A 91,548-nucleotide genomic window follows, 5' to 3' on the forward strand; every position below is an offset into this window, starting at 1 on the left:
AGTGACATCAAGAAAATGTTTCCAAGAACAATACACGCAGTTACAATTCAAGGTTTTCTAATAAAGCTAACTTTATTTGTATTTGGGCTACAATTAAATAAATCCATTAACTAGCAACTTGAATTAATTAAAACAATACCAACTCCAGACCAAATGGCATAAGCAATTCCTATAGGGATGGTTCTAATTGCAAAACTCAAAAAGTAAAATGCGCCACAATATCCCAAAATTGTTATGATACTTGGAATTGATTTAGTGAATTCTTCCGATTTTTTTAAGGCAGAAGTAGCAATGATTTCGAAGATAATAGCAATGAATAAAAATAAAAAATTTTTCATGGTTTTGTTTTTTGCAAAGTTAGCGAATGTGTCGCAGTGAGTTGCGAAATCTCAAAAGTAAGTTGATAGAGAAAAAAACAAAATAAAAAACAAAACCCGACAGGTTTTTAAACCTGTCGGGTTTGATATAGACAATCGAAGAAAATCTAAAATCAGAAATCTTCAATCTAAAATTTACTAATATCTGTAATATTCCGGTTTAAATGGACCTTGAACTTCAACACCAATATAAGCAGCCTGGTCGTCACGTAAAACTTCCAATTCTACTCCTAATTTAGCTAAGTGTAAAGCAGCCACTTTTTCATCCAAATGTTTTGGTAACATATAAACGTCATTTTTGTAAGCTGCACTATTGTTCCATAATTCGATTTGAGCCAAAGTTTGGTTGGTAAATGAGTTACTCATTACAAAACTTGGGTGACCTGTAGCACAACCAAGGTTTACTAAACGACCTTCAGCCAAAATGATGATGTCATTTCCGTTGATAGTATATTTGTCAACTTGTGGTTTGATTTCGATTTTAGAAGCACCGTGGTTTTTGTTTAACCAGGCCATATCAATTTCGTTGTCGAAATGTCCGATGTTACAAACAACAGTTTTGTCTTTCATTTGCTCGAAGTGCTCTCCAAGAACGATATCTTTGTTTCCGGTAGTTGTAATGATGATATCAGCATTAGCAATTACAGTGTTTAATTTTTTAACTTCATAACCGTCCATTGCAGCTTGTAAAGCACAAATTGGGTCGATTTCAGTAACGGTTACAATAGATCCTGCACCTCTGAAAGAAGCTGCAGTTCCTTTTCCAACATCACCGTATCCACAAACTATTACTCTTTTTCCAGCCAACATTAAGTCAGTTGCACGACGTACAGCATCTACAGCAGATTCTTTACAACCGTATTTGTTATCAAATTTAGATTTAGTAACAGAGTCGTTAATGTTGATTGCAGGCATTGGTAACGTTCCGGCTTTTACTCTTTCGTACAATCTGTGAACACCAGTTGTAGTTTCTTCAGACAATCCTTTGATTCCAGGAACTAATTCCGGGAAACGATCAATAACCATGTTAGTTAAATCTCCACCATCATCCAAAATCATGTTCAATGGTTTTCTGTCTTCACCAAAGAATAAAGTTTGCTCAATACACCAGTCAAATGATTCTTCGTCAAGACCTTTCCATGCATAAACTGAAATTCCGGCAGCAGCAATGGCAGCAGCAGCCTGATCCTGAGTAGAGAAAATGTTACAAGAAGACCAGGTAACTTCAGCACCAAGAGCAATTAAAGTTTCGATTAAAACTGCAGTTTGGATAGTCATGTGCAGACATCCTGCAATACGAGCACCTTTTAATGGTTGTTCGTCTTTATATTCAGCACGAAGTGCCATTAAACCTGGCATTTCAGCCTCAGCCAGTTCAATTTCTTTTCTTCCCCAGGCAGCCAGAGAAATGTCTTTTACTTTGAAAGCCACATAAGGCGTAGTCGTTGTACTCATTTATAGTATATTTGTAATTGTAAAATTTTTGCAAATTTAAGGAATAGCTTTTTATTTTTACTACTTTAAGTAAGATTTGTGAAATCTTTAATTTGTTAATCTTTAGAATGTTAGTTTAAGAATCGTTTTAAACCATATAAGTGATATAAGTTCATTTAAAAAAGATTCTTAAACGATTACCTTTGTTGCGAATTGCTTATATTTACTTAGTACATTTTTTAAGCCATACTAAGTAATGTAAGTTTATTTAAAAGAATCCTTAACTATTATCTTTGCTGCGATTGCTTATATTTACGAATGTATTCTTTTAACCAACAGTTATATTTTCTTAAATGGCTTATATGGTTTAAAATTTACCACCCAATAATTCATAATTTAAAAAAATGCCTTTATTTCAGACCATACAATTCAATGAAACCACTAAAATCTTAATTTGGGAAATAACGGAATCTTTTGACGAACTAAGAAGCAAAGTGGTCTTAAAAGAGAAAACGCAGAAGAGACTTGATGGTATGAAATCCGAAATGCATCAGCGTGCTTTTTTGAGCGTTCGCATGCTGATTCAGGAAATGGGTTTTACAGATAAGGATTTGCATTATGACGAATTTGGGAAACCTTATTTCGATTGCCATAATTATATTTCGATTACGCATTCGTATCATTTTGCGGCAATAATCATAAGTCATGAAACCGTTGGAATTGATATGGAATTGCAACGTCATAAAATTCAGAGGATTGCAGATAAATTTACGGATTATGAATGCAAGTACCTACAGCTTGATTTTTCAGAAGAATATATAAAAAAATTAACAGTAATTTGGGGAGCCAAAGAAGCAATCTTTAAAATCAGAAACGAAAAGGGAATCAGTTTTAAAGATCATATTTTGGTTGAGAATTTTTCCTTAGAAGAATTTCAAACTCAGGCGAGTCTTCATTTTGATAATCTTGTTAAAGATTTTGATATACATTATAAAGAAATACAATCGCAGAATTCTGAAGATAGATTTACTTTGGTTTATGCTTTTGAAAAGTGAAAATTCAATATAAAAATTACAAATTCCAATCTTAGCAGATTTAGGAATAAACACAATTTTGTCATTTCGACGTAAGGAGAAATCACATGCGGGATTCGACAAAGATTGGAGCCATACTTTATGGAGCTTCTAGTGTGATTTCTCCTTACGTCGAAATGACACATTATCTGTTAATTACTTTAAAGCATTAAATCTCACTTCCCTTTTGTCTATGCTGAAACATACTCATATACAAAAAAGTACTCATTTTTCGGGCACGTCTTTTCAGTATATCGGCATTTTCGCCTTCAAAATATTCATCAATGGTCTGAAACCAATAGTTTAACCAGATCCCGAATTCATTTGAGGTAATTTTGCCTCCAAAATGAGTGTCAACTTCATTGTGAACAGCAAGCGGATTCCCGTTATATTTTTTTACGCCAAATAAATTCATCTCCCAAAAATCAGTCAGTTTTTCGAGATGTGCATCCCAGTCTGAAATCATTTCATTAAAATAAAAGCCAATTTCCTCATCGGCTCTTATTTTAGCATAAAAGGAATGAACCAGAACTTCGATATCAGTTCTGTTTACTATTTGTTTTCTCATAGTACAAAACTATTCAAAAAGATAAATAAAATACTTAGAAAAGTACTTGCAAGAATAAAATTAAAAATAACTTTATGTTTCATTTGAGCCAAAATAGAGGTGTTTGCAAAAACACAAGCCAAAACAATAACGGCCAGCTGAATCATTTGTAGGATTGAGGTTCCGTTTGCAAGTACATACATTGCTGCAGCACCGCCCAAACAGCTTTGTGCAATTACTGCCATTGCAGCTGAACCCATATAATTTTTATTGAAAATGTTGAATGTTGTTTGATATAGTGTCATGATTTTGAGTTTTTTATATCAACAAAGTTACATGCACAACACTACTGTATTTTATGATTTAAATCATAAAACCAGAACTTTTTTATCGGTATACTTTTCGGTTTATAATCTTCAATTCGCCTTTTTTTTCCAGCGCTTTTATAGTTCTAATCACGGTTTCGACACGCAAGCCGGTTAAATCTCCAATCTGTTGTCTGGTAAAATTGATTAGATAACCATTTATGTCTTTCTTAAAATTAAAATAAGCGATTCCGTGATCGATTAACTTCAAAACTCTGTGTTCCGGTTCGTGTGTAGAGATTTCGGCAGCCATAACCGATTTATAATACAGACGCTGTGCCAGGTTTTCGATTATTTTAATGCTGATTTTTGAGTTCTCTTCCAGCAGTTTCATAAAATTATTTTTAGAAAGAACAAAAATTTCTGAATCTTCAACCGCTATTGCGTTGGCTGGATAGTTTTTGTTTAAGAATAAAGGCGGTTCTCCAAAAGATTGATTTTTATAAAATATTCCCTGAATAAATTCTCTTCCATCATCATTATAGTTGCTCATTTTTACTTCACCGGAAAGAATTTGAAAGTAGTTTGAAGGAAAAATCCCTTCCTCAAAAATAATTTCATTTTTGGAGAAAGACTTCTTAACAGCATCATATTTTTCTAATAATTCAGGAGCAATCATAGGCTTGTTTCTTTGGTTGTTAAAAGCAGTTAGACAAATATAATTCATTCAAAATAGTTCTTCTGCTTTAAAAAAACTTTTACTTTTACGTCCGTTATGGAGCAGAAAGTACTTAATATACACCAGCAGATTTTAGAAGCAAAAAAAGAGAACCGAAAGTTATTGGCCATACTTTTAGATCCTGATAAAATCGAATGGGAAAGTTTAGATCATTTATTACTAAAAATAAATAAATCTCCGGCAACACATATTTTTGTGGGAGGAAGCATTGTACAGGCTATAATTTTAGAAGATTTAATTGCACAGCTAAAACAAAAAACAAATTTGCCCGTTGTGATATTTCCGGGAGATCCTTCGCAGATATCACCACAGGCTGATGCTATTTTGTTTTTGTCATTGTTATCAGGACGGAATCCGGATTATTTAATAGAATATCAGGTTCAGGCAGCACCAATTCTTAAAAAAACGAATCTCGAAGTGATTTCGACGGGATATATTTTGATAGAAAGCGGTAATGAAACTGCCGTTGCGCGTGTCAGTAAAACAAAACCGCTTAATCGCGAAAATTTTGATTTGGTTCTGGCTACTGCTCAGGCGGGAGAAATGTTGGGAAATAAATTAATGTATTTAGAGGCAGGAAGCGGAGCCAAAAATGCAGTGCCGTTGAAAATGATTCGGTTAATTGCTCAAAATATTGATATTCCTGTAATTGTTGGAGGAGGAATTACAGATTTACAAGGAATTCAAAACGCTTATAATGCAGGTGCCGATTTAGTGGTAATCGGGACCGCTTTTGAAAACAACAGCCATTTTTTTGAACCAAAATAAACAAACAATAAAATGATAGATTTTTTTCTGAACAGTTATAAAAATACTCCTTTATGGCATATCGCTTTAGAATTTTTGGTTTTTGTTTGCGGGATATTGAGTGTCTGGTTTGCTAAAAAAGAAAATATCTGGGTATATCCAACAGGTTTAATTGCTACAGTAATTTCAGTTTATATTTTGTATATTGCTGGTTATATAGGAGATATGATTATCAATGGGTATTTTTCGGTTATGAGTATTTACGGATGGTATGTTTGGTCGAAAGGGGGAACGGTCGAAGATAATTTGCCCATTACGAGAACAAATTTAAATGAAAAAATAATAGGAATTTTATTGTTTATAATTACTATTTTTGTAGTTTACGGTATTTATAAATATTTCGATTATACAATCAATGCTGACAATTATATTGACATGATTTCATCAGGGATATTTTTTGCCGGAATGTGGTACATGGCGAAGAAAAAAATCGAGAACTGGACACTTTGGATTATAGGTGACATTATTGTTGTGCCGCTATATGCGTATCGTGGCTTAGGAATGTTGGCACTTCAGTATTTAATTTTTACAATATTGGCTATTTCAGCTTATTTAGAATGGAGAAAAATCTTAGACAGCAAAAAACAAGCATTATAAAAATTGCCTTATTTGGTCCTGAAAGTACAGGAAAAACTACATTGGCAAAACAACTGGCAGATTATTATGAAACCGATTGGGTTCCGGAGTTTGCACGTGATTACCTGCAGCGAAAATGGGAACTAAATGAGCAAATTTGCACAGAAGAAGACATGATGCCAATTGCTTATGGCCAAGTAGCATTAGAAAACGAAAAGTTATATGCAGCTCAGCAATACCTGTTTTGCGATACCAATTTAATGGTAACTAAAGTTTTTTCTGAGGTTTATTACGGTTCTTGTAATCCATCTTTAAATGAAGCTGCCTTAGCGCATGAATACGATTTGTTTTTTCTGACAGATATTGATATTCCTTGGGAAAAGGATGATATTCGGGATAATCCTAATAAAAGAGAAACTGTTTTTTCGATTTTTAAACAAACTTTAATCGATAATAAAAAGCCGTTTATTACAATTTCTGGAGATAAGGAAAGCCGTTTAGCAAAAGCTACAGCTATTATTGATAATCTGACTATAGCAAAAAATAAAGGATTTTCATCGGCTGATTTTGTTGAGATTTATAATCACGGAATTCCTTTCGAAAATATATTGAAACAGCTTAAAATCTTTAAAAAAGGAATCTCCAAATGTAACTTAATAAGCCCGGCAACTGTTAATAACGGAATTTTAAGTTTATCAACTGCTGATTTTGAAGAAAAAGCCAATTTTTTTGACATCAATAAAGGTGATTTCAAGATATGTAAATTTATTCCGGCTTCGGGTGCGGCAACCAGAATGTTTAAATTTTTAATTGCTTTTTTGAATTCCTATGATATCGAAAAAGAAACAATTAACTCATATATCAACAGAAAAAAAGACAATGATTTGTCTATTTTTATTGTTGGAATGGATAAGTTTCCTTTTTTTAAAGCGGTATATAAAAAGCTAAAAGAAGTTTATCCTGATTTTGATGCTTTAGACCGTGACCATAAAAATTATTATTTTATAAAAATGTTGCTGTCTCCTGATTTTTTTGATTTTGCAAATAAACCAAAAGCAGTTTTGCCTTTTCATAAATATAAAACTCATATTGCAACCCCAATAGAAGAGCATTTAAATGAATGTGTGCATTATGCCGCTACCAATAAAAGTTCGGATTTGCATTTTACAGTTTCCGAAGTGCATCAGGAATTATTCGAAAAAACAATCGATGAAGTAAAAACAAAAGTCGAGTCTGAGTCGGGAACCCAAATAAATATTAGTTTCTCCTATCAAAATAAACGAACAGATTCGATTGCTGTCGATGTAAAAGATAATGTTTTCAGGAATCAAAAAGGATCCTTTATCTTTAGGCCTGGCGGACACGGAGCTTTGATTGAAAACCTTGATAACATTGATGCTGATATTATTTTTATAAAAAACATAGATAATGTAATTCAAAATAATATTGACAAAACTACTTTGTATAAAAAAGGGTTAGCCGGAATTTTGATAGAAGCGCAGCAAAAGGTTTTTGGTTATTTAAATGCTATAGAAAAGAAACAGGTTAAAGAGGAGGATATTGAAGAAATAGTTAAGTTTTTAATGCAAAAACTTACTATAGAAATGACCGGTGACTTTAATAAATTTACTTTTGAAAATAAAATAAGTAAAATAAAAGAACTTCTGGACAAGCCAATTCGGGTTTGTGGAATGGTTAAAAATGAAGGTGAAGCTGGAGGAGGGCCTTTCTGGACCAGAAATGACAAAGGAGATATTTCACTTCAAATCGTTGAAAGTTCACAGGTTGATTTAACTAATAAAAAGCAAAAGTCTATTCTGGAAAATGCAACCCACTTTAACCCGGTTGATTTGGTTTGCAGTACTAAAAATTATAAAGGAGAAAAATTTGATTTGACAGAGTTTGTAGATCATAACACTGGTTTTATTGTAGAAAAAAGTGCAGAAGGAAAAGTAGTCAAAAACTACGAATTACCGGGATTGTGGAATGGTGGAATGTCAAATTGGCTAACCATTTTCGTTGCGGTTCCTTTAATAACATTTAATCCGGTAAAAACTGTGAATGATTTATTAAAACCGGCGCATCAGCCAAAATAATGGATTCAGAAAAAATCCTGTCAGAATTAAGCTTTAAAGCAGTAAGAAGCAGTGGTGCCGGAGGACAAAACGTAAATAAAGTTTCCTCAAAAGTGGTGCTCACCTTCGATTTAAATACTTCTCAGGCTTTATCTGATGAACAAAAATTATTGTTAGAAACCAATTTGGCATCACGTTTAACTTCTGAAAACATACTGATTTTAAATTGCGATGAAGACAGAAGCCAGCTTAAAAACAAAGAGATTGTCGTAAAACGTTTTTTAGAAATTATCAAAAAAGGATTATTTGTTCCTAAAATTCGTAAAGCAACGAAGATTCCAAAATCGGTGATTAAAAAGCGAATTAAGGATAAGAAGAATATTTCTGAGAGAAAACAATCAAGAAAGAAACCTAATTTGGAGTAGGACTTTTATTTTTAGAGAGTTTGTTTTGTATATTTATTATTTACTACTTGCTTTATCGCACAATAATTAAAGATTTTACCAAATAAATGACCTATATAAAAGTTAGCGAAATTCATGAAATATACTATGAAGTATGTGGAAATCCAGAAGGTGAACCAATATTGTTTGTTCATGGAGGCCCTGGAGCAGGATTTTCTGAAGATGATAAACGTTTTTTTAATTTTGATAAACAAAAAGTAATATTTTTTGACCAAAGAGGTGCGTCAAAAAGTATTCCTTTTGGTTCAGTTATAGAAAATACTACTCAGCATTTAGTAAGTGATATTAATAAACTTCTTGATTATTTAGAAATAGATAAAGTCACTTTGTTTGGGGGGTCTTGGGGTACAACTTTAGGGTTGATATATGCCATTCAAAATCCGGAAAGAATTAATAAATTATTACTTCGAGGAATATTTTTAGGAAATAAAAAATCAATTGAACATTACTTGAATGGAGGAGTAAAAATAGAATTTCCTGAAATATGGAAAAGATTTAGAGATAATGTTCCTAAAGAAAGTAAACAGTCACTCGCCGAATATTACTTAGAAAAAATGATAAATGGTTCCAAAGATGAAAAAGAGTATTTTTCTTACGAGTGGGCTTTTTATGAAATATCTATTTTTAAAAACAACATATCTGAAGAAGAGGTTGAAGAAATTCTAAATCAGATTCCTTATCAGACTCTTTCTGTATTGGAAGCTCATTATCTAAGTAATGACTGCTTTATTGAAGAAAATTATATTATAAAAAATTTAAAAAAAATTGATCACATCCCGATTAAAATAATTCACGGAAAACAAGATGCAATTTGTCCTTTAAAATTTGCAATCGAATTAAATTCTAAACTAACAAATAGTGAACTTTTTATATTAGATGGTGGACATTCGGATTCTGAACCCGAAATTGAAAGAAAAATAATAGAAATGATAAATAAAAAAGATTGGTAATGTATGTTTACAATTCTAGAAGAAAAATAAAAAATGTCAAGCCAAATTGAGAATCTATTTTTTGAAATTGATTTTTGCTATTGACCTTTGATTTTTGCAATTTTAAACACTACTTTTGCACTGTCTCAAAGGGGTGCTCTAAATAACGAGCTGAGATCATACCCAAAGAACCTGAGCGAGTAATGTTGCTAAGGGAAAAAACGACAAACATTTCAGTGTAAACTATATTTTGTCGGGAACACATTTATTAATTTAACCAAAAGAATAATTCCCCCTTTTATTCGTAATTCTTTACGGATGAAAACTTTTTTAAAAAGTACTGAGGTACTAAGTTACAAAGGTTCTAAGTTGAACCAAAAGTCTATTTTCTTTATTCTATTCTCTTTATTCTATTCTCTATTCTCTACTGCACAAGAGCAGGATTCGACCAAAGTTAATCAACTCGATAATGTATTGGTTTCAGCAGTTCGTGTTACTGTAAAAACGCCTGTTAGTTTCAGTAATATGGATAAAAAGGAAATCAAATACAGAAATTTAGGTCAGGATATTCCAATTTTAATGAATTATCTGCCATCAGTCGTAACTACTTCTGATGCCGGAAACGGAATGGGTTACACAGGAATTCGCGTGCGAGGAAGCGATGCTACAAGGGTAAATGTTACCATAAACGGAATTCCGTATAACGATGCAGAAAGTCAGGGGACTTTTTGGGTAAACATGCCTGATTTTGCTTCTTCCGTAGAAAGTCTGCAGTTACAGCGTGGTGTAGGAACATCAACTAACGGTTCTGGTGCTTTTGGAGCCAGTTTAAACATGCTGACAGATAATTACGCCACAAAAGCAAGTGGTGAAATTTCAAGTTCTTACGGAAGTTTTAATTCAAACAAAAATACCGTAAAATTCAGTACAGGTCTGTTAAACGACCATTTCGAACTTGCAGGACGTTTGTCTACAATAAAATCTGATGGTTATGTAGATCGCGGAAGTTCTGATTTAAAATCGTATTTTTTACAAGGAACTTATGTTGGCGGAACGACTTTGATTAAAGCATTAGTTTTTGGCGGAACTCAAAAAACATATCAATCCTGGAATGGAATTGATGCTGAAACTCTTATTTCTGATCGTAGGTATAATTCTTCCGGAAAATATAAAGATGCACAGGGAAATATTCATTTTTATGACAATGAAACCGATAACTACAATCAGGATCATTATCAGTTGCACTGGAGCGAATCGATCTCAGATAAATGGAGTACAAATCTTGCCTTTCATTATACGAAAGGACTTGGTTACTATGAAAATTACAAATACAACGAGCCTGTTGCAGGTTACGAAGGAATTCAGCCTACAAAAATGGTCGAAGATGATAATGGCGATTTAGTTCCCGGTACGGATTTAATTCGCCAAAAATGGCTGGATAATGACTTTTACGGAACTACTTTTTCTGTAAATTATACAACAGAAAAGCTGAATGCTATCCTTGGCGGAGGCTGGAATAAATATGAAGGAGACCATTTCGGAAAAGTAATCTGGGCAAGATATTCTGACCAGACAGAATTAGGTGATCATTATTATGATGATTTTTCAACAAAAACGGACGGTAATATTTTTGTAAAAGCTAATTATCAAATATTTGATAAATTAAGTTTTTACGGAGATTTGCAATACAGAAATGTAAGATATAAAGCCAACAGTTGGGAGACAGGTCTTGTAGATGATACTTTTAATTTCTTTAATCCAAAAGCGGGTTTAAATTTTGAAATCGATCAAAAAAATACGCTGTATTTTTCATACGCCCGTGCGAACCGTGAGCCAAACAGAACCGATTATGAAGGCGGAAACGTAAAGCCTGAAAAATTAAATGATTTTGAATTAGGCTGGAGATTTAATTCAGAGAAATTTCAATTGAATTCCAACTTTTATTATATGGGTTATAAAGATCAGTTGATTTTAACCGGAACATTAGATGATGTCGGAAATCCAATTCGCTCAAATACTGATAAAAGTTATCGTTTAGGTCTTGAAGTTGATGCGACTATAAAACTTTCGGATAAATTCATTATTAGGCCAAACTTTACCTTAAGCAGTAATAAAAATGTCGATTTGGATGTTGAAGGCCAAAACTACGGCACAACTGATATTGCCTATTCTCCGTCTGTTATTGCAGGCAACATAATCGTATTTAGCCCAATTCAGGATTTGCATATTTCGTTATTGCAAAAATATGTTGGAGAACAATACATGAATAATATCGAATTGCCATCTGCAAAGCTGGCAGATTATTTTGTAAACGATTTAAATGTTTCTTTTGAAGTTAAACCAAAATCTGTTTTTAAATCAATTATGATAATAGGCTTGGTAAATAATATTTTAGATAAAAAATATGTTTCAAACGGATACATGTGGGATATTTATCCATATTATTATCCGCAGGCAGGAACCAATTTCTTAGTTGGATTAACTTTGAAATTCTAGATATTCTAATTAAAAAAACAAAAGCCTGAAAGTTTTAGATTTTCAGGCTTTTGTTTTTTAATTGTAAACATTAATCAAATTTCCGTTTGCTTCAACCCTGTACTGTTTCATTGGGTATTCTTCATTTTTATAACCAAGGCCGGTAAATAAACTGTAAGAGCTTTTGTCACAGGAGCACACTGCATTAATTCCGTCAATTTTCATCGCTGTGCAGGAGTTTAATGTCTGATTTGGACAGGCAGCATCAAAAGCGGTATATGTTCCCGGACCTGTCATCATTACGATTACTCCTTTTGCACCATGATCTGCTACAAAAACCGGAGTACTCGGATACATAAGATTATTGTACGCAGGAAGGTTTACGTTTAGCTGCAAACTAATACGGTAATTAGGTATGTAGGGATTGTTATTGCTTCTGTTATTATCGCTACACGAGAAAAGTAAAGGAACAAACAGTATAAAAAGCCAGAGTTTTTTCATTGTTTTAAGCATAATTAGTGAAACAAAAATAATTTATTTGCTTGTGAATTCTATATGATTAACATATAATTATGTACTATTAAAAATAATACTATATTTGTAATAAGAAAAATCCCGTCCCGATGGGATTTTTTGTATTTATATAAACGATGAAGTTATGAGTAAAGTATCTTATTATACAGCAGACGGGTTAAAAAAATTAAAAGAGGAGTTGGAGCACTTAAAAAGTGTAATGCGTCCAAAGGCATCTGCGGATATAGCTGAAGCAAGAGATAAGGGTGATTTATCTGAAAATGCCGAATATGATGCTGCAAAAGAAGCACAGGGTTTATTAGAAATGAGAATTTCTAAATTAGAAGAAGTATATTCTAATGCCAGATTAATTGACGAATCACAATTAGATGTTTCAAAAGCATTGGTATTATCTAACGTTAAAATCAAAAATCAAAGCAACGGAATGGAAATGAAATACACGCTTGTTGCTGAAAGTGAAGCTGATCTTAAAACAGGAAAAATTTCGGTAACTTCTCCTATCGGAAAAGGCTTGCTTGGAAAATCTGTTGGCGAAGTAGCAGAGATTACAGTTCCAAATGGTGTTTTGAAATTCGAAATTTTAGAAATTTCCAGAGACTAATTTTTTTAAAGTTTAACCGTTTAATCGTTCAGTCGGTTAAATGATTTACCAAATAAACGAATAAACAATGTCAATATTCACAAAAATAGTAAACGGAGAAATTCCAGCTTATAAAATTGCCGAAGACGATAATTTTCTGGCTTTTTTAGATGTAAATCCAAATGCTAAAGGACATACACTTTGTATTCCGAAGCAGGAAATCGATAAAATTTTTGATATTGATGATGAGTTGTATTTGGGATTGATGAAATTCTCCAAGAAAATTGCAATTGCTTTAGAGAAAACTGTTTCCTGCAAAAGAGTTGGAATGGCTGTTGTGGGCTTAGAAGTTCCTCACGCACACGTACATCTGATTCCGTTAAATGAAATGGATGAAATGCGTTTTCTTAATAAAGTGTCACTTTCCAAAGAAGAATTTGAAGCTTTGGCGAAAAGTATTGAGGCGAATTTATAATATTCAGAAAGAAATAAATAATGTTGTGAATTGTCAGGTTTAGCGGAGTCGAAATCTTTTTTAATTCAAATCAAAAATAAAAATGTAAAGTGTAGCAAAGAAATTCCTGCTACACTTTTTTATTTAATGAAATCTGAAATGTCGTTCCTTTGCCAATTTCAGAATGTAAAACTTTAATTTTTCCGCTATGATATTCTTCAACGATTCTTTTGGTTAAAGAAAGTCCTAATCCCCAACCACGTTTTTTGGTAGTAAAACCGGGTTCAAAAATAGTTTTGAATTGCTTCTTCAAAATGCCGGTTCCGGAATCTTTGATGTTTATTTTTACATGATGATTGTCCTGCTCAATTTGGAGGTCTAAAGTTCCTTTTCCTTTCATGGCATCAATAGCATTTTTTACCAGATTTTCAATAGTCCAGCTATGAAGTGCCGGATTAATCAGTGCAAAAATAGGTTTGTCCGGAGTTTGATACGAAAAGGCAACCTGTTTTGAGAAACGTAATTGTAAATACTCAAAAGTGCGTAAGGTTTCTGCAACAACATCATGATTTTCCAGAACCGGAACAGAACCTATTTTAGAGAATCGGTCAGTGATTGTCTGCAAACGCTCAACATCTTTTTCAATTTCAGCTGTGATGGTCTGATCAATTTCTTCGGTTTTTAGAATTTCAACCCATCCAATTAAAGAAGAAAGAGGAGTTCCAATCTGATGGGCAGTTTCCTTTGCCATTCCTGCCCAAAGTTTATTTTGGGTCGCTATTTTGGTACTTCTGTAGAAATTGTAAATCAACGCAGCAAACAAAAAAATAATCAGTAACAATGCAATAGGATAATATTTAAGTTTATTCAGTAATGCCGAATTTCCGTAATATAACTGTTGGTGTTTTCCGGGAGCATATTCAAAAATTATAGGCTCATTTTCATTTTTTAATTTATTCAAAAGTTTTTTAAATTTCGCTTTGTCATTAAGGATTTCTTCAGGAACATTTTTAGAATTAATCACTTTATCGTACATCACCAAAATTACCGGAACAGAGGCATTGCTGTTTGTAATCTCCAAAGGCAAATCAAGATCTGTATACTCGTCAGCGTTGATGATTGTTTTTTGAGCATTGGCCAATATATTCATTTTCAAACGTTCTTCGTTTTTGAATATTTGAAAAAAGGTATAGGTATTCCAAAGTATCAGCGAAATGATTGAAAAGGAAATAAAAATAATAATCCAACGGGTTGTATTTCTGCTTTCAGAAAAATGCATAGAATAATTTTTGAGGTATAAATATAACGAAATAAACACATTTAATATTTTGTGAATGTTTAAAGATTTTTGTTTTTAAGCTTAAAAGTATTTCTTTTGGATAAACCATTTCTATACTTTTGTAGTTGCTGAAACAAGTTCGGTTTAAAAGAAAATAAATATGATTAGCATTAATCCAAAAGAGATACCAACGGCAAAATTACAAGGCTATCTGCAAAGTGCCATTGGACCAAGACCAATTGCTTTTGCAAGTACAATCAGCGTAAAAGGAATTCCTAATTTGTCGCCTTTTAGTTTCTTTAATGTGTTTAGTGCCAATCCGCCAATTTTGGTTTTTTCTCCCTCAAGGCGTGTGCGTGATAATACCGTAAAACATACTTTGATTAATGCCGAAGCAACAAAAGAAGTTGTAATTAATGTAGTAAATTACGATCTGGTTCAGCAGACTTCATTGGCAAGTACTGAATATGGAGAAGGTGTAAACGAATTTATTAAAGCAGGTTTAACACAGATTCCTTCAGATTTGGTAAAACCTTATCGCGTAAAAGAATCTCCGGTGCAGTTTGAGTGTAAAGTCACACAGATTATTCCTTTAGGAGAAGAAGGAGGTGCAGGAAATCTGATTCTTTGCGAGGTGGTAAAAATACATATACACGAATCTATTCTGGATGAAAACGGAGCAATCGATCAGCATAAAATTGATTTGGTTTCAAGATTAGGAAGTAACTGGTATTCAAGATCGAATCAGGGACTTTTTGAAGTAGAAAAACCACTGACAACTTTAGGAGTTGGAGTAGATGCAATTCCAAATTTTATCAAAGAAAGCCCTGTTTTTGACGGGAACGATTTGGGGAAACTAGGAAATATAGAAGCCTTGCCTACAACAGAAGAAGTTAGTATATTTGTGAAAGAAAATTTTTCGGTAAAAGGAGTTTTAAGCTCTGACGATCAGCAAAAAATACATTTAGAAGCCAAAAAACACCTTGATGAAGGAGATGTTTTATCAGCCTGGAAAGTGCTTTTGGCAAAGAAATAAGAAAAGAAACAATAATTAATATAGACAGAAGATGGAAGTTACAGGAAAAGTAAAAGTGGTTAATCCGGAACAGCAAGTTAGTGCCTCATTCAAAAAAAGAGAATTAGTTGTTACTACAGATGAGCAGTATCCGCAACATATTTTAATCGAATTTACACAAGATAAATGCGATTTATTAAGTAGCTACAAACAAGGTGAGGCTGTAAAAGTTTCTATCAATTTAAGAGGAAGAGAATGGGTTAATCCACAAGGAGAAACCAGATATTTTAATAGTATTCAGGGATGGAGAATCGAAAGATTAGCTCCTGAAGGTCCTGCACAGACACCACCTATGCCTGCAGCAGAAGCTTTTGCTCCGGCAACTAATTTAAACGAAGACGAACCGGACGATTTGCCTTTCTAAGAGTTTAAATTACAAAATTTAAAAATTCCAAATTCCAAATCATTACTGTGTATTTGGGATTTGGAATTTTATTTTTGAGTTAGTTTTGTTATTTCGACTGAAGTAAGAAATCGCACAAGTAACTCCACAAAGAAAGATTATGGAAGTTTGAAATTGCCATTGTTATTGAAATTGATTTTTTAAATGTATTACGTATCTAAAGATTTATTTTTTCCTCCTGTAACAGAAGCCGATGAAGAAGGTATTCTGGCTGTTGGCGGTGATTTAAGTTCAGGGCGATTGCAATTGGCTTACAAAAGCGGAATTTTTCCCTGGTTCAATGACGGAGAACCCATTTTGTGGTGGTCACCGGATCCAAGGATGGTTTTGTTTTTAGATGAATTGGTTGTTTCAAAAAGTATGCGTACTATTTTGAAGCGAAATCAGTTTAAAGTTACTTTTAATCAGAACTTTAAAGACGTAATTTCAAATTGCCAAAAAATAAAACGTGATGGACAAAATGGAACCTGGATTTCAAACGAAATGATCGATGCCTATTGCAAATTAAACAAAGAAGGATTTGCAAAATCGGTTGAGGTGTGGCAGGATGATATTTTAGTGGGTGGTTTATACGGAATTGATTTGGGACATGTTTTCTGTGGTGAAAGTATGTTTTCTAAAGTTTCAAATGCTTCAAAAGTGGCTTTTATATCTTTGGTAAAACATTTAAAAGAAGAAAATTATAAATTACTTGATTGTCAGGTTTATAATCCGCATTTGGAGAGTTTAGGCTGCCGCGAAATTGATCGCAACGATTTTATGTCTATTTTAAAAAGTGAATAAAATGAGTGCTGTTTACATAGTAGAAGAAATTTATATTTATCCGATAAAGAGCCTTGCCGGAATTAGCAGCCAAAACGCTTTTGCTGAAGAAATGGGCTTTGAAAACGACCGCCGATGGATGTTAATCGATTCAGATAATCAACATATCACACAGCGTGAATATCCAATAATGAGTCAGTTTTATCCTCAAATCTCCGAAGGAAAAATCACGGTTACTTTTCAGGATCAGAAACATGAATTTTCAATCAGTGAACATTTAGATAGTCAGATTTATACTAAAGTTTGGGATGATAAAAGTTTTGTTTTCGAAGTAAATAAAACAACTTCCAAATGGTTTAGCGATCGTTTAGGATTTGAATGTAAATTGGTGAAAATTATTAAAGCTGGTGATCGCAAGCATGAAAGTTCCAGGTCAAAAGAAACGTATAATGTTAGTTTTGCCGATGCCTATCCCTATTTATTAATCGGAACAAAAAGCTTAGATTTTTTGAATGATAAATTAGAAGAAAAAATTACCATAAGAAGATTTCGTCCCAATATTGTTATCAGCAGCAAAAATCCCCATGAAGAAGATGATTTTAAGCATTTTAAAATTGGAGAAGTTCAGTTTAAAAACGTAAAACCCTGCGGAAGATGTATTATGGTTAACAATGATCCGCAGAGTGGAGTTGTAAAAAAAGAACCTCTGAAAACATTAAGTAAATACAGGAATTTCAACAATTCTGTTTTATTCGGAACCAATATTGTGGGTCTGAATCCGGGAATAATTCAGGTTGGTGATGAAGTTGTTTTTTAGAAATTCAATTTTGTAAAGCTATAATTCAAAGTGTTAAAAAGTACCAATTCGTTTTTTAAGGTTGGTAATTCTAAAATCAATTTTAGTGTTTCATGCGCCATCATCGTACCAATAATTCCGGGTAAAGTACCCAGAACTCCATTTATATTACAATTCGGAACATACTTTGGGTCAGGCATTTCAGGAAATAAATCACGAAGATTTTTACTTCCGTTATGATTAAAAACAGCCAGCTGTCCTTCAAATTTTAAAATGCTTCCATAAACTAAAGGTTTGTTTAAAGCAACACAAGTGTCATTTACCAGATACCGGGTTGTAAAATTATCTGAGCCGTCTACAATAACATCATATTGCTGAATTATCTGCGTTGCATTTTCAATCGTTATTTTTTCAGAAATAGCTTCAGCCTGAATTAAGGGATTTAGTTTCGAAACAATATTTTGGGCTACAATTGCTTTCTGCTGACCAATTTGGCTTTCAGTATATAAAATCTGTCTGTGAAGATTGTGGATTTCGATGGTATCAAAATCCATTATTCCAATAAAACCTACGCCAGCGGTAGCAATATATTGTAAAATAGGGCATCCTAAACCTCCGGCTCCAATAACCAGAACTTTTGCCTTTTTGAGTTTTTCCTGGCCTTCGTCGCCAATTTCCGGTAAGATAGTTTGTCTGCTGTAACGTAAAAATTCTTTTATAATGCTCATTAATTGTAAGTCTTAAAGTTTTTAAAGTCGAAAGTTGAAAGTCAAAAGTTGAAAGTCAAAAAACTAATTATCTAAAGTAATAGACTTTATGACTTTCGACTTTCCAACTTTATGACTAAAACTCCTGTCCCAGTCTTTTAAAACGGGTTCGTAGCCTGATTTTTTTATAATTTGTTTAATTTCTTCTGCAGAACGTTCATCGCTGATTTCGAATTGTTCCAGAGATTGCGGATCAACGACATAGCCGCCCGGATTTGTTTTAGAACCTGCACTCATACTTGTAACACCAATCGGAATAATATGATTTCGGAATTTTTCGCTTTCACGGGTCGAAATCGAGATTTCCAGATCTTCATTCCATAGCCGATAAGCGCAAATTAACTGTGTCAGGTCTTTATCATCCATAATAAAATTAGGTTCAATAATACCTTCTGCCGGGCGTAATCTGGGAAAAGAGACTGAATATTTGGTCTGCCAGTATTTCTTTTGAAGATAATCTAAATGTAAGGCATTAAAAAAGCTGTCCGTTCGCCAGTCTTCCAAGCCCAATAAAACGCCCAAACCTATTTTATGAATTCCGGCAGTTCCAATTCGGTCTGGAGTTTCCAGCCTGAAATCAAAATTGGACTTTTTACCCTTGGTATGGTATTTCTTGTACACTTCCTGATGATAGGTTTCCTGATAAACCAAAACAGAATATACGCCGGCTTCGTGCAAACGTTGGTATTCTTCGGTTGAAAGTGGCTGAACTTCAGCAGAAATAATTGAAAATTGTTCTCTAATCAAATCAATTGCATTCAGAAAATAATTAATATTTACGGTGTAATTAGCTTCGCCAGTTACGAGTAAAACATGATCGAAACCGTTTTTTTTCAGTGCTTCAACTTCCAGTTTTATTTCTGAATCCGAAAGTGTTTTTCTTTTGATTTTATTGTCCAGACTAAAACCGCAATAGGTACAGATATTTTGACATTCGTTGCTTAAATACAGCGGTGCATACATTTGAATGGTTTTGCCAAAACGTTTTTTGGTAATTTCATGGCATTCCTGTGCCATCTGCTCTAAATAAGGCTGAGCTGCCGGTGAAATCAAAACCAGAAAGTCATCGAGATTTCTTTTGGTTTTAGCCAAAGAATATTCAACATCTTTTGATGTGGTTTGGTATATTTTTGATTGAATGGAATCCCAATCGTATTGCTGAAAAGTGGATTTGAATGTTTGCATTGTATTGTTTTGTTTCACGCAGATTTTGGCAGATTTAAGCAGATAAAAAATGATTTTCCGTGTTATAATCTACTTAGATTTGTGTTTCATTTTTATATTTATTAGCTATTCTTTTAATATCGTCCAATATGTTTAGAGTATTAAAATTCACTAATAAACCTATCTTTTTATTAGTGAGTTTTAGATATGTCGCAATTTGCTTATAATGAATTGGGGCTAAATCTTCAACAGATTTTAATTCTATTATTATTTTGTCTTCAACCAATAAATCAATTTTAAAAGCAACATCTAATATAAGTTCATCGTAAGGAATTGTAATTGCTATTTGCCTTTCAACTTTTAAATCAAGTTTTGTTAATTCATAATGTAAAGCACTTTCATAAACAGATTCAAATAATCCTGGACCTAGTTTGTTATAAACTTTAAATATAGCCCCTCTTATTTTATATGATATTTCGTTTTCTGTCATCATTCTCTAATTTTTAATTATTTAAAAATAAAGAATTTTCTTTCTTTTATCTTAAGCTGTTTAAGAAAATAAAATCTTTTTTAGATCTGCTTAAATCTGCCAAAATCTGCGTGAAATAATTTTATTCATATAAAAAAGAAGTCAAAGGGCTCGAAGCCACAGCATAATTTTGCTGATTAGCGACTTTGGCTTCAAACGCTTTTCTTCCGGCAATTACCGCTTCCTTAAAAGCTTCAGCCATTAACTTTGGATTTCCTGCAACTGCAATTGCAGTATTTACCAAAACAGCATCGGCGCCAATTTCCATGGCTTTTGCGGCATCAGAGGGAGCACCAATTCCGGCATCAATAATTACAGGAACAGTGCTTTGTTCAATAATAATTTCTAAAAAATCAATTGTTTTTAAGCCTTTATTGCTTCCAATTGGCGAACCCAAAGGCATGACTGCGGTAGTTCCTGCGTTTTCCAGATGTTTGCATAAAACCGGGTCAGCATGGATATACGGCAGAACAAAAAAACCAAGTTTTGCCAATTCTTCAGTAGCTTTTAAAGTTTCAATTGGATCCGGCATCAAATATTTTGGATCCGGATGGATTTCAAGTTTTACCCAATTGGTTTCGAGGGCTTCACGTGCCAATTGCGAAGCAAAAACAGCTTCCTTTGCATTTCTGGCGCCTGATGTGTTGGGCAATAAATTGATGTTGGGATGCTGTAAATGTGATAAAATTGCATCTGTATCGGTTTCGAGATCAATTCGTTTTAAGGCGACTGTTACCAATTCGCTTTCCGAGGCTAGAATAGCTTCTTCCATTTGCAGATTAGAACCAAATTTGCCCGTTCCCAAAAATAAGCGGGAATTAAAGGTTTTATCTCCTATATTAAATAATGACGTTTGCATATAATTTGTCGTTAAGTTGTTGAACCAGTTGTTCTTTTTGAAGGCTTTTTGTAATCATTCCGGAAACGGCAATGCCATGAATACCTGTTTTTATCAGGCTTTCTATGTTTTCTAAAGTGATTCCGCCAATGGCATAGACAGGTGTTGTGATGTTTTCTGTTTTCATTTTATTCAGTATAGAAACATAACCTTCAGTACCTAAAATCGGACTTAATTTTTCTTTGGTTTCAGTAAATTGAAAAGGCCCCAAACCAATATAATCACAGCCGTTTTTGGATTGATTAAGAACATCTTCAAAAGTATTTGCGGTTGCGCCAATAATTTTTGTATCTCCTAAAATAGCTCTGGCTTCAGAGATACTCATATCTGTTAAACCTAAATGAACGCCATCTGCAGCAATTTTCTGAGCGAGTAAAACATCATCGTTTACAATGAAATTTGCCAGGTATTCTTCGCATAAAATTTTGACAGCTTCGGCCAAAACAAATCTTTTCTCAGGAGTTTGATTTTTAAATCGCATTTGTATCCAGTCACAACCAGCATCCAGAGCCTGATGGATATTGTATAATTGCTTTTCGACAGTATCGCCTTGTGAAATATATTGTAATTTGTTAAACATAATGATGTCCAATTAGTGATGATGTGGAGTTTAAATACTTTTCGATATACAATTTAGCTTCTAAACAAGCGGTTTTTAAGTCATAACCCAAAGCTAAATTTGCCGCAATGGCTGAAGACAATACACAACCTGATCCATGTTTGGGGCGGAAATTGATATTTGTGGGTAAAAGTTCTATAAGATTGCTTTTTAGAAATAAATAATCAGTACCCAAAGCGGTATGATTATGACCGCCTTTTAATAAAATAGCGGTTGGGAGTTCATTTTTAACCCAAAGTTTTTCAGAAATAAAATTGGGATAAAGCTGTAGTATTTCCTCATAATTGGGTGTTATTAAGTCAATTTTGGATAATGTTTTTTGTAAATCTGCTTGATTTTCAATTGTTAAAAATTGAAACTCTGTCGAAGATTTTAATACAGTGTCCCACACAATAATGGTGTTTGGATTTAATTTTTTAATTAAGGAAACTATTTCATTCAAGTAGAAAAAAGAAGGGACAATACCAATTTTAACCGATTTTACAGAATAGTTTTTGAATAACTTTTTGATGGATCGTAACACAAAATCAAGCGATGTCCATTCGATTTCGTAGAATTTACAATCGGTTTGAATTGTATTTGCAGTACTTATAGCTAATCCTTGTACCTGATGCTGTTCAAAAGTTTTCGTATCGGCTAAAATTCCGGCTCCTCCCGAAGGATCTAAACCTGCTATGCTGAGAGCGAAAGGACGATTTTTTGACATAGTTTAAAATTTTTAATTGGATTGGGACTATTCCAGATTGTACCTAAAAGTGCAACATCATCAAAACCATTTTCAAGTATTTTTTGAATGTTTTCAGAGTCGATTCCACCTAAAGCGATAGCCTTTGTTGTATAATTTGTTTTTAATTTTAAAGCTTCAAAAAGATTTTTTTTTGGATTATAATTCTCTTTCGAAATACTTTTAAAAACAGGACTCAAAAAAGCATAATTAAAATCATTTTCTAAAGAATTAAAATCTTCAATAGAATGCGTTGATGTTGAAAAATACCTGCAAGGTTTTGAAAACCTTGCAGGAAAAATGAGATTGGATTTCCTGTCTTTTTTTGAAAAATGGATTCTGTTGATTCCAAAGTCAGCTGCAATTTCATGATGATGGTGCAGCACCAGTTTCTCCCGATATTTATGTTTTATCTGATGAATAAATTTTGCTGTTTCTACTTCTGAAAAATCCGGTTTCCGAACATGAAGCAAAGACAATCCTTCCTCAAATAAAGAATCAATAATGCCTATTTCATCTGCAACAGCCAAAGGATTTGTAATTACAATCATATTCCGTAAAATGTTTTCTGTGAGATGTAAAATGTGAAAATCAAGACTTTTCACATTTTACAAAGAGCATCTCACATTAAATATAAATCTCTTTCCCTTGTTCAATAAACTCTTCTGATTTTTCCTGCATTCCTTTTTCGGCAGCTGCGACATCCCTGATTTCCTGAGATATCTTCATCGAGCAGAATTTTGGTCCGCACATCGAACAGAAATGGGCGACTTTTGCACCATCAGCAGGAAGCGTTTCATCGTGGAATTCTCTTGCTGTATCAGGATCTAACGCCAAATTAAACTGATCTTCCCAGCGGAATTCAAATCGTGCTTTACTCAAGGCGTTGTCTCGATACTGTGCACCTGGATGACCTTTTGCCAGGTCGGCAGCGTGGGCTGAGATTTTATAGGTGATCACACCGTCTTTTACGTCTTTTTTATTCGGTAAACCAAGATGTTCTTTAGGCGTTACATAACACAACATCGCACAGCCGTACCAGCCAATCATCGCAGCGCCAATTGCAGATGTAATATGATCGTAACCCGGTGCAATATCTGTGGTTAATGGGCCTAAAGTATAAAATGGAGCTTCATGACAATGCTCTAATTGTTTGTCCATGTTTTCTTTAATCATGTGCATCGGAACGTGTCCCGGACCTTCAATAAAAACCTGAACATCATGTTTCCATGCAATTTTTGTCAATTCGCCTAAAGTTTCTAATTCGGCGAATTGTGCAGCATCGTTTGCATCTGCAATTGATCCCGGACGCAAACCATCTCCAAGAGAAAAAGCTACGTCATATTGTTTCATGATTTCGCAGATTTCTTCAAAATGCGTGTACAGGAAGTTTTCTTTATGGTGAAATAAACACCATTTTGCCATAATTGATCCGCCTCGGGAAACGATTCCGGTAACACGATTAGCGGTTAAATGAATATAACGCAGTAAAACTCCGGCATGAATTGTAAAATAAGAAACCCCTTGTTCCGCTTGTTCGATTAAGGTATCCCTGAAAACTTCCCAGGTTAAATCTTCTGCGATTCCTTTTACTTTTTCTAAAGCCTGATAAATCGGAACAGTACCAATTGGAACCGGTGAATTACGTATAATCCATTCTCTGGTTTCGTGAATGTTTTTTCCGGTTGACAAATCCATAATCGTGTCAGCTCCCCAGCGGCAAGCCCAGACTGCTTTTTCAACTTCTTCCTCGATACTTGAAGTTACAGCACTGTTTCCGATATTAGCATTAATTTTTACTAAAAAGTTACGGCCCACAATCATGGGTTCACTTTCCGGATGGTTGATATTGTTTGGAATTATGGCTCTTCCGCAGGCAACTTCGCTACGGACAAATTCGGGTGTGATTTTGTTTTTTGGAGTATTTGCACCAAAACTATGTCCGCTGTGCTGACACTGCATGGCTTTGGTTTGTTCGTTTAAAAGTTCGATGCGTTGATTTTCCCGAATCGCAATATATTCCATTTCAGGAGTGATGATTCCTTGTTTAGCGTAGTATAATTGTGTTACGTTCGTGCCTTTTTTTGCACGTTTTGGCTGATGTAAATATTCAAAACGCAGATGGTTTAAACTTTCATCTTTCAATCTGGTTTGTCCGTAATCTGAAGTTATTTCGTTTAAGATTTCAACATCATTTCGTTCTAAAATCCATTGTTCTCTTAAACGTGGCAAACCTCTTCGGATGTTGATTTCGACATCCGGATCAGTATAAGCTCCCGAAGTATCGTAAACGGTTACGGGAGGATTTTTTTCAATTCCGCCATTCGAAAGTTTGGTATCGCTTAAATGGATTTCGCGCATAGCAACTTTTATGGGATGAATTTCGCCATCGATATATACTTTTTTAGAATTTGGAAATGGGGTTCTGGATATTTGTTCTTCCTGATTCATTTTTTTTTAGATTTGAATTACTATTGTTATTTTGATTGAAAATTTAAATTTCTCGCAGCCGGTTTCTGCCAGGGATAGAAGTGTAAAGCCCGTAAAGAAGAAAACCGTAAAAAACAAGAAATAAAAAAGCGACCAGCGGAAGCTTTGTTATGACTGTGTTTTTGTGGTTGACGACTGCGGACTTGTAACGGATAGCCCGTTCGTGCAGCAAAATTATCCTCCCTGAGTGGCAGAGATAATTAGGATTTCGTCAGTTTCGGATACAAAATGCCGGCTCCAGTTTATTTTTGGAACAACGGTATTGTTAATGGCAACGGCGATTCCGTTTTGTTTGTTTGGAATTTCGAGATCGAGCAATGACTGAATACTTAGCGATTCGGCATTGAATTGTTTGATTTGTTGGTTGATTTTTAGTTCCATTCCTTTTAAATTTTAGTTGTAGAGATGCACAGCAGTGTATCTAAAAAACCTTAGGAATGGCTACAATTACGCACAAAAAAATGCGTGAAGAAGTCATCTTACTTTTCCCTACGCTAGTATGAACTAGATCAGGTTCAGAGGGTAAAATCTCAGCCTGCGCAATGCAGACACCCCTAAAGTGTGAAGCAAATGTAATGAAAATTTGTTTGGGAGTTTAAAAAAGTTTCAGGTTTTAAGTTTCAAGTTGTATGTGAGGAGAACTTTTGTTTCTGTTTAAGATAACAGCGTAACCTGAAATGTGAAACCTGAAACAAAATTTTTATTTAGCTCTTGTCCAGCAATCCTGGGCGTGATCATTGACCATTCCGGTGGCTTGCATGTGTGCATAAACAACTGTTGAACCGACAAATTTAAATCCTCTTTTTTTTAAATCTTTACTGATTTCGTCAGAAAGCGGAGTGGTAGCCGGAATATCTTTTGAGGTTTTTGGATGGTTTATGATCGGTTTCCCATCGGTGAATTTCCAAATATAATCTGAAAAACTTCCAAATTTTTCCTGAACTTTCATAAATGCCTGCGCGTTTGAAATAGCAGCTTTTATTTTGAGTTTGTTGCGGATGATTCCGGTGTTTTGCATCAATTCTTCGATTTTGTCTTCAGAATATTGTGCTACTTTTTTATAATCAAAATGGTCAAAAGCGTTTCTGAAGTTTTCTCTTTTGTTTAAAATGGTTATCCAGCTTAATCCGGCCTGAAAAGTTTCCAGAATCAAAAATTCGAATAGAGTAGGGTCATCATAAACCGGAACACCCCATTCTTCATCATGGTATTTTTTGTATAAATCGCTTGATGTACACCAGCTGCATCTAATAGGTTCCTGCGTTGTCATTCTTTTGAATTATGATCTGAATTGAGATTGTCATTTTCCAGATATTTTTTAATTAAGTGATGTCCTGCATAAATTAGTGGAGTGAGTAGAACTGCCACAGATAGTTTAAAAACATAGCCTGTTAGTCCGGAAGAAATAAAGGTATCAAAATCAATTTTTCCCGGGAGCCAAAAAGCAATTCCAAGGACTATAAAAGAATCAAATAATTGTGAAATTACAGTTGATCCGGTTGCTCTTAACCATATTTTTTTTTCTCCGGTTCGTCTTTTAAAAAACCAAAATATCCAAACATCGATTAATTGTGAAGCCATAAAGGCAATTAAACTTCCAACAATAATCCACATACTTTGGCCAAATACAGCCTGAAATTGTTCGTCGTTTACAGGACTTATTCCTTTTGCTGCCGGAATTACGATTGCCATAAACAATAGTAAAAAAGCATAGGCAATTAGGCATGCCGTTATAAAAGAAAGTTTTTTGACTCCCTTTTCACCAAAATATTCATTGATTAAATCAGTAGTAAGAAAAACAATTGGCCAGGGTAAAATCCCGATACTCATTACGAATGGTCCTATCTGAATTAATTTTCCTCCAATCAGCTCGGCTACAACAGCATTGGTTATAAAAATTCCTGCCAGAACTACAAAAACAATTTCCTTTTTGGTTTTAAACATATATTTGGTAAATGATAATTCAAATTTAAGCTATTTCTGTATAACATAAAATGGTTTGATTTTAAATTAAAATTTTGTTTTAAAATGGTTTGAAAGTTAAATTTTTATAGAAACAGTCTTTTTTAGTTATTTTTGAAACAATAATAATTTTATTATTAAAACAAAATACTAATAATTAATGAAAAAAATAATCACATTTTTTCTCATGGGAACAACTTTTTTTGCGTCAAACGCACAAACTAATGTCGAAAACCCTTTGCTTAAGCCATGGGTTGGCCCTTACGGTGGAGTTCCTGCCTTTAACGAATATAAAGTATCTGATTTTAAACCGGCAATTGATTTTGCGATTCAGGAAAAATTAAATGAAGTTGATGTAATTGCAAATAATCCAAAAGCGCCAACTTTTGATAATACAATTGCTGCTTTAGAACTTTCTGGAAAAACTATTTCGAGAATTTCTTCTGTTTATGGAATTTACAGATCAAATTTAAGCAGTGCTGAATTTAGTGCAATTGACAGAGAAATGTCTCCTAAATTGTCTGCTTTTGATGATAAAATCAATCAAAACAGAAAGCTATTTATTAGAATTGAAACTTTATATAATGCTAAAGAAAGTAAAAAACTAACCAGTGAACAACAACGTCTTATTTGGGTGTATTATACTCGTTTTGTTCGTGAAGGAGCAAAATTAGATGATGCAAAAAAAGCCAAAGTAAGTGCAATTAATCAAGAGCTGGCTTCTCTTTTTACTAAATTCAGTCAAAATTTATTAGCCGAAGAGCACAATCAATACGTAGCTTTAACTACAGAAGCTGATTTTTCGGGATTACCAAACGAAGTAAAAAATGCTGCAATTGCTGAGGCTAAAGCCAGAAAATTAGATGTATTGGGTTGTATTGCGAACACACGTTCCTCTATTGAGCCATTTTTGACATTTTCTACTCGTAGAGACCTAAGAGAAAAAGCTTTTGATATTTTTGTAAAACGTGGTGACAACGGAAATGAAAATGATAATAATGCGACGCTGGTAAAGATTTTACAATTGCGTCAGCAAAAAGCAAAATTACTTGGTTTTCCTACTTTCGCACATTGGAATTTATCTAATAAAATGGCCAAAGAGCCGCAAAGAACTCTTGATTTAATGGAGTCTGTTTGGGAGCCGGCAGTTGCAAAAGTAAAGGATGATGTTGCCGAAATGCAAAAAATTGTAGATGCTGAAGGAGGTAATTTTAAAATTCAGCCTTGGGATTATCGTTATTATGCTGAGAAAGTTAGAAAAGCAAAATACGATTTAGATCAAAATGAAGTGAAGCAATATTTGCAATTAGAAAAACTTCGCGAAGGAATGTTTTGGGTTGCGGGTGAATTATTCAATTTGAATTTTAAACAAATTACAAATGTTCCGGTTTATCATTCTGATGTACGCGTTTGGGAAGTGAGTAATAAAGTTACCGGAAAACTTATAGGTCTTTGGTATTTTGATCCTTATGCGCGTGTAGGAAAGCGTTCAGGCGCATGGATGAATTCGTATAGACAACAACAAAAATTAAACGGAGAGGTACTTACAATTGTTTCTAATAACTGTAATTTTATTAAAGGAGCTGATAACGAGCCAATTTTGATTTCATGGGATGATGCTTCTACTTTGTTTCACGAATTTGGTCATGCATTACACGGTTTATGTTCTGATGTAACTTATCCAAGTTTGGCAGGAACAGCGGTTGCGAGAGATTACGTAGAGTTTCCGTCTCAGTTGTTAGAGCACTGGCTGGCTACTCCGGAAGTTTTAAGTAAATTTGCTTTGCACTATAAAACAGGGCAACCCTTGCCAAAAGAATTGATGGAAAGAATTGAGAGAGCTGCTAATTTTGGCGAAGGATTTGCTACTGTCGAAACAATTTCAAGCTCTTTAATTGATATGAAATTGCATTTGACTACTGATATAATTGATCCTCATAAATTCGAAAAAGAAAATTTAGACAAATTGCACATGCCGTCAGAAATTGTGATGCGTCATAGAATTCCACAGTTTGGACACATTTTTTCAAGTGATGGATATGCTGCTGGGTATTACAGTTATTTATGGGCAGATGTGATTAATGCAGATGCCTGGGAGGCTTTTGCTGAAGGAAAAGGTCCTTATGATACAGAAGTGGCAAAAAGACTTTATGATACAGTTTTTAGTGTAGGAAACACCATTGATCAGGAAAAAGCATACGAGAATTTTAGAGGAAGAGCTCCAAAGTCTGATGCCTTGATGCGTGCTAGAAATTTTCCTGTTAAGGGTAAAAAATAATATATTTCATAGTAAAAAAAAAGCCTCGAATAACTAATATTCGAGGCTTTTTGATTTTGATAAAAGGGATGTTTTACCACCATCCCTGTACATTATAAACAACAGATTTTGCCTGACCATTTCCATAAGCAACTCCTACTTCCTGGTAGGCTTTGATTAAGTCTCTTTTAAGATTGATATCTGTTTCTATTTTGTAGTCCCATTCTCTTTGTTCAAGATCTAAAACGCGTTTCGATATTTTTGCGGATAAAGTTTTAACCTCATTGTAGCAGCTTGCCTGAGGATCAATAGAATTTAAAATTTCTCCTGCTTGGTTTGCGGTAGAAACATCCTGATTTGCAGCCCAAAGATTATTGGCTTGAGCTAATTTTAGTTTACAATCTCGATCTATCATTTTGTTAAAGATAGGCGCAATGCTTGCTACTGCTTTGTGGTAACACTCCGTACATTCTTCAGGAATTGCTGTAAGTTTATAAATGGCCTCATCGTATTTTAGCTGCGCCTGAAGGGCATGAGCTTCTTTGATTATTTGAGCGCAACGAGTATTATAGTAAGTGATGATTTTGGTTTTTCCATTTGACACAAAACTCTGAATGCTTTCGTCATTAGCGTTTATTTCCTTTATGGCTTCCATATAGGCAGTGTTTTCATTTGTACCTACACCTTTAACCGTTACGGTATGACTTGAATATTTTTTTCCGTCTAGACCGTCACCAATATAAAGATTTATATTTAAAGTTAAAGCAGTCATTGGTGGAGCTGTAGCTAACATATCTTTGGTTAGAACATTAATATTGGCTGTAATGATAAATCTTGAATCAATACCTGATGCAGCTATTCCGTTTGCACTGGTGATTTCGTTCAATTTACTAATTAATAAGCTTTCTGCTCCTGCCGGCAGATTTTCAATTTGCTCCGGGACATAAGATGTTAAGGCAATATTGCCCAAAGCCTCTTTTGAAGATGGACTTTGTGCAGCTGTAAAAAAGCTACAGCCCAATATAGCTAATGCGCTAAAAATATTTTTATTGATAAAATTTCTCATAACTGTTTCTTTTATTTTTCACCTAAAATAATTACCGCTTGACCTAGACCTTTCATAGTTAGTTTGTTCGGAATTGAATATGGGGCATTTCTTAAATAATCCTGAAGGCCTTTAAGGAATCCTCTGGCATCTGTAGCTCTGTTTTTACTATCATAAAGTGGTATGCGTACTTGTTCAAAAAGCATACTGTTTTCGGTTACATCACTTGTATTAAAACGTCCCTTAACGGTGTTTTGTGAAATCCAGTCTTCTATGATCGTGCTTAAATCTTGTCCGTCATATTGTTTTTCCAAATTACCAGACCAGCCGTTGAATTTTTTAATTCGAACAATTATTTCTCTGCCATTTTCAAACATGTCATCAAAATGCTTTTGAAGCTGCGCATTAAAGTTGTCTACATGAGCCAAAACAGCTTCTTCAAGAAGAACTGATGTTTCTGCAGAAAAAGATGGAGCTCCAGTTCCCTGTGCGGCAGCAATTTGTTTATCGGTATAAGAATCGATTCCCTGAAGGATAAAGTTTACAGAGTTTTTCGGCCCAACTTGTTTTGTAGCCCAGGTTAATTGTATGATAATATCTGCTTTAGCAACTTTTTTTAACTTGTCTATCGGGCTTTCTGCGATTCCTGATTTAGCTGTCATAGCATTTTCAGCACTTTCTGCTTCAAGAGTTTTGATTGCCGATTCCATATCTTTTAGAGGAAAACCTCTTTCGGCCATTAAAGTATTGATTTTAGATATCACGGTTTTAATGTCCATGTTTTCTTGAAATACTTTTTTATAATTAGGTATTTTTACTTTTGTTCCCTGATTATTATATTCCATCATATATCCATTAGTGTTGCACCATACGTCACTGGGAACTATCATAATGGTTGGTTTTTTTGCTTGTGAGAAAGCAATATTTACAAATAAAATTGCAAATAAAGCTAGTGATTTTTTAAGGTTAACGATTTTTTTCATTAGTTTTTTAATTATTATTTAAGAATACCGTCTGCAATTAATTTCTTTTTTAAATCGGAGCGAAGAACCCTCAAAACAAGTCCTTTGGTGATACTTTTATGAGCTTTTCTTTTATCTCTTTTTTCGTTGTTCTCATCACGTAAAGAAATAAAACGTTTGTAGTTTCCGCTATCGGTAAAAAAATCGTTAAAATACTCTTCGTATTTTTCACGTGCATTAACTTCGGTGATAAGAGGTTTTGTTTCACATTCCTGCTTGCCTTCATGGATGCCGTTAAAAAGCACATCGCGTACTGCATTTTTTTTTGCCTGTTCTTCAGCATCAGCATTGTTTTTTCCATTTCCCCATGCTTTTACAGTTTGGGAGCCATCTAATTCAATACCAAGACATTCAGTTTTGTGAATGTAATTACCTGCTATTTTTTGCTGAGCATGCGAAGTGGTAATTACTAGGAATGCGATTAATGGTAAAATTAATTTCATGTTTTTATGTATTAGATTAAAATCCTGATGATAAAGTTCTGATGATTCCGGCAGCTTCAAGATCTTTTCTTAGAGCATCTTTAGATACAGATACGATTACGCCAATCTTATATTCTTTTCCAACTTTCATACGATCAGAAGGATCTATATTTCCGTCAGTTGATTCGCTAACGTATTTCATGTATTTACCTCCCTCTTCAAAGAAAGATTGAAAAAAATCCTGCTTTTCAGTTTCAATGTTTGGATTGGTAGTTAAGGGCTTTTGGGCGTTGCAACCTCTTTCTCCGGCAGAAAAACCTTTAAAAATAACACCATGTATAGCATTTTTTTTGGCTTGTGTAATGGCAACACTGCCTTTTTTAGAATATGACCAAACTTTTACCAGGTAAGTTCCGTCGGTGCCAATGCCTGCACATTCAATTTCATATTTCCATTCGTTTGTTGCTTTATCAGCTTTTTTTTGTGCTTGACCAAAAACAGTCAATGAAGAGATTAAAATAAATAGAGTGAATAGTTTTTTCATTTTTATTTGTTGATATTAATTGTACGATTATTTTCCTTTTTTCTGAACTAACAACATTCCCGGATAAAGTTCTTTTCCACTAATTTTTTTGAAATGAGTTTTATCTGTAGTTGTGTCAGGGTTTTCTACATCGGATCCATAGCGATTGTCCCAAATAGGATATTTTTCATCTACTTTTACTTGTCCTACAGTAACATAAACGGGAATACCTTGTTCGTTAATTTGCTGTTCTAAAACATCAAAAACAGATTTTGTAGTCAACCCTTCTTTTAACCCAATTTTTGCGGTAGGCGGTTCGCTTGTATATAGTGGAGTTTTTGTTTTGAATTGATCATGATTTTTTTGAAGTTTTACAATTACCGCATCCATGGCTTTCATTGTAGCTCTTTCAACTAATTTTAAATCTGTTTTGTTTGTGAAAATTGACGATTGAACATCAGCCCAGGAATCATCGGTTCCTATATAAATTAATTTAAAAATATCAGTTTCATCAAAAGCTTTTTTCTTTTCAGGTGTAATAGTTTTGTCAGTAGCCCAAAAATCGGCATAAAATTTAGCTGCAACTTCATCATTCCAATCCAATCGATATAAATGCCCTTTTGTTTTTACAACGTATCCTTTACCAGCAACAGTTACACCAACAGAAGTCAAGGCAGCAACATTTGAAACATTAGAGGCACCAGGAACAAAAGTGGCTGCTTGCGAAACGATATTTAGTAAACTACTGGTTTTTTTAGCAACCTCTTCTTTGTTTGTGTACCTGAATTCATTGATAAGTACAAAGGTGTTTTTAATTAATTCTTCACCGGCATCCCCTAGCATGGCTAAGCCTCTTTTACTGGCTCTGGCCTTGGCAATATCTAACATTGAAGCATCATAATGACCTCTGGATTTAATAAGACTCATGTTGAAGCCTCCTTTTGGAGACCGTTCAAACCATTTGGCTACTAACATCTTAGCAATATCACTGATTTCTTTTTGATTTGCCTTAATTTGATCTTTGGTTTCCTGAGGCAATAAATCATATTCCTCTTTTTGTTGCCTTTGTTCATCAAAAGTGACCCTTTTGTCGATATATTCTAATATTTTTTTCTTTTTTGTTACCCCTATTTCTTTTGCTTCCTGTTCCAGTCTTTTCCGTTCCGCTAAATATTCTTTGGAATAAGAAGTTTGAGAAGCCGCTAGAAGATTAAGCGTTTGATTTGATACGGGTTCAGGTAAATCTGATGAGTCATCTGAAGATCCTACACTAATTATTGTATTTAATAAACCTGTATTTTGAGTGCCAGTTTGAGCTGATCCAAATAATGCAGGAGGAGGAGTTGGTAATTTGCTTAAAATTCTATTATCTAAATTATGATTATTGAATTTATCAGGTATTTTACTAGAGATAAAATATCTTTTTATCGAATCAGAAAATGGCATAGAAGGAGTTTCTATCATCATAGTATAGAGCGAACTTCTTCTATATTTTACTTTTAAAGGGTTTGATTCTGGTGCTTCCTCCACAATTTGTTTGTCAACATTCTCTTCGACTTCTTTTTCTTTAACTAAAGTAGTTTTTGGCGACTTTTTGGCAGTTGTCTTTTTTTTAGACTTTGTTTGGGCGCCAGCCAGCGTCAGGTATAGAATTAATAATAAAGTACTTAGTAGTTTTATTTTCATAAAGTTGGCATGTTTTTAATTCAGTTTTTGAGCAGTAAAACTAAAGTTTATTTTTTTAATAAACAACATAAAAAATTAACATTGTTTAGAATATTAAAACAAGAAAAACCTCAAAAAAATATACTTATGATGATTTTTTATAAGAATTTAACTACTGTTTAAGGTTTTAAATTCGTTCTTTTGTTAAAGAAATAAAGGAGGCTATTGTTTGTACGTTTTTTTTAATATTTGCCTTTTTGTACAGTTGATTTTTTATTTAAGATTTTAATTTTCGGTAAATAAAACATAAGAAATTATATAAAAAAAGCCCGAATAAATAAATATTCGGGCTTTTAAAATATTGAAATAATATATTAACCTAAAGTAACTCTTTTGAAACCAGTGATTTCAACGTTGAATCCTTTAACATAATCACCAACTTTTTTACTGTCATCTTTGATGAAGTTTTGATCTAGTAAAGCTTTTTCTTGATCTAAAGTTGTATTGTCAGAAATGAAACGTTGAATTTTCCCAGGAATAATTTTATCCCAGATTTGTTCTGGTTTACCTTCCGCTTTTAATTCAGCTTTAGCATCTTCTTCAGCTTGTTTTAAAACTTCTTCCGTTAATTGAGAGAAAGAAATGTATTTAGGAACATTTTTCAAAGTTTTTCCTAAACGTTTTGCTTCTTCATTGTCTTTTTCGATTACTGCAATACGAGCAGCAAGTTCAGATTCAACGAAAGCTGGGTCAAAATCTTTGTAAGATAATGTATCAGCTCCCATAGAAGCAACTTGCATAGAAACATCTTTCGTTAAAACATCAGCATTAGGAATTGCAGTAGAAATTGCAGTTAATGCAGCAATTTTGTTAACGTGAACATAAGATCCAACGAAAGCACCTTCTAAAATTTCAAAACCACCGATTTCAATTTTTTCACCGATAACACCAGTTTGCTCGATTAATTTTTCAGCAACAGTAATTCCGTTGAAATCTGAAGCTAAAAATTCTTCTTTAGTGGAGAAGTTGATCGCTTTTTCTACTAAATCTTTAGCTAAAGTTACGAAAGCCTCATTTTTACCTACGAAGTCAGTTTCGCAGTTTAAAGTGATGATAGCTCCTTTAGTGTTGTCAGCATTGATAAAAGAAACAGCAGCTCCTTCAGAAGACTCACGGTCAGAACGGTTAGCAGCAACTTTTTGTCCTTTTTCTCTAAGGATTTGTATAGCTTTATCGAAATCTCCGTCAGCTTCAACTAAAGCTTTTTTACAGTCCATCATTCCGGCACCTGTAGATTGTCTTAATTTATTTACGTCTGCAGCAGTAATTGTTGCCATAATATTTTGAATTTTAATGTTAAAAGTAAAAATTCCATCTTTTAAATCCCAAACTCCAATTTTATTAAATTATCAACATAACGTTTTTAATTTTGTATTTGGAATTTGGAATTTAAAATTTGGAATTTAAAATTTGATTTATTCTTCAGTTGCAGGAGCAGCTTCAGCAGCTGGTGCAGCTTCAACAGCAGCAGCAACTTCTTCAGTAGCTTCAACTTCTTTTTCAGAACCTCTGTCAGAAAGACCTTCGATTACTGCAGCAGTTACTAAAGATAAAATTTTGTCAATTGATTTAGAAGCATCATCATTTGCAGGAATCACGTAATCAACCTCTCTTGGGTCTGAATTCGTATCAACCATTGCGAAAACTGGAATGTTTAATTTTTGTGCTTCTTTTATTGCGATGTGTTCAGCTTTGATATCTACTACGAACAATGCAGCTGGTAGTCTCGACATGTCAGCGATTGAACCTAAGTTTTTCTCTAATTTAGCACGTAGACGATCAACTTGTAAACGCTCTTTTTTAGAAAGTGTCATGAAAGTACCATCTTTCTTCATTTTATCAATAGAAGACATTTTTTTAACTGCCTTTCTGATAGTTACGAAGTTTGTTAGCATTCCACCAGGCCATCTTTCAGTGATGTAAGGCATGTTTGCAGCCTTTGCTTTATCAGCAACGATGTCTTTTGCTTGTTTTTTGGTAGCTACGAATAAGATTTTTCTACCTGAAGCAGCGATTTTTTTCAAAGCTTCGTTAGCTTCTTCAATTTTAGCTGCAGTTTTATATAGATTGATAATGTGAATACCATTACGCTCCATATAAATGTAAGGAGCCATGTTTGGATCCCATTTTCTAGTCATGTGTCCAAAGTGAACACCTGCTTCTAGTAAGTCTTTTACTTCTATTTTGTTTGCCATTTTTGTACTAGTTTACGTTCTGTTGATTAGCAATGTGTTTTGAACTTTTGGCTTTAGGCAATTTGCTTTAGGCTTTAAGATTTCTGACTTTAAGACTTTCGACTTTAAGACTTAACCCATTTAGATGCTAAACTATTTCCTACCTCGATAGGAGAGCAACAATAACTGTGTTTTTTAATTTCAATAAATAAATTGATAGTCTTGTACCAATGTACAAGACAGGTAATATTAACGTTTAGAGAACTGGAATCTCTTACGAGCTTTTTTCTGACCGAATTTCTTACGTTCAACCATTCTTGGATCTCTTGTTAATAAACCTTCTGGCTTAAGGATTCCTCTGTTTTCAGCGTTAACTTCACACATTACGCGTGCTAATGCCATTCTTACAGCTTCTGCCTGACCAGTTGTACCACCTCCGTAAACGTTTACTTTTACATCAAAGTTGTTTACATTTTCTGTCATAGACAATGGTTGTAAAACTTTGTATTGTAAAGTTGCAGTTGGAAAGTAAGTTGCGAATTCTTTTTTGTTTACAGTGATGTTTCCAGTTCCTTCAGAAACGTAAACACGTGCAACAGCGGTTTTTCTTCTACCGATTTTGTGAATAACTCCCATTACTTAAGATCATTTAGGTTAACAGTTCTAGGTTTTTGAGCTCCGTGAGTATGCTCGGCACCTACAACAACATTTAGATTTCTAAAAAGTTCAGCTCCTAATTTGTTTTTAGGTAACATTCCTTTTACAGCTTTTTCTACTAATAATGCAGGGTTCTTAGCTTGCAATACTTTAGCAGTTAAAGTTCTTTGTCCTCCTGGGTAACCTGTATGACGCATGTAAATTTTGTCATTCAATTTTGTACCTGTAAGGTTAATTTTTTCTGAGTTGATAACAATTACGTTATCCCCACAGTCAACGTGTGGTGTGTAACTTGGCTTGTACTTACCTCTTAAGATCATCGCAACCTTTGAAGCAAGACGACCTAAGTTGTGACCTTCAGCGTCTACAACAATCCACTCTTTTGTTACAGTGGCTTTGCTAGCTGAAATTGTCTTGTAGCTTAATGCGTCCATAATATTATTTTAATTAAACATTCCATCCCCAATAAAGGGGATGCAAAAGTACAATTAATTATTTTAAAACCAAATACCTGAAAAGATTATTTTATTTGCTGAAAATCAGGCTGTCAGTTTTTAAATTTAAGCGATGAAAAAAAATGATTGTAATGTTTTTGATTAGATGTGTTAAAGTTTTTAATTTTTTTGAGAATAAAGCTTTAAAGATCGAATTAGGATTTTGCACAAAGAAGTCTTATGGCAATCTGTTTGATTTGAGGTTTTTATTTTAAAATATCTTGTGATTTTAATAAGTGTTAGGGGGTTTTTTGTTTTATTTTGAGTAATTCTACTATATTTGTATTAATTACATAAAATTGAATTGGATGAAAGCTAAAGCAACTCTAAAACAAATTGCGAAAGAATTGGGTGTTTCTGTGTCTACTGTGTCTAAGGCGTTGAATGATAGTCCGGAAATTAGTGAGCAAACGAAGATTAAAATTAAAGAGTATGCTAAACTCAAAAACTATAAGCCAAATGTTATTGGGCTGAACTTAAAGAATCGTAAAACCAAAACGATTGGGGTAATTATACCTAATATATTAAACTCCTTTTTTGCAAAGGTTTTTAGTGGTATAGAAAAAGTAGCCGATAAAAAAGGATATAATGTAATTACATGTATTTCGAATGAATCCTTAGAAAAGGAGATTCATACACTTGAAATGTTGAGTAATGGAACGATTGATGGTTTTATTCTTTCTGTTTCGCAAGAAGCTCAAAAATTAGAAGATTATGCTCATTTTTCTGAAATTATTAATGATGGAACTCCAATTGTGATGTTTGACCGGATTGCAGATGGGGTTGAATGTGATAAAGTTGTGGTTGATGATTTTGATTCGGCTTTGAATTCTACACAGCATTTAATTAATTTAGGCTGTAAAAATATTGCCTTAATTTCTTCAGTAGATAATTTAAGTGTTGGAAAATTAAGAGCTGATGGATATTTGAAAGCTTTACAGGATAATAATATTCCGGTAAACGAAAAAATTATTCTTCGCACAGATTCGGAAGATGATATGAAAAGTAAAATTGAAGCAATTTTTGATCATAAAATTGACGGAATTTTTGCTTTGGATGAAAATGATTCAGTTGCAGCTTTGAGGGTTAGTTTGAAAAAAGGATTTAATGTTCCGGAAGATATTTCAATAATAGGATTTGCTGATGGAATCTTAGCGTCAAGACGTTTGTCTCCAAGTTTGACCACTGTGAGTCAGCATGGTATTGAAATAGGTGAAGTTGCAGCCAAACGCTTAATTTCAAGATTGGAAGAAGGTGAAGGTGAAACTTCTGACTATGAAACAATTGTTATTAAAACAAAGTTAAAGGAAAGAGAGTCAACCAGAAAATCTAAATAAAAAAGAAAACCATTTTAATTTTAAAATGGTTTTTTATGGCTTTTTTTTAAATTTTAAATGTTATAACGGGTCTTGCTGCATGATTTACTAAGCCTTCACTAATGCTGCCGTTAAAAAAGTGAGCGAAAGCTGTTCTGCCATGAGTACACATTCCTATTATGTCTGCATTAATGCTGTTTGAAAAATTAATAATTCCTTTTTCAATATTAGTGTCGTTATATATATGGGTAGAGTAATTTGTCAGGTTAAATTCATCTATAAAATCTTTCATTGCTTTTTCAACAACATGAGTTGTTTTAAAGCTGTTAGGGGTGCAAATTGTAACCAGATGTATTTTTGAATCAAAGAATTGGGTGAAATTTAATAGTTTTTCAAAAGGTTTTTTAGATTCTTCTGTAAAATCTGAAGCAAAAACTATCGTAGAAGCGTTAAAATTTGAGATATCTTTTTTAATAACCAAAACCGGAATATCAGAATTTCGGACAACTTTTTCAGTATTAGATCCAATTAGTAATTCCTGAACGCCTGAAGAGCCATGTGATCCCATTATAATTAAGTCAATATCGTTTTCTTTGCTGACTTGTGAGATTCCATGAATCGTTTTGTCAATTTTTAAGATTTCGGTTACGGAGATGTCTTTAAGATAGGTTTTTTCGGTAGTTTTGTTCAGCATTTCATGGGCTTTTTTCATAAACAGCATTGTTTCAGGAATGCTTGCTCCGCCTGTAATTGCATCGTTCATTTGGCTTGGTAATTCCAGCATGTGAAGCACGATGATTTCTGAATTGTTTTTGCGGGCTATTTGTGCTGCGACTTTTAAGGCGTCTTCAGCGTGTTCTGAGAAGTCAGTAGGGACTAAAATTCGTTTCATGTTTTTGAGGTTAAATTATTTGAATAATCCGTTATTTGGTGCTCTTATAAAGATAAGAAATATTATTAGGGTAATCTAATTATTTGATTTATAAAAAAAACACTATATTTGCACCGTTATTTATTAAAATCTAAATAATGAGGGGACTAAGTGTCCCCTCTTTTTATAAAATTATGACATTTAAAGAAAAAGTAAACGCATTAATTACTGAAGCCCTTTTAGAAAGGCCCTCAATCTTTTTGATTGATTTGAGTATTTCTGATTCTTTTAAGATTAGTGTAGGTTTAGATGGTGATAATGGAGTGGCACTTCAGGATTGTATTGATATTAGTCGTGCAATTGAGAATAATCTGGATCGCGAGGAACAAGATTTTTCTCTTGAAGTTGCATCTGTAGGAGTAGGTTCGCCGCTGAAATTTACAAGGCAATATGTGAAAAATATTGGTAGAACATTGATTGTTACTACAAATAGTGAAAAAATTGAAGCAGAATTAGTAGAAGCTAACGATGTTTTTATAATTTTGTCTTGGGAAGCCAGAGAACCGAAGAAAATAGGAAAAGGAAAAGAAACAGTTCAAAAAGAGCAACAAATACCTTATAGAGAAATTAAAGAGGCAATTGTTACAGTAACATTTTAATTAAAGAATTCGCATGGAAAATTTAGCATTAATCGATTCATTCTCAGAGTTTAAAGACAATAAACTTATTGATCGTGTAACGCTTATGGCAATTTTAGAGGACGTGTTTAGAAATGCATTGAAGAAAAAATACGGTTCTGATGATAACTTCGATATTATCATAAATCCGGATAAGGGAGATATGGAGATTTGGAGAAGAAGAGTAATCGTTGCAGACGAAGATCTTGATTTTGAAAATGAAGAAATTACTTTAACAGAAGCAAGAATGATTGAAGCCGATTTTGAAATTGGTGAAGAAGTTTCTGAAGAAGTTAAATTGATTGATTTAGGAAGAAGAGCTATTTTGGCCTTGCGTCAAAACTTAATATCAAAAATTCACGAACACGATAATACCAATCTTTACAAACAATTTAAAGATATTATTGGTGATATATATACTGCCGAAGTACATCATGTGCGTCCAAGAGTAGTTATCTTGGTTGATGATGAAGGAAATGAAATTGTGCTTCCAAAAGAAAAACAAATTCCGTCTGACTTTTTCCGTAAAGGGGATAATGTTAGAGGGATAATTGAAAGCGTTGAATTAAAAGGGAATAAGCCTCAAATCATTATGTCGAGAACTTCTGAGAAGTTTTTAGAGAAATTGTTTGAGCAGGAAATTCCGGAAGTTTTTGACGGATTAATTACAGTTAAAAATGTTGTTCGTATCCCGGGTGAAAAAGCAAAAGTAGCGGTAGATTCTTATGATGACAGAATTGACCCGGTTGGTGCTTGTGTTGGTATGAAAGGCTCTCGTATTCACGGTATTGTTCGTGAGTTAGGAAATGAAAATATCGACGTAATCAATTATACAAACAATATTCAATTGTTTATTACAAGAGCATTAAGTCCTGCAAAAGTTTCTTCGGTTAAAATAGATGAAGAAAACAAAAGAGCTGAAGTGTTTTTGAAATTAGAAGAGGTTTCTAAAGCAATTGGTAGAGGAGGTCATAATATTAAATTAGCAGGTCAGTTAACAGGTTATGAACTAGATGTTATTCGTGAAGGTGATGTTGCTGGAGCGATTGCAGATGAAGATGATGTAGAATTAACAGAGTTTTCGGACGAAATTGAAGACTGGGTAATTGAAGAGTTTGCAAAAATAGGTTTAGATACTGCAAAAAGTATTTTGAAACAAGAAGTAGAAGATTTAGTACGAAGAACAGATTTGGAGGAGGAAACAATTCTTGATGTTATGAAAATACTAAAAGAAGAGTTCGATAGTTAGGTATCTGCTCTAACAACACAACGAAAAAGGTAATAATAAAAAGGTTATATGTCTGAAGAGAGAGTAATAAGAATAAACAAGGTTTTAAGGGAATTAAATATTTCGTTAGAAAGAGCTGTTGATTATCTAAAAGATAAGGGAATTGCTATTGATGCAAATCCAAATGCAAAAATTTCTGATAGCGAATTTAATATCCTGCAAAGCCAATTTGCGGGCGATAAGGGGAATAAGGAAGCTTCTAAAGAGGTGGGGGAAGAGAAAAGAAAAGAAAAAGAAGCATTGCGTGTAGAACGCGAGAAGGAGATTGAAGACAAACGCAGACAAGACGAAGAACGTCAAAAACAACAGGAAATTATAAAAGCTAAAGCTGTTGTGACCGGACCTGTTCAAGTAGGTAAGATTGATTTGAATCCTAAAAAACCTGTTGCTGTTTCTACTCCTTCAGAGGAGCCGGTAAAAGCTAAAGCTGAAGAGCCTAAAGTTGTTGTTCAGGCAGAAGTTGAAAAACCTGTTCAAAAAGAAGAAGTAAAAGTTGAAACTCCTGTTGTTGCTCAAGAAAAAGTCGAAAAACCTATTATTACAGAGAAAAAAGAAGTAAAAGTTGAAACGCCTAAAGTAGCTCAGGAGCCAGTTATTTCAACTGATTCTGCAACTGCAGAAGAAACGATCACTACTCAATATCAAAAATTATCAGGAACTACACTTACAGGTCAAACAATTGATTTATCTCAATTTAATAAACCAAAGAAAAAGAAAGAAGATCCAAAGATAACTCCAAACAAACCGGGAGCGCCTGGAGCAAACAATAACGCCAATAAAAATAAGCGTAAAAGAATTGCTCCTAAGCCAGGAACTCCTGGAGCGCCAGGTGCACCTAGACCGGCTAATGCGCCAGGTACACCAAATCCTAATAAAATTACTCCAAATACTGGAGGAGGTTTTAATGCTAACAGAAGTGCGAGGCCAGGTTTCGTAAAAGGAAATCGTCCAGCTATTGTGGCAAAAGTAGAGCCTACAGAAGAGGAAGTAAAAAACCAAATTAGAGAGACTCTTGAAAAACTTCAGGGGAAAGGTGGTAAATCAAAAGCTGCTAAATACAGAAGAGATAAAAGAGATACGCACCGTCAGAAATCTGATGAAGAGCAAAGAGCGCTTGATGAAGGAAGTAAAACTATTAAGGTTACTGAATTTGTTACAGTTGGTGAAATTGCAATCATGATGGATGTGCCAATTACTAAAGTTATCGGAACTTGTATGTCTCTTGGTATCATGGTTACTATGAATCAGCGTTTAGATGCTGAAACTTTAACGATTGTTGCTGATGAGTTTGGTTATGAGGTTGAGTTTATAACGGTTGATATTGAAGAAGCTATTGAGATAGTTGAAGATAGAGAAGAAGATTTAGTTGTTAGAGCGCCAATTGTTACTGTAATGGGGCACGTCGATCACGGTAAAACATCTTTGCTGGATTATATCCGTAAAGAGAATGTTATCGCTGGTGAGTCTGGAGGTATTACACAGCACATTGGGGCATATGGAGTGACTTTAGATAACGGTCAAAAAATTGCATTTTTAGATACACCGGGTCACGAGGCGTTTACAGCGATGCGTGCACGTGGTGCTCAGGTTACTGATATTGCTATTATTGTAGTTGCTGCGGATGATGATATTATGCCGCAAACAAAAGAAGCAATTTCTCACGCACAGGCTGCGGGAGTACCAATTATATTTGCAATAAATAAAATTGATAAACCAAATGCTAATGTTGAGAAAATCAAAGAGCGTTTGGCCGGTATGAATTTACTTGTTGAAGATTGGGGTGGGAAAATTCAATCACATGATATTTCTGCAAAAGTTGGAACAGGGGTAAAAGAATTATTGGAAAAGGTTTTATTAGAAGCTGAAATTTTAGATTTAAAATCAAATCCAAATAAAGCGGCTCAGGGAACTGTAGTTGAGGCTTTCTTGGATAAAGGAAAAGGATATGTGTCGACGATTTTAGTTCAGCATGGAACTTTGAAAGTTGGAGATTATATGTTGGCTGGAAAGCATCATGGGAAAATTAAAGCAATGCATGACGAACGTGGACATAATGTAAAAGAAGCTGGTCCGTCGACTCCGGTATCTGTTTTAGGTCTTGACGGAGCTGCTACGGCTGGAGATAAATTTAATGTATTTGAGGATGAAAAAGAAGCAAAACAAATTGCATCTAAGCGTTCTCAGTTAATGCGTGAGCAATCTGTACGTACGCAAAGACATATTACGCTTGATGAGATTGGACGTCGTATTGCTCTTGGTCAGTTTAAAGAATTAAATGTTATTCTTAAAGGAGACGTTGATGGATCTGTTGAAGCATTATCTGACTCGTTCTCTAAGCTTTCTACGGAAGAAGTTCAGATTAATATTATTCATAAAGGTGTTGGCGCAATTACAGAAACTGATGTTAACTTAGCTTCTGCTTCAGATGCTATTATTATCGGATTTAATGTACGTCCTGCGGGTAATGCAAGGCAGCTTGCAGATAAAGAAGAAATCGATATTCGTTACTATTCTATTATCTACGCTGCTATCGATGACTTAAAAGACGCAATGGAAGGGATGCTGGCTCCTGAAATGAAAGAAGAAGTTCTTGGAACTGCAGAAATTCGTGAGATTTTCAAAATTTCTAAGGTGGGTTCTATTGCAGGTTGTATGGTGACAGATGGTAAGATTTTAAGAGCTTCAAAAATTAGAGTAATCAGAGAAGGTGTTGTTGTTCATACAGGGGAACTTGTTGCTTTAAAACGCTTTAAAGATGATGTTAAAGAGGTGACCAAAGGGTATGATTGTGGTATCCAGATTAAAGGTTTTAATGATATCGAAGAAAGAGATGTTATTGAAGCGTACCATGAAGTTGCAATTAAAAAGAAGTTGAAATAATATTTAAGCAAAAAAAAAGTCCCAATGAAAATTGGGACTTTTTTTTTGCTTCTAATTCTTCTCGATTAAGTTGAAAGTAAAAGTTCTTTGTTTTTATTTTTAGTCTCTAATATTGATTAGAATTGGCTGTAAAGACTAATGGGGTTATGTGTTGTGAATGATTTTTTTGATTTATGAGGAATAAAGAAATTCTGTTAAAAAAGGGGAATTAATAATTTTTTTATATTGGAAATAAAACGATAAATAAATGATTAAATCAGTATTACTCGATAAATGCATGCCGGATTGGAATATTTTGTGATAATAATTCAAATAAAAAAGAGGCTGTCTTGGTTTTGAGACAGCCTCTTTTAGGAGAATTGAGGGTTTTATTTACTTGGTTTAACAAGAAAAACGCTTTTGTATTTCTTTTTAATTTCTTCTAAATTCCGTTCCGCTTCAATTCTGGTTTTAAAATTTCCAACAAGGACTTTGTAGTTTGGAGTATTAAAAATTATTGTTCCGTCTATGGGGTTAAATTCTCTTTTAAAATTAGATAATGTTTTTTTTGCTTCATCGCTTTTTCCGCTGAAAATTTGAATTTTGTAATTATCGTTGGTGCTAATTGACGTGTTAATTTTACGTTTATCATTCAATAATTGTTCAAATTTAGGGTCCTGATTCAAAGTAACATTTTGGTCTTGAGCATTAATATTATATGTTAAAGCAAACATTGGTAATAATAGAAAAATCTTTTTTGAAGGAGTTAAAATTCTCATAATGTGATGGTTTTTGTACAAAAGTAGTATTTAAAGTTTATATGTGAAATGTTCTTATTATTTAGAATTGATATAAATTGATATTTAAGACTATTTTAAGGTTTTGAGAATAGTACTTAAATTGTATTTTTGTGCAAGTTTTAAAAAAAAGGTATTAGGTTTTGACTGGAGTTACAGAAAAAATCATACCAAAAAATTAGTAGATAATTTTATACTATATGAAAAAGGTGGGTAACCATAATTCGATCTCAAGAAAATTATTGCTTAGCTTATCGCTAACGCTGATTTTCTCCCTAACTTCATTTGCTCAAGATCCTGCTGCAGTTCCTGCGGCGACTGAAGCTGCTCCAGCTGCTGCGTCTGGAGGTGATCCGGTAAAAGGGAAGGAACTTTTTAATGCAAATTGCGCTGCATGTCACAAATTAGATGCTAAATCAACTGGTCCTGCTTTAAGGGGGGTTGCTGATAAGCATGATAAAGCTTGGCTTTACAAATGGGTACACAACAGTTCTGATATGATTAAATCAGGAGATCCTGTTGCTGTTAAGCTTTTTGAGGAGAATAATAAGTCTGTAATGACTTCTTTTCCTCAACTGTCAGAAGGTGATATTGATAATATTATCGCTTATACTTCTGAAGTAAAAGCTGAGCCTGCAGTAGGTGCTGCTCCTCCGAATACTAAAGTTGAAAGTGGTGGAATTTCTAATAATATTATTTTAGGAGCTCTTGCGCTTGTAATGGCTATTTTGGTTGTGATGTTGTTCATGGTGAACAAAGTTTTAACTAAGGTTGCAAATAAAAATGGTATAGAGGTTGCTCCAAAAGAAGCTACAACTCCAATCTGGAAAGCTTTTGCGAGAAATCAATTCTTGGTATTGGTTACTTCAATATTCTTGCTTTTGGCTAGTGGGTATTTTGTATATGGGTATTTAATGCAGGTTGGTGTGGATCAAAACTACGAGCCAATTCAGCCAATTCACTATTCTCATAAAATTCACGCTGGAGATAACGAGATTAATTGTAAATATTGTCACTCTGCTGCTCGTGTAAGTAAAACAGCCGGAATTCCTTCTTTGAATGTTTGTATGAACTGTCATAAAAATATTTCTGAAGTTGCTGAAACAACTGCTACTGCTGAGTATAGTAAAGCATTTTACGATGGTGAAATACAGAAGTTATATGATGCTGTTGGTTGGGATAAAACTAAACAGGTTTATACTGGGAAGACTAAGCCTGTTAAATGGGTTCGTATTCATAATTTGCCGGATTTTGTGTATTTCAATCACTCACAGCACGTTTCTGTTGCGGGACTTGAATGTCAAACTTGTCACGGACCAGTAGAGGAATTTGAAATCATGAAGCAATACTCTAAATTAACAATGGGATGGTGTGTAGATTGCCATAGAAAAACTGATGTTAAGATGGAAGGAAATGCATATTATGATAAAATTCATGCTGAGCTTTCTAAAAAATACGGTGTAGAGAAATTAACTGCAGCGCAAATGGGAGGTTTAGAGTGTGGTAAATGCCACTATTAATCGATTTATTAAGATTTTAATATATATATACAATGTCATCAAACAAAAAATACTGGAAAAGTGTTGAGGAGCTAGAAAATAGTTCTATTGTTGAGGCGCTTAGAAATAACGAGTTTGTTGAAGAAATTCCTACTGATGAATTTTTAGGTAATGCTGATGCTTTATCTACATCTGGAACTTCACGTCGTGACTTTTTAAAGTACGTAGGGTTTAGTACAGCAGCTGTTACTTTAGCTGCGTGCGAAGGTCCTGTTCACAAGTCTATCCCTTATGTTTTACAGCCAGAACAAATCATTCCTGGTGTTGCAGATTATTATGCAACTACAGTTTTTGACGGTTTTGATTTTGCTAATCTTTTGGTTAAAACTCGTGAGGGTCGTCCAATTAAAATTGAAAACAATACAATTGTTGGTGCTAAATTTGCGGCGAATGCAAGAATTCATGCTTCTATCTTAGGATTGTATGATAGTGCACGTTTGAAAGAGCCAAAAGTAGATGGTAAAGATTCTACTTGGTCAGCAGTTGATTTAAAAATTAAATCAAGCATAGCTGATGCAAAAGCTAAAGGTGGGCAAGTAGTTTTATTGACTAATACTTTAGCGAGCCCATCTACAGAAAAATTAATTGCAGAATTTATTGCTAAAAATCCAAATGCAAAGCATGTTGTTTATGATGCGGTTTCTTCATCTGAGGCTTTAGATGCTTTTGAATCTGTATTTGGTCAAAGAGCTTTAGTTGATTACGATTTTTCAAAAGCTAATTTAATTGTATCTGTTGGTGCTGATTTCTTAGGAGATTGGCAAGGTGGGGGATATGATTCCGGATACGCAAAAGGGCGTATTCCTCAAAATGGAAAAATGTCTCGTCACTTCCAGTTTGAATCAAATATGACTTTATCTGGAGCTGCTGCTGATAAACGAGTTCCGATGACTATAGCTGCTCAAAAACAAGCTTTAGTTCAAATTTATAATATTATTACAGGTGCTTCAGTTGCTGTGTCTTTAGATGATAAAGTCAAAACTGAAGTAGTTAAAGCTGCTCAGCAACTTAAAGCCGCTGGATCAAAAGGAGTTTTAGTATCTGGTATTGAGGATAAAAATGCTCAATTATTAGTTTTAGCAATCAACCAAGTGTTGGCTAGTGAGGCTTTTACAACTGTTGGTGCAAGACAAATTAGAAAAGGTTCTAATGTTATCGTTTCTCAGTTAGTTAAAGATTTGAACGCAGGAAGTGTTCATACTTTAATTATGAGTGGAGTTAATCCAGTTTATACTTTAGCTGATTCAGCTTCTTTTGTAGCTGGATTGAAAAAAGTTAAAACTTCGGTTGCTTTTTCATTGAAAGAAGATGAAACTGCGTCAATTGTTACAGTTGCTGCTCCGGCACCTCATTATTTAGAATCTTGGGGCGATGTGGAAATAACAAAAGGAACTTATAGTTTAACTCAGCCTACAATTCGTCCTATCTTTAATACAAAACAATTTCAAGATGTTTTATTGTCATTAAATGGTGCTGTTGGTACTTTTTATGATTATTTAAAAGTAAACTCTGGAGTATTTACTGTAGGTTCTTCTTGGAATAAAGTATTGCATGATGGTGTTGCTGTACTTGGATCTGCTGCATTATCTGGAGGTGCTATTGATGCTGCTTCGGCTGCAAATGCTGTTGCAAAATCTAAGTCAGCTGGTGATTTCGAATTAGTACTATATACTAAAACGGGATTAGGGGACGGACAGCATGCAAATAACCCATGGTTACAAGAGTTTCCAGATCCAATTACAAGAGTTTCTTGGGATAACTATGTTACAGTATCAAATGCTGATGCTACAAAACTTGGTTTGTCAAATGAAATTGTTGCTAACGGTGGTTTAAATGGTAGTTATGCTACAATCACTACGGTTGATGGTATTAAATTGGAGAATGTTCCGGTTATCGTTCAGCCAGGTCAGGCAGTTGGAACTTTAGGTTTGGCTCTTGGTTACGGTCGTAAAGCTGCTTTAAAAGAAGAAATGCAAGTAGGTTTAAATGCTTACGCTTTATATAAAGGTTTCGATGGGGTTCAATCTGTATCTATCGTTAAAGCTGGAGGAGAACATGAGTTTGCTTGTGTCCAAGGTCAGAAAACTTTAATGGGTAGAGGAGATATTATTAAGGAAACTTCTTTAGATATTTTTAATAAAGAAGATGCAGAACATTGGAATGAAAAACCAATGGTATCTTTAGATCATCAGGAAGTTGAAGCTACAACTGTTGACTTATGGGAATCATTTGATCGTTCTACAGGTCATCATTTCAACTTATCAATTGATTTAAATGCTTGTACTGGATGTGGTGCTTGTGTTATTGCTTGTCATGCTGAAAATAACGTTCCTGTTGTAGGTAAAGCAGAAGTTAGAAGAAGCCGTGATATGCATTGGTTGCGTATCGACAGGTATTATTCTTCTGAAAGCACTTTTGAAGGTGATAATGAAAGAAAAGAAGGAATTGCAGGTTTGTCTAGTTCATTGTCTACATTCAATGAAATGGAAAAACCGGGAGAAAATCCTCAAGTAGCATTCCAACCTGTAATGTGTCAGCACTGTAATCACGCACCTTGTGAAACAGTATGTCCTGTAGCTGCTACATCTCATGGTCGTCAAGGTCAAAATCACATGGCTTATAACAGATGTGTTGGTACTCGTTATTGTGCAAACAACTGTCCTTATAAAGTTCGTCGTTTTAACTGGTTCTTGTACAACAAGAATAGTGAATTCGATTATCACATGAATGATGATTTAGGTCGTATGGTATTAAACCCAGACGTAAACGTTCGTTCACGTGGAGTTATGGAAAAATGTTCTTTCTGTATCCAAAGTACTCAGGCTGTAATTCTTCAGGCAAAACGTGAAGGTAGAGTCGTAGCAAAAGATGAATTTAACAATGCTTGTGCTTGTTCTGCGGCTTGTTCTTCTGGAGCAATGGTATTTGGTGATGTGAATGATAAAGAAAGTGAAGTTGCTAAATTAGCTGAAAGCGAAAGAGCATACCACTTATTAGAGCATGTGGGTACAAAACCAAATGTTTTCTATCACGTAAAAGTTAGAAATACTTAGTAAATTATTAATTAAGAAACAATATAAAGGATTATGTCGTCTCACTACGAAGCACCCATTAGAAAACCTTTAGTTATAGGTGATAAATCATATCATGATGTAACTGTAGATGTGGCAGCACCTGTTGAAGGTCCTGCAAATAAACAATGGTGGATTGTATTTTCAATCGCATTAATAGCCTTCCTTTGGGGGTTAGGTTGTATAATTTACACCGTATCTACCGGTATCGGAACATGGGGATTAAACAAAACAGTTGGTTGGGCCTGGGATATTACTAACTTCGTTTGGTGGGTTGGTATTGGTCACGCCGGAACATTAATTTCTGCGGTATTATTACTTTTCCGTCAACGTTGGAGAATGGCTATTAACCGTTCTGCTGAAGCTATGACTATTTTCTCAGTAGTTCAGGCAGGTTTATTCCCAATTATTCACATGGGTCGTCCATGGTTGGCATACTGGGTATTACCTATTCCAAATCAATTTGGATCCCTATGGGTAAACTTTAATTCACCGTTACTTTGGGACGTATTTGCGATTTCAACGTATCTTTCAGTATCATTAGTTTTCTGGTGGACTGGTTTGCTGCCTGACTTTGCAATGCTTCGTGATAGAGCTATAACTCCATTTAATAAAAGAGTTTATTCTATTTTAAGTTTTGGATGGAGTGGTAGAGCAAAAGACTGGCAACGTTTTGAAGAAGTATCTTTGGTATTAGCTGGTTTAGCTACGCCTCTTGTACTTTCTGTACACACGATTGTATCTATGGACTTTGCTACTTCTGTAATTCCTGGATGGCACACAACAATTTTCCCTCCATACTTCGTTGCTGGAGCGGTTTTCTCTGGATTTGCAATGGTAAACACATTGTTAATTGTTATGAGAAAAGTTTCTAATCTTGAAGCTTATATCACATTACAACATATTGAATTGATGAATATCATTATCATGATTACGGGTTCTATCGTTGGTGTGGCTTATATTACAGAGTTATTTGTAGCTTGGTATTCAGGTGTAGAATATGAGCAATATGCATTCTTAAACAGAGCTACCGGACCTTACTGGTGGGCCTATTGGGCAATGATGACTTGTAACGTTTTTTCTCCTCAGTTTATGTGGTTCAAAAAACTAAGAACAAGTATTATGTTTTCATTTGTAATTTCGATTGTAGTAAATATCGGAATGTGGTTTGAAAGATTTGTAATCATTGTTACTTCTTTACATAGAGATTATCTTCCATCTTCTTGGACAATGTTTTCACCAACATTTGTTGATATTGGAATTTTCATTGGGACAATTGGTTTCTTTTTTGTGTTGTTTTTGTTATACTCAAGAACATTCCCTGTAATTGCTCAGGCAGAGGTGAAAACAATTTTAAAAGGAACAGGAGATAATTACATTAGAGAAAGAGCAAATAGTAAAGATTCACATCATGAGTAATAAAGTAATATACGCCATTTATAATGACGATGATATTTTGATGGATGCAGTAAAGAAAACCAGAGCTGCTCATCATCATATTGAAGAGGTTTTTACTCCATTCCCGGTTCACGGATTGGATAAAGCTATGGGTTTAGCACCAACAAGATTAGCAATTTGTGCGTTCCTATATGGATGTGTTGGTATTTCTGTTGCAACATTTATGATGAGTTATATAATGATTCATGATTGGCCACAAGACATTGGTGGAAAACCAAGTTTTAGTTTCATTCAAAATATGCCATCTTTTGTGCCAATTATGTTTGAGATGACTGTTTTTTTTGCTGCACACTTAATGGTAATCACTTTCTATATGAGAAGTAGATTATGGCCATTTAAGCAAGCTGAAAATCCAGATGTAAGAACAACAGATGACCATTTTTTAATGGAAGTTGCTGTAAACGATAATGAAGCTGAATTAGTTTCTTTTTTCGAAGGTACAGGAGCTGTTGAAGTTAAAGTAATTGAAAAGAATTAATTGTAGCTATGAAAAGGATATATAAAATAACACTTTTAGTTGGTATAACTATTTTAGTTTCATCTTGCCACAATAATTCGGCACCAAACTATCAGTATTTCCCAAATATGTATGAATCTGTAGGGTACGAACCTTATTCAGAAGCAAAAGTATTTAAAGGAGGTAAAGAAGGTCAGCTTCCGGTAGAGGGAACTATCAACAGAGGTTTTGAACCTTATGAATATGAAAATTCGACAGCAGGATATGAATTGGCTAAAGCTAATTTAAAATCTCCTTTGACTGCAGAAGAAAAAAATTCTGACAAAGGAAAAGAGCTTTTCGAAATTTATTGTATCAGTTGCCACGGTGCAACTGGAAACGGTAAAGGTAAATTGGTTGAAAGAGAAAAATTTCTTGGAGTACCTAGCTATAAAGACAGAGAAATCACCGAAGGAAGTATTTTTCATGTTGAAACTTATGGTTTAAATGCAATGGGTTCACATGCAAATCAATTAAGTGCCCACGAACGTTGGTTAGTTGCTGACTATGTTCTAAAACTAAAAAGCCAATTATAATTGTTGAACAAACTGATCGTAATAGATATGTACACATTTTCAAGTAAATTAAAAACTTTTTCTATCATTCTAATGGCCGTTGGTATATTAGGGATTGGATATGGTTTTTTAAACGCTCCTAAAAATATTGAAGAGGTAGAAACTCTTCTTAAAAAAGAAGCATCAGAACATGGCGGTGGCCATCATGAAGCTGCTGCAGCACATCATGAGGAAAAGGCTGAAGTTAGTCATGAAGCAAAAACTGAAGAGGTCGCTCACCATGAACAAACTGAAGAAGCACATGCTGTAGTCGCTGTAAATAAAGACTCAGTTGTTGCAAATGAAGATTCTGTTCATGAAGCAAAAACTGAAGCAGCTCACGAAACTGCAGTTACTAATCATGAAGTAAAAGCAGAAAAGCATGAAGAAGTTTCTCACGGACATTATTCTAAAGCTCATGCTGAACATGTTTTACACCAATTACAAAACAAACCTTGGTCTGCTTTGTATGTTGCTTGTATTTTCTTCTTATTGCTTTCTATGGGAGTTTTAGCATTTTATGCTATTCAACAAGTAGCACAGGCTGGTTGGTCTCCTGTATTGTTTAGAGTTATGCAGGGAATTACAGCTTATTTACCAGCTGGTTCTATCATTTTCTTTATTATTTTAGTTCTTTGTGGATTGCATTTTAATCATATTTTTGTTTGGTTAGGTAAAGGTGTTACAGATCCTACCCACGCTAACTATGACGCTATTATTGCTGGTAAATCTGGATATTTAAATTTTCCTTTTTGGATTGTTAGAGCTTTTGTCTTTTTATTAGGCTGGAACTTATACCGTATTTATTCTAGAAAAAATTGTTTAGCTCAGGATGAAGCTAATGATGATCTATACTACAAAAAGAACTTTAAATTATCTGCTGGTTTCTTAGTGTTCTTTATCGTTTCTGAGTCTATTATGTCTTGGGATTGGATTATGTCTTTTGACCCACACTGGTTTAGTACATTATTTGGATGGTATGTATTCGCTTCTTTCTTTGTAAGCGGTATTACTACTATCGCTTTAGTTACGGTGTACTTGAAATCAAAAGGATATTTAGAATTTGTGAATACAAGTCATATTCATGATTTAGCGAAATTTATGTTTGGGATTAGTATTTTCTGGACTTATTTGTGGTTTTCTCAATTCATGTTAATCTGGTATGCAAATATTCCTGAAGAAGTTACGTATTTTATAACAAGAATTCAATTATACAACCTTCCTTTCTTTGGTGCTGTGGTTATGAATTTTCTCTTCCCTGTGCTAATTTTAATTAATACAGATTTTAAACGTCTTAATTGGATTATTGTAATGGCAGGAATTGTGATCTTATTAGGGCATTATGTTGACTTCTTTAATATGATTATGCCTGGTACAGTTGGTGACAGATGGTTTATTGGAGTTTCTGAAATTGCATCTATTCTTTTCTTCTTAGGTTTGTTTATTTTCGTAGTGTTTACTGCATTGAGTAAGTCTCCTTTGTTAGCAAAAAGAAATCCTTTCATAGAAGAAAGTAAACATTTTCATTATTAATATTTAAAGAAATAAACAGATGACAAGTTTGTTGGTAATTATAGTTTTAGTTTTATTAGCAGTTGCGTTATGGCAATTGACCAAGATATTTGATCTTACTCAGGTAGGGTCTTCTTCGGACGATTCTCAGGTAGCATCTGATAATGATAACAATGTTCAGGGATACATTATGTTTGGCTTCTTGGCATTCATTTATATATTCACTATTTACGGTTTACTAAAATGGGGTAATTTAGCACTTCATACACCTGCTTCAGAGCATGGACTTTTAGTAGATAGTTTAATGAATATTACTTGGGTATTGATTTTTACTGTTCAGGTTATTACTCAAGGTTTGTTGTATTGGTTTTCTTTTAAATACAAAGGGAATAAAGATAAAAAAGCTTTATTTTTTGCTGATAGTAATAAATTAGAAGCAATCTGGAGTATTATTCCATCTGTTGTTTTAGCTGTTTTAATCCTTTATGGATTGTACGCCTGGAATAACATTATGTTTGTTGATAAAGACGAAGATGTAGTTGAAATTGAACTTTATGCACAACAATTTAAATGGACTGCACGTTATGCTGGACAAGATAATGTGTTAGGAAAAGCCAACGTTCGTTTGATTGAAGGTATTAATACATTAGGTGTTGATATGTCTGATCCTAATGCTCAGGATGATATTGTAGTAACTGAATTGCATATTCCTAAAGGAAAGAAAGTACATTTCAAAATGCGCTCTCAGGACGTTTTACACTCAGCTTATTTTCCTCATTTTAGAGCGCAAATGAACTGTGTTCCTGGGATGGTTACAGAATTTGCATTTGTTCCAACTTACACAACTGCTGAATATAGAGAATTACCTTTTATGGTTCAAAAAGTGGCTAATATCAATAAACTTAGAAATGAAAAAAGTGCTGAGTTAGTTGCAAAAGGAGGTACAGCTTTAGATCCTTATACATTTGATTACTTATTGTTGTGTAATAAAATTTGTGGAGCTTCTCACTACAATATGCAAATGAAAGTTGTGGTAGATTCACCAGAAGATTATAAAAAATGGCTAAGTGAGAAAACAACTTTAGCTCAGGATATTAAAGCTGCAGCTGCGGCTGAGAAACCAGCTGAAGGAGCTGAGGCAACTACAGATACAACTGCTAAAGTAAAAGATACTGTAAAAGCAGTTATCGATACTGTTAAAGCAGCTGTAGCAAAAGTTGCAGTTAAATAATATTATTAAGAAAATTTAAAGTACACATATATGTCAGCAGAAGCGCACGGTCACGATCACGGACACGATCACGAGCACGAACATCATCATAAAGACACGTTCATTACTAAATATATTTTTAGTATTGATCACAAAATGATCGCTAAGCAATACTTGATTACCGGTATTATTATGGGGATTATTGGTATAGCAATGTCTTTGCTTTTCAGAATGCAATTGGCTTGGCCAGAAGAGTCTTTTAAAATTTTTAATGTTTTATTAGGAGATAAATTTGCACCTGATGGTGTGATGGCCAATGATATTTATTTGGCTTTAGTTACAATTCACGGAACCATTATGGTATTCTTTGTACTAACAGCAGGTTTAAGTGGAACTTTTAGTAATTTACTTATTCCGCTTCAGATTGGTGCAAGAGATATGGCTTCAGGATTCATGAATATGATTTCTTACTGGTTATTTTTCTTATCAGCTGTAGTAATGTTGTGTTCTTTATTTGTTGAAGCTGGACCAGCTTCTGCAGGATGGACAATTTATCCTCCATTAAGTGCTTTACCTCAAGCGATTCCAGGATCTGGAACAGGTATGACTTTATGGTTAGTTTCAATGGCAATATTTATCGCATCTTCATTAATGGGTTCTTTAAATTACATTGTTACAGTTATAAACCTAAGAACTAAAGGAATGTCTATGACAAGACTTCCACTTACTATCTGGACATTCTTCGTAACTGCTATTATTGGAGTTATCTCATTTCCGGTTTTATTATCAGCGGCTTTATTATTAATTTTCGATAGAAGTTTTGGTACTTCATTCTTCCTTTCAGATATTTACATAGCTGGAGAGGTTTTACATTACCAAGGTGGTTCTCCTGTATTGTTTGAACACTTATTCTGGTTCTTAGGGCACCCTGAGGTTTACATCGTAATCTTACCAGCAATGGGTCTTGTTTCTGAAATTATGGCTACGAACTCTCGTAAACCAATCTTTGGATACAGAGCGATGATTATGTCTGTTCTTGCAATTGCATTTTTATCTACAATTGTTTGGGGTCACCACATGTTCCTTTCAGGAATGAATCCTTTCTTAGGATCGGTATTTACTTTTACTACATTATTGATTGCAATTCCATCTGCTGTAAAAGCATTTAACTGGATTACTACTTTGTGGAAAGGTAACTTACAATTTAACCCTGCAATGTTGTTCTCAATCGGAATGGTTTCTACTTTCATCACTGGAGGTTTAACAGGAATCATTTTAGGAGATAGTACTTTAGATATTAACGTTCATGATACTTACTTCGTTATTGCTCACTTTCACTTAGTAATGGGTATCTCTGCGCTTTACGGAATGTTTGCTGGTATTTACCACTGGTTCCCTAAGATGTACGGAAGAATGTTAAACAAAAATTTAGGTTATATTCACTTCTGGATTACTGCAGTTTGTGCCTATGGAGTTTTCTTCCCAATGCACTTTATCGGATTAGCAGGTCTTCCAAGACGTTATTATACAAACACAAACTTCCCATTATTCGATGATTTACAAAATGTGAATGTTTTAATTACTACATTTGCTCTTGTAGGAGGTGCGTTCCAATTAGTGTTCTTATACAACTTCTTTAGTAGTATTTTCTACGGTAAGAAAGCGGTTCAGAACCCATGGAAATCTACAACTTTAGAGTGGACAACTCCGGTTGAGCATATTCACGGTAACTGGCCAGGAGAAATTCCTCACGTATATCGTTGGCCGTATGACTACAGTAACCCAAATCATGATGTAGATTTTGTGCCGCAAAATGTACCAATGAAAGAAGGTGAAGAAGTTTTACACCACTAAAAATATTTTAAAAGGCCATCAGAAATGATGGTCTTTTTGTTTTGTAAAAGTTTTATCTCTGAACTTTTACTGTTTTACATACTGATTACTTTGTATATCTTTGTAAAATGAATGAAAATCTAGATCCTACCACAAAAGGATACAACCCAGAAGAGTTAGATCTTGAAAAAAGATTACGTCCGCTGTCATTTGATGATTTTGCAGGACAAGACCAGGTATTAGAAAATTTAAAGGTTTTTGTTGCTGCAGCAAATCAACGTGGGGAAGCATTGGATCACGCACTTTTTCATGGACCTCCCGGTCTGGGGAAAACCACTTTAGCTAATATTTTGGCAAATGAACTTGAAGTTGGAATTAAAATTACTTCTGGTCCTGTTTTGGATAAACCAGGTGATTTAGCGGGTTTACTGACAAATCTCGATGAAAGAGATGTTTTATTCATTGATGAAATTCATCGTTTAAGCCCTATTGTTGAAGAGTACTTGTATTCTGCAATGGAAGACTTCAAGATTGATATTATGATTGAATCAGGTCCTAATGCCAGAACGGTTCAAATCAATTTAAATCCTTTTACATTAATTGGAGCGACTACCCGTTCAGGATTATTAACAGCACCAATGCGTGCCCGTTTCGGAATATCTTCCCGTTTACAATATTATACAACAGAGCTTTTGACAAGTATTGTTGAAAGAAGCTCTTCTATACTTAAAATGCCCATTTCATTAGACGCTGCCATTGAAATAGCTGGTCGCAGTCGTGGTACACCTCGTATTGCTAATGCATTGTTGCGAAGAGTACGTGATTTTGCGCAAATAAAAGGGAATGGGACTATTGATTTGGAAATTGCACGTTATGCTCTAAAAGCACTTAACGTAGACGCACATGGTCTTGATGAAATGGATAATAAAATATTGCTTACAATTATAAATAAATTCAAAGGCGGCCCTGTTGGTCTCTCTACTTTGGCAACAGCAGTTTCTGAAAGCAGCGAAACTATTGAAGAAGTTTATGAACCATTTTTAATTCAGGAAGGTTTTATTATGCGTACTCCGCGAGGGCGTGAAGTTACTGATAAAGCTTATAAACATTTGGGTAAAATAAATACTAATATTCAAGGAGGATTGTTTTAATTTATTATTCAATGTCTGAGAGTAAAAAATATAGTTATCCAAGCAAACTTTCAATTATAAGATTTTTTTTGGATGCTGAAGGAGTGCGTAAAAATCCTATTCCGTTTCATAATATATATTTTAATGATTTAGGGGATTCCTTTTCTATTAGAATTGGAAAATCAAAATATATCATTTTATCCAGAGACAATGATGTTGCCGAATATATTTTACAGAAAAATCAGAAGAATTATCATAAATCAAAGTTTCAGTCTGTATATCTTTCAAAATATTTAGGTAAAGGACTTTTAACAGTTGATGGTGAATTTTGGCTAAAACAAAGACGTCTTATTCAACCGGCTTTTCATAAGCAAAAAATGAATCAGTTGGTTGAAAATATGGAGAGGACTGTTATTTCTGAACTTAATGATTTAGTTGAGGAAAAACCTATTAATCTTTTTCCTGTAATGAGTGAATTGGCTTTTAATGTTGTGGCTAAATCATTATTTCAACTTTCTACTTCTGATGAAAAATTAAATCGTATAAAATTTATTATCGAAGAAGTTCAGAATTTCTTAATCAAAGAAATTAGGCTTCCTCATAAAGCATGGTGGTTTTCAATTAGTGGTCAAGTGAAAAAGCATCTTGATCTTGCTGATGAAAATAATAAAATTATTAAGGGAATTATAGAAGAAAGAGTTGATTCAAAAAACGAAGTTAATGATTTGTTGAATATGCTTCTTGAAACACGTTATGAGGATAGTGGTGAAGGAATGTCTGTTGAGCAATTAATAGATGAAATAAAAATCCTTTTTATTGCCGGGCATGAAACAACTGCAAATGCGCTGACTTTTACTTTACATCTTTTAGGAAATAACCCTGATGTGCAGCAGAAAATATTTGATGAAATTGTGAAAATCGAATCAGAGACTGATAATGTTGTAGAGCAGCTTCAAAAAATGACTTATATAAATGCAGTTTTAAATGAATCTATGCGATTGTATCCGCCCGCCTGGATTACGGATAGAGAGAATGTAGAAGATGATAGGTTGGGAGATTTTAATATTAAAAAAGGAACTCTGATTGGAGTTTCTTTTTATGAATTGCATCGTAATCCTAAATATTGGGAAAATCCAAATGAATTTATTCCGGAACGTTTTCTTGGTGAACAAAAAAAGAAGTCGCTGCAATATTTTTATCCTTTTGGAGCCGGACCAAGAATGTGTATTGGGACAGGGTTTGCGATTTATGAAATGTGTCTGACACTTTCTTATATTATAAAAAGATATATAATTAAATCTACTAAAACGGATATTCAGTTTAATCCGTTAATTACTTTAAAACCAGTTGGAGCTGAAGTTTTATTTTTAAAAAGATGAGTATTAATTCTAAAGAAAAATATTCGAAATTTATTAAATCTGAAGCGAAACGACTTGGTTTCATTTCTTGTGGAATATCTAAAGCAGGATTTCTCGAAGAAGAAGCTCCTCGTTTGGAAAAATGGTTAAAAAATAATCATAATGGTCAAATGGGGTATATGGAAAACCATTTTGATAAGCGCTTAGACCCAACATTATTGGTTGATGATGCTAAAAGTGTGGTTTCACTTTTATTAAATTATTACCCTGCTGAATTTCAAAATAGCGAAAGTTTCAAGATTTCAAAATATGCGTATGGTCAGGATTATCATTTTGTTATTAAAGAAAAACTAAAAGAATTTCTTCATTCAATTCAGGAAAACATTGGAGATGTTTCGGGGCGTGCTTTTGTCGATTCAGCTCCGGTTCTGGATAGAGCATGGGCAGCAAAAAGCGGTTTGGGATGGATTGGTAAAAGCAGTAATTTATTAACTCAAAAAGTAGGCTCATTTTATTTTATTGCAGAACTTATTTTAGATTTGGATTTAGAATACGATCATGCAGTAACGGATCATTGCGGCTCATGTACAGCCTGTATCGATGCTTGTCCAACTCAGGCGATAGTTGCTCCTTATGTAGTGGACGGAAGCAAATGCATTTCTTATTATACAATAGAACTCAAAGAAAATATTCCATACGAAATGAAAGGCAAGTTTGATGAGTGGATGTTTGGCTGTGATACCTGTCAGGATGTTTGTCCGTGGAATCGTTTTTCGAAACCGCATTCAGAACCTTTGTTTAATGCAAATCCTGAGTTGCTTTCTTTTTCTAAAAAAGACTGGATTGAAATAACAGAGGAAACCTTTCGGTTGGTTTTTAAAAATTCTCCTGTCAAGAGAACTAAGTTTGATGGTTTAAGAAGAAATATTAAATTTTTAGAATAATGAAAAGATCTTTCAGTTTAAGAAAGATCTTTTTATTTCAGGTTTAATGTAAAAACGTTGTGTTTTTCATAAAAAAGAGCTTGTGAAATATTCTTTTGTTTCAGAGAATATTTCGAAACAGTTAAATATGTTCTAATGTTTTAAAAATGAATTTATTAGGTGTTAAAAAATATAGGAACTTCTTTTTTGTGTTCAATTTTTTTTAACTTTATAAATCTAAAATTTTTCAGATATGACTGTAAATCAAATACTAAACGCAAAAGGAAAAAATGTTTATTCCATACATTCAACAACAACTGTTTATGAAGCACTGAAAGTAATGGGCGAAAAGAATATTGGAGCTATATTGGTTATTGACGGTACTGAGTTAAAAGGAATATTGTCAGAAAGAGATTATGCTCGAAAAATTGTTTTAAAGGATAAATCATCAAAAGAGACTTTCGTTGATGAGATCATGGAAAGTACTATTTTTACTGTGAAACTTTCGGATAATCTAGAAGCCTGCATGGAGCTTATGAGTACTAAACGTATTAGACATTTACCAGTTTTAGAAAACGAAATTGTGATAGGAGTTATTTCGATCAGCGATGTTGTAAAGGCAATTATTGAATTACAAAATGACACTATAAATCATCTGAATTCTTATATTTCGCAATAATTAGCTTTTATAAATTAAGATTTTAAAAATAGTTCAAAATGTTGAGCTATTTTTTTTTAAGCTGAATTTGAATAATTTTTTGAAAAGAATGCTTAATTGGATAATGTTTTAAGACAAGTCTTATATCTTTGTAAGACACAATTAAAGTGAAAACGAATGAATAAAGATACGAAAAGAAGAGAAGCGTTATTATATCATGCAGAACCGACTCCAGGGAAAATTCAGGTAGTTCCAACAAAAAAATATGCAACTCAAAGAGATTTGTCTTTGGCTTACTCACCAGGTGTTGCAGAGCCATGTTTAGCAATCGCAGAAAATATTGAAGATGTTTATAAATATACAGCAAAAGGAAATTTAGTAGCCGTAATTTCAAACGGTACAGCTGTTTTAGGTCTTGGAGATATAGGGCCTGAAGCAGGAAAACCAGTGATGGAAGGAAAAGGCTTGTTGTTTAAAATCTTTTCAGATATCGATGTTTTTGATATTGAAATCGGGACAAAAGATGTTGAAGAATTTATTCAGACTGTAAAAAATATTGCTCCGACTTTTGGAGGAATTAATCTTGAAGATATTAAAGCTCCCGAATCTTTCGAAATAGAAAGAAGATTAATAGAAGAACTGGATATTCCGGTAATGCACGATGATCAGCACGGAACAGCGATTATTTCTTCGGCAGCTTTAATTAATGCATTAGAATTAGCAGGAAAAAAAGCAGAAGATGTGAAAGTGGTAGTTTCCGGTGCGGGATCTGCAGCAATAGCCTGTACAGATTTATATGTTTTGCTGGGAGTTAAAGTAGAGAATGTTTTAATGTTTAACAGTAAAGGACTTTTAACAAAAGATAATCCTTCGCTTTCAGAATTGCAATTAAAGTATGCTTTGGATGGTGCTAAAATTGATTTAGCCGAAGCTGTAAAAGATGCTGATGTTTTTATAGGATTGTCTTCAGGGAATATTTTATCTCCTGAAATGTTATTATCAATGGCTGATAATCCAATTGTGTTTGCGATGGCAAATCCAAATCCGGAGATCGATTATAATTTAGCAGTAGAAACACGCAAAGATGTTATTATGGCTACAGGGCGTTCTGATTTTCCTAATCAGGTAAATAATGTTTTAGGGTTTCCTTATATTTTTAGAGGAGCTTTGGATGTTAGGGCTACAAAGATTAATGAAGCGATGAAAATGGCAGCTGTAAAAGCATTGGCTTCATTAGCGAAACAATCTGTTCCGGAACAGGTTAATGTAGCTTATGGAGCAACAAAATTAGGTTTTGGCCGAGAATATATTATTCCGAAACCATTTGATCCAAGATTGATTGCAGTTGTGGCACCTGCTGTAGCAAAAGCAGCTATAGAATCCGGTGTTGCTAAAAACCCCATTACAGACTGGTCTGCTTATGAAGAAAAATTGTTAGAACGTTTAGGGAATGACAATAAAATGGTTCGTTTGATTACAAACCGTGCCAAAATGGATCCGAAACGAGTTGTTTTTGCTGAGGCAGAACATTTAAATGTTTTAAAAGCTGCACAAATTGTACACGAAGAAGGTATAGGTTTTCCAATTTTATTAGGGAATAAAGAAATCATTTTAGAACTTAAGAAAGAACTTGGTTTTGATGCAGATGTAGAAATTATTGATCCTAAAACAAGTGAAGAAGCAGCAAGGCGTAACAGATTTGCAAATTCATATTGGGAAACAAGGGAAAGAAGAGGGGTTTCGTTGCTTGATGCTCAGCGATTTATGCGCGAAAGAAATTATTTTGCGGCAATGATGGTAAATGAAGAGGAAGCAGATGGTCTTGTTACTGGTTTTTCAAGAAGTTATCCTAGTGTAGTAAAACCAATGCTTCAATTAATTGACAAAGCCTCAGGAGCATCACTTGTAGCTACAGCAAATATGATGCTGACTTCACGTGGACCAATGTTTTTGTCAGATACAGCCATAAATATTAATCCATCCGCTGAGGATTTGGTTAATATTGCGATTATGACCGCTAAAACTGCAAAAATGTTTGGTATTGAACCTGTTATTGCAATGGTTTCGTATTCAAATTTTGGATCATCAACGCATCAGAATGCTTCAAAAATAAGAGAAGCGGTTACTTATTTACACAAAAATCATCCGGATATGATTGTTGACGGAGAAATTCAGGCCGATTTTGCTTTGAATCCCGAAATGCTTCAGGAGAAATTTCCTTTTTCTAAACTGGCTGGTAAAAAAGTAAATACACTTGTATTTCCTAACCTCGAGTCAGCCAATATTACGTATAAATTATTAAAAGAGTTGTATCAGGTAAATTCTATTGGACCAATTATGATGGGAATGGGCAAACCGGTTCACATTTTTCAATTAGGAGCCAGTGTTGAGGAGATGGTAAATATGGCGGCAATTGCAGTTATTGATGCTCAGGGAAAAGAATTGAAGAAAATTAAACAGACGAAATAACTGATGACGTAAGTTGTTGTTAATATTGTCTTAATTTTATTATATTTGGCCCTACAAACTATATTATGATAGCACATTTGCAAGGAAAATTAGTAGAGAAAAATCCAACAGAAGTTGTGATTGATTGTGCAGGGGTTGGATATCTTGTAAATATCTCTTTGCATACCTTTTCACTAATTCCAAATACAGATTTTATAAAATTGTACACGCATCTTCTAATTAAGGAAGATGCGCATACTTTATACGGCTTTGCCGAAAAATCCGAAAGAGAAATATTCAGGATGTTAATATCAGTTTCGGGTATCGGGGCTAATATTGCCAGAACAATGCTGTCTTCAATAGATCCAAGGCAAATTATCAATGCAATTGCTTCGGGGGATGTTGGCATTATTCAGTCTATCAAAGGCATCGGGAATAAAACTGCCCAAAGAGTAATATTGGATTTGAAAGAAAAAGTCTTAAAATTATACGATTTAGATGAAGTTTCTGTTGTTCAAAACAATACAAACCGAGATGAAGCGTTATCTGCTTTAGAAGTTTTAGGTTTTGTTAGGAAAGCCTCTGAAAAAGTTGTCGAGAAAATTGTAAAAGAAGATCCGGATGCAACTGTAGAAACTATTATCAAAAGAGCTTTAAAAGCGTTATAAATTACTATTAAGACACTTGAATTGTATGCGTAAAATTTTACTTTTTTTACTGGTTTTATTTTGTGGTAATGCTTTGCAGGCACAGGTAAATTCAACAATTCAGGATACTACAAAAACCGGATTTTCTGTTGGGAAATTAGAATTAGAAAATCCGCCAAGTGTACTTTCTGCATACAAATACGATCCTATAACAGACCGTTATATTTATACGAGTTCTGTTGATGGTTTTTCTATAGATTATCCTCTGGTTTTGACACCAAAACAATATGAGGATTTACTGCTTAAAGAATCCCGAAGAAATTATTTTAGACAAAAAATGATTGCTATTGACGGAAAAAAAGCAGGTAGCGAAGATGCTAAAAAAGATTTATTGCCAAGGTATTATGTCAATTCCAGTCTTTTTGAATCTATTTTTGGAAGTAATACAATTGATGTAAAACCAACGGGTTCTGTTGAAATGGATTTGGGATTACGTTATAGTAAACAGGACAATCCATCTTTCTCACCAAGGAACAGATCAAGCATGACTTTTGATTTTGATCAAAGGATAAGCATGAGTTTAATGGGAAAGGTAGGAACCAGATTAGAGGTAAGTGCTAATTATGACACCCAATCTACATTTGCTTTTCAAAATTTATTCAAATTAGCTTATACGCCTACAGAAGATGATATTGTTCAGAAAGTAGAAGTAGGTAACGTGAGTATGCCTTTAAACAGTACCTTAATTCGTGGGGCACAGAGTTTGTTTGGGGTTAAAACACAATTGCAATTTGGAAAAACGACTGTTACCGGAGTTTTCTCTGAGCAAAAGTCACAAACAAAAAGCATAGTTGCCGAAGGAGGAGGGACAATTCAGAATTTTGATTTATACGCTCTGGATTATGATAGCGACAGACACTTCTTTTTGTCGCAATATTTTAGAAATAAATATGATGCTTCATTAAGAAATTATCCTTTTATTGATAGCCGAGTGCAAATAACAAGGTTGGAGATTTGGGTAACAAACAAGCAAAATCGTGTTAGTACAACAAGTAACAACCTGCGAAATATAATTGCACTTCAGGATTTAGGAGAAAGCCAGCTTACCGGATTACCGGATTCAAAAGTGGTTGTGAATACTTCTGCCGGATTTTTTAATGTTAATATTGACTCACCAACAGATAATAAAAACAATAAATATAATCCTGCTGTAATTGGTCAGTCTGGATCTTATTTAAATTCAAATATAAGAGAAATTGTAACGGCTAAATCTGGTTTTAATCCTGCTGATGTTCCTGTTGTAAATGAAGGAACTGATTATTCTGTACTTGAAAATGCCAGAAAATTAACTACCAATGAGTACACTTTTAACCCTCAGTTAGGTTACATCTCTTTACAGCAACGTTTAGCAAATGATGAAATTTTAGCAGTTGCTTTTGAATATACAGTGGGAGGAGTTGTGTATCAGGTAGGTGAATTTGGTAGTGATGGTGTTGATGGTACAGTAGTAACAGGTAGTGCCCAAAATAATAATCAGGCTGTTATTACGCAAAGTTTGATTTTGAAAATGCTGAAAAGCAGTTTAACAAATGTTCAAAATCCGGTATGGAATCTGATGATGAAAAATATTTATCAGATACCGGGGGCTTATCAGGTAAAACAAGATGATTTTAGGTTTAACATTCTTTATACGGATCCTTCGCCAATAAATTACATAACGCCTGTTGTTCCTTTTCCTTCTAATCCAACTGTTGAGAATAAAGTAGAGGACACACCTTTGTTAAAGGTTTTCAATCTGGATAAATTAAATTACAATAATGACCCGCAGGCAGGCGGTGATGGTTTCTTCGATTATCTTCAGGGCATCACTTTTGATGCGCAAAACGGACGAATTATCTTTACCACAAAAGAACCTTTTGGAAAGTTGTTATTTGATAAATTAAACACAGGAACAGCAGGAGAAAATTACGACAGTCCGGGGACTTATAATCCGAATCAGAAGAAATATGTGTACAACACGATGTACACAGAAACCCAGACAAAAGCTTTACAGGATAGTGATAAAAATAAATTTTTATTAAGAGGGAAATATAAGTCATCCGGAAGTGATGGAATTCCGATAGGTGCTTTTAATGTTCCGCAAGGTTCTGTAGTAGTTACGGCTGCCGGAAGGGTTCTGGTTGAAGGAATTGATTATAGTGTCGATTATCAGTTAGGAAGGGTTCAGATATTGGATCCGTCATTACAGGCTTCTAATACGCCAATCGAAGTCTCTTTAGAAAATAATTCGGTTTTTGGACAGCAGACCAGAAGGTTTATGGGGCTGAATGTAGAGCATAAGATATCTGATAAATTTGTAGTTGGGGGAACTTACTTAAAAATGACTGAAAGACCATTTACCCAAAAATCCAGTTATGGTCAGGAATCTGTAAATAATACTATTTTTGGTTTTAATGGAAATTACTCAACCGAAATTCCTTTTTTTACAAGATTAGTAAATAAGCTGCCTAACATTGATACAGACGTTCCTTCTAATCTTTCGATAAGAGGTGAAGTTGCATTTTTAAAACCGGATGCACCAAAAGCAAGTGATTTTGAAGGTGAAGCAACTATATATGTAGATGATTTTGAAGGTTCACAGTCTACTATAGACATGAGATCTGCTTATGCATGGAGTCTTGCTTCAACACCATTTATTAATGCTGATGGTGATCCTACATTTAATGCACATTTTGACAATTTACAATACGGTTATAAGAGGGCAAAACTGGCATGGTATACTATAGACCCGATTTTTTATACTCAAAAACCATCCGGAATATCAAATGACGATCTGTCTTTGAACACTACCCGAAGAATTTACAGCAAAGAATTATATCCTAATACTGATATCGCTCAGGGGCAGTTACAAGTAATTAATACGCTTGATTTAAGTTATTATCCTTCAGAAAGAGGGCCTTATAATAATAATCCAGATTTTGCTACAAATCCGGCAAATGGTAATTTTGGTGGGATTATGCGTTCTTTAAATTCTACCAATTTTGAACAAAGCAATGTCGAATTTATCCAGTTTTGGATGTTAGATCCTTATTATGAAGGAAATGGAGCAGCTCAGTCTTCCAATACGGGTAAAATTTATTTCAATTTAGGAGAGATTTCTGAAGATGTTTTAAAAGACGGCAGGAAGCAATATGAAAACGGTCTTGGACCCGATCAGTTAGTGGTAAAGCCACAGCCAATTTGGGGAGATGTTCCGGCTTCGCAATCCTTAATATATGCTTTTGATAATAATGCAGGTAACAGAACCAATCAGGATGTAGGTTTAGATGGTTTGCCAAATGCAAGAGAAGCTGCGATTTATACTAATTATGCCTCTGAACCGGATCCGGCAGCAGATGATTATACTTATTTTTTAAATACAAACGGAGGTGTTCTGGATCGTTATAAAAAATATAATGGTGTCGAAGGAAACTCAGCAGTAGATATAAATGATGCCAACAGGGCATCAACAACTCTTCCAGATGTCGAAGATATTAATCGCGATAATACGATGAATACTATTAATGCTTATTATGAATACAGCATTGATATGAAACCAGGTATGGAAACCGGACAAAATTATATTACAGATGTCAGAGAAGTAAATGATGTTCCGTTGCCGAATGGTACAAATACTAAAGCGAGATGGATTCAGTTTAAAATACCGATCGCAGAATTTAAAAATAAAATTGGAAAACCTGATTTAAGATCTATCCGTTTTATGAGAATGTTTATGACCGGATTTACCGATCAGATCACGGTACGTTTTGGCTCTTTGGATTTGGTTAGAGGAGAATGGAGAAGATATGAGGGAACTCTTGATGCGGCAGATACCAATCCGTTGGATGACGGTACTATTTTTGAAGTACAAGCAGTAAATGTTCAGGAAAACAGTACAAAATCTCCGGTAAATTATGTTATGCCACCAAATGTTCAGAGAGAACAATTGTATAATAATAATACCGTAATCAATCAAAATGAACAGTCTTTAGCCCTGCGTGTTTCAGGAAATGGTTTAGAAAAGCAGGACTCAAGAGCTGCTTTCAAAAATGTAAGCCTTGATATGCGTCAGTATAAAAAACTAAAAATGTTTCTTCATGCTGAATCACTGGAAAAAGAAGTTGCTCTTGGTGATAATGAAATGACTGCATTTATTCGTTTTGGAAATGATTTTACAGAGAACTTTTATCAGATTGAAATGCCATTAAAAGTAACTCAATCAGGAGGAGGGAGTAATATAAGTCCTGATTTGGTTTGGCCCGAAGAAAATGCAATGGATTTGGCTCTTGCTTTATTGACAAAAATGAAGATCAAAGGGATGAGTGTTGATATCAATTCGCCTAAACGTGACATAAATGGAATTTATTATCCGGATGAAGATGGAGATATTAATGGGGATATAGATTTAAGAGATGGAGACCGCAGATTGAGATTGGGTATAAAAGGAAATCCAAACTTTGGGATGGTTCGAAATTTAATGGTTGGTCTTAAAAATAATGTAACAGATAAACAAGTCAAAGGTGAAGTCTGGTTCAATGAGCTTCGTTTATCTGATATGGATAATAAGGGCGGTATGGCAGCAATCTTAAATATTGATACTAATATGGCTGATTTTGCTACAGTTTCGGCAACCGGGCGAAAAAGCACCATTGGTTTTGGGGCTATTGAAGAGGGAGCAAACGAAAGAGATCGTGAAGATATTCAACAATATAACATCGTTACGAATTTAAATTTAGGAAAATTACTGCCTCCAAAATGGGGCATAAACCTTCCGTTTAATTATGCTATTGGCGAAGAAGTAATTACACCGGAATATGATCCTTTTAATCAGGATATTAAACTGGAGCAATTGCTGAATGAAACTACAGATCAGGCTCAAAAAGACAACATCAAAAACAGGGCAATAGATTATACCAAACGTAAAAGTATCAATTTTATAGGGGTTAGAAAAGACAGGGCACCGGAACAAAAACCGCATGTTTATGATGTTGAGAATTTTACATTCTCACAGTCTTATAATCAGGTTGAACGTCATGATTATGAGATTGAAGATTATGAAGACGAATTGTCAAACTCATCTGTAAATTATGCTTATACGTTTCAGCCAAAAGAAGTAGTTCCTTTTAAGGAGAATAAATTCATGAAAAAAAGTGAGTATTGGAAATTATTGAGTGATTTCAATTTTAATTATCTGCCTTCTAATATTTCTTTTAATTCAAATATTATAAGACAAAGCAATCGCCAGCAATTCAGACAGGTTGAAGATGTTCAGGGAATTGGATTGGATGCGCTTTACAGAAGAAATTTCGCCCATAATTATCAATACGGATTTGGATTTAACTTAACTAAATCTTTAAAATTAAATTATACGGCATCTTCAAATAATATTGTTAAGAATTTTTTGAACGACGATAATACTCCTAAAGAGGATTTCAGTATCTGGGATGATTATTTCGATCTTGGAACACCAAATCAGCATACACAACAATTGATTGTAAATTATGATATTCCAATTAACAAATTGCCAATCTTTAGTTTTATAAAAGCAAATTACTCCTATACCGCAGATTACAACTGGCAGCGATCTTCAACGGCGTTGTCTCAATACGAAGAGGAAAACCCTGATGGATCTACTACAATCTATAATTTAGGAAATACGATTCAGAATGCCAATTCAAATACTTTAAGTACAACTTTTAATATGACAACATTGTACAAGTATTTAGGATTAACGCCGGGGGCCAAAAAAGCAGTAAAGCCAAAACCGGCAGGACCTCCTAAACCGGGAGAAAAAATAGTAAACACAAATAAACCAGCTACGGCCGGCAGTCCGTTTTATGATGGTTTGATTGGTGTTTTAACGAGTGTAAAAAATATTCAGGTAAATTATACAGAGAACAGCGGAACTGTTTTGCCCGGTTATACTCCGGGGATAGGCTTTTTAGGAACTTCAAAGCCTACGTTAGGTTTTGTTTTTGGAAGTCAGGATGATGTACGTTATGAAGCTGCCAAAAACGGCTGGTTGACAACCTATGATAATTTCAATCAAAATTTTACACAGGTAAATACTAAAATTTTAAAAGTAACAGCAAATGTTGATTTGTTTCCGGATTTTAAAATAGATTTGACAATGGACAGATCGTATTCTGAAAATTCTTCAGAACAGTATAGTGTTACTAATGGTCAATATGCTGCATTGTCTCCATACACTTATGGAATGTTTTCTATTTCTACTGTATTAATCAAAACAGCATTTTCTAAAAGTGATGAAAATGTATCAGCAGCTTTTGATGATTTTAGAGAAAATCGTTTAACAATTGCCAATCGTTTGGCCGAAGGCAGATACGGAACTGCAATTCCAAGATATGACGTAGGTGATCTTCCGCTAGAGGATGCTGGGCAACCTATAGATAATCTTGCCAATCCTAATAATGCTGAAAGAAAACAAATTATAGCAAATGATGGTTATCCTGTAGGGTATGGTAAAAGTAATCAGGCAGTTTTATTGCCGGCTTTTTTAGCTGCTTATTCGGGTGGTGATGCTTCTAAGTCTTCAACTGGAATTTTTAGAAATTTTCCTATTCCAAACTGGAGTATAAAATATAATGGACTGATGCGATATAAATATTTCAAAGACAGGTTTAAGCGCTTTTCTTTGCAGCATAATTATCGTGCTTCTTATACGATTAATCAGTTTAGATCAAATTTTGATTATAATGAAAATCCGGACGGTACAGATGTAAATGGTAATTTTTTCAATAAAACAATTATGTCCAATGTTAATCTGGTAGAACAATTTAGCCCATTAATTCGTGTAGATTTTGAATTGAAAGGTTCGTTAAGAGTACTTACAGAAGTTAAGAAAGACAGGGCTTTATCAATGAGTTTTGATAATAATTTATTGACAGAAGTTAAAGGTCTTGAATATGTTGTAGGTTTAGGTTATCGTTTTAAAGATGTTATTTTTTCATCGACTTTAGCTGATAATCCAACAGGAATTATAAAAAGCGATATAAATATCAAAGCTGATTTTTCGTATAGAAATAATCAGACTCTGGTTCGCTATTTAGATTATGACAATAATCAATTAGCTGCCGGTCAAAACATCTGGTCGTTAAAACTTACTGCAGATTATGCTTTCAGTAAGAACCTTACGGCTATTTTCTATTATGACCATTCGTTTTCTAAAGCAGTCATTTCTACTTCATTTCCATTAACTAATATTCGTTCAGGATTTACAATTCGATATAATTTTGGAAATTAATTTTGTGATTCTAATCTGATTTTCATTAGAAGATTGTTACATTTGTTGCTTTAAAATTAAATTATCAATTTTCAAACATAGTATTATGAGCATACCAGCAAATTTAAAGTACACAAAAGATCACGAATGGGTTAGCATCGATGGAGATGTTGCAACAGTAGGAATTACTCATTTTGCTCAAAAAGAATTAGGAGATATTGTGTATGTTGAAGTAGAAACTTTAGATCAGACATTAGATAAAGACGAAGTTTTTGGAACTGTTGAGGCTGTAAAAACGGTTTCTGATTTGTTTTTGCCTTTAACTGGAGAAATCATTGCTTTTAACGAAGATTTAGAGAGTACTCCGGAAGCAGTAAACTCTGATCCATACGGAGCAGGATGGATGATTAAAATAAAAATTGCTAACGCTTCAGAAATTGATTCATTGTTGTCAGATGAAGCATACAAACAACTTATAGGTGCCTAAACAACTGCTTTTATTGTGGGCTGTAATTTGCTCAGGAATCATTACCTATTTTTGTCTGACAGACTCAAGTAATATTCCGGTGGTAAATTTTCCTAATACCGATAAAATAGTACATTTTTGTTTTCACTTTGGATTTACAATATCGTGGATTTTGTTTTTCAAAAAAGAATTTAAAGGAAAGAGTACAGATGATTATCAGGCCTATTTGATTTCATTTATATTTTCAGTTTTTTTTGGAATAACAATTGAGATATTGCAAGGTATTTTTACCAAAACAAGAGTCGCAGATATTGTAGATATTTTAGGTAATGCAATTGGAGCTACAGCAGCTATTTTTGCTGCAATAGCTTTTAAGAAGCAAATCGATAAGATATAAAGATAAAAAATCCCACTTCGGTGGGTTTTTTTATTTTCTGAATTTAAAATGTATTTTTGCCTTAATTTCTAGTAATTGTAAAAGCATGAATATTAAACAATATTTAGATTCTACGTATTTAAAAACCGCTTTTCAGACCGGAATTTCGGAAACTGAAAACGAGATTGTGGTCAAAAATGCGATTAAGGAAGCAATTGATGAAGGTTTTAAGCTGATTATGATTCGTTCAGAATACGTAGCTTTAGCCAGAGAAATGATTTTACAAGCGAATTCGAATCTGAATGTAGGAACGGTTATAGATTTTCCGGAAGGTAAATCAAGTTTGGAAACGAAGGTTAAAGAAGCAAATGAAGCAATAGCAAATGGTGCAGATGATCTGGATTTTGTTTGTAACTACGAAGCCTTTAAAAACGGAGATACTGAATTAGTAAAACAAGAGGTTTTAGTTGCGACACAAATAGGATTAGCGAATAATAAAACAGTTAAATGGATTATTGAAGTTGCGGCTTTAAGCGATAAAGAAATTATTCAGCTTTCATCGTTGATAAAAAATATTGTTATCTCAAATTTTAAAGAGGAAGATTATGCTTCGGTTTTTGTTAAATCATCAACCGGATTTTATAAAACTGATGATAATTCGCCAAATGGAGTTACGATTCCGGCAATTATTATGATGTTAGAAAATGCATCGCCTTTGCCAGTAAAGGCAGCCGGAGGAGTTAAATCATACGAAGAAGCAATTGAAATGATTCGTTTAGGAGTTAAACGCATCGGAACTTCATCGGCAAAAGCAATTGCAAATGGAGGAAATATCCCAAATCAATACTAATGAAAATCAAAAATATTTTGAATAAAAGTTTTTTAACTTTTTGTCTGACATTGTTATCAATATCTGTTTTTTCGCAGGAAACGAATAAATCTTCAGTAAAATCAGGTTTTACTGCCGAGCGTTTTCCGGTTTTTCCTAATTGTGAAAATTTAGAATCTAAAAATTTAGAAAATTGTTTTTATAAAGAAGTTCATGATTTTGTTTATCAAAACTTTGAAGTTCCTGAAAATTTGAAACAGGCAAATTACAAAGGTGAGGTCAAAGTGTTGTTTGAAGTTGATGCAAAAGGAGACTTTAAAGTAATTTATGTTAACGCAACAAATGATGATTTAGCAATTGAAGCAAAACGTATTTTTGGTAAACTTCCAAATATCAAGCCATCGACCTATAATGGAATTGCGACTTATTCTAAATATACGATTTTAATAGATTTACCATTAAAAAGCTCAGAACAAATTGCTGCGGAAGCTTTGGTTGCTGCCGAAATTTTAAAACCCACAGAGAAACCAATGACAGAGCTGGATAGTATAGTGTATAAAAAATACAATAATCCTGAATTCGAAAGTCATTTAAACATTCCTTTTTCTCATAGCTATTATGCACAATTTGATGGTGCTTTGAATCAGGTGGGGAGTAATAATCATACGGCTTCAAAGCCCTATACTTATGCTGAAGTTTCAAAATATTACAATCTTAAAGCAGTAAACGAATCGCTTCAAAAAAAGACTTCTACCTGGTTAGGAAGAAAATGGTGGAATGAAAATATGGTTCAGATTCAGGGCGAAGATTATTGGTTGTCCTTAAATCCAATTGTAGATCTGCAAATGGGTAAAGCTTCAGACCTTGATGCATCCTATACTTATGTAAATACACGTGCTATAAATTTTAGAGGGGGATTAGGAAAACAGATAAATTTTACAACAACTATTTTTGAAAGTCAGGGAAGATTTGCCGGGTATTTTAATGATTATGCGAATTCTTTAAAGCCATCAGGCGGAAATCCGGCTATTATTCCGGGTGTCGGAATTGCAAAACAATTTAAAACCGACTCGTATGATTTTCCTTTAGCTGAAGCAAATATAACATATACACCCAGTAAAATTTTTGATTTTCAGCTAGGTTATGGAAGGAATTTTATTGGTGACGGGTATCGGTCTTTGCTGGAAAGTGACGGGGTAAGTCCATATCCTTATTTTAAAATCAATACTACCTTCTGGAAAATAAAATATACCAATACGTATATGTGGCTTAAAGATGTTCGGCCTGATGTTACGGTTGATAAAACGTATGCTTCAAAATATATGGCAAACCATTATCTGAGCTGGAATGTTTCAAATAAATTAAATTTAGGTTTTTTTGAATCAGTAGTCTGGACAGATACCAATAATAGAGGTTTTGATGTGAATTTTGTTAATCCGATTATTTTTTATCGTTCTGTTGAGTTTGGTTCTTCTTCAAAAAGCGGAAATGCTCTTTTAGGAATTACATCTAAATATAAATGGAATAATAATATTAATTTATATGGTCAGTTTTTGATTGATGAATTTTCATTTGGAGATATAAAAGCAGGAGATAATAGCTGGAAAAATAAACTGGGTTATCAGATAGGGGCTAAGTATTACGATGCTTTTAAGATAAAAGATTTATTATTACAGATAGAATATAACCATGTGCGTCCTTATGTGTATTCGCATAGTGCTGCTATTACTAATTATGCACATAATAATCAGAGTGTCGGACATCAATGGGGTGGTAATTTTGAAGAATTCGTTGTTGTCGGACGTTATCATAAGGGACGTTATTATGCTGATGCGAAATTGAATGTCGGCAAAAGAGGTTTTGATTTTGATACAACAGAAGACTCTTTTAATTACGGAGGGAATATTTATAAAAGTTATGATAGCAATCGTCCTTATGATACTAATGTGAAAGTAGGTCAGGGAAATAAAACTAATATTTTTATTGCAGATGTACAGGCCGGGTACCTGATAAACCCAATGACTAATCTGAAGCTTTTTGGAAGCTTTATCTATAGAAATTTTGATCCGATGCAAAATACGGTAACTACTTTTAAGCAAAGTACAACCTGGTTTACGATAGGATTGCGTTCGGATGTCTTTAATTGGTATTTTGATTATTGATATTTAATAAGATTTTTCGAGATAATTGTGTTAAAGATTTGCAAGTCCTTATTTTGTAAAGGTTTTTATTGAAAAATCTAATTTTATAGTTCAGAAATCTATAATCTAATTTGTACATTTGCACCACTCAAAAAAAATAGACAAACAATTACTGTATTGAACGCTGCTAAAAATACAATTTCACTTAAATCAATATTTCTGGATTTCAAAGAAATTACAAAAGCTGGTTTGGCTATCAGTGTTTTGTTTTCGTCTATAGCGGGGTATTTGTTAGGTGTAAATAGTGAGAACCCTTTTCAGTGGAATGTTTTAGCTGTTTTGATGGTTGGAGGTTATTGTATGGTTGGGGCTTCAAATGCCTTTAATCAGGTAATAGAAAAAGATATTGATTCTTTAATGGATCGAACTAAAAACCGTCCAGTTCCTTCAGGGCGTATGTCTCCAAAAGTAGCTTTGCTTGTGGCAAGTTTACTTACCATCGCAGGAATTGCTTTATTGTATACGATAAATGCAAAGTCTGCAATGTTTGCGGCAATTTCGATATTTTTATATACGAGTATTTATACTCCTTTAAAAACGGTAACTTCGTTATCTGTTTTTGTAGGCGCTTTTCCAGGGGCGATACCCTTTATGTTAGGATGGGTTGCGGCAACAGGAGAATTTGGAATAGAAGCCGGAACTTTGTTTTTAATTCAGTTTTTCTGGCAGTTCCCTCATTTTTGGGCCATTGGCTGGTTTTTATATGAAGATTATGAAAAGGCTGGGATTTTTATGCTTCCAACCGGGAAAAAAGACAAAGGAACAGCCTTACAGGTTATTTTATATACAGTTTGGCTGATTATTTCTTCATTATTGCCGGTATTAGGATATACAGGACAATTGTTTCTTACACCAATTGCTGCAATTTTGGTGTTTTTGTTAGGTGTATGGATGCTGTTTTATGCAGTTCGTTTGTATCAATTGAGAACATCAAAGGCTGCAAGAACATTAATGCTGGTAAGTGTTTCGTATATTTCTTTATTGCAGATTGTGTATATAGTAGATAAATTTTTAAGATAGTTATGGAAATGACAATGAAAATAAGTGAAGAACAAGTGCAAAAATCAAAATCTGCAAAATTGATTTTGTTGTTTGCAATGGTTAGTATGACCATGATGTTTGCTGGGCTTACGAGTGCATTTGTGGTAAGTAAATCAAGAGCAGACTGGTTGAAGGATTTTCAGATACCAACTGCGTTTTATTTTAGTACTGCAGTTATTATTGGCTGTAGTATTGCTTTTTATTTAGCAAAAAAAGCAATTGAAAAAGGAAATAGAAATGCAACTTCTGCTTTTCTTTTAGGAACATTTGCTATGGGAATTGCTTTTGTGGTTTTACAATTTAGAGGTTTTGGACAAATCATCGAAAGCGGTTATTATATGACAGGACAAGGTAGTTCAATTACTACAACTTTTCTTTATGTAATTGCGCTAATGCACCTATTACACTTAGCTGGCGGATTAATTTCGCTTTTAATTATAATTTATAATCATTTTAAACAAAAATACAATTCAACTCAAACTCTTGGTATAGAACTAGGTGCGATGTATTGGCACTTTTTAGATCTTTTGTGGGTATTATTATTTTTGTTTTTATATTTCTTTAAATAAGAAAAAAACGTAAATTTGGGAACTTTTTAACGAATAATTTTTATGGGAGCGACAGTTACTACTGCAAATAACGACGAAAAAACTTGGGGAGGCGGAGAGGATATCCAGCCATTAGGAGCAAGTTATGGTAAAATGATGATGTGGTTTTTTATCGTATCAGATGCCTTAACATTCTCTGGATTTCTTGCTGCTTACGGTTTTTCAAGATTTAAATTTATTGAAACATGGCCATTGGCTGACGAAGTGTTTACTCACTTTCCATTTATGCATGGTGTTTCGGCTCCGATGTACTATGTGGCCTTAATGACTTTTATTTTGATTTTCTCATCTGTAACTATGGTTTTAGCTGTTGATGCCGGTCATCAATTGAAAAAAACAAAAGTTGCTGTATATATGTTCTTAACAATCATTGGAGGTTTTATTTTCGTGGGTTCTCAGGCCTGGGAGTGGAAAAATTTCATTAAAGGTGAGTACGGAGCAGTTGAAACATCAGGAGGAAGTTTATTGCAGTTTGTAGATAAAGACGGAAAAAGAGTTGCGCTTGCAGATTTTGCAGTAAAATTGCCGGAACAAAGAGAAGCTCTAACAAGAAGCCATTCAACCTGGTTTATGGAAGACGCTGAAACAGAGCCAACGTACACAGTTGCTGAAATTCAGGCTGGTTTTGAAGCTCATCCTGAATTATTGATTAGAACTGAACAGCTTACTGAAAAAAAGAAAAAAACAGTATTAACAAGAGCTGAATCTGAGTCTCGTTTAAGTACTGCAAAATATGTAGTAGAAGGAGCAAACTTAACAAGAAACGAATACGGAAGTAAATTATTTGCTGATTTCTTCTTCTTTATCACTGGATTCCACGGATTCCACGTTTTCTCTGGAGTTATTATCAATATCATTATTTTCTTTAATGTGTTATTAGGAACTTACGAGAAAAGAAGAAGCTACGAAATGGTAGAGAAAGTTGGTTTATACTGGCACTTTGTAGATTTAGTTTGGGTATTTGTATTTACAGTTTTCTACTTAGTTTAATTTTAGATTTTAATTATTATGTCACACGAGCACGTATCAAATACAAAAAGAATCTGGTTTGTTTTTGCATTATTATCAGCAGTAACTATTGTAGAAGTTATTCTTGGTATTTATAAGCCAGCATCATTAGAGTTTAGTCATTTTTTAGGCTTGAATTTGTTAAATTGGATATTTTATATCCTGACAATTTTTAAAGCATATTATATTGTATGGGCATTTATGCACATGGAAGGTGAAAAAAGCAGTCTTAGATGGTCTGTTGTATCACCAGTTATCTTCCTGGTTTTATATTTATTGTTTATTCTCTTAACAGAAGGACATTATATTTATGGGGTTTTTAAAGATTCTACTATTAAATGGAATTTTTAACATGATATTAATTCGAAAAGAAGCTCCGTTTAACGGAGCTTTTTTTATTTTTGTATCTCAATAATTTCCGCACTTATAATGAAAAAAAATATAGTTCTCTTTGTACTTTTTGTTTTGCCAATTGTTGCCTATTTATTTTTTGCTTCAGGCGTAAATAGTTTTACAACACTCCCTGTAATTACGCCAAAAATTAGTGATTTTGGAAATTGGGAATCCTTAAACGGTAAAAAAGTTTCACTCGACAAAAAGATTACGGTTTTAGGTTTTGCAGGTTCCGATATTTTAAACAATCGTGGTAATTATTTTAATTTAAACGAAAAAATTTACAAGCGTTATAACGGTTTTGAAGACCTTCAGTTTGTCGTTTTATGCCCGCTTGGAACCGAGAAAGAAGCTCAGAAAATTGTAGATGCTTTATCTCCTTTTACGGATGTGAAAAACTGGAATTTTGTTTTTGCATCAAATGAAGATATTCAGAAGTTTTATAATCAATTGCATTTAAAAGCAAAGCTGGATAAAAACCTTGGAACTTCTAATGTTTTTATCATTGATAAAGAAAGAAACCTTCGAGGAAGAAAAGGAGGGAATAAAGACAAAAAAGAAGAATACAAAGAAGGCTATAACACTTTTCATCCATCAGAGTTAAGCAACGAGATGCTGGATGATTTTAAGATTATTTTGTATGAATACCGTGCCGCACTTAAAAAGAATCACAATGCTACTAAACAACTTTAAATAAAACCGGGATGTTTAAAAACAAATCATATATTGGAATTTCGTTTATTATTTTAATCTTCGGAATTTATGCAGTGCCTAAAATTGTTGATAGAATAAAAAATGGTGAAGTTGTAAAAAACCACCGTTTGGATAATGCAGGTTCTAAAACTTCAAAATCGGATGCTAAATTAGTAACAATTGGTCCATCTCCAAAATTTGAATTGACCAATCAGGACAACGTTAAAATTTCAAATGAAACATACAAGGGTAAAGTGTATGTTTTAGAATTTTTCTTTACAACTTGTCCTTCAATTTGTCCAAAGATGAATATGAGTATGTTGGAAATTGAAAAAACCTTTTTTGGTAACCCTAATTTTGGAATCGTTTCCATAACAATTGACCCGGCACATGATACCCCGCAAGTTTTAAAAGATCACAGAAAATTATTAGGAGTTAAATCATCAACATGGAACTTTTTAACAGGAGATAAAGCGACTATCATGGATTTGTCTAATAAGGGATTTAATCTGTATGCCGGCGAAAATGTCAAAGTGAGTGGAGGATTTGAGCATTCAGGATTATTTGCTTTGATTGATAAAGAAGGAAACATTCGTTGTAGGAAAGATGATTTTGGAAATCCAATTTTATATTACGACGGATTAGACAAAAAAGGAGTTAGGGATATTCAGCAGGACATTAAAATATTATTAGAAGAATAAAAAATGGAAGATCATTCATTAGAAAAAAAATACAATAAATTTATTATTGCCGTTTCAATTGTAATTCCGGTTGTAGTAGCTATTTTGTTTGGTGTTAAACTTAAAGATTTTGGATACGATGTAGAACCGCTTTCATTTTTGCCTCCAATATATGCAACGATAAACGGTATTACAGCTGTTGTTTTAGTTTTGGCTGTTGTTGCAATTAAAAAAGGAAATCAGAAGGTTCATGAGCGTTTAATGACTACTGCAATTGCTTTGTCAGTTGCATTTTTAGTAATGTATGTTGCGTATCATATGACGGCTGATTCAACAAAATTTGGAGGAGAAGGATTTGTTAAGTTAATCTATTTCTTTATTTTGATTACTCACATATTATTGTCGATTGCTATTATTCCTTTGGTTTTAATTACTTATGTAAGGGCTTTGGCAAAACGATTTGACAGGCATAGAAAGATTGCTAAAATTACGTTTCCGCTTTGGTTATATGTTGCGGTGACAGGTGTTGTGGTGTATTTGATGATTTCTCCTTATTATGCTTAATATGCAAAATACAATAACGAATAAAGAAAATAGAATAGCGTATAGAAGTATAGCTGCGAGTTTGGTCTCAAAGAAATATTTCTATATTCTATTTTCTATATTCTTTTCTCTCGCTGCAAATGCTCAATGTGCAATGTGTCGTGCTGCTCTTTCGGGAGAATCAAACATTAAAAAAGCTGAGGCAGTAAATGACGGAATTGTTTATTTAATGGTAATTCCGTATTTGCTTGTCGCTATAATTGGAGTTTTAATTTATAGGATGTATCAATCAAAAAAGAAAAAGACCGAATAATTTTTTTCGATTTTTTTCTTTTAAATTCAATCTAGTGTGGTATTTTTAAATTTTGTAAAAAAAATATTCAAGGTATTGATTTTAAGATGATTTAATCTCTCTTAATCCTTTTGGCTTTAAGACTTTTAAACTTTCGACTTACTTATTTCAATCCATCAACCGAAACACTTACAGTTCCGTTTATTTTGATAAAAGCAATAATCGCCTGATTGGTTAATTGAATTTTATCAAACTGAATGTCTTCCATTTTTCCATTAATGAAAACTCCGGGCATTGGGGTGTAATTTTTAAGATAAACAGCTATGTTTTTTTTGCCCTCATCTAAGTTGGATTGTATTGAATAACGACAGCTTTCTTCCATTTTTTTTAAGATATAACCGTGAGTAAGCCAGTTTGCTGTTCGCATCAATTTACTTTTTGTATCCAATACATAATCCAGTTTGTCGAAATAAATTTCTTTAGTCTGAGGATTGTATTGAGGAAATCCGTTTAAATAAATGGTTCCGTTTACAGATCCTAAAACATCAAGGGCAATTACCATTTTTCCGTCTTTATGCCAAATTTCAACATTTTTTACCGTGACTTTTTTGCTTCCGGAACCAAATTCCTGACCTGCAAAATTTTTAGTCATAATTTTTGAAGCATCAACATAACTTGATATTGCAGCAATATTAGTTGTAATTTGATTTGGAATTTTTGCTACCGGTTTCAAAACGATTTTTGAAGCATTAAATTTTGATTCGGGTTGTTTGCCAATAAGAGTTTCCATATTGCATTTCATTCCCATATCCAATAAAAACAAATCGTTTTTAAGTTTTGCGTTGGTAGAATAGATTTCTAAAGGAACAATCCGCAACCAGGTTTCATAAGTTTCATTCATTTGAAAAGGGGTACAGATTTTTTCTAAAGCAGATAAAACATTCGGTTTAAAATCCATTGATTTTTCAATAGCCTCGTCGATGCTTTTTTCAATTTTTGATTTAAAAATAGAAATCGCCGGATTTGCTAAATATGTGATTGGCATATTTTTTCCAAAAACAGTCATTGTTGGACTTTCGTTCCAGTCAAGAGATTTGAATTCTGTTTTTGTATTGAGTTTCCAGTTTGTTAATGCCACTTCACTCGACAAAGTAATCACGCCATTCAAATTGAATTCACGTACATCGTAAAGTTCGACACCTAGTTTTTTGGTTCCAATTCTGTATTTAATGTTTGCTTTTAAAGGCAAAATGGTTTTTATCTTTTTATCTGCATTTGCCGGGTCATTTTGAATTTTGATTGGAGCCTGTTTCCAGACTTTTATTTCGATGTCATCATCTTCAATATCATTATCTTCGTAAATCAGTCCGTTTAAAAGCGTGTTGGTTTGATTTTCAATATCTTTTAGTTTAACGGTAATAGGCAAATTAATAAATGACGGATTACTGTCATAAATTAAAGGACTTGCATCATCCGGTTCAGGTTTTAAAGTGGCCAGCTTTTGAGAAGTCGAGCAGCTAACCAATAATGTTAAGATTATGAAAAGAACTGAAGAAGAAAGAAATTTCATTTGAACGGTTTTAGTGAGGCAAAATTAAGAAAACAATTATATTCTTTGAAAAAAGTGTAACAATTAGTCGATAATGTAGTCTTATTTTAAAAGTCAGAAGAAATTTATTAACTTTTCCTTACCATAAAATGCGTAATTAAAATGTTATTATTGTCTTAAATTCAGCAGTATTATGATTGAAATCAAAGATTTGCATAAATCCTATAAAATGGGAAGTTCAGAATTGCACGTATTAAAAGGAATAAATTTTAATATAGAAGAAGGCGAGCTAGTTGCTATAATGGGATCTTCCGGTTCCGGAAAATCAACGCTTCTTAATATTTTAGGAATTCTGGATGAAGCAGACTCAGGCAGTTATATTCTGGATAAAACACCTATAAAAAAACTTAACGAAACTATCGCTTCAAGATATCGAAATAAATTTCTGGGATTTGTTTTTCAGTCTTTCAATTTAATAAATTATAAAACTGCATTGGACAATGTTGCCATGCCGTTGTATTATCAGGGTGTTAAAAGAAAAGAACGTTATGATATTGCGATGAAATATCTTGAGAAAGTTGGTCTTGGATCTCATTCGCACCATTTGCCAAATGAGCTTTCAGGTGGGCAAAAACAGCGTGTTGCCATTGCAAGAGCCTTGGCATCCAATCCAAAAGTTTTACTGGCTGATGAGCCAACAGGTGCTTTAGATACAAAAACTTCGTATGAAGTTATGGAACTTATTCAGGGGATTAATGATGAAGGGAAGACCATTTTGATTGTTACTCACGAACCGGATATTGCTGCAATGTGCAAAAGAAATGTAGTTCTGAAAGACGGATTAATCATTGATGATAAAAAGGTAGAACAAGTTAGAGCTTCAGCGTATGTTTAATATTGAGCGTTGGCAGGAAATATTCGAAGCAATCTCCAAAAATAAGTTAAGAACATTTCTTACCGGAATTTCTGTGGCTTCAGGGATTTTTATTTTAGTGATTTTATTGGGTGCAGGTAAAGGGCTTCAAAATGGAATTGAAAAGCAATTTGAGAATGATGCCAAAGGAATCATTGAAGTTTGGTCTGAAAAAACAACAAAGGAATATAAAGGGTTAAATCCGGGAAGAGAAATTCAGTTAAGAAATAGTGATTATGAACTTTCTTCAAAAAAATTTGATACCGAGATTGATAAAAAAACGTCTATTCGAAACACTTGGGGAGGAATCATAAGTTATGGAAAAGAATCCGGAAATTATCAGTTTAGAGGGGTAAGCCCTGATTATTTGTTCCTTGAAAATGCAACGATTGTTAATGGGCGCTTTATCAATAGCAATGATGTGAAAAATAATGAAAAGGTTGCTGCGATTGGTTTGAAAGTAAAGCAAGATCTGTTTAAAGAACAGGATCCGATAGGAAAAGAGATTTTAATCAATGGTATAAATTTTAAAGTAATTGGAGTTTTTATGGATCCTTCGGGAGAGCGTGAAGAATCCAGAGTTTATATGCCAATGACCACCAATCAGCGTGCTTACGGAGCTGGTGATAAAATAACAGGAATGCAGTTTGTGCTCAATAAAAAAGACAATTATGATGAAGCTTTGGCGCAGTCTAAAAAATTTACTGAAGGCGTAAAAAAGCTTCTAAAAAGCAAAAACATCATTGCTCCTAATGACGAGAGTGCTATTGGAGTTTATAATTCTGTTGAAGAAGCCAAACAATTTTATGATTTAAATCTTTTTATCAGACTGTTTTTTTGGTGGGTAGGTATTTGTACTATTATCGCCGGAGTAGTGGGTGTAAGTAATATTATGCTTATTGTTGTAAAGGAAAGAACAAAAGAAATTGGAATTCGAAAAGCATTAGGCGCCTCGCCGTTTTCTATTATTTCTATGATTCTTCATGAATCTATTTTTATAACTACGATTGCAGGTTTTACAGGACTATTGGCAAGTCTTTTATTATTAGAATTTGTTGGGCCAATGGTTCAGAGTGAATATTTCAGGAATCCGGAAGTAGATTTTGGAGTGGCTTTAACAACACTTGTTTTACTTGTGTTTGCAGGAGCAATGGCTGGCTTTTTTCCGGCATACAGAGCTGCCAAAATAAAACCTATTGTAGCACTTAGAGACGAATAAATATGTTTAATAAAGATAATTGGGACGAGATTTTACAGGCTTTAACAGCTAATGTTTTCAGAACGGTTCTAACTGCATTTGGGGTATTTTGGGGTATATTTATTTTAGTAATATTGCTTGCAGCAGGAAACGGCCTGGAAAATGGTGTAAAAAAAGGTTTTGACGGGATAGCGACCAATACGATGTTTATGTGGAGTCAAACTACATCTAAGGCATATAAGGGTTTGCCAAAGGTGCGTCGATATGATTTTAGAAATAGTGATGTAATGTCCTTAAAACAGGCTTTCCCGGATTTATTATATGTTTCGCCACGAAATCAGTTAGGAGATTTTAATGGATCTAATAATGTAGTGCGGGGAACAAAAACGTCAGCTTTTACGATTTACGGAGATTATCCAGAACTGATTAAACAGCAGCCAATGGATATTATAAAAGGGCGTTTCTTAAATCAACAGGATATCCTTGAAAGAAGAAAAATTGCAGTAATAGGTAAAGGTGTTATAGCGGAACTTTATGGAAAAGAAGAGGAGGCCGTTGGGACTTATGTGAAAATCAACGGAATTAATTTTATGGTTGTTGGTGTTTATAAGTCTAAGCAACAAGGAGGAAATGCAGAGCAGGACCAAAAAAATATTTTTATTCCTTTTACTACTTTTCAGCAGGCTTTTAATTACGGAGATAAAGTAGGATGGATGGCACTTACAGCAAAAGATGAAACATCGATTACAGAGCTAAAACCAAAGATTCTGGAAAAAATAAAAGCACTTCACTCTGTAAATCCAAAAGATGAGCGTGCTGTTGGGAACTTTGATTTATACGAGCAGTATAATAAAGTACAGAGTCTTTTTAATATTTTAAAAATCATTGCGTATTTTGTAGGAACTTTGGTTTTAATATCCGGAGTAATTGGTATATCAAATATTATGCTTATTGTAGTAAAAGAAAGAACAAAAGAGATAGGAATTCGCCGGGCTTTGGGAGCTACACCCGCTGCTATCAGAGGACAGATTTTGTCAGAATCCATATTTTTAACCATCATTTCAGGTATGTTAGGAATTGCTGTAGCGACAGGGCTTATTGCGCTTTTAAATATGTTTTTAGATTCAATGCCGCCAAACAGCAATACCATGTTTGCAAATCCAAGCGTAGATTTAAGAGTTGTATTTGTCGCCTTATTAATCCTTATTGGTTCAGGATTATTGGCAGGATTTATACCGGCACAAACCGCAATTAATGTAAAACCGGTAGACGCTTTAAGAACAGAATAAATTATCAATCAAAATATAATCGAATTAACAACAAACAAAATGAAAAAAGGAGTAACCGTAACCATTTTAATCTTTATTGCTATCGTTTTCTTTGGCGCACTTTACTATCTGTATGCTAAAAATCAAGAGTCGCCAGTTATATTTAAAACAGAAAAGGCAGAAATTAAAACGATTGTAAAAAATACTATTGCTACCGGTAATATCCAGCCAGATGAAGAAGTGCTTATAAAACCAAATATCTCCGGAATTATTGAAGCTGTTTACATTAAAGCCGGTGAAAAAATCAAAGCCGGAGATATGATTGCAAAGATAAAAGTTGTTGCAAATGTATCTAATGTAAGTAGTACTCAAAATCAGGTTCAAACTGCTAAAATAGCATTGGATAATCAGGAAAAAATCTATCATAGACAAAAAACGTTGTTTGAAAAAGATGTAATTTCTGCGAATGATTTTGATGCGGCTCAGTTAGCTTATAAACAGGCAAAACAAAATTATCTGTCAGCAAAACAAAGTCTTGATATTGTAAAAACAGGAACAACATCGTCGTTAGGAAGCTATGCCAATACACTGATTCGTTCTACTGTTAACGGAATGGTTTTAGACGTGCCTGTAAAAGTTGGAAATCAGGTTATTGAAAGTAATAATTTTAATGAAGGAACCACAATAGCAAGCGTTGCAGATGTTGGAAGAATGATTTTTGTTGGAAAAATTGACGAGTCTGAAGTAGGGAAAATAAAAGAAAAAATGCCTATTGAAATTACTGTTGGAGCAATTGAAAATAAAAAATTCAACGCTGTTTTAACATACATAGCCCCAAAAGGTGTAACTGAAAACGGAGCTATTCAATTTGAGATTAAAGCTTCTTTAGAAAACAGAGATGCTACTTTTATAAGGGCTGGTTTAAGTGCGAATGCTTCTATTATTTTAGAAAAAGCGGATAAGGTTTTGGCAATAAAAGAATCGTTGGTTCAATTTGATAAAAAAACACAAAAACCTTATGTAGAAATTGAAACGGCTCCTCAAAAGTTTCAAAGAAAAGATATAGTTCTGGGAGTAAGTGACGGAATTTACGTTCAGGTAAAAAGCGGAATTAAATCTTCGGATAAAATTAAAATCTGGAATCAGGGATTGATCAGTGAAGGAGAAGGTGAAAAAAAATAATTTGAAAGGATAAGAAATTTTTGGGTTTATAAAATGTTAAATTTGCGTGGTTTTTTTTGCTATGCTTTCATTCAAAAATATATGAAAATAAATAAATATAATAGTCTTGTTTTTGCTTTTTTACTAGGCTTTGGACTCTCTGGAAATGCACAATCTAAAAAATGGACTTTAGAAGAATGTGTGCGATATGCAATGGATAATAATATTTCTATTAAACAATCTGAGTTAGATATTGCAAATTCTAATATTGATAAAAAAATAGCTGTTGGAAGCTATCTGCCATCTATTAATGGTAGTGCTTCACATTCCTGGAATATTGGTTTGAACCAGAATATTACAACCGGTTTATTAGAAAATCAGACTACTCAATATTCATCTCTTGGAATTAATGCCGGAGTTGATATTTATAAAGGTTTGCAAAACCAAAACAATTATCGAAAAGCAAAACTTTCAATTATTGCGTCAAGATATCAGTTGGTTAAGATGCAGGAAGATATTGCTTTGAATGTGGCAAATGCTTTTTTAGATATTCTTTTCAATAAAGAAAATTTAAAAGTGAAACAAGAACAATTGGCTATCGACGAAAAACGTTTTGCGCGTTCTGAAGAAATGGTAAATGCAGGGACAATTCCGCGTGGAGATTTATTTGATTTAAAAGCGACTATCGCAACAGATAAACAAGGTATAATCGTTGCAGAAAACACATTGTTAATTTCTAAATTGAGTTTGGCACAATTGCTACAGTTAAAAGAATTTACTGAATTTGATATAATTGATGATACTGATGTAAAAGATGAAAACGGTATTATGTTACAAAATCCTGTTGATATTTATAATAAAGCAAAAGAAATTAGAACGGATCTAAAAATTGCCCAAACGAATTTAGAAATAGCTCAAAAAAATGTTTCTATTGCAAAAGGAGCTTATCAACCTACTTTGACGGCTTTTTATAGCTTCAATACCAGAGCAAGTTATTCTGATATTGTCACAGGGTCAGTTTTAAATTCCGCAAATCCAACTTCTCAAATTGGTTTTGTGGAAGGGACGAATCAATCGGTATTAACAAATAATTTTTCACCCATTTTAGGGCATCCTGATTCTGTTTTAAATCAATTTAATGATAATAAAGGGCATTCATTTGGTCTTCAGTTGTCAATTCCAATATTGAATGGGTTGTCTACACGATATAATATACAACGTAATAAAGTAAGTTTAGAGAAATCCAAAATAGATTTAGAACAAAAAAGTTTAGATTTGCAACGTAACGTTTATACAGCTTTTACAGATGCAAAAGGAGCATTAAATACGTATGAATCATCTACAATAACTTTAGAAGCAAGACAACAGGCTTATAATTTTTCTAAAGAAAAATACGATGTTGGTTTAATGAATTCATTCGATTTTACTCAGGCGCAGACTTTGTTAACCAATGCACAGTCAGATGTTATCAGAGCAAAATATGATTACATGTTCAAAATAAAAATACTTGAATTCTACTTTGGAATTCCGATTGTTCCAATTATCAAAAACTAATTTATTATGTCAAAAAAAACAATTTATTTCTTAATTGGTGGTGCGGTAATTATAATTACAGCTTTAGTAGGACTTTCGAAATCGGGAGTGATAGGAAATAAGGACGAGGGCAAAGAAGTAGAAATATCAAAAGTAGTCGCTTCGACAATTGTTGAAACAGTTTCGGCTACAGGTAAAATTCAGCCGGAAATAGAAGTTAAAATTTCACCTGAAGTTTCAGGAGAAATTATTTTATTGAATGTAAAAGAAGGTCAGGTGGTTAAAAAAGGAGATTTATTGGTAAAAATAAATCCTGATTTATATACCTCTAGTTATAATCGTTCTGTTTCTAATTTATCCGGAAGCAAAGCTGGTTTGACACAATCTGAAGCTAGTTTTAAAGAAGCAAAAGCAAATTACGATCGAAATAAAACCTTGTATGATAAAGGCGTTATTTCAAAGTCTGACTGGGATAAGGCAATCGCTTCTTTTGAAGTTGCTAAAGCGACCAGACAAAGTTCGTATTATAATGTTCAAAGTGCTTCTGCGTCAGTAAATGAAGCAAAAGACAATTTAGGTCGTACTACAATTTATGCACCTGCTGATGGTACAATCTCAGTATTGAATGTAGAGTTAGGCGAACGTGTTTTAGGAACGCAACAAATGGCCGGAACTGAACTTTTAAGAGTAGCGAACCTTAATAATATGGAGGTTGAAGTTGATGTCAATGAAAATGATATCGTAAAAATAAAAATTGGAGATGAAGCCAATGTTGAAGTAGATGCTTATCTAAAAAAGAAATTTAAAGGTGTAGTAACCAGTATTTCTAATTCGGCAAGTACTGCTTTGACGTCAGATCAGGTAACTAACTTTAAGGTAAAAGTTAGGATTTTAAAAGAATCCTATCAGGATTTACTTGAAGGAAAACCGGCTTCTTATTCGCCATTTAGACCAGGAATGACGGCTACAGTAGATATTATTACAACAACCAAAACAAATGTTTTGGCAGTGCCTATTAGTTCTGTTGTTGTAAAATCAGATACTACTGCTGTGAAAGATTTTAAGGTTGAAGATCCAAACGAGAAAAAAGCAGTACCCAAAAGCGATAAAAAGTTCGAATGCGTTTTTGTGAAAGTTGGTGATAAAGCAAAAATCAGAATTATCAAAACGGGAATTCAGGATGATACAAATATAGAGGTAATGTCAGGATTAAAGCCTGGGGATGTTGTTATCACAGGGCCTTATACGACAGTTTCTAAAGAGCTAAATTCTGGTGATAAGGTAAAGCTTAAAAAAGCTGAAGTTCCTAAGAAATAAACATAATATCTTAAAAATTGTCACCCTGAGGGAAGTGGAATGGACTCAGTCTGAATAAATAATTAACTTTAAAAATAAAACATTTTGGCTTTTATTCTCAATATCGAAACGGCTACCAAAAATTGTTCTGTATCCATTGCTAAAAATGGTGAAACCATTATATGCAAAGAAATTGCTGAAGAAGGGTATTCACATGCCGAAAAATTACATGTTTTTATTGAAGAAATAATTGCTGAAACTGAAATTTCAGTTCACGATTTAGTGGCTGTTGCTGTAAGTCAGGGGCCTGGTTCTTATACCGGTTTGCGAATTGGGGTTTCGGCAGCAAAAGGATTATGTTTTGCTTTAAATATTCCGTTGATTGCAGTAGATACTTTACAAACCTTGGCTTCTCAGGCTAATGTTTCTCAAGGAAAAATAATTCCGATGCTGGATGCCCGAAGAATGGAAGTTTACAGTGCCATTTTTAGTGCCGAATTAGAAATTGAAAGACCAATTTTGGCAGAAGTAATCGATGAATTTTCATTTAAAGATTTTACAGAAACGCTGTATTTTGTTGGTGACTGTGCAGAAAAATGCAAACCAGTTTTGACAAAAGAAAATTTTGTTTTTTTAGAAGATGTCAAATATCCTTCGGCAGCTGCAATGAGTAAAATTAGTTACGATAAATATCAAATAAGCGACACTGTTGATGTCGCTTATTTTGAACCTTATTATTTAAAAGATTTTATGATTACTACTCCAAAGAAGCAATAAAAAGATTTTATTTTTGAAGCGTGTAAGGCTGAATAGCGATTCCTGCTTCGTCTAAAGCTGCTTTGCAATTTTCTAAAGTATCCGAAAAAACAACACCAAAATTTTCATTTTTTGCCCAAGGACGAACGGCAAATTCTACAGAACTTGCTGTCAGGTTTTTTACAAAAACTTCAGGAGCTGGATTTTGTAGCACTTTAGGATTTTTGGTTAAAACTTCAGTAAGGATTTCTTTCGCTTTTTTTATATCTGAATCATAAGAAACAGCAAAAGTCAAATCGGCTCTTCTTTGTCCCTGCATCGAATAATTTATAATATTTCCGTTTGATAATGCCCCATTGGGCACAAAAACTGTTTGATTGTTTCCTGTTAGTATTTTGGTAACAAAAATTTGAATTTCGATTACTGTTCCAATAACGCCTTGTGCTTCGATGGTGTCTCCAAGTTTGAAAGGCTTGAAAAGAATAATCAGCATTCCGCCTGCAAAATTAGAAAGAGATCCCTGTAAAGACAAACCAACGGCAAGTCCCATAGCTCCTAAAATGGCTACGAAAGAAGAGGTTTCAATACCTAATTTTGAAATAAATGTTACAAATAACAATATTCTCAGCGCCCAAAGTAAAAAGTCTGCCAGAAATTTAGTCAGGGTTGGATCTAAATTTCGTTTAATCATAATTTTTCTTATCACTCTGTTGATAAGTCTAATGGCGTATAATCCGACAAATAAAATAAGTATTGCCGAAATAAATTTTGGAGAATAATCAATTAGAACATCAATAAATTTTGTTGCGTAATTGGTGAGTTGGTTTGGGTTGACTTCCATATTTTTAGATAAAAAAACCTTCCCAAATGAGAAGGTTAGAATTAATTTGTACAAATATAAAAACAATTATTTTTATACGAAAAGGTTACTATTTTATTCTTTGTCCGAAGTCTCATCTGTTGCTTCATCAACTGCTTTTTCGCTAACATCAAAAACGGTATCATTAGCTATTTGTTCGGTGTCTTTTTTAGATGTTGTTGTTTCTTTTATTGAATTGATAACCTCATGGATAGAATCGGAAGCTTTTTCAGTATATTCAGTTATAATGTCTTTTGCCTGATTTGCATATTCGGTTGCGTTTTCAAGTAATGGTTCAGAAGTTTCTTTTACTTTAGCGATTGTTTCGTCTGCAAAAACCTCCACTTTTTCAATATATGGACTAGTTGTTTCTTTGATTTTGGTAATTGTTTCGTTAGCAAAAGTTTCTGCTTGGTCCAAATAAGGTGCTGTAGTTTCTTTTACCTGTTCAAAAGTGCTTTCGGCTTGTGTCGCTAAATCGTTGGCAGATTCTTTAGCCGTTCCAAATAAATTCTTAAAAAATGATGATAATCCCATAGTTTTAATATTGATTAGTTTATTTTACAATATTAAATATTTTTTAGTGAATTGTGTCGTTTATTTCGTGTAATTTATTGAAAATGAATATTGTATATTTATAAAAAAAGCGTCTTCTTGTAGAGTGCACCCAAAAGTTTAGACGAATTTATAATTAAATTTGATAATAATGAGCTCGATATTGTATCGGGCTCATTCCTTTTAGATTTAGTTTTATTCTTTCATTGTTGTAATATTCTATATAC

General features: G+C 33.7%; 84 protein-coding genes, 2 pseudogenes and 1 riboswitch. Of the genes and pseudogenes, 53 read left to right on the forward strand and 33 right to left on the reverse strand.

What is annotated here, in order from left to right:
* Positions 1 to 114: pseudogene (locus FLV_RS20055) on the forward strand (IS982 family transposase); the annotation flags it as partial.
* A gap of 5 nt (positions 115 to 119) precedes the next feature.
* Here FLV_RS20055 and FLV_RS18330 read toward each other — a convergent pair.
* Together FLV_RS18330 and ahcY are read right to left on the reverse strand one after the other, a co-directional pair.
* Positions 120 to 338 (reverse strand): annotated as a pseudogene (locus FLV_RS18330) (DMT family transporter); the annotation flags it as partial.
* Between the two features lie 177 nt (positions 339 to 515).
* Positions 516 to 1,832, reverse strand: coding sequence for an adenosylhomocysteinase (gene ahcY, locus FLV_RS18335; protein ID WP_243236144.1), 1,317 nt, complete (start codon positions 1,830 to 1,832; stop codon positions 516 to 518).
* Positions 1,833 to 2,215: 383 nt separating this feature from the next.
* Here ahcY and FLV_RS18340 point away from each other — a divergent pair, with 383 nt between their 5' ends.
* Entirely contained in the window at positions 2,216 to 2,866 is a 651-nt protein-coding gene (locus FLV_RS18340; RefSeq protein WP_243236145.1) for a 4'-phosphopantetheinyl transferase family protein, read from the forward strand.
* 187 nt (positions 2,867 to 3,053) lie between these two features.
* Here the strand turns inward: FLV_RS18340 and FLV_RS18345 are convergent, their stop codons facing one another.
* The 3 genes from FLV_RS18345 to FLV_RS18355 form a co-directional block, all read right to left on the reverse strand.
* Positions 3,054 to 3,452, reverse strand: coding sequence for a group III truncated hemoglobin (locus FLV_RS18345; RefSeq protein WP_243236146.1), 399 nt, complete (start codon positions 3,450 to 3,452; stop codon positions 3,054 to 3,056).
* On the reverse strand, positions 3,449 to 3,736 hold the full coding sequence (locus FLV_RS18350) for a hypothetical protein (protein ID WP_243236147.1): 288 nt from the start codon (positions 3,734 to 3,736) through the stop codon (positions 3,449 to 3,451). Before FLV_RS18350 ends, FLV_RS18345 begins: the two co-directional genes overlap by 4 nt.
* 82 nt (positions 3,737 to 3,818) lie before the next feature.
* Positions 3,819 to 4,415 (reverse strand): Crp/Fnr family transcriptional regulator, encoded by a 597-nt coding sequence (locus FLV_RS18355; protein ID WP_243236246.1) that lies wholly within the window; start codon positions 4,413 to 4,415, stop codon positions 3,819 to 3,821.
* A gap of 96 nt (positions 4,416 to 4,511) precedes the next feature.
* Between FLV_RS18355 and FLV_RS18360 the strand changes: the two genes are divergently transcribed.
* The 6 genes from FLV_RS18360 to FLV_RS18385 all read left to right on the forward strand — a co-directional run bounded on the left by FLV_RS18360 (position 4,512) and on the right by FLV_RS18385 (position 11,822).
* Positions 4,512 to 5,243 carry a geranylgeranylglyceryl/heptaprenylglyceryl phosphate synthase gene (locus tag FLV_RS18360; protein WP_243236148.1) on the forward strand — a complete coding sequence of 244 codons (732 nt, stop codon included), beginning with the start codon at positions 4,512 to 4,514 and terminating at the stop codon, positions 5,241 to 5,243.
* Between the two features lie 12 nt (positions 5,244 to 5,255).
* On the forward strand, positions 5,256 to 5,879 hold the full coding sequence (gene pnuC / locus FLV_RS18365) for a nicotinamide riboside transporter PnuC (RefSeq protein ID WP_243236149.1): 624 nt from the start codon (positions 5,256 to 5,258) through the stop codon (positions 5,877 to 5,879).
* Complete coding sequence (locus tag FLV_RS18370; RefSeq protein ID WP_243236150.1) at positions 5,840 to 7,954, forward strand: DUF4301 family protein; 2,115 nt, start codon at positions 5,840 to 5,842, stop codon at positions 7,952 to 7,954. The genes pnuC and FLV_RS18370 overlap by 40 nt, the downstream gene beginning before the upstream one ends.
* A complete protein-coding gene (arfB, locus tag FLV_RS18375) occupies positions 7,954 to 8,358 on the forward strand; it encodes an alternative ribosome rescue aminoacyl-tRNA hydrolase ArfB (protein WP_243236151.1) in 405 nt (134 codons plus the stop codon). Before FLV_RS18370 ends, arfB begins: the two co-directional genes overlap by 1 nt.
* 86 nt (positions 8,359 to 8,444) lie before the next feature.
* Positions 8,445 to 9,347 (forward strand): prolyl aminopeptidase, encoded by a 903-nt coding sequence (pip, locus tag FLV_RS18380; RefSeq protein ID WP_243236152.1) that lies wholly within the window; start codon positions 8,445 to 8,447, stop codon positions 9,345 to 9,347.
* A 297-nt stretch (positions 9,348 to 9,644) separates the two neighbouring features.
* Positions 9,645 to 11,822 (forward strand): TonB-dependent receptor, encoded by a 2,178-nt coding sequence (locus tag FLV_RS18385; protein WP_243236153.1) that lies wholly within the window; start codon positions 9,645 to 9,647, stop codon positions 11,820 to 11,822.
* 57 nt (positions 11,823 to 11,879) lie between these two features.
* Here FLV_RS18385 and FLV_RS18390 read toward each other — a convergent pair whose 3' ends face one another.
* Positions 11,880 to 12,302 carry a hypothetical protein gene (locus FLV_RS18390; protein WP_243236154.1) on the reverse strand — a complete coding sequence of 141 codons (423 nt, stop codon included), beginning with the start codon at positions 12,300 to 12,302 and terminating at the stop codon, positions 11,880 to 11,882.
* A gap of 157 nt (positions 12,303 to 12,459) precedes the next feature.
* Here FLV_RS18390 and greA point away from each other — a divergent pair, with 157 nt between their 5' ends.
* Together greA and FLV_RS18400 are read left to right on the forward strand one after the other, a co-directional pair.
* Positions 12,460 to 12,936, forward strand: a complete 477-nt coding sequence (gene greA / locus FLV_RS18395) for a transcription elongation factor GreA (RefSeq protein ID WP_243236155.1) — start codon at positions 12,460 to 12,462, stop codon at positions 12,934 to 12,936.
* Between the two features lie 67 nt (positions 12,937 to 13,003).
* Positions 13,004 to 13,390: an HIT family protein gene (locus FLV_RS18400; RefSeq protein ID WP_243236156.1), complete on the forward strand. Its 387-nt coding sequence runs from the start codon at positions 13,004 to 13,006 to the stop codon at positions 13,388 to 13,390.
* Between the two features lie 109 nt (positions 13,391 to 13,499).
* On the opposite strand, the gene FLV_RS18405 is transcribed toward FLV_RS18400, so the two are convergent.
* A complete protein-coding gene (locus tag FLV_RS18405; RefSeq protein ID WP_243236157.1) occupies positions 13,500 to 14,648 on the reverse strand; it encodes a sensor histidine kinase in 1,149 nt (382 codons plus the stop codon).
* A 160-nt stretch (positions 14,649 to 14,808) separates the two neighbouring features.
* Here FLV_RS18405 and FLV_RS18410 point away from each other — a divergent pair, with 160 nt between their 5' ends.
* The 4 genes from FLV_RS18410 (at position 14,809) to FLV_RS18425 (ending at position 17,705) form a co-directional block, all read left to right on the forward strand.
* Positions 14,809 to 15,684, forward strand: a complete 876-nt coding sequence (locus FLV_RS18410) for a flavin reductase family protein (protein ID WP_243236158.1) — start codon at positions 14,809 to 14,811, stop codon at positions 15,682 to 15,684.
* A gap of 31 nt (positions 15,685 to 15,715) precedes the next feature.
* On the forward strand, positions 15,716 to 16,087 hold the full coding sequence (locus FLV_RS18415) for a DUF3127 domain-containing protein (RefSeq protein ID WP_243236159.1): 372 nt from the start codon (positions 15,716 to 15,718) through the stop codon (positions 16,085 to 16,087).
* 183 nt (positions 16,088 to 16,270) lie between these two features.
* Positions 16,271 to 16,909 (forward strand): leucyl/phenylalanyl-tRNA--protein transferase, encoded by a 639-nt coding sequence (aat, locus tag FLV_RS18420; RefSeq protein WP_243236160.1) that lies wholly within the window; start codon positions 16,271 to 16,273, stop codon positions 16,907 to 16,909.
* A gap of 1 nt (position 16,910) precedes the next feature.
* Complete coding sequence (locus FLV_RS18425) at positions 16,911 to 17,705, forward strand: MOSC domain-containing protein (RefSeq protein ID WP_243236161.1); 795 nt, start codon at positions 16,911 to 16,913, stop codon at positions 17,703 to 17,705.
* Here FLV_RS18425 and FLV_RS18430 read toward each other — a convergent pair.
* The 11 genes from FLV_RS18430 to FLV_RS18480 all read right to left on the reverse strand — a co-directional run bounded on the left by FLV_RS18430 (position 17,702) and on the right by FLV_RS18480 (position 26,819).
* The gene (locus FLV_RS18430) at positions 17,702 to 18,412 is read right to left on the reverse strand and encodes a HesA/MoeB/ThiF family protein (protein WP_243236162.1); all 711 of its coding nucleotides are present in this window, start codon (positions 18,410 to 18,412) and stop codon (positions 17,702 to 17,704) included. The genes FLV_RS18425 and FLV_RS18430 overlap by 4 nt on opposite strands.
* A 63-nt stretch (positions 18,413 to 18,475) precedes the next feature.
* Complete coding sequence (thiH, locus tag FLV_RS18435) at positions 18,476 to 19,636, reverse strand: 2-iminoacetate synthase ThiH (RefSeq protein ID WP_243236163.1); 1,161 nt, start codon at positions 19,634 to 19,636, stop codon at positions 18,476 to 18,478.
* A gap of 73 nt (positions 19,637 to 19,709) precedes the next feature.
* Positions 19,710 to 20,105 carry a GxxExxY protein gene (locus FLV_RS18440; RefSeq protein ID WP_243236247.1) on the reverse strand — a complete coding sequence of 132 codons (396 nt, stop codon included), beginning with the start codon at positions 20,103 to 20,105 and terminating at the stop codon, positions 19,710 to 19,712.
* Positions 20,106 to 20,226: 121 nt separating this feature from the next.
* The gene (locus tag FLV_RS18445; protein ID WP_243236164.1) at positions 20,227 to 21,003 is read right to left on the reverse strand and encodes a thiazole synthase; all 777 of its coding nucleotides are present in this window, start codon (positions 21,001 to 21,003) and stop codon (positions 20,227 to 20,229) included.
* Positions 20,984 to 21,622, reverse strand: a complete 639-nt coding sequence (locus tag FLV_RS18450) for a thiamine phosphate synthase (RefSeq protein WP_243236165.1) — start codon at positions 21,620 to 21,622, stop codon at positions 20,984 to 20,986. The genes FLV_RS18445 and FLV_RS18450 overlap by 20 nt, the downstream gene beginning before the upstream one ends.
* Positions 21,615 to 22,367: a hydroxymethylpyrimidine/phosphomethylpyrimidine kinase gene (locus FLV_RS18455; protein WP_243236166.1), complete on the reverse strand. Its 753-nt coding sequence runs from the start codon at positions 22,365 to 22,367 to the stop codon at positions 21,615 to 21,617. Before FLV_RS18455 ends, FLV_RS18450 begins: the two co-directional genes overlap by 8 nt.
* Positions 22,334 to 22,936, reverse strand: a complete 603-nt coding sequence (locus FLV_RS18460) for a thiamine phosphate synthase (protein WP_243236167.1) — start codon at positions 22,934 to 22,936, stop codon at positions 22,334 to 22,336. The genes FLV_RS18455 and FLV_RS18460 overlap by 34 nt, the downstream gene beginning before the upstream one ends.
* A 76-nt stretch (positions 22,937 to 23,012) precedes the next feature.
* A complete protein-coding gene (thiC, locus tag FLV_RS18465) occupies positions 23,013 to 24,836 on the reverse strand; it encodes a phosphomethylpyrimidine synthase ThiC (protein WP_243236168.1) in 1,824 nt (607 codons plus the stop codon).
* A 213-nt stretch (positions 24,837 to 25,049) separates the two neighbouring features.
* A complete protein-coding gene (gene thiS / locus FLV_RS18470) occupies positions 25,050 to 25,256 on the reverse strand; it encodes a sulfur carrier protein ThiS (protein ID WP_243236169.1) in 207 nt (68 codons plus the stop codon).
* An 88-nt stretch (positions 25,257 to 25,344) separates the two neighbouring features.
* Positions 25,345 to 25,441, reverse strand: a riboswitch (TPP riboswitch).
* Between the two features lie 134 nt (positions 25,442 to 25,575).
* Positions 25,576 to 26,145, reverse strand: coding sequence for a DNA-3-methyladenine glycosylase I (locus tag FLV_RS18475; RefSeq protein WP_243236170.1), 570 nt, complete (start codon positions 26,143 to 26,145; stop codon positions 25,576 to 25,578).
* The gene (locus FLV_RS18480; protein WP_243236171.1) at positions 26,142 to 26,819 is read right to left on the reverse strand and encodes a queuosine precursor transporter; all 678 of its coding nucleotides are present in this window, start codon (positions 26,817 to 26,819) and stop codon (positions 26,142 to 26,144) included. The genes FLV_RS18475 and FLV_RS18480 overlap by 4 nt, the downstream gene beginning before the upstream one ends.
* A gap of 178 nt (positions 26,820 to 26,997) precedes the next feature.
* Between FLV_RS18480 and FLV_RS18485 the strand changes: the two genes are divergently transcribed.
* Complete coding sequence (locus FLV_RS18485; RefSeq protein WP_243236172.1) at positions 26,998 to 29,115, forward strand: M3 family metallopeptidase; 2,118 nt, start codon at positions 26,998 to 27,000, stop codon at positions 29,113 to 29,115.
* A gap of 73 nt (positions 29,116 to 29,188) precedes the next feature.
* Here FLV_RS18485 and FLV_RS18490 read toward each other — a convergent pair whose 3' ends face one another.
* From FLV_RS18490 to rplM, 9 genes are all read right to left on the reverse strand, one after another.
* Complete coding sequence (locus tag FLV_RS18490) at positions 29,189 to 30,160, reverse strand: hypothetical protein (RefSeq protein WP_243236173.1); 972 nt, start codon at positions 30,158 to 30,160, stop codon at positions 29,189 to 29,191.
* 11 nt (positions 30,161 to 30,171) lie between these two features.
* The gene (locus FLV_RS18495) at positions 30,172 to 31,122 is read right to left on the reverse strand and encodes a DUF6175 family protein (protein ID WP_243236174.1); all 951 of its coding nucleotides are present in this window, start codon (positions 31,120 to 31,122) and stop codon (positions 30,172 to 30,174) included.
* Between the two features lie 14 nt (positions 31,123 to 31,136).
* Positions 31,137 to 31,604 (reverse strand): hypothetical protein, encoded by a 468-nt coding sequence (locus tag FLV_RS18500; protein ID WP_243236175.1) that lies wholly within the window; start codon positions 31,602 to 31,604, stop codon positions 31,137 to 31,139.
* Between the two features lie 16 nt (positions 31,605 to 31,620).
* Entirely contained in the window at positions 31,621 to 32,127 is a 507-nt protein-coding gene (locus FLV_RS18505; RefSeq protein WP_243236176.1) for a hypothetical protein, read from the reverse strand.
* A gap of 27 nt (positions 32,128 to 32,154) precedes the next feature.
* Positions 32,155 to 33,792 (reverse strand): hypothetical protein, encoded by a 1,638-nt coding sequence (locus FLV_RS18510; protein ID WP_243236177.1) that lies wholly within the window; start codon positions 33,790 to 33,792, stop codon positions 32,155 to 32,157.
* 353 nt (positions 33,793 to 34,145) lie between these two features.
* The gene (tsf, locus tag FLV_RS18515) at positions 34,146 to 35,108 is read right to left on the reverse strand and encodes a translation elongation factor Ts (RefSeq protein WP_243236178.1); all 963 of its coding nucleotides are present in this window, start codon (positions 35,106 to 35,108) and stop codon (positions 34,146 to 34,148) included.
* A gap of 138 nt (positions 35,109 to 35,246) precedes the next feature.
* Positions 35,247 to 36,026 (reverse strand): 30S ribosomal protein S2, encoded by a 780-nt coding sequence (gene rpsB, locus FLV_RS18520; protein WP_243236179.1) that lies wholly within the window; start codon positions 36,024 to 36,026, stop codon positions 35,247 to 35,249.
* 228 nt (positions 36,027 to 36,254) lie between these two features.
* Positions 36,255 to 36,641 (reverse strand): 30S ribosomal protein S9, encoded by a 387-nt coding sequence (gene rpsI / locus FLV_RS18525; protein ID WP_012023687.1) that lies wholly within the window; start codon positions 36,639 to 36,641, stop codon positions 36,255 to 36,257.
* Positions 36,641 to 37,096, reverse strand: coding sequence for a 50S ribosomal protein L13 (gene rplM / locus FLV_RS18530; RefSeq protein ID WP_232675962.1), 456 nt, complete (start codon positions 37,094 to 37,096; stop codon positions 36,641 to 36,643). The genes rpsI and rplM overlap by 1 nt, the downstream gene beginning before the upstream one ends.
* A 368-nt stretch (positions 37,097 to 37,464) precedes the next feature.
* Between rplM and FLV_RS18535 the strand changes: the two genes are divergently transcribed.
* Positions 37,465 to 38,493: a LacI family DNA-binding transcriptional regulator gene (locus tag FLV_RS18535; RefSeq protein ID WP_243236180.1), complete on the forward strand. Its 1,029-nt coding sequence runs from the start codon at positions 37,465 to 37,467 to the stop codon at positions 38,491 to 38,493.
* Positions 38,494 to 38,539: 46 nt separating this feature from the next.
* On the opposite strand, the gene FLV_RS18540 is transcribed toward FLV_RS18535, so the two are convergent.
* Positions 38,540 to 39,364, reverse strand: coding sequence for a universal stress protein (locus tag FLV_RS18540; RefSeq protein WP_243236181.1), 825 nt, complete (start codon positions 39,362 to 39,364; stop codon positions 38,540 to 38,542).
* Between the two features lie 173 nt (positions 39,365 to 39,537).
* On the opposite strand from FLV_RS18540, the gene rimP reads away from it, so the two are divergent.
* Genes rimP through infB form a run of 3 tightly spaced genes read left to right on the forward strand, consistent with a single transcriptional unit; the run spans position 39,538 to position 44,188 of the window.
* A complete protein-coding gene (rimP, locus tag FLV_RS18545; RefSeq protein ID WP_243236182.1) occupies positions 39,538 to 40,002 on the forward strand; it encodes a ribosome assembly cofactor RimP in 465 nt (154 codons plus the stop codon).
* Positions 40,003 to 40,015: 13 nt separating this feature from the next.
* Positions 40,016 to 41,269 carry a transcription termination factor NusA gene (gene nusA / locus FLV_RS18550; RefSeq protein ID WP_243236183.1) on the forward strand — a complete coding sequence of 418 codons (1,254 nt, stop codon included), beginning with the start codon at positions 40,016 to 40,018 and terminating at the stop codon, positions 41,267 to 41,269.
* Positions 41,270 to 41,317: 48 nt separating this feature from the next.
* Entirely contained in the window at positions 41,318 to 44,188 is a 2,871-nt protein-coding gene (gene infB, locus FLV_RS18555) for a translation initiation factor IF-2 (RefSeq protein WP_243236184.1), read from the forward strand.
* Between the two features lie 368 nt (positions 44,189 to 44,556).
* Here infB and FLV_RS18560 read toward each other — a convergent pair whose 3' ends face one another.
* Entirely contained in the window at positions 44,557 to 44,946 is a 390-nt protein-coding gene (locus FLV_RS18560) for an SPOR domain-containing protein (protein ID WP_243236185.1), read from the reverse strand.
* A 218-nt stretch (positions 44,947 to 45,164) separates the two neighbouring features.
* Between FLV_RS18560 and FLV_RS18565 the strand changes: the two genes are divergently transcribed.
* From FLV_RS18565 to FLV_RS18695, 27 genes are all read left to right on the forward strand, one after another.
* The gene (locus FLV_RS18565) at positions 45,165 to 46,484 is read left to right on the forward strand and encodes a c-type cytochrome (RefSeq protein WP_243236186.1); all 1,320 of its coding nucleotides are present in this window, start codon (positions 45,165 to 45,167) and stop codon (positions 46,482 to 46,484) included.
* Between the two features lie 32 nt (positions 46,485 to 46,516).
* Positions 46,517 to 49,576: a TAT-variant-translocated molybdopterin oxidoreductase gene (locus FLV_RS18570; protein WP_243236187.1), complete on the forward strand. Its 3,060-nt coding sequence runs from the start codon at positions 46,517 to 46,519 to the stop codon at positions 49,574 to 49,576.
* Between the two features lie 33 nt (positions 49,577 to 49,609).
* On the forward strand, positions 49,610 to 51,013 hold the full coding sequence (gene nrfD / locus FLV_RS18575) for an NrfD/PsrC family molybdoenzyme membrane anchor subunit (RefSeq protein ID WP_025572652.1): 1,404 nt from the start codon (positions 49,610 to 49,612) through the stop codon (positions 51,011 to 51,013).
* Entirely contained in the window at positions 51,006 to 51,530 is a 525-nt protein-coding gene (locus tag FLV_RS18580; RefSeq protein WP_017498155.1) for a DUF3341 domain-containing protein, read from the forward strand. Before nrfD ends, FLV_RS18580 begins: the two co-directional genes overlap by 8 nt.
* Before the next feature lie 8 nt (positions 51,531 to 51,538).
* Positions 51,539 to 52,084, forward strand: coding sequence for a cytochrome c (locus FLV_RS18585; RefSeq protein ID WP_243236188.1), 546 nt, complete (start codon positions 51,539 to 51,541; stop codon positions 52,082 to 52,084).
* A 27-nt stretch (positions 52,085 to 52,111) separates the two neighbouring features.
* On the forward strand, positions 52,112 to 53,635 hold the full coding sequence (locus FLV_RS18590) for a quinol:cytochrome C oxidoreductase (RefSeq protein WP_243236189.1): 1,524 nt from the start codon (positions 52,112 to 52,114) through the stop codon (positions 53,633 to 53,635).
* 19 nt (positions 53,636 to 53,654) lie between these two features.
* On the forward strand, positions 53,655 to 54,845 hold the full coding sequence (locus tag FLV_RS18595) for a cytochrome c oxidase subunit II (protein WP_243236190.1): 1,191 nt from the start codon (positions 53,655 to 53,657) through the stop codon (positions 54,843 to 54,845).
* A gap of 30 nt (positions 54,846 to 54,875) precedes the next feature.
* A complete protein-coding gene (locus FLV_RS18600; RefSeq protein ID WP_243236191.1) occupies positions 54,876 to 56,678 on the forward strand; it encodes a cbb3-type cytochrome c oxidase subunit I in 1,803 nt (600 codons plus the stop codon).
* 107 nt (positions 56,679 to 56,785) lie between these two features.
* Positions 56,786 to 57,808 carry a Holliday junction branch migration DNA helicase RuvB gene (gene ruvB / locus FLV_RS18605; RefSeq protein ID WP_243236192.1) on the forward strand — a complete coding sequence of 341 codons (1,023 nt, stop codon included), beginning with the start codon at positions 56,786 to 56,788 and terminating at the stop codon, positions 57,806 to 57,808.
* 11 nt (positions 57,809 to 57,819) lie between these two features.
* Entirely contained in the window at positions 57,820 to 59,166 is a 1,347-nt protein-coding gene (locus FLV_RS18610; RefSeq protein WP_243236193.1) for a cytochrome P450, read from the forward strand.
* Positions 59,163 to 60,089: a tRNA epoxyqueuosine(34) reductase QueG gene (queG, locus tag FLV_RS18615; RefSeq protein WP_243236194.1), complete on the forward strand. Its 927-nt coding sequence runs from the start codon at positions 59,163 to 59,165 to the stop codon at positions 60,087 to 60,089. Before FLV_RS18610 ends, queG begins: the two co-directional genes overlap by 4 nt.
* 232 nt (positions 60,090 to 60,321) lie before the next feature.
* Entirely contained in the window at positions 60,322 to 60,747 is a 426-nt protein-coding gene (locus FLV_RS18620; RefSeq protein ID WP_243236195.1) for a CBS domain-containing protein, read from the forward strand.
* Positions 60,748 to 60,903: 156 nt separating this feature from the next.
* Positions 60,904 to 63,195 carry an NADP-dependent malic enzyme gene (locus FLV_RS18625; RefSeq protein ID WP_243236196.1) on the forward strand — a complete coding sequence of 764 codons (2,292 nt, stop codon included), beginning with the start codon at positions 60,904 to 60,906 and terminating at the stop codon, positions 63,193 to 63,195.
* A gap of 65 nt (positions 63,196 to 63,260) precedes the next feature.
* A complete protein-coding gene (gene ruvA / locus FLV_RS18630) occupies positions 63,261 to 63,842 on the forward strand; it encodes a Holliday junction branch migration protein RuvA (protein ID WP_243236197.1) in 582 nt (193 codons plus the stop codon).
* Positions 63,843 to 63,867: 25 nt separating this feature from the next.
* Positions 63,868 to 71,124, forward strand: a complete 7,257-nt coding sequence (sprA, locus tag FLV_RS18635; RefSeq protein ID WP_243236198.1) for a cell surface protein SprA — start codon at positions 63,868 to 63,870, stop codon at positions 71,122 to 71,124.
* A gap of 85 nt (positions 71,125 to 71,209) precedes the next feature.
* Entirely contained in the window at positions 71,210 to 71,590 is a 381-nt protein-coding gene (gcvH, locus tag FLV_RS18640) for a glycine cleavage system protein GcvH (protein WP_243236205.1), read from the forward strand.
* Positions 71,583 to 71,966, forward strand: coding sequence for a VanZ family protein (locus tag FLV_RS18645; RefSeq protein WP_243236207.1), 384 nt, complete (start codon positions 71,583 to 71,585; stop codon positions 71,964 to 71,966). The genes gcvH and FLV_RS18645 overlap by 8 nt, the downstream gene beginning before the upstream one ends.
* An 85-nt stretch (positions 71,967 to 72,051) precedes the next feature.
* Complete coding sequence (deoC, locus tag FLV_RS18650; protein WP_243236209.1) at positions 72,052 to 72,795, forward strand: deoxyribose-phosphate aldolase; 744 nt, start codon at positions 72,052 to 72,054, stop codon at positions 72,793 to 72,795.
* Entirely contained in the window at positions 72,795 to 74,936 is a 2,142-nt protein-coding gene (locus FLV_RS18655; protein WP_243236217.1) for a gliding motility protein RemB, read from the forward strand. Before deoC ends, FLV_RS18655 begins: the two co-directional genes overlap by 1 nt.
* A 156-nt stretch (positions 74,937 to 75,092) precedes the next feature.
* On the forward strand, positions 75,093 to 75,995 hold the full coding sequence (cyoE, locus tag FLV_RS18660) for a heme o synthase (RefSeq protein WP_243236226.1): 903 nt from the start codon (positions 75,093 to 75,095) through the stop codon (positions 75,993 to 75,995).
* 2 nt (positions 75,996 to 75,997) lie between these two features.
* Positions 75,998 to 76,585, forward strand: coding sequence for a heme-copper oxidase subunit III (locus FLV_RS18665; protein WP_243236227.1), 588 nt, complete (start codon positions 75,998 to 76,000; stop codon positions 76,583 to 76,585).
* Positions 76,586 to 76,627: 42 nt separating this feature from the next.
* A complete protein-coding gene (locus tag FLV_RS18670; protein WP_243236230.1) occupies positions 76,628 to 77,614 on the forward strand; it encodes a cytochrome c oxidase subunit 3 in 987 nt (328 codons plus the stop codon).
* An 18-nt stretch (positions 77,615 to 77,632) separates the two neighbouring features.
* Positions 77,633 to 77,983 carry a cytochrome C oxidase subunit IV family protein gene (locus FLV_RS18675; protein WP_243236231.1) on the forward strand — a complete coding sequence of 117 codons (351 nt, stop codon included), beginning with the start codon at positions 77,633 to 77,635 and terminating at the stop codon, positions 77,981 to 77,983.
* Between the two features lie 78 nt (positions 77,984 to 78,061).
* Positions 78,062 to 78,718 carry a hypothetical protein gene (locus FLV_RS18680; RefSeq protein ID WP_243236232.1) on the forward strand — a complete coding sequence of 219 codons (657 nt, stop codon included), beginning with the start codon at positions 78,062 to 78,064 and terminating at the stop codon, positions 78,716 to 78,718.
* 11 nt (positions 78,719 to 78,729) lie between these two features.
* Positions 78,730 to 79,419 carry an SCO family protein gene (locus tag FLV_RS18685; RefSeq protein ID WP_243236233.1) on the forward strand — a complete coding sequence of 230 codons (690 nt, stop codon included), beginning with the start codon at positions 78,730 to 78,732 and terminating at the stop codon, positions 79,417 to 79,419.
* Between the two features lie 3 nt (positions 79,420 to 79,422).
* Complete coding sequence (locus FLV_RS18690) at positions 79,423 to 79,962, forward strand: DUF420 domain-containing protein (RefSeq protein WP_243236234.1); 540 nt, start codon at positions 79,423 to 79,425, stop codon at positions 79,960 to 79,962.
* Position 79,963: 1 nt separating this feature from the next.
* Positions 79,964 to 80,254: a hypothetical protein gene (locus FLV_RS18695; protein WP_410745983.1), complete on the forward strand. Its 291-nt coding sequence runs from the start codon at positions 79,964 to 79,966 to the stop codon at positions 80,252 to 80,254.
* A 142-nt stretch (positions 80,255 to 80,396) separates the two neighbouring features.
* Here the strand turns inward: FLV_RS18695 and FLV_RS18700 are convergent, their stop codons facing one another.
* Positions 80,397 to 81,803 carry a DUF4403 family protein gene (locus FLV_RS18700; protein WP_243236236.1) on the reverse strand — a complete coding sequence of 469 codons (1,407 nt, stop codon included), beginning with the start codon at positions 81,801 to 81,803 and terminating at the stop codon, positions 80,397 to 80,399.
* Between the two features lie 172 nt (positions 81,804 to 81,975).
* Between FLV_RS18700 and FLV_RS18705 the strand changes: the two genes are divergently transcribed.
* From FLV_RS18705 to tsaB, 7 genes are all read left to right on the forward strand, one after another.
* On the forward strand, positions 81,976 to 82,677 hold the full coding sequence (locus FLV_RS18705) for an ABC transporter ATP-binding protein (protein ID WP_243236237.1): 702 nt from the start codon (positions 81,976 to 81,978) through the stop codon (positions 82,675 to 82,677).
* Positions 82,670 to 83,914, forward strand: a complete 1,245-nt coding sequence (locus tag FLV_RS18710; protein ID WP_243236238.1) for an ABC transporter permease — start codon at positions 82,670 to 82,672, stop codon at positions 83,912 to 83,914. Before FLV_RS18705 ends, FLV_RS18710 begins: the two co-directional genes overlap by 8 nt.
* A gap of 2 nt (positions 83,915 to 83,916) precedes the next feature.
* Complete coding sequence (locus FLV_RS18715) at positions 83,917 to 85,182, forward strand: ABC transporter permease (protein ID WP_243236239.1); 1,266 nt, start codon at positions 83,917 to 83,919, stop codon at positions 85,180 to 85,182.
* A 39-nt stretch (positions 85,183 to 85,221) separates the two neighbouring features.
* Entirely contained in the window at positions 85,222 to 86,343 is a 1,122-nt protein-coding gene (locus tag FLV_RS18720; protein WP_243236240.1) for an efflux RND transporter periplasmic adaptor subunit, read from the forward strand.
* An 81-nt stretch (positions 86,344 to 86,424) separates the two neighbouring features.
* On the forward strand, positions 86,425 to 87,876 hold the full coding sequence (locus FLV_RS18725; RefSeq protein WP_243236241.1) for a TolC family protein: 1,452 nt from the start codon (positions 86,425 to 86,427) through the stop codon (positions 87,874 to 87,876).
* A gap of 6 nt (positions 87,877 to 87,882) precedes the next feature.
* Entirely contained in the window at positions 87,883 to 89,172 is a 1,290-nt protein-coding gene (locus FLV_RS18730; protein ID WP_243236242.1) for an efflux RND transporter periplasmic adaptor subunit, read from the forward strand.
* Between the two features lie 84 nt (positions 89,173 to 89,256).
* Positions 89,257 to 89,928: a tRNA (adenosine(37)-N6)-threonylcarbamoyltransferase complex dimerization subunit type 1 TsaB gene (tsaB, locus tag FLV_RS18735; RefSeq protein ID WP_243236243.1), complete on the forward strand. Its 672-nt coding sequence runs from the start codon at positions 89,257 to 89,259 to the stop codon at positions 89,926 to 89,928.
* Between the two features lie 7 nt (positions 89,929 to 89,935).
* Here the strand turns inward: tsaB and FLV_RS18740 are convergent, their stop codons facing one another.
* From FLV_RS18740 to FLV_RS18750, 3 genes are all read right to left on the reverse strand, one after another.
* Positions 89,936 to 90,748 carry a mechanosensitive ion channel family protein gene (locus FLV_RS18740; RefSeq protein ID WP_243236244.1) on the reverse strand — a complete coding sequence of 271 codons (813 nt, stop codon included), beginning with the start codon at positions 90,746 to 90,748 and terminating at the stop codon, positions 89,936 to 89,938.
* A 93-nt stretch (positions 90,749 to 90,841) separates the two neighbouring features.
* Positions 90,842 to 91,303, reverse strand: a complete 462-nt coding sequence (locus FLV_RS18745; protein WP_243236245.1) for a YtxH domain-containing protein — start codon at positions 91,301 to 91,303, stop codon at positions 90,842 to 90,844.
* Between the two features lie 154 nt (positions 91,304 to 91,457).
* The coding region (locus FLV_RS18750) for an IS3 family transposase (RefSeq protein ID WP_243236248.1) at positions 91,458 to 91,548 on the reverse strand (91 nt) is incomplete at its 5' end.

It is taken from the genome of Flavobacterium pectinovorum (genome assembly GCF_022802975.1).
GTDB lineage: Bacteria > Bacteroidota > Bacteroidia > Flavobacteriales > Flavobacteriaceae > Flavobacterium > Flavobacterium pectinovorum_B.

Excerpts from the sequence above, each read along its gene's own strand:
- ahcY (WP_243236144.1), bottom strand. The coding sequence starts at position 1,832 with ATGAGTACAACGACTACGCCTTATGTGGCTTTCAAAGTAAAAGACATT.
- FLV_RS18340 (WP_243236145.1), top strand. The coding sequence starts at position 2,216 with ATGCCTTTATTTCAGACCATACAATTCAATGAAACCACTAAAATCTTA.
- FLV_RS18345 (WP_243236146.1), bottom strand. The coding sequence starts at position 3,452 with ATGAGAAAACAAATAGTAAACAGAACTGATATCGAAGTTCTGGTTCAT.
- FLV_RS18350 (WP_243236147.1), bottom strand. The coding sequence starts at position 3,736 with ATGACACTATATCAAACAACATTCAACATTTTCAATAAAAATTATATG.
- FLV_RS18355 (WP_243236246.1), bottom strand. The coding sequence starts at position 4,415 with ATGATTGCTCCTGAATTATTAGAAAAATATGATGCTGTTAAGAAGTCT.
- FLV_RS18360 (WP_243236148.1), top strand. The coding sequence starts at position 4,512 with ATGGAGCAGAAAGTACTTAATATACACCAGCAGATTTTAGAAGCAAAA.
- pnuC (WP_243236149.1), top strand. The coding sequence starts at position 5,256 with ATGATAGATTTTTTTCTGAACAGTTATAAAAATACTCCTTTATGGCAT.
- FLV_RS18370 (WP_243236150.1), top strand. The coding sequence starts at position 5,840 with ATGGAGAAAAATCTTAGACAGCAAAAAACAAGCATTATAAAAATTGCC.
- arfB (WP_243236151.1), top strand. The coding sequence starts at position 7,954 with ATGGATTCAGAAAAAATCCTGTCAGAATTAAGCTTTAAAGCAGTAAGA.
- pip (WP_243236152.1), top strand. The coding sequence starts at position 8,445 with ATGACCTATATAAAAGTTAGCGAAATTCATGAAATATACTATGAAGTA.
- FLV_RS18385 (WP_243236153.1), top strand. The coding sequence starts at position 9,645 with ATGAAAACTTTTTTAAAAAGTACTGAGGTACTAAGTTACAAAGGTTCT.
- FLV_RS18390 (WP_243236154.1), bottom strand. The coding sequence starts at position 12,302 with ATGAAAAAACTCTGGCTTTTTATACTGTTTGTTCCTTTACTTTTCTCG.
- greA (WP_243236155.1), top strand. The coding sequence starts at position 12,460 with ATGAGTAAAGTATCTTATTATACAGCAGACGGGTTAAAAAAATTAAAA.
- FLV_RS18400 (WP_243236156.1), top strand. The coding sequence starts at position 13,004 with ATGTCAATATTCACAAAAATAGTAAACGGAGAAATTCCAGCTTATAAA.
- FLV_RS18405 (WP_243236157.1), bottom strand. The coding sequence starts at position 14,648 with ATGCATTTTTCTGAAAGCAGAAATACAACCCGTTGGATTATTATTTTT.
- FLV_RS18410 (WP_243236158.1), top strand. The coding sequence starts at position 14,809 with ATGATTAGCATTAATCCAAAAGAGATACCAACGGCAAAATTACAAGGC.
- FLV_RS18415 (WP_243236159.1), top strand. The coding sequence starts at position 15,716 with ATGGAAGTTACAGGAAAAGTAAAAGTGGTTAATCCGGAACAGCAAGTT.
- aat (WP_243236160.1), top strand. The coding sequence starts at position 16,271 with ATGTATTACGTATCTAAAGATTTATTTTTTCCTCCTGTAACAGAAGCC.
- FLV_RS18425 (WP_243236161.1), top strand. The coding sequence starts at position 16,911 with ATGAGTGCTGTTTACATAGTAGAAGAAATTTATATTTATCCGATAAAG.
- FLV_RS18430 (WP_243236162.1), bottom strand. The coding sequence starts at position 18,412 with ATGAGCATTATAAAAGAATTTTTACGTTACAGCAGACAAACTATCTTA.
- thiH (WP_243236163.1), bottom strand. The coding sequence starts at position 19,636 with ATGCAAACATTCAAATCCACTTTTCAGCAATACGATTGGGATTCCATT.
- FLV_RS18440 (WP_243236247.1), bottom strand. The coding sequence starts at position 20,105 with ATGACAGAAAACGAAATATCATATAAAATAAGAGGGGCTATATTTAAA.
- FLV_RS18445 (WP_243236164.1), bottom strand. The coding sequence starts at position 21,003 with ATGCAAACGTCATTATTTAATATAGGAGATAAAACCTTTAATTCCCGC.
- FLV_RS18450 (WP_243236165.1), bottom strand. The coding sequence starts at position 21,622 with ATGTTTAACAAATTACAATATATTTCACAAGGCGATACTGTCGAAAAG.
- FLV_RS18455 (WP_243236166.1), bottom strand. The coding sequence starts at position 22,367 with ATGTCAAAAAATCGTCCTTTCGCTCTCAGCATAGCAGGTTTAGATCCT.
- FLV_RS18460 (WP_243236167.1), bottom strand. The coding sequence starts at position 22,936 with ATGATTGTAATTACAAATCCTTTGGCTGTTGCAGATGAAATAGGCATT.
- thiC (WP_243236168.1), bottom strand. The coding sequence starts at position 24,836 with ATGAATCAGGAAGAACAAATATCCAGAACCCCATTTCCAAATTCTAAA.
- thiS (WP_243236169.1), bottom strand. The coding sequence starts at position 25,256 with ATGGAACTAAAAATCAACCAACAAATCAAACAATTCAATGCCGAATCG.
- FLV_RS18475 (WP_243236170.1), bottom strand. The coding sequence starts at position 26,145 with ATGACAACGCAGGAACCTATTAGATGCAGCTGGTGTACATCAAGCGAT.
- FLV_RS18480 (WP_243236171.1), bottom strand. The coding sequence starts at position 26,819 with ATGTTTAAAACCAAAAAGGAAATTGTTTTTGTAGTTCTGGCAGGAATT.
- FLV_RS18485 (WP_243236172.1), top strand. The coding sequence starts at position 26,998 with ATGAAAAAAATAATCACATTTTTTCTCATGGGAACAACTTTTTTTGCG.
- FLV_RS18490 (WP_243236173.1), bottom strand. The coding sequence starts at position 30,160 with ATGAGAAATTTTATCAATAAAAATATTTTTAGCGCATTAGCTATATTG.
- FLV_RS18495 (WP_243236174.1), bottom strand. The coding sequence starts at position 31,122 with ATGAAAAAAATCGTTAACCTTAAAAAATCACTAGCTTTATTTGCAATT.
- FLV_RS18500 (WP_243236175.1), bottom strand. The coding sequence starts at position 31,604 with ATGAAATTAATTTTACCATTAATCGCATTCCTAGTAATTACCACTTCG.
- FLV_RS18505 (WP_243236176.1), bottom strand. The coding sequence starts at position 32,127 with ATGAAAAAACTATTCACTCTATTTATTTTAATCTCTTCATTGACTGTT.
- FLV_RS18510 (WP_243236177.1), bottom strand. The coding sequence starts at position 33,792 with ATGAAAATAAAACTACTAAGTACTTTATTATTAATTCTATACCTGACG.
- tsf (WP_243236178.1), bottom strand. The coding sequence starts at position 35,108 with ATGGCAACAATTACTGCTGCAGACGTAAATAAATTAAGACAATCTACA.
- rpsB (WP_243236179.1), bottom strand. The coding sequence starts at position 36,026 with ATGGCAAACAAAATAGAAGTAAAAGACTTACTAGAAGCAGGTGTTCAC.
- rpsI (WP_012023687.1), bottom strand. The coding sequence starts at position 36,641 with ATGGGAGTTATTCACAAAATCGGTAGAAGAAAAACCGCTGTTGCACGT.
- rplM (WP_232675962.1), bottom strand. The coding sequence starts at position 37,096 with ATGGACGCATTAAGCTACAAGACAATTTCAGCTAGCAAAGCCACTGTA.
- FLV_RS18535 (WP_243236180.1), top strand. The coding sequence starts at position 37,465 with ATGAAAGCTAAAGCAACTCTAAAACAAATTGCGAAAGAATTGGGTGTT.
- FLV_RS18540 (WP_243236181.1), bottom strand. The coding sequence starts at position 39,364 with ATGAAACGAATTTTAGTCCCTACTGACTTCTCAGAACACGCTGAAGAC.
- rimP (WP_243236182.1), top strand. The coding sequence starts at position 39,538 with ATGACATTTAAAGAAAAAGTAAACGCATTAATTACTGAAGCCCTTTTA.
- nusA (WP_243236183.1), top strand. The coding sequence starts at position 40,016 with ATGGAAAATTTAGCATTAATCGATTCATTCTCAGAGTTTAAAGACAAT.
- infB (WP_243236184.1), top strand. The coding sequence starts at position 41,318 with ATGTCTGAAGAGAGAGTAATAAGAATAAACAAGGTTTTAAGGGAATTA.
- FLV_RS18560 (WP_243236185.1), bottom strand. The coding sequence starts at position 44,946 with ATGAGAATTTTAACTCCTTCAAAAAAGATTTTTCTATTATTACCAATG.
- FLV_RS18565 (WP_243236186.1), top strand. The coding sequence starts at position 45,165 with ATGAAAAAGGTGGGTAACCATAATTCGATCTCAAGAAAATTATTGCTT.
- FLV_RS18570 (WP_243236187.1), top strand. The coding sequence starts at position 46,517 with ATGTCATCAAACAAAAAATACTGGAAAAGTGTTGAGGAGCTAGAAAAT.
- nrfD (WP_025572652.1), top strand. The coding sequence starts at position 49,610 with ATGTCGTCTCACTACGAAGCACCCATTAGAAAACCTTTAGTTATAGGT.
- FLV_RS18580 (WP_017498155.1), top strand. The coding sequence starts at position 51,006 with ATGAGTAATAAAGTAATATACGCCATTTATAATGACGATGATATTTTG.
- FLV_RS18585 (WP_243236188.1), top strand. The coding sequence starts at position 51,539 with ATGAAAAGGATATATAAAATAACACTTTTAGTTGGTATAACTATTTTA.
- FLV_RS18590 (WP_243236189.1), top strand. The coding sequence starts at position 52,112 with ATGTACACATTTTCAAGTAAATTAAAAACTTTTTCTATCATTCTAATG.
- FLV_RS18595 (WP_243236190.1), top strand. The coding sequence starts at position 53,655 with ATGACAAGTTTGTTGGTAATTATAGTTTTAGTTTTATTAGCAGTTGCG.
- FLV_RS18600 (WP_243236191.1), top strand. The coding sequence starts at position 54,876 with ATGTCAGCAGAAGCGCACGGTCACGATCACGGACACGATCACGAGCAC.
- ruvB (WP_243236192.1), top strand. The coding sequence starts at position 56,786 with ATGAATGAAAATCTAGATCCTACCACAAAAGGATACAACCCAGAAGAG.
- FLV_RS18610 (WP_243236193.1), top strand. The coding sequence starts at position 57,820 with ATGTCTGAGAGTAAAAAATATAGTTATCCAAGCAAACTTTCAATTATA.
- queG (WP_243236194.1), top strand. The coding sequence starts at position 59,163 with ATGAGTATTAATTCTAAAGAAAAATATTCGAAATTTATTAAATCTGAA.
- FLV_RS18620 (WP_243236195.1), top strand. The coding sequence starts at position 60,322 with ATGACTGTAAATCAAATACTAAACGCAAAAGGAAAAAATGTTTATTCC.
- FLV_RS18625 (WP_243236196.1), top strand. The coding sequence starts at position 60,904 with ATGAATAAAGATACGAAAAGAAGAGAAGCGTTATTATATCATGCAGAA.
- ruvA (WP_243236197.1), top strand. The coding sequence starts at position 63,261 with ATGATAGCACATTTGCAAGGAAAATTAGTAGAGAAAAATCCAACAGAA.
- sprA (WP_243236198.1), top strand. The coding sequence starts at position 63,868 with ATGCGTAAAATTTTACTTTTTTTACTGGTTTTATTTTGTGGTAATGCT.
- gcvH (WP_243236205.1), top strand. The coding sequence starts at position 71,210 with ATGAGCATACCAGCAAATTTAAAGTACACAAAAGATCACGAATGGGTT.
- deoC (WP_243236209.1), top strand. The coding sequence starts at position 72,052 with ATGAATATTAAACAATATTTAGATTCTACGTATTTAAAAACCGCTTTT.
- FLV_RS18655 (WP_243236217.1), top strand. The coding sequence starts at position 72,795 with ATGAAAATCAAAAATATTTTGAATAAAAGTTTTTTAACTTTTTGTCTG.
- FLV_RS18665 (WP_243236227.1), top strand. The coding sequence starts at position 75,998 with ATGGAAATGACAATGAAAATAAGTGAAGAACAAGTGCAAAAATCAAAA.
- FLV_RS18670 (WP_243236230.1), top strand. The coding sequence starts at position 76,628 with ATGGGAGCGACAGTTACTACTGCAAATAACGACGAAAAAACTTGGGGA.
- FLV_RS18675 (WP_243236231.1), top strand. The coding sequence starts at position 77,633 with ATGTCACACGAGCACGTATCAAATACAAAAAGAATCTGGTTTGTTTTT.
- FLV_RS18680 (WP_243236232.1), top strand. The coding sequence starts at position 78,062 with ATGAAAAAAAATATAGTTCTCTTTGTACTTTTTGTTTTGCCAATTGTT.
- FLV_RS18685 (WP_243236233.1), top strand. The coding sequence starts at position 78,730 with ATGTTTAAAAACAAATCATATATTGGAATTTCGTTTATTATTTTAATC.
- FLV_RS18690 (WP_243236234.1), top strand. The coding sequence starts at position 79,423 with ATGGAAGATCATTCATTAGAAAAAAAATACAATAAATTTATTATTGCC.
- FLV_RS18695 (WP_410745983.1), top strand. The coding sequence starts at position 79,964 with ATGCAAAATACAATAACGAATAAAGAAAATAGAATAGCGTATAGAAGT.
- FLV_RS18700 (WP_243236236.1), bottom strand. The coding sequence starts at position 81,803 with ATGAAATTTCTTTCTTCTTCAGTTCTTTTCATAATCTTAACATTATTG.
- FLV_RS18705 (WP_243236237.1), top strand. The coding sequence starts at position 81,976 with ATGATTGAAATCAAAGATTTGCATAAATCCTATAAAATGGGAAGTTCA.
- FLV_RS18710 (WP_243236238.1), top strand. The coding sequence starts at position 82,670 with ATGTTTAATATTGAGCGTTGGCAGGAAATATTCGAAGCAATCTCCAAA.
- FLV_RS18715 (WP_243236239.1), top strand. The coding sequence starts at position 83,917 with ATGTTTAATAAAGATAATTGGGACGAGATTTTACAGGCTTTAACAGCT.
- FLV_RS18720 (WP_243236240.1), top strand. The coding sequence starts at position 85,222 with ATGAAAAAAGGAGTAACCGTAACCATTTTAATCTTTATTGCTATCGTT.
- FLV_RS18725 (WP_243236241.1), top strand. The coding sequence starts at position 86,425 with ATGAAAATAAATAAATATAATAGTCTTGTTTTTGCTTTTTTACTAGGC.
- FLV_RS18730 (WP_243236242.1), top strand. The coding sequence starts at position 87,883 with ATGTCAAAAAAAACAATTTATTTCTTAATTGGTGGTGCGGTAATTATA.
- FLV_RS18740 (WP_243236244.1), bottom strand. The coding sequence starts at position 90,748 with ATGGAAGTCAACCCAAACCAACTCACCAATTACGCAACAAAATTTATT.
- FLV_RS18745 (WP_243236245.1), bottom strand. The coding sequence starts at position 91,303 with ATGGGATTATCATCATTTTTTAAGAATTTATTTGGAACGGCTAAAGAA.